Genomic DNA, 111,090 nt, shown 5'->3' with positions numbered 1-111,090 from the left:
GCCGGTGCAGGGCCTCCGGGTCAACACCGTCACGTCGTTCGAGCGCGGCCAACGCCCCTTCGGCGTCCCCCGCGTCGAGGGCCCGCACTGCCGCCAGCTCACCGGTCAGCCGCGCGTCCGGGATGCCCGTGACGCGCAGCCGCGCCGGCGCCTCGGCGGCCAGGAACCGTTCCACCGAGCCGAGATCCCCGAACGCGACGACCTGCTCCTCGACCGGCACCGGCTTCGGCGCCTTGCGCAGGACGACGTCGTAGCGGTGCCGGGTCAGCTCGTTGTGCGCGTCCCCGCGCTTCACCCACAGGTCGACGTCGTCGAAGCCATCGAGCCCGCGAGCCAGGGCCGGGAAGAAGTCCGGGTCCAGGACCAGCTCGCCTTCACGGGCGATCGCCTGGTCGACCGCGGCGACGTCGGCCCGGCCGTGCCGCAGCTCGACCGCCGTGCGGAACGCGCGCAGCGACCGGAGGTTCCGGATGTCGCCGAGGAAGAGCGTGCCGCCCGGCGCCAGCACCCCGGCGGCCGTCTTCACCACTTCGGTGAGGTAGCCGGCGCTCGGGAAGTACTGCGCCACGGAGTTGATGATCACCGTGTCGAACGGTTCGTCCGGCAGTTCGCCCAGGTCGTGGGCCGGGCGGGCGGCGAGGTGCACCCGGTCGGCGAACGGCGTCGCGGCGACCTCGCGCCGGACGTTCGCCACCGCGCTCTCGGAAAGGTCGACACCCCAGTACGTTTCGGCGTCCGGTGCGATCCGCGACAGGATGAGCCCGCTGCCGACGCCGATCTCGAGGACGCGCCGGGGCCGCAGCGCGCGGATCCGGTCGATGGTGGCCGCGTGCCACTCGCGCATTTCGTCGAGGGGGATGTCCGAGCCGTCGTAGCTGGAGTTCCAGCCGGCGAAGTTCTCCTCGATGCCGGTCGACCCGGCGAGCATTTCCTCGTGGACGGCGTGCCATTCCTCGACGTGCCCCTGCTCGGCGGCTTCGTCGCGGTCGGGCACCGGCACGGCGTAGGCGACGAGCTGCCCGTCCTGCGCGACGACGACCGACTGGCCGACGCGCGGGTGCTCGGCGAGCACCGACTCGATCTCGCCCGGTTCGATGCGGTAGCCGCGGATCTTGACCTGGTCGTCGGCGCGGCCGAGGAACACCAGCCGGCCGTCCGGCAGCCATTTCACCAGGTCACCGGTCCGGTAGAGGCGCCCGCCGGAACCGAACGGGTCGGCCACGAACCGCTCCGACGTCAACCCCGGGCGCCCGAGATACCCGCGTGCCAAGCCCGATCCCGCGAGGTACAGCTCGCCGGTGACCCCGATCGGGACCGGCGCGAGTGCGGCGTCGAGGACGTACGCGCGGGTGCCGGGGTCCGGGACGCCGATCGGCACGGCCGAGCCCGGCGCGAGCTCCGGGTCGCACAGCCCGAGCGTCGAGTTGGTGGTGGCTTCGGTCGGGCCGTAGGCGTTGAACATCCGCCGGCCCGGGGCCCAGCGCCGCACCAGCTCCGGTGAAACACGCTCGGTGCCGGCCAGCAGGACGCTGTCGCGCGGCAGGTCGCAGTCTTCGGGGAACTCGGCCAGCAGCGCGGGCGGCAGGATCATGAAGTCGACGCCGTTGGCGTGGGCGTATTCGGCCAGCTCGGGGCCGGGCACGCGCCGCTCGGCGGGGGCGATCACCAGGCGGCCGCCGGAAAGCAGGCCGAGGCAGAGGTCCCAGAACGCGACGTCGAAGCTCGGCGACGCGAACTGCAGCACCCGGCTGTGCGGGCCGACGCCGAAGCGCTCCGACTGCGTCGCGACGAGCTTCGCGACCCCCGCGTGCGACACCACGACGCCCTTGGGCCGTCCGGTGGAGCCGGACGTGTAGATGACGTACGCGGCGTTGGCCGGGACGATCGCCGCTTCCGGGTCCGGTGCCGGGTCCCACGAAACGTCGTCGAGCAGCAGGACGTCGCCGTCGAAGCGGTCGGCGAGTTCGCCGGTCGTCACGACGCAGACGGGCCGGGCGTCGGCCACCATGAACGCGATCCGCTCGGCCGGGTAGTCCTGGTCCAGCGGCAGGTACGCGGCCCCGGCTTTCAGGACGGCCAGCTCGGCGACGATCATTTCGAGGGACCGCGGTACGGCGAGCGCGACGACCTGCTCCGGCCCGGCGCCGCGTCCGAGGAGGACGTGAGCAAGCCGGTTCGCGCGGGCGTCCAGCTCGGCGTAGGTCAGCTCCTGGTCCTCGAACACGAGCGCCACGGCGTCCGGAGCCTCCCGGACGCGGGCGGCGAACAGCTCCGGCAGGGTCGACAACGGCGTGTCGAGGCCGGTGTCGTTCCACTCCTCGAGAATCCGGCGCAGCTCGGACTCCGGCATCAGGCTCAGCCGCGCGACCGGCCACTGTGGATTCGCCAAGGCTTCGGCCAGCAGGTGCTCCAGGTGCCCAAGCATGCGGTCCACAGTGGACTCGTCGAGGACGTCGGCGCGGTAGTGCGCGCCGTCCGCGGTCAGGTTCAGGTCAAGGGGCAGGTCCGTCTCGGCGCCGAAGCCGACGTTGACGAGCACCGCTCCCCCACGCCCGGGCTGCGGCCGCACTTCGGCGACCAGGTCGGCGAACGGGACTTCGTGCGCCAGTGCTTCTTCGCGCGCCTCACGGACGCGCATGACGACCTCGGCAAAACCGGGCGAGCCACCGAGATCCACCCGCAGTGGCACCAGCGAACCGATGCCGAGCACGACGTCGGCGGTTCCCGCATAGCGGGACAAGAGCACGGTGAACGCCGCGAGGAGCGTCAGCTCGTCCACCGCGGGCAACGGCCGCGAGAGCCGGGCCAGGACCGGCGAGGCGGCGTACGGCCGGTCGACCGGCAGCGCGAGCTCCTTCGGTGCCGAGGCGAGGCGGTCACGCCAGAAACCGAGCTCCGCCACCTGCTGCACAGCGTCACCGTTGCTCACCGGTAGACCAGCCTCCCGCTGCTCAAGACACCCCGAACCGGGTGTGGACTTAGGGCAACCTAACAAACCGAGGGTGAGAATGCACTGCTGTACCATCGGTTAGCCTTACCTAAAATGAGTACCAGTCGGAGGTGCGGTGCGAACAGACCCCGGAGGGCTCGCTCTCACGCGACGCCCGCCACACACGGGCCGCGCGCTCGGTCTGCTGGCCGCCTTCGCCGCGCTGGTTTTCCTCTGCCTGCTGAGCATCTGGCTGGGGTCCAAGGAGATCTCGTTCGGCGCCGTCTGGCAGGTGCTGTGGCACAACGACGGCTCGGCGGACGCCGTGATCATCCACAGCGTGCGCATGCCGCGGACCGTGCTCGCCGTGCTGGTGGGCGCCGGGCTCGGCCTGGCCGGCACGGTGATGCAGGCGCTGACCCGCAACCCGCTGGCCGATCCGGGCCTGCTCGGCGTCAGCGCCGGGGCCGCGTTCGCCATCGTGTTCTCGATCACCGTGCTGGGGATCAGTTCCCTCTACGGCTACGTCTGGTTCGCCTTCGGCGGCGCGCTCGCCGCGACGGCCGTCGTCTACTTCCTCGGCACGCGCGGGCGCGCCGGGTCGAGTCCGGTCAAGCTCGCCCTCGCCGGAGCCGCCGTCACCGCGCTGCTCGCGTCGTTCACCAGCGCGATGGTGCTGTCGGACCCGGTGGCGCTCAACCGCTACCGCTTCTGGTCGGCCGGTTCGCTGACCGGTGTGGACGGCACCGCCCTGCTGCAGGTCCTGCCGTTCCTCGTCGTCGGTGTGGTGCTGGCGATCGCGAGCGGCCCGGCGCTGAACAGCCTCGCCCTCGGCGACGACGTCGCGATCGCGCTCGGCCGCAAACTCGGCCCGCTGCGGCTTCGCGGTGCGCTGGCGATCACGCTGCTGACCGGCGCGGCCGTCGCCGTCGCCGGACCGATCGTGTTCCTCGGCCTGATCGTCCCGCACGCGGTGCGGTTCGTCATCGGCCCGGACCACCGCTGGCTGCTGCCCTACACGGCCGTCCTCGCGCCGTGCCTGCTGCTCGCCGCCGACATCCTCGGCCGGGTCCTGGCGCGGCCGGGCGAGATCCGCGCGGGCGTGATCGTCGCGTTCCTCGGCGCGCCGTTCTTCATCTGGCTGGTCCGCCGCCGCAAGCTCGTGGAGTCCTGACGTGAGTCTCCTGCGGATCCGGAGCGACCGGGTCACGTTCCGCACGGGCATGGTGTCCGGCCGGGTCCGGCCGCGGCTGCTGCTCGTTTCCGCGGTTCTCGCGGTGCTCGTGTTCGTGCTGTTCTGCGTGGGCATGACGATCGGCGACGTCCCGATGAGCGTGTCCGACGTCCTGTCCGGGCTCTTCGGCGGCAGTGACAACGGAACCGGCTACATCGTCCAGGAACTACGGCTGCCCCGGGCCCTGACCGGGCTGCTGGCCGGGCTCGCGTTCGGCGCGTCCGGCGCGGTGTTCCAGACCATCACGCGCAACCCCCTGGCCAGCCCGGACATGATCGGCATCAACGCGGGCGCGGCCACCTTCGTCGTCGCCGGCATCGCGTTCGGCTTCGGCGGCGGGCTCGGCACCACGACGCTCGGCCTCGTCGGCGGGCTGCTGACGGCTTTGCTCGTGTACGCGCTGGCGTGGCGGCGCGGGACCACCGGGTACCGGATCCTGCTGGTGGGCATCGGGATCTTCGCGATGTGCACCAGCCTCACCGACTACCTGCTGAGCAAGGCGCAGATCACCGAGGCGCAGGCGTCGATCGGCTGGCTCGTCGGCAACCTCGCCAACCGCGGCTGGGAGCACGTCGTGCCGCTGTCCGGCGCGCTCGTCGTGCTGTTCCCGCTGGTGCTGGCGCTGTCGCGGTGGATGCAGACCCTGCTGCTCGGCGACGACGTCGCGGCCGGGCTCGGCACCCCGGTGCAGCCGGTCCGGCTCGGCCTGCTGCTCGCCGGCGCCGGGATGGTCGCGTTCGCCACGGCGTCGGCGGGCCCGATCTCGTTCGTGGCCCTGACCTCACCGCAGATCGCGCAACGGCTCGCCAAGCTCTCCTCGCCGCCGATCACGGCGTCCGCGCTCATGGGCGCGGCCGTGGTGCTGGGCAGCGACATCATCGCGCGCTCGCTGACGGCGTCGGCACTCCCGGTCGGCATCGTGACCGGCGTGCTCGGCGCGCCCCTGCTGCTCTGGCTGCTGGCCAGGGCCAACCGATCCGGCTCCGGAGGCTGACCCCATGACCCCTTCCCTTCGGGTGCAGGACCTGCGCGTCGCCTACGACGACCGGGTCGTCATCGACGGCCTCGACCTCGACATCCCGGACGGCCGGATCACCGCCATCGTCGGGCCGAACGCGTGCGGGAAGTCGACGCTGCTGCGCACGCTCGCCCGCCTGCTCACGCCGAAGTCGGGCGGGGTGTACCTCGACGGCCGGTCGATCCACGACCTGCCGACGCGCCAGGTGGCCCAGCGCCTCGGCATCCTGCCGCAGTCGCCGGTGGCGCCGGAAGGGATGACGGTGGCGGACCTCGTCGGCCGCGGCCGCGCCCCGCACCAGAGCTGGTGGCGCCAATGGTCCACATCGGACGAAGGCGCGGTGCGGTCCGCGTTGGAGGCCACGGAGATGACGAACCTGGCCGACCGGCCGGTGGACGAGCTGTCCGGCGGCCAGCGGCAGCGCGCGTGGATCGCGATGGCCGTCGCGCAGGGCACGCCGGTGCTGCTGCTCGACGAGCCCACGACGTACCTCGACCTCGCGCACCAGATCGACGTCCTCGACCTCGTCGTCGACCTCAACCGCGGTGAAGGCCGGACGGTGGTCATGGTGCTGCACGACCTCCCGCAGGCGTGCCGCTACGCCGACCACGTGATCGCGATGAAGTCCGGGCGGATCGTGGCGTCGGGCGAGCCGGTCGAGGTCATCACCGAAGAGCTGGTCGACGAGGTCTTCGACGTCCGCTGCCAGGTGACGCCGGACCCCGTGAGCGGGACGCCGATGGTGATCCCGATCAGCCGGCACCACCCGGCGCCGGTGAACTAGCGCTATCCTGGGGCCCTCACGCCGATTCCGGCACACTCCCCGTCAGGAAGCTGGTTCCCCCGTGTACGCCCTGCCCGAAAAGACCGCCGGCCCCGAGCGCGAGCTGCTCGAGGCGATGCTCGACCGCAACCGCCGCGCGCTCGTCGACAACGCGCGTGACCTGTCGGAAACCGACGCCCGGACGCGGCTCGTCGCGTCGCTGACCACGCCCATCGGCCTGGTCAAGCACGCCGCCGTCGCCGAGCGCCGCTGGTTCCAGTGGCTGGTGGGCGGGCTCGACGAAGCCGAGTGCGACGGCCCGTCGACCCCGGGCGACCCGAGTTTCGTGGTCGCCGAGGACGAGACGGTGGCCGACGTGATCGCCGAGTACGAACGCGCCTGCGCGCGCTCGCGCGAGATCGCGGCGGGCTTCTCGCTCGACGACCGGTGGACGCACCCGGTCGTCGGCGAGGTGACCCTCCGGTTCATCTACCTGTTCCTGATCGAGGAGTTCGCCCGCCACACCGGCCACGGCGACATCCTCCGGGAGCAGCTCACCGCGCGCTGACGGCGTACTCCTCCGCCGGCTCGGCGACGACCCGGCGGTCCACAATGGACCGCAGGATCTCCCCCACCCGCACGGCCGTGTTCGACAGCAGCGAAGACGTGATGCCGTGCGTGTGCTCGGTGCCGCCCTGCAGGTAGATCCCGCCGCGCAGGGGCGGTTCCGTCGTCAGGCGGTAGTCGCGCTCGACGCGGAGGCGGCCGTCGTCGTCGCGCAGGCAGCGCGGCCCCAGCTCGCCGAGCAACGGCGTCGGGTCCGCGGGCCGGTAGCCGGTGGCGTAGACGACGGCGTCGGCGTCCAGGACCGTGCGCCCGCCGGTGGTCAGCGACTCGATCGTCACCGTCCCCGCGTCGGTGACCTCGACCGGGCGCGAGACGTTGAACAGCCGCAGCCGTTCCACGCCGAGGACCTTCTCGCGGTACACGCGGCGGTACAGCTCGTCGATCAGGTCGATGTCGACGGCCGAGTAGTTCGTCGCGCCGTGGTAGCGCATCAGGCGGTCCTTGACCGGCTCGCCCGCCTCGTAGAAGCGGTCGACGGCTTCGGGGTCGAAGATCCGGTTGGCGAACGAGCTGTCGTCGGCCGGGCTGTAGCCGTAGCGCGCGAAGACCGCGCACACCTCGGCGCCCGGGAACTCGTCGTGCAGCAACGCGGCGACTTCCGCGGCGCTCTGACCGGCGCCGACCACGACGAACCGCTTCGGGTCGGTGCCGCGCAGGGCGTCCACGCGGAACAGCAGCTCGCTGTTGTGCCAGATCCGGTCGCCGGAGGTGACGCCGTCGGGCAGCCGGGGCCGCAGACCGGTGCCCACCACGAGGTTCCGGGCCCGCAGCGACGAGCCGTCGGAGGCCTCGACGTCGAAGTAGGCCACCTCGTCGCCGTCGTGGACCGGCTTCACCGCCACGACTTCGGTGCCGTACGAGACGACGTCGTCGACCTTCGCGGCCGCCCATGCGAAGTAGTCGTGGAACTCGACGCGCAGCGGGAACAGGTTCTTGTGGTTGATGAAGTCGACCAGCCTGCCCGCCGCGTGGAGGTAGTTGAGGAAGCTGAACTCGCTGGTCGGGTTCCGCAGGGTGACCAGGTCCTTGAGGAACGAAACCTGCATGGTCGCGGTGTCGATCAGCATGCCGCGGTGCCAGCCGAAGCGCGGCTGCCGCTCGAGGAAGTGCGCGGTCACCGGCTCCTCCGCGCTTGCGTTGTGCTCGGCGAGGGCGATCGCGAGGGCCAGGTTCGACGGTCCGAAGCCCACGCCGACGACGTCGTAGATCGGGACCTCTGCAGTCATGGTGCTCCCTCGCGTGCTCCGATACGGTTCAGGGAACCCTAACCTAACTTAGGCGAGCCTCGCCTAGTACGTTCGTGGTGATGTTGGTCCCCCGATCACGAAAGGGCACTCTCGAATGCGCGTGGCGATGTTCGGCTACCAGACCTGGGGGCACCGGACCCTCCGGGCGCTCATCGACGCCGGTCACGAGGTCGCCCTCGTGGTCACGCACCCGAAGAGCGACCACGCCTACGAGCGGATCTGGGCGGACTCGGTCGCGGACCTCGCCTCGGAAAACGGCATCCCGGTCCTGCTGCGCGATCGCCCGGACGACGCGGAGCTGCCGGCCGAGCTGAAGGCGGCGGACCTCGACCTGATCGTGGCGAACAACTGGCGCACCTGGCTGCCGCCGGAGATCTTCGAGCTGCCCCGCCACGGGACCCTGAACATCCACGACTCGCTGCTGCCGTCCTACGCGGGCTTCTCCCCGCTGATCTGGGCGATGATCAACGGCGAGCCGGAGGTCGGCGTGACCGCCCACATGATGGACGGCGAGCTCGACGCGGGCGACATCGTCCTGCAGCGCGCGATCCCGGTCGGCCCGGCGGACACGACCACGGACCTGTTCCACCGCACGGTGGACCTGATCGCCCCGATCACCGCCGAGGCCATCTCACTGATCGAGACGGGCTACACGCCGGTGCCGCAGGACCGCACGAAGGCGAGCTTCTTCCACAAGCGCGCGGCACGCGACAGCCTCATCGACTGGACGTCGGCGCCGTCCGACATCGAGCGGTTCGTGCGGGCCCTGCCGGACCCGTACCCGAACGCGTTCACCTACCACCGCGGCGAGCCGCTGCGGATCCTGCGCGCGTCCGTGTCCCGCGGCCACTACGGCGGGACGCCGGGCCGCATCTTCATCAAGGAGGGCGACGGCGTGGTGATCGTCGCCGGTCCGGACGCGCGGCGCGGCCGGTCGCCGGGCCTGGTCGTGCAGCAGGTGCGCACCGCGGACGGCACGGACCTGCCGGCCCACGAGTACTTCAAGACGATGGGCGGGTACCTGACCGACCGCCCTTGAGCGCTTCGCCGTCCTGATCCTGCCCGGTCCCCGGCGGACGCGGCTTCGTCACGTCCACCAGCGGCGACTTCTTCTTCTCGGCCTCCGGCGGCCGCGGGTCGCCGGCGTCCGACGCGCCGGGCAGGGTCCGGATGATGGTGTCCTGGGCCCACCGCTCGCTGAAGCCGGCCAGGAACGACAGCCCGGCGAAGAACAACGAGACCTTGTCCGCCGCTCCGGGCATCGCGATCGGCAGCAGGCCCCCGGCGACGAGGACGAACAGGACCGCCCCGAAAACCGCGCCGATGATCGAGCGGAAGGCACCCGAAAGAACGGTGACGAACCGGCCTTGGTCGATGCCGACCTGCACCTTCCGCCGGTTGGTGATCCGCACCATCACGCTGACCATCGCGCCGAGCCCGCCGCAGGCCAGGCAGACCACCACGGGAGTGCCGTTTTCGAGCTTCAGCCGCAGGATGACGGCCAGGTAGACGCCGAGCGCCACGACGAGCGCGCCCAGGAAAATGCCCGACAGGTACCGGATCAACGCCGACTTCATGGCGGCGAGATAGGCGTACCGCTCGATCTGCTTGGTTTCCTTCTTCCCGGCCTCGGCCGCGCCGAGAATGCGGTCCTTCTCGTCCGGGCTCCGGTCGCGGGCCGGGGACATCGCGTCGAGCACCGCCAGCAGATGGGCGCCCGTGGTGTAGATGCCCTGCGTCAGGATCTCCTGCACCCGCCCGCGCAGGAGCACCGCGTATTTTCGCTCGACCCGCCGGGCGGAGCGGAACACCGCGTCGAACTCGGGCGTGCTCTGACTCGGGTCGTAGAAGAGCCTGGTCTTGTAGAGCACCCCGCGCGACCACCCGGACCGCGGCTGGGCGACCAGCAGCAACGCCGCGGGGAAGTTGAGCGCGTAGTACTCCTCCAGGATGCGCCCTTGGTTCTTTTCGAACTCCGCCCGCAGCCGCGCGAAATCCGGCCGTCCCGGTTTCTGGTGCTCGATGATCAAATCGTGCACGGACGGTGAATCGACGATCTTGGCGGCCCGGCTTCGATCAGGGTCTTCCATTGCGTTCGCCTCCCCGGCGGATATCCCGCACAATCCCCCGTTACCGGGTTCCTGTTACGGATCGCGAACCTCGAACGGAAATACCGCCCGAAGGAACACCCTTTCGGACGCGGAAGGTCACGGCCCGGTCAGCGGGACGTCTCTTGGCGGCCACCCGGCCCGCGGCCAGGATGGCGCGCATGGCCGAGATCAGCTTCGACTCCGACCGCCGGCTCTGGGTGCTCACCGGCGGCTCGAGCACCTACGCCCTCCGGCTCGACGAGGACGACGCGCCGACCCACGTCTACTGGGGCCCGAGGCTCTCGCCCGCCGAAGCCGCCGGGCTCGCGACCGAAACGCTCCCCTGGTGGGACGGCTTCAACGACCCCAACGAGGGCCGGGACGAACTCGCCGCCGACGGCGGGACCCGGTACTGGACGCCCGCCCTCCAAGTCCGCTTCGCCGACGGCACGCGCGCCCTCGAATGGCAGTACGCAGACCACGAGATCGTCGAAAGCCACCTGAAGGTCCACCTGCGAGACCGGCACTACCCCCTCCGCATCACCTTGCACTACCGCCTGCGCGAGAACGTCCTCGAGCGGTGGACCGAACTGGCCGCCGACACCGACGTCGAGGTCGTCCGGGCCGACTCGGCGACCTGGGCGCTGCCCGTCCTCGAGGACTACCGGCTCAGCCACGTCGCCGGCCGCTGGGCCGCGGAAACCCAGCTGCACCGGACGTCCGCCGCCCACGGCGAGACGACGTTTGCCAGCCGGCGCGGGATCACCGGGCACCACGCCAACCCGTGGGTCATGGTCGACGACGGCACCGCGACCGAGCGCCACGGCGAGGTCTACGGCGTCGCCCTCGCCTGGAGCGGGTCGTGGCGCCTCACCACCACCCGCTCGTCCACCGGACGGCTGACCGTGAGCGGCGGGTTCGGGCAGGACGGCGTCGTCCACCGCGTCGGACCGGGAAAGCCGCTGACCACGCCCGTCGCGGCCGGGCTCTACTCGAACGGTGGCTTCGGCGCCGCGAGCCGCGCCTGGCACGCCTACGTCCGGGAGCACGTCCTGCCGCACCCGGGCGAACTGCGTCCCGTGCTGTACAACTCCTGGGAGGCAACGGGGTTCGACGTCTCCGAGCAGGGACAGCGGGCGCTGGCCGAGCGGGCCGCGTCGCTCGGGGCCGAGCTGTTCGTCATGGACGACGGCTGGTTCGGGGCGCGGACCGGCGACCACGCCGGGCTCGGCGACTGGCACGTCAACCGCGAGCGTTTCCCCGACGGCCTGAAGCCGCTGGTCGAGGCCGTGCACGAACGGGGCATGCGGTTCGGCATCTGGGTCGAGCCCGAGATGGTCAACCCCGACAGTGACCTCTACCGCGCCCACCCGGACTGGGTGCTGCACCACCCGCACCGGCGCCGGTCGGAACTGCGGCACCAGCTCGTCCTCAACTTCGCCCGGCCGGACGTCCGGGAATGGGCCCGAGACTGGCTCGACCGGCTCGTCGGCGACCACGGGATCGACTTCCTCAAGTGGGACATGAACCGCCCGTTCAGCGAAGCCGGCTGGCCGGCCGACGCCGACCCGGACCGCTTGTGGGTCGAGCACACCAGAGCCGTCTACGCGGTTCTGGACCGGCTCCGGCAGGACCACCCGGGACTGCGGATCGAGGCGTGCAGTGGCGGGGGCGGGCGGATCGACCTCGGCGTGCTCGCCCGCGCCGACCAGGTGTGGACGTCGGACAACACCGACGCCCTCGACCGGCTGCGCATCCAGCACGGCTACAGCCAGCTCTACCCCGCCGGCGCGATGTCGGCCTGGGTCACCGACAACCCCAACTTCGTCACCGCACGGTCTCTGCCGCTGCGCTTCCGGTTCCACGTTGCGATGGCCGGCGTGCTCGGCGTCGGCGGCGACATCGTGCACTGGCCGGAAGAAGACCTCGCCCTCGCTCGCGAGCTGATCGCGCTGTACAAGGACATCCGGCCGGTCGTCCAGCACGGCGCCCTGTACCGCCTCCGGCCGCCCGTCGACGACGGGGTGACCGCGCTCCAGTACGTCCACGGCGACCGGGTGGTCGTCTTCGCCTACCGGCAGGCCGCACACTTCACCGCGCCCGGCCGCCCGCTGCGGCTCGACGGCCTCGATCCCGCTCACCGGTACGTCGATCCGGATTCCGGGACCACGCACAGCGGTGCGGTGCTCCTCGCCCACGGGCTCCCGCTCGGCCTGCCGACCGGCGACTTCGCGAGCACGGTCGTCCGATTGCAGCGAAAGATCTGATCTCTCGGCACATCGCCCCCAGATTCGACGGGTTTCGACGCTTGACACCGCAGTAGACGTCCGATCAAATGCGTCATACATCACATATGGTGGGTGGCATGTGGGAGGCACGATGAGAAGGTTCCTGACGCTCGGAGCAACGCTGCTCCTGGCGGTGAGCGCGTGTTCGGTCGGCTCGAACACCGGGGGCGGCGGGGACGAAGAGATCACCTTCCTGACCTTCGAAACCCCGAACCTCACCCCGGCCTACTGGGACGCGGCGATCAAGCGCGTCACCGACAAGAACCCGGGGATCAAGGTCAAGAAGCTCGTCGCCCCGACCGCCGACGGCCGGACGTCGTACGCGAAGCAGCTCCTGCAGTCCGGCCAGTTCCCGGACGTGATGATCGCCGTCGACTCGGCGGGGTTCGCCGAAGCGGGCAACCTCTACGCCTGGACGCCCGACGAGCTCAAGGACTTCCAGTTCCCCGAGGCCAACCCGGTCAACGGCAAGTACTACCAGCTGCCGGCCAACACCCAGACCATCCCGCCGATCTACTACAACAAGAAGATGTTCGCCGACGCCGGCATCACGTCGACGCCGAAGACCTGGGCCGAGCTGGAAGCCGACGCGGGCAAGCTCAAGGACAAGGGCATCGCGCCGTTCACCATCGGCGGCGGCAAGGACGGCTTCCCGTCGTCGATGATCCTTTCCGGACTCGTCAGCACCGAGGTCTACGCCACGACACCGGACTGGCTGACCCAGCGCCGCCAGGGCAAGGTCAAGTTCACCGATCCCGAGTTCCAGAAAGCGTTCTCGAAGCTCGCCGACCTCGCCGCGCAGGGGTACGTGGACAAGACCAGCGTGTCCCGCGACTACGCGGCGACCGAACAGGCCTTCCTCGACGGCAAGAGCGCGATGTACCCGATGGGCAACTGGTTCGCCGCCAACGCCGACAGCAAGAAGCACGACTTCGAGGTGGGCGTCTTCAACTTCCCGACCGAAGACGGCAAGCTCGTCGTCCCCGCCTACACCGGCGGCGGCATGATCGTGAACGCCAAGGCGTCCCACCTCGACGCCGCCAAGAAGTTCGCCCTCGGGTTCCAGCTCGACAAGGACCAGCTCGACGCCTCGGTCAAGGCCGACGGCCTGTTCCCGGCGATCAAGGGCTACACGCCGCCGGCCGGCGTCGGCCCGACGTTCAAGGCCGGCTACGACCTCTACACCCAGGCCGTGCAGCAGAACGCCGTGGTGCACGCCTTCCGCTGGGAGACCGCCGACGACGGGCTGCTGCCCGGCATGAAGGACAAGGTCGACCAGGCCGCGCAGGACGTCATCACCGGCCGCAAGTCCGTGGCCGACGCGTGCGCGTTCCTGGACACCGAATGGGCGAAGGCGGGCTGACGCACTTGGCCGCCGTCGTCAGTCCCCCAGCACCCCCGAAGACCCGCCGGGCCCCCGCTCGCGGCAGGCGGCGCAAGCCGGTCCTGCCGCGGGTCTGGCACTTCGCCTCGTTCGGCGCGCCGGGCGTGCTCGTCTACCTGTGCTTCGTGATGGCCCCGATCCTGATCAGCTTCGGCTACAGCCTCACGAACTACAACCCGTTCAACCCGCCGGTGAAGTTCGTCGGGTTCGACAACTACAAGCTGCTGTTCACCGACGAGCAGTTCCTCACCGCGCTGAAGGTCACCACGATCCTGACGCTCATCGTGGTGATCGTGCCCAACGTGCTGGGCTTGGGCGTGGCGCTGCTCCTGGACCGGAAAGGCTGGCTGTACAACGCTTTGCGGAGCGTGTTCTTCACGCCGGTGATCCTCAGCTCGGTCGTCGTCTCGATCGTGTGGTCGCGGCTGCTGGACGACCAGGGCCCGCTGAACACCCTGCTGCGGTCCCTGGGCGTCGAGCACCCGCCGGGCTGGCTGTCCGATCCGGACGTCGCGCTGTACTCGGTCGCGTCGATCGTGTGCTGGCAGATGCTCGGGTTCTGCGTGGTCGTCTACCTCGCCGGGTTGCAGGGGGTGCCGCCGGAACTGCTGGAGGCGGCCGAAATCGACGGCGCCGGGCCGCTGCGCCGGTTCCGCGCCGTCACCTGGCCGCTGCTCGCGCCTTCGCTGACCATCACCACGGTCGTGCTGCTGATCTCCGCGTTCAAGACCTACGACTACGTCAAGGTGATCACCAACGGCGGCCCGGGATCCGGGGCCACCGCGACGATCGCGTTCGACGTGCTGCAGACCGGGTTCGATTCGAACCACGTCGGCTACGCGTCCGCGATGGCCGTGCTGATGCTGGTGATCGTCGCGGTCGTGACGACGATCGTGCTGAACTTCCTCCGCCGCCGGGAGGTGGACCTGTGACGCGCTCCTGGTTGCGGCCGTCGGTCGCGCTCGTCGTCAGCGCGGTGTTCTTCGTGCCGCTGTACCTGGTGCTGGCCAACGTCGTGAAACAGGGCGACCTGATCGCGAAGGAGCCGGCGTCCCTCCCGCTGCCGCCGACGCTGGCCAACATCCACGTGGTGCTGACCCGGCCGGACGGCCTGTTCTGGGTCAGCCTCACCAACAGCGTGGTCGTCACGGTGCTGTCGATTCTCGTGCTGACCGTGCTTTCCGCGATGCTCGGCCACTACCTGGCGCGCTCGGGCAGGCGGTGGACGAAGGTCCTGACCCTGGTGCTGCTGGCCGGGCTGATGATCCCGCCGCAGGTCATCCTCATCCCGATCACCGACGTCCTGCGCGTCACGCACCTGATGGCGACGCTGCAGGGGCTGATCCTGTTCAACGTCGGGTACTACGTGCCGTTCGGCGTCTTCGTGTTCACCGGCTTCATCCGCGGGGTGCCGGTGGAGCTGGAGGAGGCGGCCCTGCTCGACGGCGCGAGCCGCATGCAGGTGTTCTGGCGCGTGGTGTTCCCGCTGCTGCGCCCGGCGACGGCGTCGGTGCTGATCTTCCTGGGCGTGTGGATCTGGAACGACTTCATCGACCCGCTGATCATCCTCGGCCCGAGCCAGGGCACCACGATCACGACCGGCATCTACCGCTCGATCGGCCAGTACCAGGCCGACCTCGGCAGCGTGTTCGCGCTGATGTTCCTGGCCACGCTGCCGGTGCTGATCTTCTACCTGGCGCTGCAGAAGCAGTTCGTGAAGGGCCTGACGGGCGGAGCGACGAAGGGCTGATGCGGCACTTTCCCGGGAAAGTGCCGCATCAGAGGGTCTTGACCATGGTGTCGGAGTCCGCCCCGGCGCTCACGATTTCGTAACCCGACGCGAAGTACAGCCGCTGCGCGAAGTTCTCGCGTTCGACGCTGAGGCTGATCCGCGCGATGCCCGCGGCCCGGGCGCGGTCGTCGACGGCTCGGAGCAGCACGCGCCCGACGCCCCGGCCGCGCCACGCCCCGGCTACGCCGATCGTCAGCTCGGGCACGTCGGGCGCGACGAACCCGTACCCCGGGTCGTCCGGCGGGAAGAAGCGCAGCCAGGCCGCGCCGACCCGCTCGCCGCCGGCCTCGGCGACGACGCCGAGGTCGTCCTCGCGCGGCCAGCCGGCGATGTAGTGCCCGGTGTTCGGCGCCGCGAGCACGCGGCGGCGCGACTTCTTCTTCCACTCCGGCGACCAGTTCACCGCCGCGACGAGCATGTCCGCGAGGAACCCGGCGTCCTCGCCGACCGCGTCGCGGATCATCACTGCTCGCGGACCTTGCCGCCGTCGACCTCGAGGCGGCGGGTGACGTGCACGGCGTCGAGCATCCGGCGGTCGTGCGTCACCAGCAGGAGTGTTCCCGGGTACTTGTCCAGCGCCGCCTCGAGCTGCTCGATCGCGGGCAGGTCCAGGTGGTTCGTGGGCTCGTCGAGCACCAGCAGGTTCACGCCGCGAGCCTGCAGCAGGGCCAGCGCGGCGCGGGTCCGTTCGCCGGGCGAGAGCGTCGCCGCCGGGCGCAGCACGTGCGCGGCCTTGAGCCCGAACTTCGCCAGGAGGGTCCGGACGTCGGCGTCGGCCAGTTCCGGTACCTCGCGGGCGAACGCCTCGGCCAGCGGGACGTCGCCGAGGAACAGCCGCCGGGCCTGGTCGACCTCGCCGACCACCACGCCGGGGCCGAGCGCCGTGCTGCCGTCCGCGAGGTCCACGCGGCCGAGCAGGGCGGCCAGCAGCGTCGACTTGCCCGCGCCGTTCGCGCCGGTGATGGCGACCTTGTCCGACCAGTCGATCTGCAGGTCCACCGGCCCGAGGGTGAACCCGCCGCGCCGGACGACGGCGCCGCGCAGGGTCGCGACCACCGCGCCCGCGCGCGGGGCCGCGGCGATCTCCATCCGCAGTTCCCACTCCTTGCGCGGCTCCTCGACGACGTCCAGGCGCTCGATCATCCGGTCCGTCTGCCGCGCCTTCGAGGCCTGCTTCTCGGTGGCCTCGGCGCGGAACTTGCGGGCGTTCTTGTCGTTGTCGGGCTGCTTGCGGCGCGCGTTCTTGACGCCCTTCTCCATCCACGCGCGCTGCATCCGCCCGCGGGCTTCGAGCGCGGCCTTGGTGTCGGCGTACTCCTCGTACTCTTCGCGCGCGTGCCGCCGCGCGACCGCGCGCTCCTCGAGGTAGGCCTCGTACCCGCCGCCGTAGGTGTTGACCTGCTGCTGGGCCAGGTCCAGCTCGACGACCCGGTCGACCGTCCGCGCCAGGAACTCGCGGTCGTGGCTGACCAGCACGGTCGCCGCCCGCAGCCCGGACACGAACCGCTCCAGCCGGGCCAGGCCGTCCAGGTCGAGGTCGTTGGTCGGCTCGTCGAGCAGGAAGACGTCGTAGCGGCTCAGCAGCAGCGACGCGAGCCCGGCGCGGGCGGCCTGCCCACCCGACAGCGACGTCATGGGCTGGTCCAGGTCGACGGCCAGCCCGAGGTCGGCCGCCACTTCGGCGGACCGCTCGTCGAGGTCGGCGCCGCCGAGGTCGAGCCAGCGGTCGAGGGCGACGGCGTAGCGGTCGTCGGCGCCGTCTTCGCCCGCGGTGAGGGCTTCGGTCGCCGCGTCGAGGTCCGCCTGCGCCGCCGACACGCCGGTGCGGCGCGCCAGGAACGCCCGCACCGACTCGCCTTCGCGCCGTTCGGGCTCCTGCGGCAGGTGCCCGACGGTCGCGGTCGGCGGGTTCAGCCGGATCTCGCCGTCGTCCGGTTTCACGAGCCCGGCGAGGGTCCGCAGGAGCGTCGACTTGCCGGCGCCGTTGACGCCGACCAGGCCGACGACGTCGCCGGGTGCGACCACGAGATCGAGGCCGGAGAAGAGGATGCGATCGCCGTGGCCGGCGGCCAGGTCCTTCGCGACGAGAGTTGCGCTCATGAGGTGGCCGAGTCTACGGGGCCGTGGTGAACGGTCAGATCATGGTCAAAGCCACCGACAGTGTGTGTCCCGTGGCGCTTTGATCACTCAGTGTGGGTACCCTGTTCGGTTGTCGGTCCAGCCAAGCAGTGAGGTCGGTGAACACAGATGGGCGAACCCGCTCCCCCGGTCACCCTCGGCCGTCGGCCGAAACCGAGGGAAGGCCGCCCCTCCGCGCCCCGTCCCACGGTGAGCCGGCGCCGCGAGGTCAGCCACGCCAGCGCCCGGTCGCTCCTGATGACCGTGCTCGGCGAGTACGCGCTGCCGCGCGACAAGCCGGTCTGGACGTCGATGCTGGTCGAGGTGCTCGGCATCCTCGACATCGAGGAGAAGTCCGCGCGGCAGGCCCTCGCGCGCTCCGCCGCCGAGGGCTGGGTGGTCTCCGAACGCGTCGGGCGCCGGGTGCGCTGGTCGCTGACGCCGCCGGGCCGGCGCCTGCTGACCGAGGGCGCCGAGCGGATCTACGCGTTCGGCCGCGAAGAGCGCCCCTGGAACGGGCAGTGGCTGATGCTCATCGTCTCGGTGCCCGAGGCGAAGCGCGACCTGCGCCACCGCCTGCGCACGCGCCTGACCTGGGCGGGCTTCGGCTCGCCGGTGGCCGGCGTGTGGGTCAGCCCGGACCTGAGCCGCCAGCGGGAGGCCCAGCAGATCGTCAACGAGCTGGGCCTGGACGCCCAGGCGATGTCGTTCACCGCCACCTACGGCGAGGTCGGCGAGCAGGAGACCATGGTCTCGCGGTCCTGGGACCTCACCGAACTGAAGGACCGCTACGAGGACTTCATCGACCGGTTCACCGGCCTGCACCCGACCGGCGGCCGCGCGGTGCTGCGGGCGCAGACCGAGCTCGTCCACGAGTGGCGGCGGTTCCCGTTCCTCGACCCGCAGCTGCCGGCCGAGCTCCTGCCGGCGAAGTGGAGCGGGACGAAAGCCGCGGAACTGTTCCATCACAAACACGTCGACTGGCGCCCCGAGGCCCAGCAGTATTGGGACGACATCGTCGCCGCCGAAGAAACCGGGTGAACATGACTTCGCAGGTCCGCCTCGATCGTGATGGCGGGCTCGCCGTCCTTACCGTCGACGCCCCGCCGCTGAACCTCTACACCGCCTCGCTGCAGTCGTCGTTCTCCGCGGCGCTCGACTCCCTGGAGCAGTCCCCGGCCCGGGCGCTGCTGATCCGTGCCGAGGGCAAGGTGGTCAGCGGCGGCGTGGACGTCTCGCTGTTCGACGCCCAGGGCTCGCCCGCCGAGGCGAAGGTGCTCTTCGACGAGATGCTCGCGGTGCCGGACCGGGTCGCGGCGCTGCCGTTCCCGACGGTGTTCGCCGCCCACGGCCTGTGCCTGACCTGGGCGTTCGAGGTGGCCGTGGCGTGCGACCTGATCCTCGCCGCTTCGCGCGCGAAGTTCGGGCTGGTCGAGAAGGTCGTCGGGCTGACGCCGACCATGGGCGGCACCCAGCGGCTGGCCGCGCGGGCGGGGGTCGGCCGAGCGAAGGAGTTCGTGCTGACCGGCGACACCTACGACGCGGCGACGCTCGAGCGCTGGAACGTCGTCAACCGCGTCCTGCCGGACGAAGGCTTCGACGCGGCCGCTCGGTCCTTCGCGTCGCAGCTCGCTGCCGGACCCACCCGGGCGCATGCGGCGACCAAGCGCGTCCTCGACCACTTCTCCGCCGGTGGTGTCCCGGAGGCGAACGCGCACATCACGACGATCGCCGCGGAGCTGTTCGCGACCGAGGACCTCCGCAACGCCGTGAAGTCGTTCCTCGCCGACGGACCCGGCAAGGCGACGTTCTCGGGGCGTTAACAGTCCGTTCGGCCTGCGGTTTCGGCCGTTCGGGCGTGCGCGGTTTCCCCGGCACCGGGTTACATTCGATGTGGTCTAGACCACCTCGTCCCCTTCGTGCCGCTTGGAGAACCGCCATGAGACGCACTCCCGCACGACTACGCTCCGCGCTCGCCGCCGTACTGATCGCAGTCGGCGGCGTCGCGGCGCTCGCGCCCCCGGCCGCCGCAGCCGGTTCACTGACCGCCACCTTGGCGATGAGCGGCACGACCGGCACCTACACGGTCGCGAACAGCGGCACCGCCTCGGTGAGCAACTGGGCCATCACCTTCACGCTGCCCGCCGGCGTCACCGCGTCGACCGGCGAAAACGGCACGGTGACGCAGAACGGCACCCAGGTCACGCTGACCCCGGCGTACTACATCGCGACGCTGGCGCCGGGCCGGAACACCTACCCGTACAGCCCGACGTTCCGGCTCAGCGCGGCCGCGACGCCGGCGCAATGCCGCGTCGACAACGCGAACTGCGACGGTTCACCCGACACTCCCCCGGGCGCGCCGGGCAACCTGCGCCTGGTCGCGAAGACGACCAAGACGGTCGCGCTGGCCTGGAACGCCTCGGCCGCCGGTTCACTGCCGGTGACCGGTTACGACGTCTACCAGGGGTCTTCGCTGGCTGCCTCGGTGACCGGGACGAGCGCCACGATCAGCGGGCTCACGCCGAGCACGGCGTACTCGTTCACGGTGAAGGCCAAGGATTCCAAGGGGACGACTTCGCCGGCGAGCGCGGCCTTGGCCGTGACCACCAACAACCCGGCCGACGACACGTCCCCGCCGTCCGCGCCGGGCTCGCTCCGCTCGACCGCGGCCGATTCGGGCAGCGTGTCGCTCGCGTGGAACGCCTCGACGGACAACACCGGCGTCGTCAGCTACGACGTCTACCGCGGTACGACGCTGGCCACCACGGTGACCACCACGGCGGCCGTCGTGACCGGGCTGGCACCGTCCACTTCGTACAGCTTCACGGTGCGCGCCCGCGACGGCTACGACAACGTTTCCGCCGCCAGCACCGCGATCACCGTGAAGACCGGCGACATCGTTTCGGGCTACGCGAAGGTCGGCTACTTCGTGCAGTGGGGCATCTACGGGCGCCAGTACTTCGTGAAGAACCTCGAGACGTCCGGCGCGGCAGCCAAGCTGACGCACCTGCTGTACGCGTTCGAGAACATCGACCCGGTGAACCTCACGTGCCTCTCCGGCGTCACGAAGGGCACCACGGCGAACCCTCAGGACCCGAACCAGGGCGACGGCGCGGGTGACGCCGAAGCGGACTACTCGCGGCCGTTCGCCGCGGCGCAGTCCGTCGACGGCGTGGCCGACACCGGCTGGGAGTCGTTGCGCGGCAACTTCAACCAGCTGAAGAAGCTCAAGGCGAAGCACCCGAACCTCAAGGTGCTGGTCTCCCTGGGCGGCTGGACGTACTCGAAGTACTTCTCCGACGTCGCGGCCACGGACGCGTCGCGCAAGAAGTTCGTCTCGTCGTGCCTCGACACGTGGATCAAGGGCAACATCGCGTCCTACGGCGGCGCGGGCGGCCCGGGCACCGCGGCCGGTCTCTTCGACGGCATCGACCTCGACTGGGAGTGGCCCGGCAGCGCCGACGGCCACCCGGGCAACCACTGGAGCACGAACGACAAGGACAACCTGACCGCGTTGCTGGCCGAGTTCCGCACGCAGCTCGACGCGTACGGCGCGACGACCGGCAAGCGCTACCAGCTGCACGCGTTCACGCCGGCGGACCCGAACAAGGTCGCGTCCGGCTGGGACCTGTCGAAGGTCTTCGACTACCTGGACGTCGCGAACGTGCAGGGGTACGACTTCCACGGCTCGGGCAGCGACAACTCGTGGGAGCCGAACCGCACGGGCCACCAGGGCAACCTGTACGCCGACGCGGACGACCCGTACAACTTCCACTTCAGTGCGGAAAGCGCGATCAACGCGTACACGAACGCGGGCGTCGATCCCCGGCGGCTGACCCTCGGCCTGGCGTTCTACGGCCGCGGCTGGCAGGGCGTCGCGGACGGCGGCAAACACGGCGAATGGCAGTCGGCCACCGGCGCGGCGCCGGGCCAGTTCGCCGAGGAAGCGGGCACGCGCGGCTACTCGAACCTGGTGGCGAGCGTTCCCGCGTGCACGGTCTACCACGACACGGCGGCCGTCGCGACGTCGTGCTACACCGGCAACGGCGGCCAGTGGTGGACGTTCGACGACGCGTGGTCGATCGGGTTGAAGACGACGTGGCTCAAGTCGCGCGGCCTCCTCGGCGTGATGGCGTGGGAGATGTCGGGTGACACCGGGACGTTGATGAACGCGGTCACCGCCGGACTCGGCTGATTTCGTTCAGCCCGCTGAACGGAAATGCGTCTCCGTTCAGCGGGCTGAATCTTTTGTTCGGAACAAAAAGAAAGGCCTGCCTTTTGTCTTGACTCCTGGTGGTCTGGACCATGAAACTGGGCGGAGCGCGCTACCCCGGACACCGTCGTCTCGAGGAGAGCCCATGTCCCGTTTGAGAAGAGTTGTCACGCTCGCCGCCCTGGTCCCGCTGGCGCTCGGCCTGGTCGCCACCCCGTCCCCCGCGGCGCCGGCGACTTTCACGCACCCGGGCGTGCTGGTCAGCCGTCCCCAGCTCGACTTCGTCAAAGCGCAGGTGAATGCCGGCGCCCAGCCGTGGAAAGCCGCGTACGACCAAGCCAAATCGAGTGCGTATGCGTCGCTTTCGCGGACGCCGAAACCGCGTTCGGTCGTCGAGTGCGGCCCGTATTCGAACCCGAACAACGGTTGTACCGACGAACGGGAAGACGCGATCGCGGCGTACACGGACGCGCTGATCTGGTACATCTCCGGCGACGCCCGCTACGCGCAGAAGGCGATCGCGCTGATGGACGCGTGGTCGGCGACGATCACCAGCCACACGAACAGCAACGCGCCCCTGCAGACGGGCTGGGCGGGTTCGTCCTGGCCCCGGGCGGCGGAGATCATCAAGTACACGTACACGAGCTGGCCGAACTCCGGCCGCTTCGGCACGATGCTGCGGAATGTGTACCTGAACAAAATCATCAACGGCAGCAACAGCAACGGCAACTGGGAACTGTCCATGATGGAGGCCGCGGTCGGGATTTCGGTCTTCCTGGAGGACAAGGCGAACTTCGACAAGGCGGTGACCCGCTACCGCAACCGCGTCGCGGCCTACGTCTACCTGTCCTCGGACGGCTCCCTCCCGAAGACGGTCCCCGGCAGCGGCCTCTCGGCGCGCGACCAGATCGTCGGCTACTGGCAGGGCCAATCGACGTTCGTGGACGGCCTGACCCAGGAGACCTGCCGCGACTTCACCCACACGGGCTACGGCATAGCGGCGATAGCGGACGTGGCGGAGACGCTGCGCATCCAGGGCCAGGACGTCTACGGAACGGACGTGGGCGAGCGCCTGCGCCAGGCCCTGGGCTTCCAGTCGAAGTACCAGCTGGGCACGGCCCCGCCGTCCTGGCTGTGCTCGGGCCACCTGAACCTGGGCTTGGGCCCGGTGACGGAGGTGGGCTTCAACGCCCTGCACACGCGCCTGGGCATCGCGATGGCGAACACGCAGACGCTGACGGAACGCCAGCGCCCGGCGGGCTCGAACAACCTGTTCGTGGCCTGGCAGACCCTGACCCACGCAGCAAACCCGGCTTGATCTTGCCGCCCGATCCGCCTGAAGCGTTTCCGCAGGTCAGGCGGATCGGGCCCCCGAGTGCAGGCAGCTTGCACGGGCACGCTAGAGTACTTCTCACGCACTCAGCGAGTGCGGGTCCGGGCTGTGGCGCAGTTTGGTAGCGCACTTGACTGGGGGTCAAGGGGTCGCAGGTTCAAATCCTGTCAGCCCGACGGACAAGCCACGTTTACCCAGGTAGACGTGGCTTTCGTCGTATCTGAGGTCCCGCCGGAAGTACCTTCCGTACCCTCTCCCGCGCCGCCCCGGCGTTAACGTGCAGCAAAGCCCCGCGGGGAGGGTCATGCTGGACATCATCGGTCTCCGGGAAGCCGACCTCGACGTCTACCAGGCCTTTGCCGGCTCCGGGTCGATGACCCACGCCGAACTCCGGGAGGCCACCGGGCTCTCCGATGAGCAGCTCAGGCCCATCGTGCGCGTCCTCACCAGGAAAGGGCTGCTCGCGCGGCTTCCCGGCACTCCCAAGGCCTACGCGCCCGTACGGCCGGAGATTGCGCTCGGGGCCATGCTCGGGCGCAAGCAGCAGGAGCTGGCCGCCGCGCGGTTGGTCTGTGAACGGCTTGAACAGCGGTTTCGGGACGCTCCCGCGCAGCATTCCGTCGACCTCGTCGAGGTCGTGCACGGCCACGAGCGCATTGCCGAACGCGCCGACCAGCTTCTGCGGCGGGCCAAGCAGGAAGTCACCTTCGTGGACAAGCCGCCCTATGCGCAGCCGCCCACGGTTCTGCATCCCGCCGAACGGGAGCTGCTCGGACGCGGGGTTCGGTTTCGGGGGGTTTACGACCGGAGTGCGCTCGAAGTGCACGATCTTCCCACCGATCTCGAGGCCGGGCTCGTGCTCGGCGAGGAAGCCCGCGTCGTGCCGGAGGCGCCCGTCAAGATGATTCTCGTCGACCGGGACTTCGGGCTGGTTCCGCTGCGGTCCGATCTTCCCGAAATCCGGTCCGCGCTCGTCATCCGGCGGTGTGCTCTCCTCGACGCGCTCGGTGCGCTCTTCGCGCTTCTGTGGCGCGAAGGGCTGCCACTGCGGTTCCCCGGCACCGAGCAGCCGGGCGTCCTCTCCTTCGATGACGCCCGGCTGCTGGCCCTGCTCACCACCGGCCTGCCCGACCGCAGCATCGCCAAGCAGCTCGGCATGAGCTACCGGACCTTCCAGCGCCGGCTGCAGAACCTGATGAACCAGCTCGGCGCCGGCACCCGGTTCCAAGCCGGGCTGCAAGCCGCCGCGCGCGGGTGGGTCGCGCTCCCCCGGCCCGACGTCAGGGAGTGAGCGCGTACGCCCGCTGAACCGTCTGCGTGACCGTGTCGCCCGACGCGTCCCGGGCGTCCGTGCGCAGCCAGACGAAGCCGCCCGACGGCTGGTTCACCGTCACCGTCCACACCGCGTCGCCGTGCGGTTTGGCCACCGCGGCCGTCCAGGTGCGGCCTTCGTCCACTGAGGACGACACCTTCAGCTGCGTCACCGGGCCGCCGCGGGCACCGGAATGGGACGCCGCCGCGATGTCGAACGTGAACGCCGGACTCGCCGGGGCCCGGTTCGCCGGGTCCAGCGGGATCCGGTAGTCCAGCTGGATGAGCGGCTGGAACGAGCACGCGGTCCCGGCCGGGTAGCAGGTGTACCCAGCGGGTGGCGCCGTCGCGGAGCGCGCCGAGGTGAACGTCCACGACGTGTCGGTGCGGGGCGCGCGCTGGAACAGGACGGTGCTGGGGGTGCCCACCCAGGCCTGGGCCGGCATCACGTCGGTGACGTCCAGGCGGTAGGTCGCCTGCTCCGGCGCGAGCCGGAACACCGGGAACAGCGCCAGCGGATCGTCCGCATTGGACCGTGGGACTTCGGCGCCGTCGCGGAACAGGCGCGCTGTCGTCCCGGTGAAGTAGCGGGCGTTTTCGTAGGGGCTCGTGTAGTTCGCGCCGTCCGTCCACTGCAGAGCCGGGACGAACAGGTCCGGGTCGGTCCCGCCGCGGCACAGCGAGCACAGCACCGTCCAGCCGTTCGCCGTCGCCGGGTAGCGGGCCGGGTGGTCGAGCGGCAGCTCCACCGCCGTGCTGTGCAGCGGCGCGCGGAACCAGTGCTCGTCCGGCCGCGTTCGTTCGCCCGGGCGGTAGGTGCCCTGGCGGTTCATCGCGAGTGACGCCCGTCTGCCCGTCGCGTCGGTGCCCGACAACGTCACCACGCGCTTCCAGACGAGCCGGTCGTCGCCCGGCCCGGTGTACTCCGTCCACGTGCCCGGCACCGGGATCTTCTCGCCCTGCACCAGCTGCGTCTTCCACGAGCCGGTCGGGAACGCGTACCAGGTCTTCTGCCCGCTCAGGTCCGGGCGGTCGGCGTGGTAGGTCGTCTTCGTCGCGACCAGCGACGCCCGGTCGACCCGGCGGGTGAGGTCTTTCGGCACGCCGTTGCGGTCGAAGTAGCTGAGGTTGTACATCGCGTCGGGTGCCGCGCGCACCACGAGGTGCACCGACGTCGCCGCGCGCAGCGCCTCACCTTGTTCGGAGTCCAGGGAAAGCGTCGGGACCACCGTGCTCGTCAGCCCCGGGATCGGCGCCGCACCGGCGTACGGCAGCAACACTGTCCCGCCCGCCGCGGCCACCTGGCGGGCCGCGGCCGACGCGCTCGCGGCGACCTCCTCGGGGGTGCCCGCCGGGAGCCGCACCAGGACGGCCTTCCCGCGGACGTCGGCCGCCGCCAGGTTCGCCGCCTCGGCGAACACGAGCGGCAGGGTCCGCTCGCCGGGCAGCTTCGCGGTCAGCGACGGGACGTCGTACGCCGGGTTGAGCACGGCTGTTCCCGCGTTGAGGGAAACGGCTGCCGACGACAGGACCGCGCTGTCCTGCACCGAGATCGTGCCCGTCGTGGTGGCCGGCGCCGGCGCGACCCGCACGTCCCACGCGGCGCTGCCGGTCGACAGCCCGGCTTCGCCGATGTAGCCGCTCGTGCCCGCCGACGCCGGGATCACCCGCCGCAGCATGACGGTCCGGTCCCGCAGATCGGCGGGCTCGGGCATGACGAACGTGGCCGGGACGGCGGTCGCCGCGTCCAGGGTGATCTCCGCCGGTCCGGTGACCGCGACCCCGGCGGCGCTGACGGCCGACCAGCGGCGCGCCGCGGCGCCGTTTTCGACGATCCAGCCCAGCGCCGAGTACCGGCCGGCGGGCACGCCGACGCGGCCGACGCCGTCCACCAGGTCGACCTGCTGGCTGACCTGGTCGAGGAAGGGGTCGTTGCGGTTGGCGGTGCCGGCGCTGTCGTCGATCAGCTGCACCGAGGCCAGCGATGCGGGCGCCCCCGTCGAGTCCAGTACCCGCACGGTGACGGGCGCGAGCGCCGCCGCGTTGTACGCGCTCACCGCGGTGCGCACGGCGTCGGACCCGTCCGCGGTCGTGGCCAGCACCGAGCCGCCGTAGACGCCGGCGGTGCCTTGGTTCGGATCTTCGCTCAGCTCCACGGACTTCGTGGAGTTCGGTGGCACGGACAGGGTCGTCCCGGACAGCTGCATCCCCGGGAGGGGCGCGGCCTGGTCGTCCCACGGGTGCACCTGGAGCTTGAGCGTGAGGTCGAGCGGCTTGTCACCGGTGTTGGCGTAGGTCAGCGTCCGGGTGATCCGCGCCGCCGTGGTGCGTTCGGTGCGGCCGAAGCTGGCCACGGCCGTCCCGCTCGATTCCTGGGTGACGGCGCGGGCGATGTCGAGCAGCCCGGAACCCTGCTCGTACCACTGCAGGCCGACGTCCTTCGCCGTGCTGACCAGCTCGTTCTTCAGCGCTTCCCCGGACAGCCCGGGGTGCTGCTGGAGCAGGATCGCCGCCGCGCCCGCGACGTGCGGCGTGGCCATCGACGTGCCCGACAGCCGGGTGTAGAAGTCGTCGACCGGGTCGCCCAGCGCCGTGCCGGCCGCGCGGGCCGCCGCGATGCCGACACCCGGCGCGGCGATCTCCGGCTTCACCGCCGCGTCGCGCAGGCGCGGGCCGCGGCTGCTGAACCACGCCAAGGAGTTGTCGCGGTCGAGGGCGCCGACGGTGAGGGCCGACGCCGCCGCGCCCGGGGTCGTCACGGTCCGGTCGCCGGGGCCCGCGTTGCCCGCGGCGACCACGAACAACGTGCCCTTCTCCGCCGAAAGCGTGTCCAGCTGCTGGCTCAGCGGGTCGTAGCCGTCGCTCACCCCGGCGCCCAGGCTGAGGTTGACGATCTTCGCGCCCTGCGCGACGGCCCAGTCGACGCCGGCCATCACCTGCGCGGTGTCGCCCTCGCCCGAGGCGTCGAAGACCTTGGCCACCATCAGTTTCGCGTCCGGCGCGACACCCTTGTAGCGCCCGCCGGAAGCAGCGCCGGTGCCCGCGACGATCGACGCGACGTGCGTGCCGTGGCCGTTGCGGTCGACGACGTCGCCTTCCCCGCTGAAGTCCGCGGCGGCGACCGTCTTGCCGGCCAGGTCCGGGTGGCCGGCGTCGATGCCGGTGTCGACGACGGCGACCGTTGTCCCGGCCCCGGTCAGGCCGCGCTGCCACGCGGTCGGCGCGCCCACCTGGATCGTGCTCCGGTCCAGCGCCACCCGGACCTTGCGGTCGAGCTGGACCGCCGAAACCCCGTTGGCCAGCGCGGGTTTGCCCGTCGCGTCCCGGGTCACCAGGGCGTGCCAGAAGTCGGCCGCGCCGGCCTTCTCGACCCGGAGGCCGACGCCGTTGGCGGTGGTCAGCGGAATCCGGCGGTCGGTGCGCGGGAGGGCTTTCGCCTTCGCGTCCAGGGCCGTGGCGGAGAGGGCGGTGCGGCCGCCGTAGCGGGCGATGACGGGGATCGTCGCGGTGGCCGCGTCGTCCCGGCCGTCACCGACCAGCTCGGTGAGGTTGAACAGGTCGCGGTTCAGCACGCCGGTGCTGACCAGCGGGAGGGCGTCCGAGGGGTAGACGAGCAGGCCTTCGGCCGTGGTCGTGATGGTGAAGGCGGGCTGCGGCCGGTCCGGCCTCGACGCCGGTTCGACCTGGGCGGTGCGGTGCCCCGCGCTGTCCTGTTCGTAGGTCACGACGTCGCCGGTGAGCAGCGTGACGCGGTGGACGGCAGGCGGCGGCGCCGCTGCTGTCGCCGCGGCAGCTTCCGGCGCGGGCAGCGGGGACAGGACGATCGCGGCGACGACGACCAGGTGACGGCGCTTCGGCCGGTGAGGGGGGCGCGGGGACATCGGGACCTCACTCTCCTCGGATGCCAGGCGGCGGCCGTGGAGCACGGCCGCCGCGAGGGTTTTTCCGAGGATGAGCGAGGTTTTGCCAGAAAGACACGGGTTCGGCTGGCGGGGTGTCGCCATCGGCGACATCCCGCCAAGGGAAGGCCCGGGCCGAGTGACGGCCCGGGCCTTCCGGGGTGCGACCCGGCCGGAGCGTCTCCCCGCTCTGACGGCCCGGTCGCGGCGGGCGCTCCGCCGCGCCTGGCGGATGCCGCACGCGAGGGTCGTGGGCGCCCGCGAGGCAGGGGCGGCCGCCGGATGCAGGGCGGCCACCGGAAGCAGGGCGCCGCCGGGTGGAGTGCGGCCGGGGCGTGAGGGTCACCTGCCCGTCACGGCCCGGCCGCGGCAGGGGTTCCGCCGCCGGGTCGGGGTTCTTCCGGGGCGGTGGCCGGCACCCGATCGGAGTCACCGGCGATGCCGCTGGGCGAAGGTCAGTTCTCCATGCCCGGCGTGCGCTGGTGCAGGGAGAAGTCCAGGCGGTTGTTGTCGGTGTCCGTGCTCAGGATGTCGCGGGCGCTCGCACCGGCCAGCTGCTCGGTCGCCGCGGTCTCCGGGACCGCTGCCTGGCCTTCGCGCGGGGTGAACGCCGACGTGCTGAACGCGACGCCGTCGACCTTCGCGCCCGTCTGGCTGAAGACCGCCACGCCGCCGCTCGTCGGGATGCCTTCCACCGTCGAGAGGAAGAACGGCACCACGTTGGTCTGGTCGGCGATCGTGCCGGAGAAGTTCTGGCCGGTCAGAACCACGAACTGGCCGGGGTTGCCCTTCGGCTGCAGCACCGTGCCGGCCGGCAGCGCGATCGTGTCCAGCACCGCGTTGCCCGGGCCGTAGACGCGGATCGTGTAACCGGTCAGGTCCTGCGCGCGGTTGGACACGTTGCGGATCTCGATGAACTCGTCGGTCGGGCCGTTCGGGCCGCGGGTCGAGACCTCGTTGATCACCACCGACGACGAAACGGCCGGCTGCTCTTCGGTCGCGGCGGCCACACCACCGGCCGCGAGGCCCGCTACCGAGGCCAGGATCGCCGAGCAAGCCAGAAGACGACGCATGATCGAATCCTTTCGGGGAGGAATTGAGAATACCGCTGTCCACCATTCGGGAACTGTTTTCCGTCGGTGGCCGGACCAGTATCCAAGGAAGATCGACGCGATCGGAAGGGGCCAGTTATCCGGTACTTTCAGCCAGCCGGCGCTGCCGCCGGGTCACGGCGGCGGCCAGCTCCAGCTCCGTGCACGGGGTTTCCAGCACCCGGCTGAGCCAGCTGCGCCAGTACGGTCCGGGGATACGTTTTCCCCGCTCCCACCGGGAAATCTCTTCCCGGGTGACGCTGTCGTTGCCGGACATCGCGTGCAGCCTCGCCGCCAGGTCGTCCTGGGACCAGCCCAGCGCCGTCCGCCGTTCGGCCAGCAGTTCGCACATCGAATCGAACGACGTTCTTTCCCCGCGCCTGCTTTTTGCGGGCACCACGAACACCCCTTTCTCCGGATTTCGACGGAAATTCAGTTCCGCGCTCGCACGCAGCTGAAGTCGACGAGGTTGTCGTCGGTGTCGCGGCTCGCGGCGTCGCGCGATTCCGCGAGCCCGGGGCACGGCGCCGCGGCCTGCCGCTCCCGGCACGGCGACGACGCCGTCCAGCCGACGGCGTCGGCCCGCACCCGGCGCTGGTCCAGCAGCATTTCGCCGTCGCCGGGCACCTCCGGCACGACGAGCTGCGCCGCTTCCGTGCCGCCGAAGCCCGCGGAGGCGATCAGGAAGTGCCCGCCGGCCGGCAGCACCCCGGCCGCCGCCAGCGACGCCAGCTCGACCGGCGCCGGGCTGCTGCCCGTGCACGAGCGCACGGACCAGCCGCCGAGGTCCACGTCCGCGGCGCCGACGTTGTGCAGGACCAGGTACCCGGCCGGGCCGGCCAGCACCTCGTGGATCTTGACCACCGAGGCCGCGGCGACCGGTACCGGGACCCCGCCGAGCGCGAGCGACACGGCCAGCGCGCCTCGCGCGATCACGGAACCGGCCTCCCGGGGGAACGGCTGCCTCGCCGACGCCGAAGTGCTCACTCCGGCCACACTAGGAAAAAGATCTCCGGGTCACAGGGACCGGCCGGTACCGAACCTGGCCCGCGAGCAGTACTCCCGGTACCGCCGGTACCGCGCCCGGGTCAACCGCCGGCACCCGGCGGGCGCAACGGCGTCGCGCAGGGCACCGGGGCGACGCCGGACGCGAGCGCGTGCACCAGCTCCCGCCGGCTCGAGAACCCGAGCTTCTGCAGGATCCGGCTGGCGTAGTTCTTCACCGTCTGCCGGGCCAGGTGCAGCTCGCCGGCGATCTCGTCGTTCGACCACCGGCAGAGCATCAGGGCGAGGACGTCCTCCTCCCGCTTGGTCATCGCGCCGGTGTAGGGCAGGGACCCGGCGAGCAGCGGCGCCGTCTCCCCCGCCGGCACCCAGACCCGGCTGCCCGCGAGCGTGGCCCGCACCGCGGCCATCAGCCGCGCGCCGCTGGCCGACTTGTGCACGAAGCTGTCGGCGCCGGCGTTCAGCGCCATCGCGACGGCCGCGGGCGAGGCATCGCCGGCGAACACCAGCACGGCCGCGCGGTCGAGACGTTCCTTGGCGAACTGGCAGATGCCCGCTCCCGCCGGCTCCCCGGCCAGCGACAGCTCGGTGATGACCAGGCCGGGCCGGGAGGTTTCGCACTGCCGCAGGGCTTCCCGTTCGGAGCCGGCTTCGGTGACCGCGCGCACCCCGGCGTAGTCCCGCAGCAGCTGCCGGATCGCGTACCGCAGCACGGGCTGGTCGTCCACCACGAGCGTCGTGACGCAGTGCATGGTTCCCCTTCGGTGTCTCGTCCGGCTCCGGCCGGATGCGATCCTGCCGCTTTCTTCGCCACGCGCAGACCGTCATCCGGGTGATACGTGGCGTTCACACGACGAAACCGTCCTCGATTGCCCGGCGAAACAATCCGCTGCGGCAACTCTCGCAAACGGCGGAGAGATCACCGGCGAATGCCGTCGTTCCTAATGATGAATCACGGACGTCACGCGGTGACACGCGCGATTTCCGGTATCGTCGCCCCGCCGGCCACCGACCGTGAATCCCCCAGGAGAACGCGTGAACCCTGCTGCCCAGGCCCGCTGCCACCGCCCGGACCCGGCCGCCATCGTCCTCGCGCAACAGGTGCTCCTGCGGTTCGGCACGGGCGACTTCGCCGGCGTCGCGCAATTGCTCGCGCCGCGCGTCGAATGGCACGGTCCTACCCCGGAAAACCCGGGCGGAGCCTGCGAAATCCGCACCCGGCGGCAGGTCGAGTCATTCCTTTCCGCGTTCGACTCCGCGATGACCGTCGCCGGGCTCACCGTGGGCCGCTGGGTGTGTGAGGAGGACACCGTCGTGGTGCTGGGCCGGATCCGTTGCCAGGCCAGGGCGAGCGGCGCCGAGACGGCCTACGAGTTCGCCGTGTCCTTGACGGCCGGGGCGGACCTCGTCGACTCGTGCTGGCTCCTCGCGCACCCGGTGGGCTCCGCGGCGTGACCGGCACCGCCCGGGGCCGCCGGACGCGCGAGGAGCTCGTCGACGCCGCCGCCGCGATCTTCGACCGGGTCGGCTTCGCCGGGAGCGCGCTCGAGCTGGTCTGCGCGGAGGCCGAGGTGACCAAAGGGGCGCTGTACTGCCACTTCCCGTCCAAGGCGGCGCTGGCCGCCGCGGTCGTGGAGCGGTACTGCCCGGTGTGGTGGGACCTGGCGGCACGGCTCTCCACCCGGCAGTCCAGCCCCGTGCAGGTGCTCGTCGGCCTGACGTTCGAGGTCGCCCGGCGGCTGCAGGACGATCCGGGGTACCGGGCGAGCGTCCGGCTGCCGCTGCACGCCGAGCTCGCGGACGTGCTGGCACCCGCGCACTTCCTGGGCTGGCTGGCCGTGGTGCGCGAACTGCTGCGCGGTGCCCGGCACGCGGGCGAACTGCGCGGCGACGTGGACGTCCCGGCGGCCGCCGAAAGCACCGTCGCGGAGTTCGCCGGCACCCACCTCCTCGTCCGGGCGACGGCCGGCGAGCAGGACCTCGCCGGCCGCGTCCGCGCGATGTGGCGGCAGCGCCTGCCCGGGCTCGTCGAACCCGGCACCTCGGCGCGGGTGCGCCTGGAGGCCCCGGAGCCGGGGTGACCGCCGAGGGGCGCCGGTCACCCCGGTCCGTTCAGGAGCCGACCCCGCGCACGCTCCTGCGCCGCGGCCCTCCTCGCCCCTGGCGGCGGAATCCTCCGCCGCCGGCGGAAAAGTACGGCCGCGGCGGGCACGTGGCCCACCCCCGGCCGGGTGATACCCGGGGTATCACCCGGCCGGGAGGTATCACACGATGCCGAGGTCGCGGGCGAACGCGGCCAGCTGGGTGCGGCTGCGCAGGTCGAGCCGGGCCAGCATGCGGGAGACGTGGGTCTTGATCGTCGACTGGCTCAGCCCCAGCTCGGCCGCCACCTCCAGGTTGGAGCAGCCCCGCGCGACGAGCCTGAGCACGCTCAGTTCCCGTTCCGTCAACGGAACCCGCGGCTGCGCCGGCCGCAGCGGGGCACGGGCACGGAGCTCGTCGAGCAGGTCGCCGGCCGCGGGCGGGGCCAGCCAGGCCCCGCCCGCCGCGACCGCGCTGACCACGGCCGCCCACGGGCCGGTGCCGGCCCCGTCGACGACGTAGCCGCGCACGCCCGCCTGCGCGGCGGGCACCGTGTCCGCCGGGTGGTACGCGTCGGCCACGAGCACGACGGCCGGCGGGCGGCCGGTGCGCGCGAGGTTTCCGACGGCCGTGACGCCCTCCTCGCCGAGCGCGGCCCGGTCGAGCACCACCACCGACGGCGCGAAGTCCGCGAGCTCGGTGACGACGTCGCTCCAGGGCCCGGCGGCCCGGTGCCGCACCTCGATGTCCGCCTCGCCGGCGAGCAGCCGCCCGATCCGCCGGGACCGGCGCGCGCAGGACAGGATCAGCAGAACGCGGATCACGGCCTGGGTGCCCCGCTTTCCCCGGCTCCGCCGGGAGAACACGTTGGGGGGCAATGGTTCGGACCTGTGGTCCCGATCAAGCCGCGTCACCTCCGGAGCCGTTCGCCGTCGCCGGCGGAAAGTAGCGCAGCCGCCCGTGGATCTTCGCTCCCGGTGCCGGAGATCACCGGTTCGCCGGACCACGGATCCGCCGTCCGGTCGCCCGGACCCCGGCAGAAGGACGCACCGCCCGCTCCCGCCCCGCCTTCGCTAGGGTGGGCCGAGCCGATTCGAGGGGGCAGCGATGACCGATCAGGAAGGCGCCGACTGGATTCCGCCCGGGGCCGATCTTTCCCGGCCCAGCGCCGCGCGGATCTACGACTACCTGCTCGGCGGGGCGCACAACCTCGCCGCCGATCGGGCGGTCGCCCAGCAGCTCGAGGCCATCCAGCCGCAGGTCGCGTCCGTGGCGAGGCGGAACCGGGCCTTCCTGCGACGGGTCGTGCGGTTCATGCTCGACCAGGGCGTCCGGCAGTTCCTCGACCTCGGCTCCGGGATCCCGACCGTCGGCAACGTGCACGAAGTCGCCCAGGACGTCGACGAGAACGCCAAAGTCGTCTACGTCGACTACGAACCCGTCGCCGTCGCGCACAGCCGGATGTTGCTCAAGGGGAATCCGAACGCCGAGGCGCTCGAGGCCGACGCCACCGACACCAAGGCCGTGCTCGCCTCCGAGGCCGTGACGAGGCTGATCGACCTCGACCGGCCCGTCGGGCTGCTCGCCATCACGCTCGGGCACTACCTGCCGGAGGTGCGGGGTGTCTTCGGGGCTTACCGGGACGCGCTCGCGCCCGGCAGCCACCTCGCGCTCACCCACCTCACCAACGACTTCGCCGTCCTCAGCGACCCGAAGATCGCCGAGACCATGCGGTCGACGCAGGACAACATCTACCCGCGCTCGCGCGACGAGGTGCTCGCGCTCTTCGACGGCTTCGAGCTCGTCGAGCCCGGGCTGACCACCTCCGCGAACTGGCGGCCGGACCGGCTCGCCGCCGTCGTGGATCCCGAGGAGGACGGGCTTTACGCCGGCGTCGGCGTCAAGCGGTAGCCGACGGACTCGCCGATTTGCAGGTGTCAGGGCGGGCCTTACAAGCGCACGGCCGAGCCTGACAAGAGGAAGGCCGATGTCCACTCGTCGAGCTCCGTCAGCCGCGCAGTCAGCTCTTCGATTTCGGCCCAGCGGCGGTGCTCGCGTTCCAGGTCCGGGACCAGGAAGTCCTCCACCAGCAACAACAGCGTGGCGATCTCGTACGCGACGTCGGCGAGGCGCAGGAACGGCCGGTACTCCGCTTCGGTGCCCGGCCCGTGGGCCACGGCCCAGGCGCGGGCGCCGTGGCCGGCGGTGCGGCACACCGAGACGACCGCCCGCCGGATCCGTTCGCGCCGCGAATCCGGGCGCCCTTCGGTCAGCGGGGCCACGTTCCACGCCACCGACAGCAGGCAGCACCCGGCGTCGTCCATTGAGTTGTGCTTCACGGGACGTACTCTGCGGACCTCCGGGCACAGTCCCGGTGGTGCGACGCGCCGGGTCACCCCATCGTGTGGCGAACCGGCCCGGATCGGGCGAGCATCGGCAGTGAGACGAAGTCCGCCAAGGCCTGCTGGCCGGCCGCGTTCGCGTGGATGCCGTCGCCGTTGTCGTACGCCGGGAGGATGCTGTTCGGCTTCAAGGGATCCTTGAGCACCTGGTCGAAGTCGACGACGCCGGAACACGCGCCACCGCAGCTGTTCCACTTCGAGACGAACAACCCGATGTCGTGCCGCGCCAGGTTGGCCCGGTCGTCGTAGCCGGGCCGGGGCGTGCTCGGCGTGACGTAGACGGCGATCCCGGCGTCCCGCAGCCGCTGGAAGACTTCGCGGTAGCTCGCCAGGATCGTCGGCGCGTCACAACCGTAGGCCAGGTCGTTGGTGCCGTAGTAGTAGATGACCGCCGTGACTCCGTGCAGTGCCAGGACGTCCCGGTCCAGACGGCTCGCCGCGTCCAGGCCGGCGACCGACGGCGGCATCCCCGGGCAGGTCCGCGCGCTCGTCGTGCCCGAGACGCCCGCGTTGGCGACGGCCAGCGGTGCCGAGGCGGCGACGAGCCGCCGCGCGAGGTCGTCGGTCCACCGGCGGTCCGCGCCGAGCTGCGTGCAGCCGGGACCGCAGTTGGTGCTGCCGATGCCGTCGACGACCGAGCTGCCGAACGGGACGACCGTGCCCTTCAACGCCGGGTTGTGGACGTCGACGGCGCTCACGACGTACGTCGCGCCGACGGTGGAGGTGAACGCCCCGGCCGAGACGTCGGCGGTGTGGTCGCCGGAACCGGGTGCGGTGAGGTAGTTGTCGCGCAACGCCGCGCCGTGGCGGCCGGGGACGGCGGTGCCCTCGACCGCCATGCTCACGGCCAGGTTCGTGTCCGGCCGCGTGACCAGCTTCGCCTCGTCGCTCCAGACCTCGCCGCCCGCGGGGATCGTCACCGCGCGCCGGCCGGCGAACGTCAGGTCGCGCACTCCCGACACGGACGCGCCGGTCCCGCTCAGGCCGGCGGTGGCGTGCCCGATCGTCAGCGGGCCCGTGCCGAGGGTGTTCTGCAGCCGCACGCGCACCGCGTCGCCGCCCTGGCTCAGGTGGGTGATCATGCGCAGCGTCTGCCCGGACACGGGCGCGTCGGCGTGCCCGTCCTGCGACTGCGCCCACGACGTGAACCAGGCCGGCCCGGCGCCGTCGGCACCGGGCGCCGAAGCGACGACGAATGCGGAAACCGCGGCCAGGACAGCGATCCGATGAGCTGCTCGCACGGTTCTCGATCGTAGGGAGCGGGTCACGAGACCGGCAAGCAGCTTGTCCGTTCTTGTCAGGGCCCCGGATTCCGGCGACGCTCGGCACCCTCGCCGTCCTGCACCGGCCGCTGTGGCCGGACCTGTCGGACCTGTCGGGCCGCCGGCAGCGTCAAGCCGCGCCGCCGGCCAGGGCGACGACCCGGCCGAACGGGCCGTTGTAGTAGTTCTGATCGCCCGGCAGGCCGCCGCTGCGCGCGAACTGCCAGATGCTCTGCTTGTCCCAGCCCGCCGGGAGCTCCCCGATCTCCGGCGCGTACCGGGCGAGCCACAGCGGGTTCGTGTCACCGAACCCGTTCGCGTTGCCGGTGCACTGCTTCCACCACGCGGTGCTCGTGTAGATCAGCGCGCTGCGCTTGACCTTCGCCAGGTACGTGCGGGTGAAGTCCTTGATCCACGCCGTCATGTCGGCCGGGTTCTTGCCGTAGCAGACGTCGCCGTACGGGTTGTACTCGATGTCCAGCGCACCGGGGAGCGTCTTGCCGTCGGAGCGCCAGCCCCCGCCGTGGGCGATGAAGTACTCGGCCTGTTCGGCGCCACCCGAGACGTCCGGGCGGGCGAAGTGGTAGGCGCCGCGGATCAGGCCCGCCGCGTGCGCGCCGTCGTACTGCTGGGCGTACTGCGGGTTGACGAACCCGGTGCCTTCGGTGGCCTTGACGTAGGTGAACCTCGCGCCGCCCCCGGCCGCCGCGGCCCAGTCGACGGCGCCCTGGTGCCCGCTGACGTCGTGGCCGAGCGTCTGCCCGGCCGGCTCGGCGCGCGCGGTCCCGTGCACACCTTCGTGCAGCGCGATCTGCGTGCCCGCGAAGTTCGTGTTCGCGCGCGAGTAGTCCGCGGCTTCCGCGGGCACGGCGACGACCACCGAAGCGAAGGCGGCCAAGGCGCCCGCTGCGGCGAGACGCCGTCGCCACCGCTGTTCGTCGTGTCCGGCAACGGTTCGGCTCATCGGGGCTCCGATCTCGGTACGGGCACGTCCAAGATCATGGTGCCTGCCCGTGTCGCTCCCCGCGAGCGCTGCGTCACTCGATGTGGTGATCTATAGCTCTGTGGTGATGATCGCTTCGACCAGTACTTCCCCCGCACGGGTGAGTTCGACGACGCCGTCGTGCGGTCGCAGCTCGACGAGCCCCCGTGCTTCCAATGCGCGGAACCTGCCCAGCCACGGCTCGGCGAACAACGACCGGCCCGGGAACCGCGAGCCGTGCAGGGAGTCCCGCAGCGGCTGCAACGTCGTCAGCGCCATCTTGACGGCCCGCGCCTCCTGCGCTTCGGGGGTGAACCGCGTCGCCGAGCCCAGCGGGATGCGGCCGCCCGAGACGGTTTCGCTGTACCGCTTCGAGTTGACGTCGGTGATCGCCTCCGACGCGCGGCAGCTCGACGAGCCGCCCAGGCCGATCGCGACCTCGGCCTCCTGCTTGTCCTGGTCGACCATGATGGCCTTCCACTTCTCGGGGCCGAGGCCGTCCCGCGCGAAGTACATCGTCGGGTGCTCGGTGTACCCCGCCGCGCGCAGGCCTTCGGTGAGCAGTTCCCGCATCTGGTACTGCTCGCCGAGCGTCGGCCAGCAGTGGCCGTCGCGGACCAGCTTGTCCCGGTAGGACGGCAGCTGCCACGCGGCCGGCTTCTCGCCGGTGACGCCGGTGCGGGTGTCGCTGTAGGACGCGAGGTGCAGCTTGGTGCACACCACGGCCGTGACCTCGTTCTCCAGCACGACGTCGAGGTCGCGGCGGACGCTGTCGAGGGTCTGGTCGAGCAGGCCGTACATCAGGTCGATGCTGACCCACTCGAAGCCCGCGGCCGTCGCGTTGCGGACGAAGTCGACGCACATCCGCGCGGTGTGCTCACGGCCGCACAGCTCCAGGACGTGGTCGTCGAAGGACTGGACGCCGCTGGACAGCTTGGTGCAGCCCAGTTCCCGCAGCAGCGCCAGCTTGGCCGGGGTGAACGTGCTCGGGTCGCCCTCGAACCGGATCGTGGTGCCGGCGGTGAACCCGAACTCCGAGCGGTAGAACTCCAGGAGGCGGCGGATCTCCGGTTCCGGCAGCAGCGACGGCGTCCCGCCGAAGACGTTGAACTCCCCCACCTCGGCGCCGGCCAGGTGCGGCACGGCGTCGAGCCACAGGCGGGCTTCGGCGATGTTCAGGTCGACCCAGTGCTTCGCCTTTTCGTACGCCACTTCGGGGTTGCCCTTGACCAGCACCACCGGGTACTGGCAGAACCGGCAGCGGTACGCGCACGTCGGGATGTAGGACCAGAGGTGGATCGGGCCCGATGACGCCAGCTGCGCGTCCAGGTCGCGCAGGAAGTCGTCCGGCGAACCGGGGACGTTGCCCGGGAAGACGTGCGCCCCGAACGGGTCCTCCTGCACGAAGTCGAGCAGGTGCCGGTTCTCCGGTGCCGCCAGGACGTCGAGCACGGCGGGCCGCGGCCACGCCGGGTCGAGCGCGTGCAGCGAGCCGATCGCCTCTTCGTAGGCGAGGGTCATCAGAACACCCCTCCGTTGCCGAAGTAGTTGTGGGCCTCTCCCGATTCGCGGTCTTCGCAGTAGTAGTGCACGAACTCCGCGAAGCGCTCCTCCGGCACGTCCGCCAGGCACGGCGGCAGCGGCGGCGGGACGCCGATGTCTTCGCCGACGTGCCTGCGCAGGCAGGCGAACAGGTCGTCGGCGAACTCGAAGTACAGCCGGTAGGACGGCGTCTTGTACGCGTGGATCGGCGTGAAGTCGACGACGCGCATCTCGTGCCGGATCTCCTCGATCCGCCGGGCCAGCCGCGCCGCCAGGTCGGCGCCGAAGAACGCGATGACGGCGTCGTCCTCCAGCAGCGCGGGCGTGAGGAGGACGGGCAGGATGGTGTTCTTCGGCGTGAAGTCCTTGATCGAGAACTCCCACGCCTGACGCGCTTCCGCCTCGGTGAGGTCAACGGGCACAGCGGGCGCTGAAGGCCGGATGTCGCGCATGACGATGATGCCGTCCGAGCCGTAGGCCCGGCCCGCGATCACCTCGTCGATGGCGTGGTCGACGCGCCGGGGGTTGATCTCGACCCGCGAGCGCGGCGCGTACGTGATCGCGTCTCCCCCGCTGGCGACCTTGATGCCGAAGTCCCAGTCGTCGGAGAGGTGGTTGACGAACTTGCCGTCCTGCAGCTGGTAGAAGATCTCGATGCCGCCCGCGCGCTCGTAGGCGTCCCGTTCGACCGCGAAGCCCTTGCCGTCGGGGAAGCCGCCGAACAGCGAGAAGGTGACGGCGCGGCACCGCAGCGTCCGCTGGATCGCGTCCCACAGCCGCGGCCGTCCGGTGAAGTGCCCGGGGTTGTAGTAGTAGTCGCAGACGCCGATGGCGGCCTTGCTCTCCTCCATCGCGGTGAACAGTTCGCTCAGCCAGTGCGCGTCGACCCGGCAGTCCGCGTCGGCCGAAACGAGGTAGAACCGCTGCGCCGGGTCGCTGTCGGGCCGGTTGCGGCTGCGCGCCGCGGCGAAGTCCATGCCCGCCCGCCGCGCGCACGAAACGCCCTGCTCGGGCTCGTGGATCACGTGCAGCGCCAGGTCCGGGTGCGCCGCCGCGAAAGCACGGGCGATGGCCACGGTGTCGTCGGTCGAGTTGTTGTCGACGAGCACGACCTCGTACCGGCTCTTGCCGAGCGGGCCGCGCTGGTCGTGCAGCGTCCGCAGCACCTCCGGCAGGTTCGCGGCCTCGTTGTAGACCGGCAGCACGACCGAAACCCGCGTGCCCGCGCCCATCGGCGGCGGGTACAGCCGGCCGACCAGTTCGTCCGCGACGCGCGTGCCGAACCGCGCCTGCCCGAGTTCGGAGTTCGCCCGCACCACTTCGGCCCGTTTCCCTTCGTCGGTGATCAGTTCGGCCACTTCGCGGGCGAACGCCGCGTCCGGCAGGTCGCGGGCCCGGATGTCCAGCACCGGCGCCCGGAAGCCGCCGTAAACGGCGTTATACAGCTCGTACCCGCTCGTGATGTACGGCGTCCCGGAGGCGATGGCTTCGCTGACCGGGTTGCCGTAGCTCTCGTAGTCGTAGGAGGTCAGGAAGGACACGACGGTCGCGTGCGCGAGGAGGTCGCGCACCGAGTAGCGGCCGGGCACGGTCGTGTCGTACGGCGTCAGCCAGCCCCCGAAGACGACGCGGTCGCCGACGCCGAGCCGGGTCGCGAGTTCGGCGAGCCGGGCGTGCTCGGCCGGGGCCTCGGCGACGTCGCCGGCCACGAACAGCCACGCGTCCGGGAGCAGCGTCAGCAGGTGGAGGTCCCGGTCGACGCGCTTCTGCGGGATGATCCGCGTGATCCGCGCCAGCAGCGGGACGTCGGCGGGGATCCCGTGGTCGCGCCGGAAACCCGCGTTGCGCTCGTCGATCCGCGCGGGCGCGATGGTGAACGCGTTGGGCAGGACGTCGATGTTCCGCAGACCGGGAACCCACTCCAGGGTCTTCGCCTTCGCCTGCTCGTGCAGGGCGAAGTAGTGGATGTGCGGCGAGTTCCGCGGCGCGGGCACGCCCGGGTACGGGAACCGCCCGTACTTGGCGATGCCCGGCTCGCTCTGCCACATCAGGTCGTGGTCGCGCCAGAACACGAACCGGCCCAGGCGGTGCCGGGCGCCGTAGCGGTCGATCGCGCGGTACAGCGCTTCGGTGTAGGTGATGTTCTCGGGCAGGGTGCCGTTCTCGACCACCACCATCGTCACGCCGAGGCGTTCCCAGGTCGCCACGACCCGGTCGGCCAGCTCACCCGCGATGCGGTCGATTTCCGGGCGCAGGGCGGCAATCCCGTTCTGGACGACCTCGGTCAGCGTCCGCTCGACGAACGCGCGGTCGTAGCCGCGGATCTCCTCGACGCCCTCGACGCGGTCGAGCGTCACCCACTCCGGCAGCAGCCCGGCTTCCTCGCGGTACGGCCGGAAGAACGCGCCCTTGTCCGCCTTGATGTCGTAGCCCAGGTCCAGGTGGACCCGGCGCCCGCGAAGGCGGCCCGCCGTCTTGAGGAACTCGACCACGACCCCGGACAGCGGAGTTGCGTCGAAGGACACGCCCCAGAGCACTGACATCGATGTCGGACTCCCCGTCTCGGCTTCGCCGTCTTTTCCAGACTAAGCGGCGAAGCGCCGGACGGCCGCGTGAGCGAAATGGTTGACCACGGGCGGGCCCGGCTTCGCCTGCGACACCGCGGTGAGCGCGCTCTCGACCGCGAAGGTCCTCGAGCTGCCCGCCGACGGGGTCGGCTTCGAAAGCCGGGCCGGGCCGTGGCTGTCCGTCGTGCGCCGGGTCAGGGCGCCCAAGGCTGGGCGACGACCCAGCTGACGTCGTCGTTGTACGAGCCGGCGGCGTCCCAGGCGTGGGCGCCGCTGGTGTCGGCGATGTACACGGTGTCGTTGTAGTGCCGCAGGTACTTGCCGGAGTAGTTGTAGCTGCGGAACGACGAGCCCTGGCCGTTCTTCCCGGCGACCGGGCAGAACGTCGCGTCGGCGCGGAAGACGTCGCTGCCGTCCATCGGCCGGCGCAGCACCTGGAAGTCGAAGTGGCGCAGGAAGTCGCCCGGGTAGTTCCGGGATTCGAACGACACGCAGGACGCGTCGGCGAGTCCCTTCCGGACGACCCAGGTGGCGTCGTTCTTGTCCAAAGTGGAGCTGACGGGCGAGATCACCGCGGTGTCGTTCCGGTGGCGCAGGTAGTCGTTCGTGCAGCACGCGGTGGTCGCGCGCAGGGAGATCTCCGAACCGGGGCTGAGTGTGCCGGTGCTGCCGGTCGGGCCGCCGTAGCCGACCGAGACGACGTTGGCCTGCACCGCGTTGTCGGCCGCGTCGGTCGGCAGTCCGGCGGTCATCACGCCCTCGAAGAACGACCCGATCGAGCCGTTGCTGTTGTCGCCGCCGGTGCCGAGGACGATCGCGCCCTCCTGGTGCATCGGCGAGTAGCCCGCCCGCGTGGGCTCCGGGCCGGAGTAGGTCGTCCGCAGCCCGCCGGACTGGGCATTGCCGTCCTTGAGCGCGAAGAAGTTCTGGCCGTTGTTCTTCAGCAGGGCGGTCACGAACGGTGCCGTGCTGCCCGTGTTGGCCGTGTTCTGGCTGCCGCCCGCGCTCGATTGGAAGAGCCCGTTCTCCAGGTCCGCCTGCACCCACGGGCCCGCGCCGTGACAGGGCTGGAACCAGCATTCGGTGCCGAAGTTGAGCGCGTCCATGTGGCCGTTGCCGGTGTCCTGGTTGTTCGTCTCGGCGTTGCCGTAGTCGAAGCAGCAGGCGCCGTTGACGTGCGTGCCCGAAGTGATCATGTACATGCCCTCGGCCTGGCCGTTCTTGGCGACGCCGGATGTCGAGTCGTCCCGGTAGCCCATCCGGCCGGAAAACGAGGCGCCGTAGACCTGGTGGCCGCCGGCCGTCACCGGGAGCGCGTCCGCCGGCACGCCGGTGTCCTGCCCGCCCGCTCCGCCGGGACCTTCGATCGTGAGGTCGTTGTGCCGGGACGTCTGGTCGTAGAGCTCGGTGATGAGGCAGGTCGTGCCCGTGCAGAAGGAGTCCTGGGCCGCCGCGTCGGCGTAGCCGCCGGCCGCGAGCAGGCCGATGTTCGTCTTCCCGCCGTCGGACGCCCGCTGGACCTGGTAGAGCGGCCCGTCGTAGGCGGCGAAGAGGGCGCGCGTGGTGCTGTGCGCGGCGACGCACGGCGTCCCCGCGGCGCCGTAGATGTCGCAGGGCAGCGACGTCGCGGCCGAGGCCGTCGACGCCGTCGTGAGAGTGGCCGAAACCAGGGCGGCGGCAGCGGCCAGAACCAGCCAGGTTCGCCGCCGTTTGTTAGCGCTAACATTTTTGATGTCTCGACGTTGAGACATAAAAGCCTCCAGAGCGGGACCGATGATGTGAGCGTTACCAGCAGGTCACTATGCAGTGCCGCCCGGGTTTCGTCAACGCTCCGAACTTCCGCGTGCGCTCCTAAAACGATTTACGAACGGCCGTCGTCGTCGAAGCGATTCACCAGCCTTACGTCCCGGTGGAGTATTGCCAACGTGTGAGTTCGTGATTACAGTCACGTATCACGCTGTATTGAAACGTTTAAATATTCGCCGCCCCATCCCCGCCGTAAGGGAGCCCGAATGCTGCCCTCGAAGCTCTGGCGCGCGACCACCACCACGCTCGCCGCGATCCTGGTCCTCTCCGCCGCCTCGGTGCCCCCGGCCGGTGCGGCGCCACCGGTCGAGCTGACCGGCGCGCACTGGATCTGGTACCCGGAAGGCACTCCCCAGACCACCGCGCCGGCCGCGACCCGGTACTTCCGCGCCACGTTCACCGTCCCCGCCGCCGCGGTCACCGACGCGCGGTTCGTCGTCACCGGCGACGACACCGCCGACGTCTGGCTCAACGGCAAGCCGCTCGCCTCCTCGGCCCGGACCCAAGACTCGTGGCGCTCGGCCCTGTCGGTCGACCTGCGGCCCGCGCTCACCCCGGGCGTCAACACCCTCGCCGTCGCCGTCCGCAACGCCGGCGGCGCGGCCGGGCTGCTCGGGCGGCTGCGCGTGACGACCGCGTCCGGCACCACGGACCTGACCACCGGCACCGGCTGGAAGAGCGCGACCACCGCACCGGACGGCTGGGAACAGCCCGGCTTCGCCGACGAGAGCTGGGCCGCGGCCCGCGACCTCGGGGCGTACGGCACCGGACCGTGGGGCTCCGGCGTCCGCACCCCGAGCGCCTCGGACTCGACGCCGCTTTCGATCGCGAGCGCGACGGTCGGGCAGCAGGTGAACCCGATCGGCGTCGACCAGCCCCGGTTCGGCTGGAAGCTCGCGTCGTCGGCTTCACAGCAACGGCAGTCGGCCTACGAAATCCAGGTGTCCACCGGCGACCGGCAGGTCTGGGACAGCGGGCGCGTCGCCTCCCCGCAGCAGGCGGACGTCGCCTACGGCGGCCCGGCGCTGACCTCGCTGACCGCCTACACCTGGAAGGTCCGCGTCTGGGACGGCCAGGGCCGGATGAGCGGCTGGAGCCCGGTGCAGCGCTTCGAAACGGCCCTGCGCGACCCCGCGTCCGAGTGGACCGGCGCGTTCCTCGGCCGGGCCACCGCGGGCCCGGACCTGGCCGGGGCCAGCTGGATCTGGTACCCGGAGGGTGATCCCGCCGGCGGCGTGCCGCCGGCGACCCGGTTCTTCCGCAAGACCCTGGACCTCACGGCGGCGCCGTCGAAGGCGACCTTGGTCGTCACCGGGGACGACACCGCCACCGTGTGGGTCAACGGCACGAAGGTGAGTGACTCGCCGCGGGTCACCGACTCCTGGAAGACGGCGGCCGTCGTCGAGATCGGCAGCCTGCTCAAGGCGGGAACCAACACCGTCGCCGTCAGCGCGGAGAACACCACCCAGAGCCCGGCCGGGATGATCGCGAAACTGACCGTCCCGGGTGGACCGGCCGTGGTGACCGACGGGTCGTGGAAGGCGAGCCAGACCGGCCCGGACGGCTGGCAGCAGAGCGGGTACGACGACAGCGCGTGGCCCGCGGCGAAGGCGGTGGCCGGCTACGGCACCGGGCCGTGGGGCGCGAACGTCGCCGTCAGCGCGCCTTCTCCCCTGCTGCGCAAGAGCTTCACGGTGTCGAAGCCGGTCGCGAGCGCGCGGCTGCTCAGCACCGCGCTCGGCCTGCAGGAGACCCACCTCAACGGCGCCAAGGTCGGCGGCGAGGTCCTCGAGCCCGGCTGGACCGACTACACGAAACGGCTGCAGTACCGCGTTTCCGACGTCACCAAGCAGATCCGGACCGGCGAGAACGTCCTCGGCGCGATGGTCGGCAACGGCTGGTACTCCGGGAGCATCGGCATCGCCGGGAGCCAGAAGTACGGCACCGAGCCGTGGTACTCGGCGCAGCTGCAGCTGACCTTCACCGACGGCACCGCCGCCACGGTCGCGACCGACGGCACCTGGAAGGCCGGCGACGGCCCGATCCGCGCCGACGACCTCTACCAGGGCGAGACCTACGACGCGCGGCTCGCGACCGGCTGGGACCGGCCCGGCTTCGACGATCGCACCTGGGCGGCACCCCGCGTGCGCACCGACGCGAAGCCGAACCTGGTGTCGCAAGTGGACAACGGCGTCACCGTGCAGCAGGAGTTCAAGCCCGTCTCGTGGACGCAGCCGAAGCCGGGCGTCTGGGTGGCCGACCTCGGCCAGAACTTCAGCGGCGTGAACCGGCTGTCCGTGAGCGGCCCGGCCGGCACCACGGTGACCATGCGGCACGCCGAGGTGCTCAACCCGGACGGGACGATCTACACGACGAACCTGCGCGCGGCCCAGGCGACCGACCGGTTCACCCTGGCCGGCACGGGCGGCGCGGAGACGTACGAGCCGCGGTTCACCGTGCACGGCTACCGGTACGTCGAGCTGACCGGCCTGCCGTCGGCGCCGGACGCGTCGACGCTGACCGGGCGGGCGATGTGGACCTCCGGCGCGCAGACCGGCACCTTCACGTCGTCGAACGCGCTGGTGAACCAGCTGCAGCACAACATCCTGTGGGGTGAGCGCTCGAACATGCTGTCCGTGCCGAGCGACTGCCCGCAGCGCGACGAACGCCTCGGCTGGACCGGCGACATCGGGATCTTCGCCGGCACGTCGACGTTCAACCTCGACGTGGCGAACTTCCTCGGCAAGTTCAGCGACGACCTGGTCGACGCGCAGCACGCCGACGGGTCGTTCACCGACGTCGCACCGGGCGTGCTGAGCGGTTCGGGCACGGCGGGCTGGGGTGACGCGGGCGTCATCGTGCCCTACACCCTCTGGCAGCGCTACGGCGACACCGGCGTGATCACCGAGCACTTCGACGCGATGGTCAAGTGGGTCGAGTACCTGCGCTCGACGTCCGGCGCGGACCTGATCCGCGACCACCAGACCTACGGGGACTGGCTCAACGTCAACGACAACACCGCGCAGGACCTGATCTCGACGGCGTTCTTCGCGTGGTCGTCACGGCTGGTGTCGCGGATGGCGGCGGCCACCGGTCACACCGCCGAGGCGACGAAGTACGGGACGCTCGCCGACCAGGTCGGGGCGGCGTTCACGGCCCGGTTCTCGCAGGCCGACGGCACGGTGGGGGCGGGTTCTCAGACGGGTTACGTCCTCGCCCTGGCGTTCGGGCTGCTGCCCGCTTCGCGGGTGCAGCCTGCGGCGGACAAACTGGCCGCCCGCGTGGCGGCGGCCGGCGGGCACCTGAGCGTCGGGTTCCTCGGCGTGGAGAACCTGCTGCCGGTGCTGGCCGCGCACGGCCACGCCGACACGGCGTACCAGGTGCTGCTGCAGCCGGACTTCCCCGGCTGGGGCTACATGATCGGCCACGGCGCGACGACGATCTGGGAGCGCTGGGACGGCATCAAGCCGGACGGCTCGTTCAACGACCCGGGCATGAACTCGTTCAACCACTACGGCCTCGGCTCGGTGGGCGACTTCCTGTACCGCTCCGTGGGCGGCCTCTCCCCGTCCTCGCCGGGCTACGCGTCGCTGCTGGTCGCCCCGCGGCCGGGCGGCGGGCTGACGTCGGCGAAGTCGTCGTACGAGACACCGTACGGCGGCGCGGTCAGCGACTGGTCGGTCTCGGGCGGGAAGCTGACGCTCCGGGTGACGGTGCCGCCGGGCTCGTCGGCGACGGTCCAGGTGCCGACGTCACAGCCGGGATCGGTGGTGGCACCGGCGGAGGCGGTTCCGTCGTCGAGCGGGTCGTACTTCGTGCCCGCGGGTTCGTACGTGTTCACGGCGCAGGCCTGACGAACTGACGGGGCCTTTCCTCGCACGCGCTGCGAGGAAAGGCCTCTCGGTCAGTGGCGCAGCGCGACGTTGAGCACGTCCCCCGCGTGGTCCAGGCAGTCCGCGCAGATCACCGCGTCGCGCTGGGCGCAGCTCACGCGCAGCAGCGGACGGCGCAGGCCGAGGAACGTGCGCCGCTCTCGGCGGCCGCACGAGCCGCACACCGCGGCCAGCGGCGAGGTCACCGCCGCCAGCACGTCTCCGCTCACGGTCTCCCGGTCGACGCCGTCGCCGACCACCTTCAACCCGGTCCGGACGCAGTCCAGGCAGATCGGGCCGGCCTTGCCGGGCACCCGCGGGCCGCGCACCGTGCCGCAGAACCGGCAGGGCCGCCCGGCCCCGTTCGCCGCCGTCACGCCGCCTCCTCACGGTTTCGCCGTCCGCGCGGCGGGAACCCCGAGCGCGGTGCGACCTGCCGGCCACGCTACGCGCCTTCAGCCGGGCAAGCGCACTGGACGGCACGAGCGCGGGAGGAACCTTGTCGGCGTTGACGGTGCTGTTCGGCGTGGCCGGCCTGCTCGCCCTGGCCGCGGCCATCGTGCCGAAGCTCGTCGCCGACCGGCCGTTCTCGGTGCCGCTGGTGATGCTGGTCGCCGGGATCGTGCTCGGCCTGCTTCCACTGCCCGCGCCGTACGGCAACGGCTGGAGCGACCCGGCCGCCCACCTGCACGGCGTGGAGTCCTTCACCCAGCTCGGGATCCTCGTCGCGCTCGCCGGCGCGGGGCTGTCCGTCGACCGCCCGTTCGGCGTGCAGCGCTGGGGTTCGACGTGGCGGCTGCTCGCGCTGACCATGCCGCTGTCGATCCTCGCGATCGCCGCGCTCGGGGCCTGGTGGCTCGCCCTCGCGCCCGGTGTCGCGCTGCTGCTGGCCGCGGCGCTCTCGCCGACGGACCCGGTGCTGGCGGGCGACATCGGCGTCCCGCACCCCGACGTCGAGCCGGAACTGGCCCGGGACAACGAGATCCGCTTCACGCTGACCACCGAGGCCGGGCTCAACGACGGCCTCGCCATGCCGTTCGTCCTGCTCGGGCTGGCGATGGCGGGGCGCGAGCCGCACCTCGGCGTCTCCTGGGTGCTGGTGGACCTGCTGCTGCCGGTCGTCGTCGGCGTGGTCATCGGGCTGGTCGCCGGGCGCGGCCTCGGCTGGGCGATCTTCCACGTCTCGTCGGACCGGCTGCGGCTGGCCGAGTACGGCGACGGCCTGGTCCTGCTCGCCCTCGCCTTCCTGCCGTACGCGCTGGCGGAGCTGGCCCACGGCAACGGGTTCGCCGCCGTGTTCGTCGCGGCGGTCGTGGTGCGCAAGCAAGAGCGGGAGCACGACTACCACGGTGTCCTGCACGCCTTCGGCCACCAGCTCGAACGGCTTTTCGTGCCGCTGGCGCTGCTGGGCCTCGGGCTCGCCATCGGGGACGGGCTGCTGCGCGGCCTGCGTCCGCTCGAGGTGGTGATCGCCGTCGTCGCGGTGCTGGTGGTGCGTCCCCTGATCGGCTGGGTTTCGCTGCTCGGGTCGTCCGCCGGCCGGCCCGCGAAACTGGCGATCGCGTTCTTCGGCGTCCGCGGCATCGGCACGCTCTACTACCTCGCCTACGCGCTCGACCGGCTGCCGGTGGCGCAGCAGGACGTGCTCTGGCGCGTCGGCGCCCTCGCCGTCGCCGTGTCCGTGCTGGTCCACGGCGTGCTCGCGGAGCCGGCGATCCAGCGGATCGAACGGATGGGCGGCCACCTGCCCGACCACTGATCCCGGTTGGCGCACCCGGCCGCGGGGTACCCGGAACGCGTGTTCTCCGAAGTGCTGCCCTGGTGGCTCGGCCTGACCGCGCTGTGGGTCGTGACGCTGTCGACGCCGTCGCTGCCGGAGATCGTGGCCGCGGCCGTCGCCGCGGTGCCCTGCGCGTTCGCCGCCCGGGCCGCGCGCCGGGCCGTCGGTGGTGCGTGGCGGCCCCGGGTCCGGTGGCTGCGCTGGCAGCCGGCCGTGCCCGCGACCGCCGTCCGCGAGACCGCCCGGGCCCTGGTCAAGGTCCGTGCGGGCACCTTCGGCACCGTGAGCCTGCCGGACGAACCGGACGCCGTGCACGAAGCCCGGGCCGCCTGCGCGGCCGTGGTCGTCGGCAGCACGCCCGGGACGATGGTCGTCGCCACTCCCCCGGGCCGGCGCGAGCTCGTCGTCCACCGGCTGTTCGACGGCGGCTCGCGAACGCTGGACGAGGTCCGCCGGTGACCGGCTGGCTGCTCGCCGCGGTGCTGCTCATGGTGGGTGGCCTCGGGCCCGCGCTGTGGCTCGCCGCGCGCGGCGACGCGATCGGGCGCCTCGCCGGGCTGCAGCTGGCCGGCCCGGTCACCGTGCTCACGCTGCTGCTGCTCGGGCAGGCCTACGGCCCGTCGAGCGCGGTGATCCTGCCCTTGACGCTGACCGTGCTCGCCTTCGCCGGCACGCTCGTGTTCATCCGGTTGCTGGGGACGACCCGATGATCGCGCTGATCCTCGTGTTCGCCGGGGTGGCCGTGGTCGTGGTCTCGGCCGTGGCGATGCTGCGGGCGCGCACGCTGCTCACCCGGCTGCACCTGCTCGCGCCGGTGACGACGCTGGGCGCGCCGCTCGTCGGGGCCGGGCTGGCGCTGGCCAACGGCTGGAACCTCGGGTCGGCCGCCATCCTGCTCACCGTCGCGCTGCTCGCGGTGACCGGCCCGGTGCTGCAGTCCGCCGTGGGCCGCGTCGAAGCCGAGCGGCAGGGCGTGATCGACGAGGACCTGCCGTCGTGACGACGGTCGTGCTGCTCGTCGCCCTCGCGTTCGTCGCCGTCGCGGGGTTCGCGGTGGTGGCGACCCCGGACCCGCGTCGGCAGGCGATCACGCTGTCCCTGTTCAGCCTCTGCCTGGCCCTGTTGTTCGTCGCGCTCCAGGCCCCGGACGTCGCGCTGTCCGAACTGGCCGTCGGCTCGGCCGTCGTGCCGCTGCTCGTGCTGCTCACGATCCGGAAGGTGGGCGGCCGATGAGCCTGCGGACCCGGACGTGGCTGTGCGCGGCCGGCGCGCTCGGCGTCGCCGTGCTGCTCGTGACGGCGTTCCTGCGGATGCCGGAGTTCGGTGGGGCCCTGCACGGCTACCGCGACCTCGCGCTGCCCGCCGCGATCGCCCGCGCCACGCCGAACCTCGTGTCGTCGGTGAACTTCGACCTGCGCGCGCTCGACACCCTGGGCGAAGAGACCATCGTCGCGGCGGCCGTCGTGGGGGCGCTGTCGCTGCTGCAACCGTCCGAAGAGGAGCGACGGCGGATCGGCCCCTCGCGCGGGTACGTCATGCCGGTGGTCAAGGTCGCCGGGTACCTGATGCTGCCCGTGACCCTCCTGCTCGGCATCGACGTCGTGGTGCACGGCCACCTCACCCCGGGCGGCGGCTTCCAGGGCGGGGTCGTGCTGGCCACCGGCTGGCACCTGCTCTACATCTCCGGCAGCTACCCGGCGCTGAAGCGGCTGCGCCCGATCGACTGGTGCGAGTACGCGGAAGCGTCGGCGACCGGGCTGTACGTCGTCACCGGGCTCGTCGGCCTGCTCGCCGGGGGCACGTTCCTGGCCAACGTGCTGCCGAAGGGCGAGTTCGGCTCGCTGCTTTCGGCCGGGACCGTGCCGGTGCTGAGCGTGCTCGTCGGGATCGAGGTCGCCGCCGGGCTCGTCGTGCTGCTGGCGCAGTTCCTCGGCCAGGGCCTGATTTCCGAGGAGGCCGCGTGATGGTGGGGCTGGTCTGTTACTGCGTGGCGGCGTGGCTGCTGCTGGTCGGCGCGGCCGGCATCGTGCGCAGCCGCCACCTCGTGCACACCGTCGTCTCGCTCTCGGTCGCGCAGGCCGGGACGTACGTGCTGCTGCTCGGCATCGGCTACCAGGACCAGGCGGGCGCCCCGATCGTCGTGCCGGACCAGCGGCAGCCCGTGGTCGACCCGATGGTGCAGGCGATGACGCTGACCGACATCGTCGTCTCGGCGACGATCACGGCGGTGCTGCTGGGCCTGACCATCCAGATCTCGAAGCGGCACGGGACGGTCGACCCCGACGAGCTGCGCGCGTTGCGTGGCTGACGCGATGAACGCGCTCCCGTCCCTCGTCATCGCGGTGCCGTTGCTGGCCGCGTGCGTGCTGCTCGGTCTCGGCCCGAAGCTGCCGCGCGTGGCGGCCGACGTCGTCGCGACCACGGCCGCGCTGGCCGTCACCGTCCTGACGACGGTGCTGCTCGCGGCGGTCCAGCACGGCCGGGTGGTGAGCTGGCTGGGCGGGCACCGGCCCGACGGCGCGCGGTCGCTGGGCATCGTCCTGGCCGCCGACGGCCTCAACACGACGCTCGCGCTGCTGGCGTCGTTCCTGACGACGTGCGCGCTGCTCTACAGCTGGCGCTACTTCGAAGCGGTCGAAGCGCGCTACCACGCGATGATGCTGCTGTTCCTCACCGGCATGCTCGGCTTCCTGCTCACCGGGGACCTGTTCACCCTGTTCGTCTTCTTCGAGCTCATGAGCGGCGTCGCCTACGCGCTGACCGGGTACCGCGTCGAGGAGGCCGACTCCGTCCAGGGCGCGCTGAACTTCGGCGTCGTGAACTCCCTCGGCGCGTACTTCACGCTCATGGGCATCGGCCTGCTCTACGCGCGCGGCGGGCAGCTCGGCCTGGCGCAGCTCGGCGTCGTGCTCGACGGGAAGCCGGCCGACGCGCTGGTCCTGGCGGCGTTCGTGCTCGTCTGCACCGGCCTGCTGGTCAAGGCGGCGGCCGTGCCGTTCCACTTCTGGCTCGCCGACGCGCACGCGGTCGCGCCGACCCCGGTGTGCGTGCTCTTTTCCGGTGTCATGGTCGAACTCGGTGTCTACGGCGTGCTGCGGGTGCGGCGCACGGTCTTCGGCGGCGTGCTCGACGACGGCGTCTTCGCGCGCGTGCTGCTGGTGCTCGGGATCGCGAGCGCGCTGCTCGGCGCCGTCCTGTGCTTCACCCAGCGCCATCTGAAACGGCTGCTGGCCTACTCGACCATCGCGCACACCGGGCTGTTCCTGTGCGGCCTGGCCGCGGCGGACGGCGAGGCGAGCGCGGGGTTCGTGCTCGCGGTGGCCGGGCACGCCGGGGCCAAGGCGGCGCTGTTCCTGCTGACCGGCGTCCTGATGGACCGCTACGGCAGCGTCGACGAAGACGAGCTGTTCGGCCGGTGCGGGCATTCCCGGCTGGAAGGCGGGCTGTTCCTGCTGGCGGCGCTGGTCCTGGCCGGGTTGCCGCCTTTCGGCGTCGCGTTCGGCAAGGACGTCGTCGAGCACGCGCTCGGCCGGGCCGGTTACGGCTGGCTGGTGGCGGTGTTCGTCGTCGTCACGGCGGTGACCGCGGCCGCGGTGCTGCGCGCCGGGCTGGGTGTCTACTTCGGACTGGGCCGGCCGCCGCGCCGGGACGACGGCGAGCGGACGCCCGGGACGGACGAAGAACCCGAAACGGGACGGCGGCTCGAACGCACCCCGGCGACGATGCTCGCCGCGATCGTCGCGGTGCTGGCCGCCGCGCTCGCCGTGGGCACGGTGCCGTGGCTGCGCGACGCCGCCGTCACGGCCGGCCGGCAGGACAACGACCGCGGCGGCTACCTCCACGACGTCCTGCCGGCGATCCGGTCCACCGGGCTTGCCCACCCGGTGGCCGCGGAATGGACGTCGTCCGGCCTGGTATTCAGCGGGCTCACGGTGGCGCTGGCGCTCGGCATCGCGGCGGCCGCCCTCTGGCCGCACCGGCTGCCGTCGTGGCCGCGCCCGCTGCGCGCGGCGCTGGAAGTGGTGCACCGCGGGCATTCCGGGCACGTCGGGGACTACGTCGCGTGGCTTCTCGCCGGGGTGACCGTCCTCACGGTGGTCGTCTGGCTCTGAGGTGTAGCCGCGCGAAGAGCGGGTAACCACACCGTATGAGCGACAAATTCGAAAACAAGGGTGAAGAGCTCAAGGGCAAGGCGAAGGAAGCCGTCGGCGACGCGACCGGCAACGAGCAGTGGCAGGCCGAAGGCAAGGCAGACCAGGCCAAGGGCTCGCTCAAGCAGGCGGGCGAGAAGATCAAGGACGCCGTCAAGGGCGTCACCAACAAGGACTGACGCGTTCTGTCCGCAGCCGCACCCCGGTTCGCCGGGGTGCGGCTTTCGCCTGGGGGTGACCGGTGTTCGAAGGTTTCACGCTCGACCGCGTCGACGTCGGCGACGTGACCCTGCGGGTCCGCCACGGCGGCTCCGGCCCGCCGCTCCTGCTGGTGCACGGACATCCGCGCACGCACACGACCTGGCACCGGGTCGCGCCGCGGCTCGCCGAGCGGTTCACCGTCATCTGCCCGGACACCCGGGGCTACGGCGAATCCACCAAGCCGCCGACGGACGCCGGGCACACGCCCTACAGCAAGCGCGTCATGGCGGCCGACTGCGTCGCTCTCATGCGGCGGCTGGGGCACGACCGGTTCTTCCTCGCCGGGCACGACCGCGGCGCCCTGGTCGCCACCCGGCTGTGCCTCGATCACCCGGACGTGGTCCGCGGCGCGGCGATCCTCGACTCCATCCCGGTCGGCGAGCACCTCGCCCGCTGCCACGCCGGGTTCGCCCAGGCCTGGTACCACTGGTTCTTCTTCGCCCAGCCGGACAAGCCCGAACGGGCGATCACCGCGGACCCGGACGCCTGGTACAACGTCGGGACGAAGAACACTCCCGAGCGGCTGGGCGAAGAGAACTTCGCCGACTTCCACCGGGCGATCCACGACCCCGCGACGGTCAAGGCGATGCTCGAGGACTACCGGGCGGGCCTGGGCGTGGACCGGGCGCACGACGACGCCGACCGGGCCGCCGGGCGCCGGATCACCTGCCCGGTGCTGGTCCTGTGGTCGAGCCTGGACGACCTCGAGGAAATGCACGGCGACATCCCCGCCATCTGGCGTGACTGGACCACGGACCTCCGTGCCGCCCACGCCATCGAATCCGGCCACCACATGGCGGAGGACAACCCCGCCGCCCTCGCCGACGCGCTGGGCGGGTTCTTCAGCGGCCTTCCCGCCGGTTGATCCGCTCCCGCTGCGGTACCACGACGTACTTCGGGTCCTTTGTGGACTCCACGCCCGCCGCGTAGACGCCGAAGCGCGTGCACAGCCCCGAAGCGACGTAGGCCGCGCCCGCGAGCACCCCCGCGGCGCGGTTCCGCCGGGCCAGCAGGGAAAGCCCGGCCCCCGCCGCGGTGAGCGCCTTCGCGGCCTTCAGGAGCTTCCCCGCCCGGCCGGTCCGGTACGGCTCGGACACCAGGCCCAGCCCGGTTTCCAGGTGGTGTTCGGCGACCAGCTCGGCCGCCGCCCCGATCAGCCCGGCCCGCACGACCGGACCGGTTTCCCCGGCCGGGGCCGCCAGCAGGGCCACGCCCGCGCCGCTGGTCACCGCGCTGCCGGCGAACAGCACCGGAAGCGTCCCGTGGGCTTCGTGCCACGACGGCGTCGCGGTGTCCGCCAGCAGAACCGCCGTGTACGTGCACATCGCCGGGCCGAGCACGCCCGCGCCCGCCCCGGCGAGCCGGCCGATCCGCGGCAGCAGGCCCGTGACCTCGGACGCGGCGGAGATCGCGGCCAGGCCCGAGAACGGCGAAAGGATCCACGACCCCACCGAAAGCGGGGACGTCGGCTTGAACACCCGCAGCATGTGCAGGAACCGCAACGGTTTCCCCAGGTCGTGGATCAGCGCCACGACACTCGCGAGCGACCCGCCGGACGCGGCCAGCCGGCCTACGCGGGCCAGGCCGGGCCGCCCGGTGACGTCGGCGAGCGCGGCCATGGTCGCCGACGCACCCGCCGCGCCGCCGAGGAACAGGTAGAGCGGCACGTCCGGCTGCTTCCACGCCGGTTCCTTGAGGATCGGGCGGCCGTAGTACGACTTGAACTCGGCGGGCTCGACCATCGCGCGTTCGCGGCGGGGACTCACCGGCGCCGTCCCAGGAACGACGCGGCGAGGGCCGCGGCCACCCCGGCGGCCGTCACCGCGGCCCGCTTCCACATCGCGGGCAGGTCCCGCGTCGTGACGACCGGGTCCGGCGGCAGGCCGTAGACCTCGGGTTCGTCCAGGAGCAGGAAGAACGCGCCGTCGCCGCCCACGCCGTCGTCCGGGTCGCGGCCGTAGAGCCGGGCCTCGGGCACGCCCGAGCCGTGCAGCGTCTTGACGCGTTCGTCGGCGCGCAGGCGCAGCTCGTCCAGTTCGCCGAACTGGATGGAGTCGGTCGGGCACGCCTTGGCGCAGGCCGGTTCCATCCCCGCGCCGAGCCGGTCGTAGCAGAGGGTGCACTTGAACGCGCGGCCGTCGCTCTCGCGCTTTTCGATGACGCCGTAGGGGCACGCGGGCACGCAGTAGCCGCAGCCGTTGCAGATGTCCTGCTGCACCACGACGGTGTCGAACTCGGTGCGGAACAGCGCGCCGGTCGGGCAGACGTCCAGGCAGGCCGCGTGCGTGCAGTGCTTGCAGACGTCGCTCGACATCAGCCAGCGCACGCCGGGGTCCTCCTGCGCGGGCGCGCCGATGTCCGGCATGCCGAGCTCCACGGCGGGTTTCTTCGGCTGCTCGACGAACGCGACGTGCCGCCAGGTGTTCGAACCCAGGTCGCCGGTGTTGTCGTACGACATGCCCAGCAGGTCGAGCCCGCCCGCCTCGGGCACGCCGTTCCACTCCTTGCACGCCACTTCGCACGCTTTGCACCCGATGCACACCGACGTGTCGGTGAAGAACCCCATGCGGGGCTGGGCGCCGTACTCAGCCATCGGCTCGCCTCCGGTACTCGGCCGCGAACTCCGGCAGCGCGGCCCCGCGCGGCCGTCGTCCGGGCCGGATGTCACAGGTCGCCGCCTTCGACTCCTGGATGTGCACGTTCGGGTCCATCACGATGCCCAGCAGGTCGTTGGCCGCGTCGCCGCGGGAAAGCCCGTTGGGACCCCAGTGGTAGGGCAGGCCGACCTGGTGGATCGTCCGGCCGCGGACCTTCAGCGGCTTCACGCGGTCGGTCACCAGCACGCGGGCCTCGATCGCGGTGCGCGCCGAGACGATCGTCGCCCAGCCGCCGTTCTCGAGCCCGCGTTCGGCCGCGAGCGCCGGGGAAACCTCGCAGAAGAACTCGGGCTGCAGCTCCGACAGGTACGGCAGGGTCCGGCTCATCCCGCCCGCCGTGTGGTGCTCGGTGAGGCGGTAGGTGGTGAACACGTACGGGTAGACCGCGCTGCGTGCCGGGTTGTACGGGTTCGACGGGGCTTCCAGCGTCTGGCGCGTCGGCGATTCCTGCTGCCCGTACAGCGCGTTCTCCACCGGGCTCTCGAACGGCTCGTAGTGCGCGGGCAGCGGACCGTCGGCCAGCCCGGCCGGGACGTACAGCCACGCCTTGCCGTCGGTCTGCATGATGAACGGGTCCTGCCCGCCGAGCGCGTCCTGGGCCTTGGCGCCCTCGGGCGGCACGTAGTCCGGTGCCTTGGCGGGCTCGAAGTCCGGGACGTCCGGGCCGACCCACTTGCCTTGCTCGGCGTCCCAGCTGAGCAGCTTCTTCCGCTCGCTCCACGGCTTGCCGTCCGGGTCCGCCGAGGCGCGGTTGTAGAGGATCCGGCGGTTGGCCGGCCACGCCCAGGCCCAGCCCTTCGCGACCCAGTCCTGCTCGTGCCCCGGTTGCCGGTTGGCGGCCTGGTTCTTCCCGTCCGCGCGGACACCGCAGTAGATCCAGCAGCCGCACGCGGTCGAGCCGTCGTCCTTCAGCTGGGTGTACGCCGAAAGCGGACCTTCGGGGCCGTGCCCGTTGATCTCGGCGAGCACGGACTCCGCGCTCGGGTCGTCCGTCGGCCCTTCGACCGGGTAGCTCCAGGTCAGGTCGCGGATCGGCGCGTCGCGCGGGTCGTCCCCGGTCCGCTCCCGGATGATCCGGCCCAGGTGGTAGTAGAACCACAGGTCGCTGCGCGCGTCGCCCGGCGGCTCGACCGCCTTGTGGTGCCACTGCAGCAGCCGTTGCGTGTTGGTGAAGCTGCCGTCCTTCTCGGTGTGCGCGGCGGCGGGCAGGAAGAACACCTCGGTGCCGATCTCCTCCGGCGACAGCTCGCCGGTCTCGATCTCCGGCCCGTCCTTCCAGAACGTCGCGCTCTCGATCAGCTGCAGGTCCCGCACGACGAGCCAGTCGAGGTTGGCCAGGCCGAGCCGCTGGAACTTGCCGTTGGCCGAGCCGACCGCCGGGTTCTCCCCGACCAGGAAGTAGCCCTTGCACTCCCCCGCGATCTGCCTGCGCACGGTGTCGTACGTGCCGTGGTCGCCGGTCAGGCGCGGCAGGTAGTCGAAGCGGAAGTCGTTGTGCGGCTGGGCCGAATCGCCCCAGTAGGACTTCAGGAGGCTGACGGTGTAGGCGCGCATGTTGCCCCAGAAGCCGGTCGCGCCCGCGTCCGCCGCGACGAACTCGTCGAGGCTCTGGTGCTGGTGCGCGTGCGGCATCGGGATGTAGCCGGGCAGCAGGTTGAACAGCGTCGGGATGTCGGTCGAGCCCTGGATGCTGGCGTGGCCCCGCAGCGCGAGGATGCCGCCACCGGGACGGCCGATGTTGCCCAGCAGCGTCTGCAGGATCGACGCCGTCCGGATGTACTGCGCGCCCACGGTGTGGTGCGTCCAGCCGACCGAGTACACCCACGCCGTCGTCCGGTCGCGGCCGGAGTTCGCGGTGATCGCCTCGGCGATCTCTTCGAACTCGCGCACCGACAGACCGCAGACGTCGGCCACCATTTCGGGCGTGTACCGGGCGAAGTGGCGCTTGAGGACCTGGTAGACGCATCGCGGGTGCTGCAGGGTTTCGTCGGTCTCCGGCTTGCCGCCGATCGCCGCGCCGCCACTGCCGTAGGTGTCCGCGCGGGCGGTGCTCTGGTGGGCCTCGCCGCCGTGGTGCTGCTCCGAGCCGGGTTCGCCGGGCTGCTCCGGGTCGGCCGAGCCGGCCGCCGGCACCGTCGGCGCGCCTTCGTACGCCCACGTCGTCATGTCGTACTGACGGCGTTCCGGGTCGTAGCCGGAGAACAGCCCGTCCAGGTCTTCGGTGTCGGCGAAGTCCTCACGCAGGATCGCGGCCGCGTTGGTGTAGGCCAGCACGTACTCGCGGAAGTCCTTCCCCTCGCTCAGGACGTGGTTGATCAGGCCGCCGAGGAACGCGATGTCCGTCCCGGCCCGCAGCGCCGCGTGGACGTGCGAGACCGCGCTGGTGCGGGTGAACCGCGGGTCGACGTGGATGATCTTCGCGCCGCGGGCCTTCGCCTCCATCACCCACTGGAACCCGACCGGGTGGCACTCGGCCATGTTCGAGCCCTGGATGACGATGCAGTCGGCGTTGGCGAGGTCCTGCTGGAACGTCGTGGCGCCCCCACGACCGAAGGAGGTCCCCAGACCGGGAACCGTGGCGGAGTGTCAAATACGGGCCTGATTCTCGATCTGCAACGCGCCGAGCGCGGTGTACAGCTTCTTCATCAGGTAGTTCTCTTCGTTGTCCAGCGTCGCGCCGCCCAGGCTCGCGAAGCCGAGGGTCCGGTTGAGCGGGCGGCCCTGCTCGTCGGTGTCCTGCCACGTCTCGGCGCGGGTCTTGAGGACCCGGTCGGCGATCATGTCCATCGCCTCGTCGAGGGACAGGCGCTCCCAGTCGGTGCCGTACGGGCGGCGGTAGAGGACTTCGGTGACGCGGCTCGGGCTGGTCACGAGCTGCTTGCTGGCCGAGCCCTTCGGGCAGAGGCGGCCACGGGAGATCGGCGAATCGGGGTCACCCTCGATCTGGGTGACGCGCTCGTCCTTGACGTACACCTTCTGGCCGCAGCCGACCGCGCAATAAGGACAGACCGACCGGACGACCCGGTCGGCGTCTTCGGTCCGGGCGTGCCATTTCTCCGAACCGTCCGATTTGGCCGCCGCGGCGCGCCCGAGCCGGTCGGGCCCGGTCAGCTGCCGGTACACCGGCCAGCCTTCGATCCACCGCCGCACACCCATACCTGGCACGGTAATAGCGATACCCGCGAATCGCAGCGCTAACCGCGCACCATCCGGGTTCCGTCGCCGAGCGGTTCGGTGCGGCCGGCCGCGTCGAGCCGCTCCAGCAGCGGGATCATCACCCGCCGGGTGCTGTCGAGGGCCTTGCGCGCCTCCGAAACGGTGAACGGCCGGGTCAGCCCACGCAGCACGGCCACCGCCCGCTCCTCGACGTCCGGGCCGAGCACGACGCCCTCGGCGACCGCGGTCAGCCGGCCGAGCCGGACGGCCGCGGCCAGTTCGCGGCGGCCCAGGCCCAGCGCCCGCAGCTCGTCCGCCTCCGGCGCGCGGAACGGGTGCCCGGCCAGCCGCTTTTCCACCGCTTCCACGGTCTTTTCGACGGCCGGGGCCAGCCCGCCCGGGCGCCGGACGAGCCCGCCCGCCACGGTCAGGCCGGTGCCCGCCAGCAGCGGCTCGACCAGCTCCGCGGCGGGCAGCCCGAGCCGCTGCCGCAGGGCCTCGACCGGCACGCCCGCCGCGACGGCGTCCCACCCGCGCACGATCGCCGCCGCCTCCGCCCGCAGCCCGGCGAACCGGGCCGGGTCGGCGAGCCACTCGCCCAGCCGGTCGCCCGTCTCCGGCAGGCCCATCGCGGCGAGGTCCGCGGCCCGGACGAACCCGGTGCGGCGCAGGTAGGTCCGTGAGAGATCCGGATCGGCCAGCTCGTCGCCGCGCGCGCGAGCGGCGCCGCGGCGGGCCAGCGACGGGGGGTGGACGTCGAGCACGTCGAACCCGGCGGCGATCCGGTGCATCCCGGGGTCGCGCACCAGCCCGCGATCGCCGACGCGCAGGGGCAGCGCGCCGGCCGGGGTGAGCCGCGCGGTGTCCGTCCCCAGTGGACGGATCCGCACCGGCACCGCGGCGGTCCCGAAGTGCAGCACCAGGTTCCGGTGCAGGTCCGCGGCGGCCGCGCCGCGCAGCCGGACGTCGAACTCGGCCGTGGTGCGCCACCGGTCCGGCGTCAGCAGGACGTCGCCGCGGCCGACGTCGCCGCGCGCGGTCCCGCGCAGGTTCACCGCCACCCGGGCCACGGCTCGGACCCGCTCGCACGGCTCGCCGAGCGCCTGCAGACCGCGGACCTTCACCCGGGTGCCGCCGAGGAGCAGCTCGTCGCCGACGGCGATCGTGCCCGCGCCGAGGGTGCCGGTGACGACCGTTCCCGCGCCCGACACAGTGAACGCGCGGTCGATCCAGAGCCGCACGTCGGCGTCCGGATCGGGCGTCGGCAGGCCGCCGGTGAGCTCGGAAATCGCCGCGCGCAGCTCGGCGAACCCCGAGCCCGTCGCGCCGCTGACCGCAACGCTCGGCACCGCGCCCAGCGACGTCCGGCCGATCTCGTGCCGCGCCACCTCGGTAGCGGCCGCCGGATCGGCCCGGTCGGCCTTGGTGACGACCAGCAGCCCGCGTCGCACGCCGAACGCGTCCAGCGCGGCGAGGTGTTCGGCCGACTGCGGCATCCAGCCCTCGTCCGCGGCGACCACGAACAGCACCGCGGGCGCCGGGCCGGCCCCGGCCAGCATGTTCGGCACGAACCGTTCGTGGCCCGGGACGTCGACGAAGGCGACGTCTTCGCCGCCGATCCGCGTCCAGGCGAACCCGAGGTCGATGGTGAGGCCGCGGCGGCGCTCCTCGGCCCAGCGGTCCGGTTCCATCCCGGTCAGCCGGCGCACCAGCGTCGACTTCCCGTGGTCCACGTGCCCGGCGGTGACGATCACCCGCATCGGCGGACGGCTTCCCCGAGCTTCGCGTCCTCTTCCGGGCGCACGGTCCGCAGGTCGAGCAGGCAGCGGTCGCGTTCGACGCGGCCCACGACCGCGGGGTCGCCGGTGCGCAGCGCCGCCGCGTACCGGGCGGGCAGGCCGACCGCGAAGCTCGGCAGCTCGACGCCCGGCGCGCCCCCGCCGCCGACGGCCGCCAGGGACGGGACCGCCTCGGCACCGAGGTCCCGCAGGCTCAGGGCGAGGGCTTCGGCCCGGCGTCGCAGGGATTCGGCGGACGCGTCCAGTGCCGCGCGAACGGGCGTTACCGGTCCGCGAAGCGTTGCTTCGAGCGCGGCGAGCGTGAGCTTGTCGACGCGCAGGGCCCGCGCGGCCGGGTGCCGCCGCAGCCGCTCGACGACCTCGGCGTCGCCGAGCAGCAGGCCTGCCTGGGGACCGCCGAGCAGCTTGTCCCCGCTGGCCGTGACGACCGTGGCCCCCGCGCGCAGGGCACTGGCCGCGTCCGGCTCGTCCGGCAGGAGCGGGTGCGGCGTCAGGAGCCCGGAGCCGATGTCGGCGACCAGCGGTACGCCGAGTCCGGCCAGTTCGGCGACCGTCGCCTCCGAGGTGAAGCCGGTGACGAGGTAGTTCGACGGGTGCACCTTCAGCACGAACCCGGTGTCCGGGCCGATCGCGCCGGCGTAGTCCCGGACGGACGTCCGGTTCGTCGTGCCGACTTCGCGCAGCCGCGCGCCGGTCGAGGCCAGGAGGTCGGGGATGCGGAAGCCGTCGCCGATCTCGACCAGCTCGCCGCGGCTGACGACGACCTCCCGGCCCGGGGCCAGGGCGAGCGCGCAGAGCAGGAGGGCCGCCGCGTTGTTGTTGACGACGTGGACCGCGCCCGCGTCCGGGACCGCGGCGGCGAGCGCCGCGAGGGCGCCCCGGCCGCGGCGGGCCCGCTCGCCGGTCGCGAGGTCGAACTCGACGTCGGTCGCGCCGCCCGCCGCCACCAGGGCGTCGAGTGCGGCCGCGGACAGCGGGGCCCGGCCGAGGTTGGTGTGCACGACGACGCCGGTCGCGTTGATCACCGGCCGCAGTGAGGCCGCGCTCGCCGGAAGACGCTCGAGCACGACGTCGACGACGTCCCCGGCGGCGACCGCGCCCGCGCGCGCGTCCTGCTGGACGTGGTGGACGACCGCTTTGACCAGGTCACGGCCGAGCGTCCCGGCCGCCTTCGCGATGCGGGGCTCGGCCAGGACCGCGTCGGTCCGCGGGATCGCGCGGCGCGGGTCAGGCATGGCGGAGGCGGACGGGAATCGAACCCGCCAGCGGCAGGACCTGCCGCTCAACGGTTTTGAAGACCGCGCCGGTCACCAGGCCGGATACGCCTCCCTGCACCATGGCCGCCATCCTGCCAACTCCGCGGCCGGCGGGCACGATGAACCGGTGGCCATCCGACTGACGCAGTACGCGCACGGCGGCGGCTGCGCGTGCAAGATCCCGCCCGGCGAGCTCGAGGCGGCCGTCCGCGGCCTCACCGGGAGCTCGCCCGCCCACCCGGCCGGCGAGCTCCTCGTCGGCCTCGACACCGGCGACGACGCGGCGGCGGTCCGGATCTCCGGGTCGACCGCGCTCATCGCGACCACCGACTTCTTCACCCCGGTGGTCGACGACGCCTACGACTGGGGCCGGATCGCCGCGGCCAACGCGCTTTCCGACGTCTACGCCATGGGCGGCACGCCGGTGGTCGCGGTCAACCTGCTGGGCTGGCCGCGGGAGACGCTGCCGTTCGAGCTGGCGGGCGAGGTGCTGCGCGGCGGTCTCGACGTGTGCGGCAAGGCCGGCTGCCACCTCGCCGGCGGGCACAGCATCGACGACCCGGAGCCGAAGTACGGGCTGGCCGTCACCGGCGTCGCGGACCCCGCGCGGCTGCTGCGCAACGACGCGGGCCGGGCGGGCGTGCCCCTGACGCTGACCAAGCCGCTGGGCATCGGCGTGCTGAACTCGCGGCACAAGGCCACCGGCGAACGGTTCGCGCAGGCGATCGACGTCATGACGACGTTGAACGACGACGCCGCCCGCGCCGCGCTCGCCGCCGGGGCCGTCTGCGCCACCGACGTCACCGGCTTCGGGTTGCTGGGGCACCTGCACAAGCTGGCGCGGGCCAGCGGCGTCACCGCCCGCATCGACCCGGCGGCGGTGCCGTACGTCGAGGGAGCGCGCGAGGCGGTGCGCGACGGGTACGTCAGCGGCGGCACGCGGCGCAACCTCGACTGGGTGCGCCCGCACGCCGACCTGGCGCGGCTGCCCGAGGACGAGGTGCTGCTGCTGGCCGACGCCCAGACGTCCGGGGGTCTGCTGGTCGCCGGCGAGCTGCCGGGCCACCCGGTGATCGGGGAGCTGCTGCCCCGGTCGGACCACACGATCGTCGCCGGCTGAGTTTCGGGCGCGCGGCCACGGGTACGCGACGCGCATGCCTGCACCGGACCGATCCAGCCTCGAACAGCACCTGGCCGCGACGGAATACCCGTGCGGCCGCGACGAACTCCTGCGCCGGGCCGCCGCGGCCGGCGGCGGCGACTCCGTGCTCGGCTTCCTCGGCGGCCTGCCCGAGGGCGACCGGTACCCGGACTTCGACGCCGTGTGGGAGGCCGTCTCCGCGAAGCGCGTCCGGGGCGCGCCCTAAGCGAGCCGCTCGACGGCGTCGCGGGCCTCCTTCAGGTCCGCGCCCGTGTTCTCGCGGTAGGCCTTGATCGCCTGGATCTTCTTGCCTTCGCGCAGCAGCGCGGTGACCTCGGCGAGCCCCGGCTCCTCGACGGTCACCCCGAGCTGGGCGACGATCGCGTCCAGCTTCCGTTCCATCCGGTCGAGCCGGCGGCCGAGCCTGCGTTCGGTGGCCGAAGACCCCAGGCCGACGACCACGACGAGCAGGACGACGCCGAGCAGCAGCATCCCGTAGTCCATGGCAGGGCATGCTACTTCGCGAAAAGTGTCGGTGCCCGTGGTTAAGGTGCCGGCATGACGACTTTGACCGACCGACCGAACACCGCGTTGCTCGTGGTCGACGTGCAAAACGGTGTGATGGACGGCGCCCACGACCGCTCGGCCGTCATCGCGAACATCGCCGGCCTGGTGGAAAAGGCCCGCGCGGCGGGGACCGAGGTGGTGTGGGTGCAGCACACGAGCGACGAGCTCCCCCGCGGCGGCGAACCGTGGCAGTACGTGCCCGAGCTGGTCCGGCGCGAGGCGGAACCGGTGGTGCACAAGGAGTACGGCGACTCGTTCGAGGCGACGGACCTGGAGGAGGTCCTGGCCGCGCGCGGCATCGGCCGCCTGGTGGTGACGGGAGCCCAGACGGACGCCTGCATCCGCGCCACCCTGCACGGCGCGATCACCCGCGGCTACGACGCGACGCTGGTGTCGGACGCGCACACGACGGAGGACCTTTCGGCGTACGGCGCACCGGCGCCGGGCCAGGTCATCGCGCACACGAACCTGTACTGGCAGTACCACACGGCACCGGGCCGGACGGCCGGGATCGTGGCGGCGGCCGAGGTGGAGTTCGGGGTGAAGGCTTCGGCCTGAGCCGCGGCTCTCGAGAACGGTGCCGGGGCGGGCGGGCCGGAACCGCGCTTGGGCCGGGTGCCCGCGGGGCGGCGCCGAGCCGCCGACACCGCGCGGACACCGCCGAGCCGCGGACACCCTCCGACATGCGGAGACCGCGGCCGTGGACACCCGCAGCGGCCGGGCGTGCCCCGACCGCTCGGTGTGGCTTGTCGTGAGCGGGAAACCGTGTTTCCCACTCACGACGGAAGCCTTATTTCTCGCGCGTGAAGCCGTAAGCGCGCTCCACCTTGGCCACTTCGATGTGGTAATCCGCGTACCACTGCTCGCGCCCGCGTCGCTGGGCCTCGAGGTGTTCCGGGTGCTGCTTCCACGCCGCGATCGACTCGGCGTCGCGGTAGTACAGCACCGTCAGGTCGCGACCGTCCGGGCCCGTTTTCGATTCGCTGCCCAGGTAGCCCGGCTGGGCTCGGCCGAGCGTGGTCATGCGTTCGTCGAACGACGCGTAGCCGTCCAGGTTGTCCGCGTCGAGGGCGCTGCTGACGATCACCGCGTAGTACGGCGGTTCGGGTCTGGTGAAGGACACGCGCGGAGCCTAGGTCCGCGCGTTCCGCGCACCAACCGATTTCTCACGCCCCGCGCAGGTGGTCGCGCAGGGCGCGTGCGACCCGGGACATCAGCACGTCCGCCTCCGGCTGGAGCACCGCCGGCACCCGCGACTCCGTCAGCGCCACGACTCCGAACAGCCGGCCGTCCGCGTGCTCGACGACGCCCGCTTCGTGCCGCAGGTTCAGCAGCGTCCCCGTCTTCGACGACCAGCGGGCCGCGTCCGAGGCGAAGTCCGGGGTCAGGCGGTGGCGGACCACGTTGTGCGCCATCAGTTCCCGCACCTTCGCGGCCACCGACGGGTCGATCTTCGACGGTGTCCACAACGCCTGCAGCAGGTCGAGCAGGGCCCGCGCCGACGCCGAATTCGCGCGCGTGACGTCGAGCTGCGGGAGGCGGTGGCCCTGGCCGGCCGTGCCCGCACCGATGGCCAGGGAGTGCGCCAGGTCGGCCTCGCCCGCGTCGAACCGCTCGGCCGGGGTGTCGACGAGGTCCGCCATCAGGTGCCGGACGGCGATCCCGGGCAGTCCCCAGTCGTCCAGCAGTGCCGTGATCCGCGCCGGCGGGGTGAGGCCGAACAGGACGTCGGCGGCCACGCCGTCGCTCAGGGACGTGCTCAGGTAGAGCAGGTCCTCGATCGCGACGCGCGCCGGGTGGCGGAACCGGGTCAGCCCGATCGGCCCGGGCGTGGTGACGCCGCCGGGCGCGACCTCCAGCTGGGTCGCGCCGTCCAGCTCGCCCCGGCGGACGCGCTCGAACGTCGCCGCCGCCAACGGCACCTTGACCAGCGAAGCGATCGGGTACACGCGGTCCGGGTCGATCCCCAGCTCGTGGCCGGAGCGCAGGTCGCGGACCAGGAAGGACCCGCGCAGCCCGCCGTCGTCCAGCTCGGCCCGCAGCTGCCGGACCAGCGCTTCGCCCGTCATCCCTCGACTCCCAAACAGCGTCCGACGGCCACCCGCAACCCGTCCCGCAGCCGGTCGGCGTCCGCGCCCAGAGCCGCGGCGACGCCGAACCCGCGGGCCAGCGAAACCTCCCCGACCGGCCGCCAGTGCAGTCCCAGTTCCCCGGCCTGCGCGGCCGAGCACAGCAGCAGGTCCGCCGAGCCGAACACGGCCGCGGCGGCCGCGGTGAGCGAGCCCGCCACCTCGACCTGGGCCGGTGGCAGGCCCACCCGGTCCCGGACCCGCAGCAGCCGGTCCCGCACGTGCGGGACGTCGTCCTCCGGCTGGATCCACGCGCGCCGCCGCGGGCCGCCGGACCGCCCGGCCCGCAGGGTCTCCAGGTGCACGACCCGCGTCGGCGGCTCGGCCACGCCCGCCAGTCCCAGCGGCACCGACCACACGCCCTCGTCGGCCGGGACCGCGACGAGCGCGGCCCGCACCTCCTGCGTCCGGACGAGCTCGGCGCGCTCCCCCGGCGGCGCGACGCGGAACTCCAGGTGGACCTCGAGCGCACGGGCCTCGGCGACGAGCTCCGCGAGGTCACGCACCCCGCAGGTGTCCGGGACGGCCACGCGCATCGGCCGCAGCCGGGCGCGCCGGGCGTCGTGCTCCAGCGCGTCGGCGAGCTGCACCAGCCGCCGGGCCGTGGGCAGCACGTCCCGCCCGAACGGCGTGAGCCGCGCCCGCCGGGTCGAGCGGTCGAACAGCTGCTCGCCGAAGTGCCGTTCCAGCGCGGCGATGCGCCGGCTGGCGACCGGCTGCGGGATGTGCGCCACGGCGGCACCGGCCGTGAAGCTCCCCGCCTCGCTCACGCTCACGAATGCCCTGCAGCCGCCGACCAGGTCCACGACCGCACTCTATGCGGTTCCGGCATCGAACCGCGCGTTTCCGTCTTGGACAGCATCGGCGAACCCGGCGAGACTGCGGATGTCGATCATGACCGGAAAGGATGCACCGTGCCGTTCCCCCACGTCCGGCGGGCCGCGCTCGCCGCGCTGGCCTTCGTTTCGCTCACCGCCTGCGCGGCCGAAGCCCCGGCTCCCCCCGCCTCACCGACGCCCACGACGGCGAGCGCACCGCAAGCCGACTTCGCGCCGCTGGAGCGGGAGTTCGACGCCCGTCTCGGCGTGTACGCCGTGGACACCGGCACCGGCCGCGAACTCGCCCACCGCGCCGACGAACGCTTCGGCTACGCCTCGACGCACAAGGCGTTCTCGTCCGCCGCCGTCCTGCAGCGCACGAGCGTCGAAGGACTCGCGAAGGTGCTGAAGTACACCCGCGCCGGCCTGCAACCGAACTCCCCGGTCACCGAAAAGCACGTCGGCACCGGCATTTCGCTGCGCGACGCGATCGACGCGGCCCTGCGCTACAGCGACAACACGGCCGCGAACCTGCTGTTCGAGGAACTCGGCGGACCGCCGGGGCTCGCCGCCGCGCTCCGCGGGATCGGCGACACGACCACGCACGTCGACCGGACCGAGCCCGGTCTCAACGACCTCTCGCCGGGCGACGTCCGCGACACCAGCACGCCGCGCGCGATGGCCGGCAGCCTGCGCGCGTTCACCCTCGGTGACGTGCTGCCGCCGGAGCAGCGGAAGATCCTCACGGACACGATGCGCGCCAACCTGACCGGCGCGACGGTGATCCGGGCCGGCACGCCCGCGGGCTGGACCGTCGCCGACAAGACCGGCACCGGCGACTACGCCACGCGCAACGACATCGCCGTCGTCTGGCCGCCCGGGCGCGCCCCGATCGTGCTGGTCGTCATGTCCGACAAGAAGACGAAGGACGCGAAGCCGGACGACCGGGTGATCGCGGAGGCCGCGAAGCTGGTCTTCCACGCTCTTCGGTGAGAATCCAGGCCTCGAGATCGACGCCGTGGGTGCCGACGAACTCGGCCCGCACGAGCGAACCCGGCTCGGGTGCCGCGCCGCCCGGCCCCGGCCGGTGCCTTCCTCGTCGGAGTAGTCGCGGGAAGTGTCCGGAACCGGTCAGTCACCACCGAACAGGCGCCGGACCTCGGTTTCGACGTCGTCGAGCCACTGCGCGCGGCGATGGTCGTCCGCGTCGGCCACGACGCGCAGCACGAGCCGGCGCACCTCGGGCTCGCCGAGGTACGGCGCCAGGCAACGCCGCCAGATCGCGTCCAGGGGGTCGCCGAAGAGCATCCGCTCCCGGTCCTCGGGAGTGTCGGACGTGTTGACGACCAGCAGCCGCCGCACCGGGAGCAGCGGTTCGGGCGCGCCCCCGGCGTCGTCGAGGCGGTACGCGACGCCGGGGACGAGGATCCGGTCGAGCCAGCCGCCGAGGATGGCGGGCGGCTTGCCCCACCAGTTCGGGTGGACCGCGACGAGCCCGCCGGCCTCCCGCAGGTCGTCCCGGTGCCGGCGTACCAACGGATCCGTTTCGGCGGCGAGGAACTCCTCCGCCCGGGTCCCGCTCGTGTACGCCTCTTCCGCCTTGAGCACCGGGTCGAAGCCTTCGGCGTACAGGTCGTGGAAACGCACTTCCCGGCCCGACCGCGTCAGCGTGTCGCGGACCCGCGCGGCGAGCGCGTGGTTGAAGCTCCCCGGCCGCGGGTGGGCCAGCAGGACCACCACCGTCTCGTCGCTCACGGTGTCAGCCTGCCAGGGCGGTCAGCCCGCGTTCGCCAGCAGCCCCGGCCCCGAGGGCGCGCTCTCCATCAGGCACGAGTGGCACGGCATGCCGCGCAGCCCGTCCAGGACCTCGGCGTCGCCGGGGAAGATCGCTTCCCCGCACAGCGCCGTCAGCCGGTCGGGCACCTTGCCCGGGGCGGGAACGGGGATCAGGTGGCAGACGCGTCTGCTCTCGCCCACGACGCCTCGGCGCAGCCGCACCAGCGCGAGCATTCCACCGTTTTCACCCATACCGGAACGGTAGGCCGAACGGCGGACCCGGGCTTCGTGCTCACGACCCAACGATCTTCGGCGCCGGTGGTCCGGGATACCAAAGTCACGCCGGGGAGAGCACCGCCGCGCCCAGGCGCAGGCTCAGGTTGAGCGCGAGCTCCACGTCCAGGCGGCTGTCGGCGAGCCCGCGCGGCAGCAGCTCCTGCGCCTTGCGGACGCGGTACTGCACCGAGTTCTTGTGCATCGTCAGTTCGGCGGCGGCCGCGGTGTAGCTGCCGCCGGTCGCGAGGAACACGCGAAGGGTTTCGCGCAGCCGCCCGCAGTTCTCGTCGTCGGCGCTCAGCGGGCCGAGCGTGCTCGCGACCCACAGCCGGGCCGCGTTGAGGTCGCTCGACATCAGCGCCACCGTGCCGACCTCGCGGAAGGTCAGGGCACGGTCGCAGTGCTCCCCGGCGGCCAGCGCCAGGGCGTGCACCCGGCGGGCCTGCTGGTGGGTGTCGCGGAAGCCCGCGACGCCCGTGCCGGGGTCGCCGATCGTCACGCGCACGCCCGGGTCGGACCCGGCGAGCACCGCGTCGAGGTGCTCGCGGCCGACCGTCGCCCCCGGCGCGAGCGGGAGCCACACCCACGCGCCGGCCTGGTCGCGCGGCACGAACAGGGGCCGGCCCTCGCCGCCGGCCCGCTCCAGCACCGCCCCCGCGACCGACTCCAGCAACGACAGGGCGTCGTCGACGTAGGCCTCCGACGCGTGCCAGACGATCATCCCGACGTGCCGGCCGCGCAGCCGGTAGCCGATCACCGCCTCGGCCGCGTCGACGTCGGGCGGGCCGCCGTTCTCGCCGAGCAGGTCGAGCACCTTCGCCGCTCGCGCGGCGCTGCGGTTGAGCAGCCACTTGTCGCGTTCGTCCTGGTAGACGCCGACGAGCTGGCGCACCACCCGGGTGATGAACTCGTAGGCGACCTTGAGCAGCCGGCGCATCATCGCCCCGAGCAGGGCCGCGTCGTCGACCACCCGGACGCACTCCTGGAACCCGAAGTCGAGCATCGCGGCCTGCCCGAGGTCGTACGCGCGGATCAGGTCGAACACGGGCGTGCCGCGCTGGGCCAGCCGGCGCGCGTACTCCATCGCCGCGGCCGGTGGTTCCACGTTCGCCGGGTCGATGCCGTGGCGGAAGATCTGCAGGGCGGTCTCGATGTTCTGGTAGACGCTCGCCGTCAGCAGGCTCACCATGCGCTCGTCGTCGTTGACCAGCTGCGGCAGGTCGGCGGCGTAGAGCTGCACCAGCTCGCCGGTGAGCTCGCCCGCCCGCTCCGCCAGGGTGGCGGCGACCTGCCGGATGCGGTCCGAGACGACTTCTTCGTCGACCATGGAGCCACTTTACGGGGTGGTCGATCAAGCCTGTCCGTCGAACGCGCCGATCAAGGCGGACGTTTCGGCCGGGGCTTGAACGTCGCTCGCCCGGGTCACGGCAGGTCCGTTCCGCCGGTCTCCGGGCGCGGGGTGGCGAGCGCGCCGTTGAGCAGGGCGTCGAACGCCCACCGCGCGCGAGCCGGGCCCGGGCCGGACACCAGGTCGCTGCCCAGCGCGGCGATGTGCGGGTGGGTTTCGGGCGACGCGGTGGCGACGGATTCGACCATGACGTCGTGCTCGCGGCCGGCCCCGGGCCGCTCCCGGCGGCTGCCGTGCTCGACGGCGGTCGCGGTGGCGGTCAGCAGCAGCACGTCGACGGCCCAGGCGGCCTGCCCGGCGGGCATCCCGCCCTCGGCGAGCAGCGCGAGCACGGCTTCGACGACGCCCAGGTAGTGCGGCCCGCTCAGCCGGGTCACCAGCGCGACCCGGGCGAGGCTCGGGTGCGCGAACAGCACCGACCGGTAGGAGTCCAGCACCGCCCAGAGGCGCTCGCGCCAGTCCCCCGCGCCGCCGAGGCCGACCTCCGCGAGCAGCTCGTCGAGGACCGCGGTGTGCAGCTCTTCGGTGTCCTTGACGTAGACGTAGAGCGAGGCCGCGCCGGTGTCGAGCTCCTTGGCGAGCCGGCGCATGGTGACCCGCTCGACGCCTTCGGCGCGCATGACCGCGACGGCGGTGGCCACGATCCCGTCGCGGGTCAGTGCCGGTTTCGCCGGACGCTCCCGGCGGTTGTACGTGCGTTCCGGAGCCATGCCGCCATGGTAGCGAACATGTTCGTTCCGAGCATGTTCGCCACCGTGACACGGGGCCGCGTCGCCGTTTTTCCACCGTGAAACGGCGATACGAAAAGAATCGGAAACACCGGCGAAACAGGACCAGAACGCAAACTGGTCTGGACCACATGAGGAAGATCACCCGTATGGCGGTTTCCCGTTACACCGCAACCTAAAGTGTCTGGTATAGACCACTGCGGCAAACAGCCGCAATTGCTCCGCCGAAAAACCGGTTAAGCAACTTTCGGAGGGTGCGTGAATCATTTACGACCGGTATATCTGAGCGCATCGACCCCGCAGAGGCCGGGCACGGCTCCGGCCGGTTCGAGGCCGCCCGCGACACCACCGGAGGCACCATGTCCCGTTTGGACCCGGCCCGCGAGCACGTCATCGGGCTCTACCGCATCGTCATCGGCTTCCTGTTCGCCTGCCACGGCTTGAAAACGCTCTTCGGCCTCTTCGGCGCGAAGGCACCCGCCGCCGTCGGGGCGTGGCCGGGCTGGTGGGCCGCGGTGATCCAGCTCGTCTGCGGCGCGCTGGCCTGCGTGGGTCTCGGCAGCCGCGCCGCGGCCGTCCTCGGGTCCGGCTCGATGGCCTTCGCCTACTTCACCGTGCACCTGCCGGACGGCCTGTTCCCGATCCAGAACGGCGGCGAAGCTGCGGCGCTCTTCTGCTGGGGCCTGCTCGTCGTCGCGTTCGCCGGCCCCGGTCGCTTCGCGCTCGGCAACCTGCCCGCCCTGCAGCGGAGTTCGCGGCCGGCCCGCGAGCGCGTCACCGCCTAGGAGCGCGAAATCCCCACGCCGCCGCGCGTGTCGGCGCCGTACTTCGCCAGCTCGCCCGCGAGGTCGAGCCGGCCGATGACCTTGCTCTTCGCGCGGTCGTCGTCGGTCAGCAGCTCGCGCGGGATGATCCAGACCACTTCGAACTCGAGCCCGCTGGGATCCTTGGCGTACAAGGACTTCGTGGTGCCGTGGTCGGAGGAGCCGACCAGCGCGCCGGCCGCCTCGAGCTTGCCGGCGAGCCGCTCGAGGTCGCCGAGCGTGTCGACCTCCCACGCGAGGTGGTACAGGCCGACCGACGTCTGGCCGGCGCCCGAGTTCCCGGCGTGCGGGCCGAGCTCGAAGAGGCCGAGGTCGTGGTCGTTGGCCGAGCCGGGGGCCCGCAGGAACGCCGCGCCGCGGTGGCTGTCGCCGCCTTCGATGTAGTCGAAGCCCAGCACGTCCCGGTAGAACGCGACGCTTTCGGCCAGATCCCGGACGTACAACACGGCGTGGTTCAGGCGAAAGATCGACATCGGGGCTCCCGCGCGCGGCACAATCGATTGAAGTTTCAACTTCAGGTTACCACGAAGGACGCTCCCCAGAGCCGCCCGAGCCACGCCGCGTAGCGCTCGTCCGGCCACCCGCGTTCCTCGACGAGGTGCTGCCACAGCGTCCCGTCCGTCGTGGACCACAGCACGTCGCGGCACTCCTCCTCCGCGACCGCCAGCTGTCCGGTCTCCGCGGCCGCGCGGGCGTGCTCGGCCATCGAGTCCAGCCGCTGGCGGTCGATCTCGGCGAGCATCGCCGCCGCCGAAGGGTCGCTCGACGCCGCTCCGCGCACCGCGCCGTGCAGGCGCGCGGTCCGGCGCATCGCCGCGGTGTTGAAGACCGCGAACGCCGCGAACCGCTGCCGCAGGTCGGACTCGGCGAACACGGCCCGCAGCTCCGGGCGCTCCAGCAGCGGGACGTCTTCGGCGTCACCGCCGACCGTCACGTCCCAGGTCCGGTGCAGCAGTCCCGGTTTGTTCTTGAAGGCCGAATAGACCGTCTCGGGCGCGACGCCGGCTTCACGCGCGACGTCCGCGATGGTCGTCCGGCCGTAACCCTTCGTGACGAAAAGGTCGTGCGCCGCGCTCAGGATGCGGCGCCGGTTCTCCCCGGCCTGTTCCCGCCGACGGCTGGCGTCGTAGCGGCGCTTGACGGGCCCATTCATCCGATACATCCTCACTGTATTGAAAACAGCACGACTGTATTGGAGTCATCATGCCCTCCGCCACCGAAGCGTTCCTGGCCGAGATGCTGCCCCGGCAGACCGCCGCCGAACGCGCCATCCACCACGGCGACCCGGCACCGCGCACCGCGCTCTGGTCGAAGGCCGATCCGGTGAGCCTTTTCGGTGCCTGGCTGCCGATCCGCACGGGCTGGGCCGACGTGAGCGACGCGTTCGGCCGGGTCGCCGCCCAGTTCTCCGACTCGCGCGAGTACCGCTTCGAGGTGGTCGCGGCCGGCGCGAGCGGTGACCTCGCCTACACGATCGGCTTCGAGCACAACACCGTGTCGGTCAACGGCAGACCGACGACGTACACACTGCGCGTCACGCACGTGTACCGCCGCGAAGAGGGCGAGTGGAAGATCGTCCACCGCCACGGCGACCGGCCGCCGGACGAGCCCGGCCCCGGGTCGGCGCTCCACTCTCGGTAGGTGCGGTGACCGACCGGGCGACAAACCTTCGACACCGCATCGAGGCCCTGGTCAGATGCCCCGGCGGTACGTAGGTTTGGTCCACCGCAGGACACCGTGTCAGCTGTCCCGCGGGCGGTGATGCCCCCGGATCCGACCTTTCCCCGAAGCCAAGTCCGGGGCATCACCGCACTTTCAGCTGACGGTGCCGCTCTCCCACCACCAGCTCTGCGAGCCGTAGGCGTACTCGACCCGGCTGTCCACGTGCTGGTGCGCGTCCGAGAGGGTGTACCGCTCGAGGCCGGAGAAGCCGCAGGCCTCGGCGAGCACGTAGACCTGGCGCGTGCTCAGCCCGCTCACGTAGGCGTCCGCCGCGACACCGTAGAGGTGCATGCTGTTCGACGCGCCGCCGACGGCCTGGTTGTGCGCGATGCTGCGGAAGCCGGACGAGATCGTGATCGCGCGGCCGCCCGCCTTGAGCCGCAACGCTTCCAGCTTGTACATCAGCCGCCGGACGTTCTCCTTGACCGTCGCCGCGCCGACCTTCCCGCCGCTGAAGCCGGTGCCGTCGTTCGACGTGAATTCGCCGAACTCGAAGTGCGCGGTCGACCCGTCGGCCGACTCGAGCGCGTTGAGCGCGGCGAAGTCGTCGGCGTCGGCGATCCCGTTGGCGGTCAGGTGGTTCGCGGCCTGGAAGCGCTTGAGCGCGGCGGCCGTGGCCGGCCCGAAGTCGCCGTCGGTGGCGACGTACGTCTGCTTCGGACCGTCGGCGGCCCAGCCGGCGATCCGGATCTGGAGTTCCTCGACGGCGGCGCCGGTCGAGCCGGACTGCAGGGAAGCCGGCCACGAGTAGGCCTCCGCGACCGCGGGGAACGCCGCCGGCGCGGCGACACCACCGGCCACGACGAGCCCGGACTTGAGCAGCGTGCGGCGGTCGAAACGGGACGGGCTCATCGAGACCTCCGTGGTCTTTCGGCGACGGGGGTGAAGTGGACACCCGCCGGCCAAACATCCGCCAACCCCGGACCCCGGCGCACCCCCGGCCGCGGCGGCGCTCGTGAATTCCCCACGGCCGCATTTACATACATACACCATGTATGTATTCTCGCCGGCATGACGACACGCAGCGAATCCTTGGGTCAGCAGCACCGGGTCCGGCTGCCCGCCGGCGAGGTGCGGTACTTCGAACGGGGCGAAGGCGCTCCCGTGGTGTTCGTCCACGGGGTGCTGACGAACGCCGAGCTGTGGCGGAAGGTGGTGCCGGACGTCGCCGCCGCGGGGTTCCGGTGCCTGGCCCCCGACCTGCCGCTCGGCTCGCACGACCTCCCGATGCGCGCGGACGCCGACCTCTCCCCCACCGGCAACGCCGATGTCATCGCCGACTTCCTCGAGGCGCTCGACCTGCGTGAGGTCACGCTCGTCGCGAACGACACCGGCGGCGCGCTGACGCAGATCCTGCTCAGCCGGCGGCCGGACCGCGTCGGGCGGGTCGTGCTCACGCCGTCGGACTGCTTCGAGTACTTCTTCCCGCCGATCTTCAAGACCCTGCCACTGGTCGCGAAGATTCCCGGCTCGATCGCGGTGCTCGCCCAGCTGCTGCGCTTCCGCGTGCTCTACCCGCTGCCGGTGCTCTTCGGCTGGGTGGTCAAACGACCTTTGCCGGACGACGTGGCGCAGGCCTACCTCTCGCCGCTGCGGAAGTCCGCCGGGGTGCGCCGCGACCTGCGCAAGCTGCTGCGGGACGTGCACCCGCGGCACACGCTCGCCGCCGCCGGAAAGCTGCGGACCTTCGACCGGCCCGTGCTGCTCGCCTGGGCCGCCGAGGACAAGCTGTTCCCGATCGAGCTGGCCCATCGCCTCGCCGCGCTGCTGCCGGACGCGAAGCTCGTCGAGATCCCGGACTCCTACACCTTCGTGTCCGAAGACCAGCCGGCGGCGCTGGCCGGGCACATCGTCGAGTTCGCGGGCGTCATGGCAGATTAGGCGGGTGCGACGTACCCAGCAGGACCGTTCCGCCGGCACGAAGGCCGCCCTGGTCGCCGCCGCGCGCGAGCTGTTCGCCGCCCGCGGCTACCAGGCCGTGCCGGCGGACGAGATCACCCGCGCCGCCGGGGTCACGCGCGGCGCGCTGTACCACCACTATTCCGACAAGCAGGGCCTGTTCCGGGCCGTCGTCGAGGAGCTCGAACGCGAGCTGACCGAGGAGATCGAGGCGGCCTTCTCCGGGGCCGCGGACCCGCTCACCGGCATGCTGCGGGGGCTCGGCGTGTTCCTCGACGCCTGCCTGCGCGAGGAGGTCCGCCGCATCTCGCTCACCGAAGCGCCCGCCGTGCTGGGCTGGGACGTCTGGCGCGAGATCGAGGAGGAACACGGGCTCGGCCTGCTCGTCACCGTGCTCGAGCGGGCCAGGACGGACGGGCTGATCGTGGAGATGCCCGTCCGCGCCCTGGCCCAGCTCGTGCTCAGCGCGGTGATGGAAGCGGCCCGGATGATCGCCGCGGCGGACGACCCGGCCGTGACGCGCGCCGAGGTCCAGCAGGTCCTGGCCGGCTGGCTCGGCGGCCTCCTGCGGACCTAGCGCGTCCGGTAGGTGCTGAGCACCGCGGGCCCGACCGTCGTGCTGGACACCAGCTTCAGGTCGGCGGGTGCCGAGCCGTCGAAGAGCCGCCGGCCCTCGCCCACCAGGCTCGGGAAGACGAGCAGGCGGTACTCGTCGACCAAGCCGTGCGTCGCGAGCTCCCGGGCGACCCCGACCGAACCGATCACGATCACGTCGCGCTCCTCGCGCGCCACCGCGTCGGCGAGATCTCCCTGCAGCAGCGTGGAGTTCCGCCACGCGGACACGTCGTCGAGCGTCCGCGAGGCGACCAGCTTCGACGCCGCGTTGAGCCGGTCCGGGAACTCGCCCGACCGACCCGGCCACAGCTTCGAGAACAGCTCCCAGGTCGTCCGGCCGAGCAGCAGGACGCCGGTGTCGAGCAGGGTGCCGAGCCGGAACTTGTCCCCGGCGACGGCCTCGGGGCCGTGCCGGAACGCCCAGCCGCCGAACGCCGTGCCGCCGGCGCCGTCCGGGTCCTCGACGACGCCGTCCAGGGTGAGGAATTCGACGACGATCACGCTCATGGCCACTCCCGGTGGGTTCTCGCCGCACCCTCGTGGCGCGGTCTCACCGGTATCTACCGGCGGCGGTCGCCGGATTCATCGGTCAGGTCGGAAGGAGTTGTGCCCTCGGGGACGTCGACCGCGTCGAACCAGCCGCACGCGGGCTCGCCGGGCGGCCGGTCGAACCGCGTCACGTACGGCTTGACGTCGAGCACGGGCGTGCCGTCGAGCAGGTCGACCCCGGCGAACCGGATCGTGGCGCCGCGGACGTCGAGGATCCGGACCAGGCTCAGCCCGATCGGGTTCGGCCGCCGCGGGCCGCGGGTGGCGAAGATGCCCATCCGGCGGCCTTCGCGGCGGAGCAGGAACGGGACCTGCGTCAGCCCGCCCGGCCGGCCGGGCCGGTCCAGCAGGCTCACCAGCCACGCGTAGTCGAAGCCGGCCAGGCCCGCGAGGCCTTCGGCGAACCGCTCGTCGAGCTCGATCGTGCCTTCCTCGGCCCGGTTCGCGGCCGCCTGGACGGGCGTGTGCTCGAGCTCCGTGCGCGCGGTCCGCACGACACCGATCGGGGTCATCGGGCCAGCCTAGGACGCCCGACCGGTGCCGCGCGCGAACGCTAGGCCGTGACGAGCGACAGGCCGTAGGTCTGCAGGATCTCGTTCACCGGCTGGAACCACGTCTCGCCGCCGGAGCTGCAGTTGCCCCAGCCGCCGGAGGTGACGCCCTGGGCCTGGTCACCGGTGATGAAGGAGCCGCCGGAGTCGCCGGGCTCGGCGCAGACGTTGGTCCGGGTCACCTGGTAGACGGCGCCCTGGGCGTAGTTGACCGTCTCGTTCAGGCCTTCGACGACCCCGCAGTGCCAGTGCGTCGTCGAGCCCGAGCGGCAGACCGACGTGCCGACCGGCGCGACCCAGGAACCGCGGACCAGCGCGTCGCTGACCGTGCCCCAGCCGAGCACGACCGGCGCGGTCCACCAGCCGTTGCCGATGCGAATGAACGAGTAGTCGTTGCCGGGGAAGGAAGAGCCGGCGAACGTGCCCATCGCCGAGCCGTCCCAGCCGACGACCGAGCTGCCGACGCCGCCGCAGTGGCCGGCGCTCACGAAGCCGCCCTGCACGGAGAAGCCGATCGAGCAGCGTGTGTTGCCGTTGATGTAGTACGGGTCGCCGCCGACGGTGCCCGCCGAGAACGGCCGGGCGGCCGGCGCGGTCGCCACGGTGACCGGACCCGCTTCGCGGGCCTTCGCCAGGAACGCGTCGACGTCGGCGCCGTGCGCGCCCGGCCGCAGGGTGACCACGACGCTGCCCGCGCGCGGGTCGGTGCGCCAGCCGCTGACGGCCGCGGGGGCCGGCTTCGCCTTGGCCGAGGCGTCGATCGCGGCCTTCGCCGCGTCCAGCTTCGCGGCGCTGACCCGGGCGGGAGCGGTTTCCGCGCCGGTCTTGCGAACGGCCGAGGCGGCGGCCGGGTCGGTCACGCCGACGACGAGCTTGCCGAGCGCGGGGTCGAACCAGGCACCGCCGAACGCGGCCCCGGCGGCCTGCTGCGCGGCCGGCAGCACGCGCGAGGCCGTCGTCTCCTGGCCGAGGCGGGCTTCGGCCTGAGCGGCGGTCAGGCCGAAATCCCGTTGCATGGCGGCGATCAACCCGGGTGACGCGACGGCCGGGCTGAGCGAGGCGGAGGCGAGGCTAGCGGTGAGGACCGCGGCGCCGCCGAGGGCGAGGGCGATTCTTCGACGCATGAGGTCTCCTTCGTGGCAGGGGGAAAGAAACTCACTGTGGGCCGAGTGTGCGGTGAGGCCGGGCGAGTGGTCCAGATTTGTCCGGTCTTCTGTCCGGAATTCGCGGAGGCGAACGACTGTCCATTGCGGACTTTATCACCATATCTGTTGCGCCACAGCACTTTCGGAGCACGCAAAAGAGCCGCGAGCCGGGCTCTCCCGTCCGCGTCGACGAAGGTCTGGACCAAGTACAGCACGCGGACGCGAGCGGTGGCCGGAACCAGAGTCTGCGGGGCAGCAGACGTGCATGACCGTCCCTCGACGGCCGGCCGTTGACATCCGACAGCGCGGCAAGCCAGAATCGTATTTCCTATAGGATTCAGCGTCAGGGGGATCGTTGACTGTCGTCACGCGGGCCGAGGCCTTTCTCGTCGACGTCGAGGTCGAGCAGGCCCGGACCGACGCGGTGCAGGCGTTCACGTCCCAGGAAACCGTGTTCGTGGAGCTGACCACGGCCGACGGCGGCAGCGGGCTCGGCTACTCGTACACGATCGGCACCGGCGGCAGCTCCGTCGTCGCCCTGCTGCGCGACCACCTGCTCCCCCGGCTCGTCGGCCGGGACTCGAGGCTGGTCGAGGCGCTCTGGCGGGACCTGTTCGCGGCCACGCGCGCGACGACCGTCGGTGCGATCACCTCGCTCGCGCTCGCCGCCGTCGACACCGCGTTGTGGGACCTGAAGTGCCGCCGGGCCGGCGAACCGCTGTGGCGCGCCGCCGGCGGGTTCCGCCCCCGCGTTCCGTTGTACGACACCGAGGGCGGCTGGCTGCACCTGAGCACCGAGGAGCTCGTCGCGGGCGCGAAGTCCGCCGTGGCGGCCGGCTGGGGCGGGGTCAAGGTCAAGATCGGCAAGCCGGACGCGAGCGAGGACCTCGAACGGCTCACCGCGGTCCGCGAGGCCGTCGGGCCGCGGTTCGACCTGATGGTGGACGCGAACCAGTCGATGACCGCCGCCGAAGCCGTCCGCCGGGCGGCCGCGTTCGGCGGCCTCGACCTGTCCTGGCTGGAAGAACCGCTGCCGGCCGACGACGTCAGCGGGCACGCGCGGCTCGCCGCGTCGACGTCGATCCCGGTCGCCGTGGGCGAGTCGCTGTACTCGATCGCGCAGTTCCGCGACTACCTGCACCGCGACGCGGCGGCGATCCTGCAGCCCGACGCCGCCCGGCTCGGCGGCATCACGCCGTGGCTGAAGGTCGCCCACCTCGCCGAGGCGCACAACGTCGAGGTGTGCCCGCACTTCCTGATGGAACTGCACGTCAGCCTGACCGCGGCGGTGCCGAACGGCCGGTACGTCGAGCACATCCCCCAGCTGCGCGCGATCACGCGCACCGAACTGACCGTCGAAAACGGCCACGCGGTGCCCCCGGAAACGCCCGGGCTCGGAATCGACTGGGACCGCGACGCGATGGACGACCGCCGTACGGTGTGACGAAGAATCGCTCGCGGGAAAGCGTGGACACAGCACCGCCCGGCCACCCGGAAAACGGGCAGCCGGACGGTTCCGTGCTGAATCAGATTTCGTCGACGTGGTAGGTGTACACCCGCGCCGGAACCAGCAGTGCACCGGAGCATTCCGCCGTCGCCGGACCGAACCCGTAGGGCACGAAATCCCCGGCGGCGAACCAGAAGACGTTGCCGTCCGAGCAGTGCGCGATCACCCGGTACCCGTAGCCCTCCCCAGGCAGGCAGCTCACCGAAACGCCCTGTCCGAAGAGGATTCCGTACCGCTCGGCGAAACAGCCGGGCGGCGCGAAGTCGCGTTCGGCGGCGGCCGCGGGACCGACCGCCAGACCCAGCAGGGAAAACACGGTGACCGCGAGTACCGCCAGCTTTTTGTGCAAACCGCTTCGCATGACCACTCCTCAGCGCGGAGAACCCCGACGTTATGAAGCGTAGGAGCGCGAAAGAATTACCGGCAATTCATCGGGCCAGTGAAAACCCGCGCAGCGGATAGTCACCACGCTGCTCCATCCGAGCTAGCCCGCGCCGGGAAACGCAAGCGGACGGGTGAGCATTTCCCCGGCGGCTCACGCAAACCCCGCGCCCGGCGTTCTTCGCGGCGTGGATCCGCACCTCGCTGGACGGTTTGAGCGACCGCGGGACAAGCCCCGCGCCCCCACCGAGCGCGGCATGTTCTCGCGCCGGCCGGCACCGAGGTGTGCCGGGCGAGCGCGCACCCGTCCCCGCGGCCGGTCGGCAGCAGGTCTCCGCCGCCGATGCGTCGGCGGGCCGGGCAAGTGCCCGGCCCGGCCCGCCGCCGGGGGTCAGTGGGCGAAGGCGGTCAGGAAGCGGTCGCGGAAGGAGTCCATCTTCCAGACCGGGGCCTGCGCCGCCGGGTGGAGGCCGTCCGTCCAGCCCCAGCCGGAAATGCGGTCCAGCACCTTCGGGTCCTTCGCCACGATCGTGATCGGGACGTCGTGCACCGCGCCCTGCGGGGTCACCACCGGGGGCTGGTGGTCGCCCAGGAAGACCAGCACGGTGTTCTCGTCGCCGTAGTGCTGCATGAACGAGATCAGCGTCTTCAGCGCGTAGTCCGTGGCGTCGCGGTAGGCGTCGCGGATCTTGGCGGGGTCCTTCCAGACCGACTCCGGCGCCTCCCCCGCCGCCGGCTGCGGCGCGAACACCGAGCCGTCGCCGACCTGGTTCCAGTCCACCAGCCACGGGCGCGGGGACCACGGCGCGTGGCTGGAAACCAGGTCCACCTCGGCCATCACCGGCTTCTGGCTCGACTTCGCGAGTTCGGTGCGCTGCAGCATCGACAGCGTGAACTGGTCGGGCATCGTGGCGTAGGCGTAGCCCGGCCCCCGGTAGCCGACGTGGTGGGCGTCGTAGTAGGCGTCCGGGTGGTAGAACCGCTGGCCCTCCGGCCAGTCCTTCGTGTGCGCCGGGACGTCCCACACCGTCTTCCAGCCCGCCCGCTGGAACGCGCCGCCGAGCGTCAGCCGGTCGCTGCCGAGGAGGTCGTTGTAGCGCTGCTGGTTGTCGATCCACATCCCGGACTGGACGGTCGAGTGCGCGAGCCAGCTCCCGCCCCCGAACGTCGAGGACGAGAGGAACGCGCTCTTGGCGCCGATGCCCGCTGCGCGCAGCTCGGCCGTGCCCGCGTCGAGCGTCGCCCCGATCTTCGTCCCGATCGCCGGGTCGTCGAGCGCGATCCGGCCGTAGCTCTCGACGAAGGTGAGCACGACGTTCTTGCCGCGCAGCCCGTTCAGCAGCTGGTCACCGGGGGTGGCGCGGAACGCGTCTTCGGCCGCGACCTCGCCGAACGGCCGCTGCTCGCGCAGGTCCGCGCCGACCTGGCGCAGGTCGCCGTAGGCCAGCGCGGCCGCGCTCTGCGCGGCGAGCGGCTGCCCCGGCGCGATCTCCACGCCGAACACCGAGCAGACGATCCAGACGACCCCCAGCACGGCCACGACACGCGTCGATTCGGTGCGGCGCCCGGCGGCGACCCGGGTCAGCCGCAGCATCGCCAGGACCATCAGCACGACCACGGCGACCGCGAGCAGGCCGGCGCCGGCGAGCACGGCGAGCGCGCCCGCGTCCCCGATCTGCCCGGCGAGGAACTCGACCCCGGCGCTGAAGAAACTCCAGTCGTAGACCGGGTCGAACGGCTTCTCCAGGGTCGCGTAGAAGCCCGTGTCGAGCGCCTTCAGCACGACGAGCAGGCCGAGCACCACCCCGACGGCGACCGCGACCACCCGGCGGGCGTGCGGCGGCAGGACCAGCACGAACGCCGCGACGATGAGCCCCTCGACCGGCACCCGCACCAGTGCCTCGCCGGAGAACGCCGTGAGGTCGTCCGGGGCGAGCAGCGCGAACAGCACGAGCAGCGCGGCCAGCACCGTCAGGATCCGGCCGGCGACGACGTGCCGGCGGCCGAGCCGGGGCAGGCCGAAGTCGGGGAGCGGGGTGGTCGGTCCGGTTCGTCCGGGCATGCTGGCCTCACGTCGTTCGCGGCGGTGACCGCGCGGCCCGTGCGGCCGGGCCGGCGATCCTCACCCGGTATACGGGTCGCGGCGCCGGGAGGTTCACGCGGGCGGCCGGAGTACAGCCGTTCCGGGACGATCCGGACGCCCGCCGCCCGGCGTCCGGTTCCGGCGGCGGTGTCCGTCCGCCCAGGTACCGGTCGTACATTTCGCGCAGCGGCGCCTTTTCCGGGTCGGCGGCCGCCACGGCGATCCCGGGCAGCCGTGGAACTCCGCGTCGGCGGCGGCTTTGACGTCGACCACACGAGGTGGGCGACGCAGGCCGCCGGGGCGAAAGGAATCGGGCGTTACCCGAACTCCGCGTGTTCAAACCCGGACCACCGGCTTTCACCCGGGAAAGGGGCCGTATTACCCACGACAGGGGAGTGCATACGGCCATTCGGTTGCGGGCCCGCTGCGCCGGTGATGTCCTCGGGGGGTCCGAAGATCGGATTCCGAACGGAGGCCGACCCGATGAATCTGTTCGACAAGGCGAAAGAGGCTCTGGGCAAGCACCCGGACCAGGCCGACCAAGGCGTCGACAAGGCGGCCGATGCCGCCAAGCAGCGCTTCGGCGACCACGCCGACAAGATCGACCAGGGCTCGGAAAAGGTGAAGGACTTCCTGCACAAGCAGGACGGCGGCGGGCAGGACGCGCCCCCGCAGTGATCCGGCGCCGGTAGCCGCCCAGCCGTCCGGGGGAAGCGCGCTTCGCTTTCCCCGCGGCTGGGTACCACCGGCTCCGTGGTCGCCACCTACCTCGTCCCCGTCCGGACGGCCCTCATCCTCTTCCCGTTCCTCGTGCTGGCCGTCATGCTCCCGGCCGCGTTCGTCAGCTACCGCCGCCGGGGCCGTGCCGGCGGGTGGCCGACCTTCGTCTTCTACACGTTCCTCTTCTACCTGCTGGCGATCGCGACGCAGACGGTGCTGCCGCTGCCCGCCGATCCGGCGTACTGCGCGGGTCACACGTACGCGAGTTCTCCGCAGTTGCGGCCTTTCTACTTCGTCGAAGTCGTCGCGCAGCGCGCTCGCGGTCACTGGAGTCCCGGCGCGCTGCTGCACAACCCGGCGGTCTGGACCACCGCGCTCAACGTCGTGATGCTGGTACCGCTCGGCTTCTACGTGCGCTACGCGCAGAAGATGCGGCTGATCCCCGCGACGCTGGTCGGTTTCGGCGTTTCCCTGTTCTTCGAACTGACGCAGCTGACCGGCCTGTGGTTCGTCTACCCGTGCCCGTACCGGCTCTTCAGCGTGGACGACCTGATCCTCAACACCGCCGGCGTCGTCGTCGGCTGGGTCCTCGCCGGCCCGCTCGGCCGGCTGCTCCCCTCCCCGGAGCCGGAACACGAGCGGCGCCGCTACGCCGCCAAGGTCACGTTCACCCGGCGGCTGTTCGCGCTGGCCACCGACCTGCTCGGGTTCGCCGCCCTGCTCGGCTTCCTGTTCGGCCTGCTGACGCTGTTCGGCGAGGACCTGACCCACCGCGACACGCCGGTCGTGATCCTCGCCGTGGTGTGGTTCGTGGTGCTGCCCGCGGTGACCGGCTCGACGCCCGGCAAACGGGCGATGCTGCTGCGCGTGACGCGCCGCGGCGGCCGCCGGGCCGGACCGGTCGCGCTGCTGGTCCGCAACGGCGTCCTGCTTTCGCCGCTCTGGCTGACGTGGCTGGTGCTGGACCTGGACCACTGGGATCTCGGCGCGCACCCCGAGCGGTTGCTGCTGCCCGCCGGGCTCGCCGCGGCCGTGTTCGTGGTCGGCGTCTGGACGCCGCTGGCGGTGCTGCTGGACAGCGAGCACCGGGCGCCTTACGAGCGCCTGACCAGGACCGTCAACGTCGCCATCGTGCCACCGGGGGTGCCCGAGCCCGAACCGGCACCCGCGCCCGCGGCGCGCACGGAGGTCCTCAAAGGACGGTGACACGGTGCTGCCCGGGATCCGCGGCGCTGGTAGATTGCCACGGGAGCAGGGTTGAGCCGCCAGCCCGCGTCCCCGATCCCCCATTCTGGAGCCCTGCATGACCACCGACGCTACGCGGCCCCGGCAGCGGTTCTCCGGTGGCGGCTGGTCCCTCGAAGTCCGCGACGACGGTGACCCGCACGTCTACACCCTGAGCGGCGAGTTCGACTTCGCCGTTTCGGCGAAGCTCGCCGACCTGCTCCCCGGCGATCCCGGCGCCGTCCGGGTCGTGCTGGACATGACCGAGGTCGAGTACTGCGACTCCAGCTGCCTGCAGGTCCTGCTGCGGCTGGGCGGCAGCCTGCGCGAAGCGGGCGGCCGGCTGGCCCTGGTGACGACCGTGCACGCCGTCGTCCGCCCGATCGAGCTGCTGGGCCTCGGCGACGTCATGCCGGTGCACCCCAGCTTCGCCGCGGCCCTCGCCTCCTGGGGCGAGGAAGCATGACGGCCTCCGGCACCCGTGTCAGCGGGCCCGGTTCCGGGCATGAAGACGGGGAGGGCTTCACCGCGGGGTCCGGCACGGCGAAGGAGGCGGACGTGAACCTGCGATCGGTCCGGCACGAGCTGGGCATCACCGCCGAGCTCAGCGAGCTGGCCAAGGTCCGCCACTGGGTGCGCGCGGTGCTGCGGGGCCTGCCCTCGCACGTCGTCAGCACCGCGGTCATGGTGGTCGACGAACTGGCGTCCAACGCGCTGCGCCACGGCCGTGCCCCCTACCACGTCCGGCTGCTGCCCGGTGGCGCCAAGCTGCGGATCGAGGTCGACGACGGCGGCGGCGAACCGGCCCGCCGGCGGACGCCGAACGACCACGGCGGCCGCGGGCTCCTGCTGGTGGAGCGCTGCGCCGCCGCGTGGGGCCAGCTGCGCCGCCCCAGCGGCAAGACCCTGTGGGCCGAGCTGACCACCGATCAGGACCCGGCCGGAGCCCATGGCTGACCCGGTGACGGCGCCGCCCGCCCCCGTCAGCGGCGACCTGGGCTGGGCCGCCGCTCCCACCGCGGCGATCGTGGCCGACGACACGGGGGCCGTCCGGCTGCTCAACGACGCCGCCCGTGCGCTGTTCCCCGCCGCCGGGCCCGGCCGTCCGCTGGCCGGCACGGTCGCGGACTGGCTGGCCGAAGCCCACGAGCGCGGCTCCGAGGCGGTCGTGCGCGGCGAGGCCGCCGAGCGCGCCTTCGCGGCCCACCCGATCCCCCACGGCACCGCCGTGACGTGGTGGCTGGTCGACGAGACCGACGCCCGCGTGGCCCGCGAGGCGCTGGCCCGGGAGCAGGAGCGGACGGCGTTCCTCAGCGACGCCTCGGCCGCGCTGCTCGGGTCGCTCAACCTCGAACGCTGCATGGAGGTCGCCGCCCGGCTCGCCGCGCAGCACCTCGCCGACGCGGCCATGGTCCTGGCGCCCGCGACGGGCGGCGGCTTCCCCGTCGTCACCTGCCTGCGCGGCGGCGAGCCGGTCCGGTCCCGGTTCGAAATCGACCCGGACGAGCTGCCCGGGCTCGGCGAGGCCCTGCAGGGCTTCCCGCCGGTGCCTTCGCGCTGGCTCGATCCGGACGCCGCCCCCGGCTGGGTGCTGCCCTCGGGCTTCGGCGCGGCCGGCTCGATCGTCGTCACGCCCCTGCCGGGCCACGGCGTGCCCGCGGGCGCCCTGGTGCTGCTGCGCCGCGACGACCGGGCGTCGTTCACCGAGCAGGAAGAGCTCTTCGCGCGGCTGTTCGCGGCGCGGGCCGGCGCCGCGATGTCGGCGGCGCGCGTGTTCGCACTCCAGGCGTCGATCACGGACACGCTGATGCGTGAACTGCTCCCGCCCACCCTCGAACAGCTCGGCGGCGTCGAGTTCGCCGGCCGCTACCGCCCGGCCCGCGACGGCGAGCGGATCGGCGGCGACTTCTACGACGTGCACTCCGCGATCACCGCCGAGGGCGACGAGTCGCTGGCCGTGCTCGGCGACGTCTGCGGCAAGGGCCTCGACGCGGCCGTGCTGACCGGCAAGATCCGCACCACGCTGCGGGCGCTGCTGCCGATGGCCGACGACCATGCGCGGCTGCTGAACCTGCTCAACAGCACGCTCGCCGACAGCCGCAACGCCCGGTTCGTCACCCTCGTGCTGGCCTCCGCGCGCCGCGACGGCGCCACGGTCCGGCTGCGCGTCACCTGCGCGGGTCATCCCCCGCCCCTGATCGTCCGGGCCGACGGCCGGGTCGAGGAGGCCGACAGCCACGGCAGCCTGATCGGCGTGCTGCCGCAGATCGAGTCCACGGGCGCGGACATCACGCTCGAGCCGGGCGAGACCTGCCTGCTCTACACCGACGGGATCGTCGAAGCCCGCGGCGGGCCGCTCGGGGAAGCCATGTTCGGCGAGGAGCGGCTCCGGCAGTCGCTGGCCGAGTGCGCCAACATGCCGGCCGACGCCGTCGTCGAGCGGATCCAGATGCTCGCGTCGCAGTGGATCGGGCGCGGCACCCACGACGACATGGCGGTACTGGCGATCACGGCCCCGCGCGGGCAGCACCTGGCCGCGGTCGGCGGCCACGGTCGCGGGAGGTACACCGCATGACCACCGCTACCCGCGGCACCGGGGTGGCCGAGTACTCCGAACGGCTCTGGGCCGCCGTCACGACCGGCGACGAGTACGCCGCCGGCGACATCGTCGTCCAGGCGCTCGGCGACGGGGCCGACCCGGAGAGCGTGCTGCTCGACGTGATCGGCGCCGTGCAGCGCAAGGTCGGCCTGGAGTGGGCGGCGAACCGGCTGACCGTCGCGCAGGAGCACGCGGCGACCGCGATCAACGACCGCGTGATCGCGACGTTCGGCTACGTGCTGAAGCGGCCCGAACCACACCTCGGCCGCGTCACGGTCGCCTGCGTCGACGGCGAGTGGCACGCGATGCCCGCCCGGCTGCTCTCGGAAGTGCTGCGGCTGCGCGGGTTCCAGGTCGACTACCTCGGCGCGCAGGTGCCCGCCCCGCACCTGGTCGCCCACCTGCACCGCACCGGGCCGGACGCGGTCGCGCTGTCGGGCTCCATCGCGACCCGGCTGCCGACCGCGCACGCCACGATCACGGCCTGCCAGGCCGCGGCGACCCCGGTCATCGCGGGTGGCGCCGCGTTCGGGCCCGACGGCCGGTACGCGCGGCTGCTCGGCGCCGAAGCGTGGGCGCCCGACGCGCGCTCGGCCGCCGACCGGCTGACCGAACCGCTCCCCCGCCCGCACACCGGGCACCAGCCGCTCGACGACCTGCCGCACCTGGCCGACCAGGAGTACACCCTGGTCACGCGCAGCTCCGGCCGGCTCGTCAAGTCGGTGCTGGCCGGGCTCGAGGAGCGCGTCCCGGCGATGCGGGCGTACACCGAACTGCAGCGCCAGCACACGGCCGAGGACCTCGCGCACATCGTCGAGTTCCTGGCGACGGCCCTCTACGTCGGCGACAGCGAGTTGTTCACCGGCTTCCTGACCTGGACGGCCGGGATCCTCACCGCGCGCGGCGTCCCGGCCGCCTCCCTGGTGCCCGCCCTCGACCTGCTCGAAGCGGAGCTGCGCGACTTCCCGCGGGCGACGGAGCTGCTCCGGACCGCACGCACGCACTTGGCGGGTCCGGCCGCCGGATCGGAGCTCTCGGCATGACGTTGACCTGCGCCTGGACCACGTCGGACGGCGTCACGGCCCGCGTCTCGATCGTCGGCGACCTCGAGTTCGCCACGGCCGGGCAGCTGCTGCGGCTGGTCACCGACCGGCTGACCGAGTACCCGGGCGTCCGGGACGTGCGGCTCGACTGCGGTGAGATCGCCTTCTGCGACTCCTCCGGCCTGTCCACGCTGCTGCTCGTCCAGCGCGCCGTCACGGGCGCGGACGCCCGGCTGCACCTGGACAACCGGACGCACGCCCTCGAGCGGCTGCTGGCCCTCACCGGGACCGCGGGGTACCTGATCGGCGAAACCGCGGCGTCCCGGGCGCGGCTCGACTCCTAGGCCCGCAGCCGGGCCAGCTCCCACGGGTCGTGGGCGCTGAAGACCGTCACCTCGCCGCCGTGGCGCCGGACCAGCTCGCGCAGCCGCGCCTGCGTCCCCAGCCGCAGGTCGTGGTGGATTTCGGAGCGGGTCTGGACGACGTCCATGACCGGGTGCGGCGCGGGCTCGGCGTCGAGTTCCCGGTGGTAGTAGTACGCGTCCCCGCAGTGCAACAGCCACCGGGTGCCGTCGTGCAGCGCGACCCCGGCGTGACCGGTGGTGTGCCCGCCGAGCGGCACGAGCCGGATGTCGGCTTTCAGGCCGGCCAGTGGCACGGACGCGAAGCCGAACCAGTCGTCGCCGGACGGCGGCCCGTAGGCCGCCCACCGCGGCCCGTGCGCCCAGTGGGCGGGCCGGTACCGGAAGCTCGGCGCCTCGGCGAGGGCCGCGTCCCGTTCCGCGGCGAGGACGTGCACCCGCGCGTCCGGGAAGTCGGGCAGGCCGCCGCAGTGGTCGACGTCGAGGTGCGTGACGACGACGTGGCGTACGTCCCCGGGTGAGAAGCCGAGGCGCGCGACCTGCCGGACGGCGGTTTCGTCCTCGGCGAGCAGGGGCCGGGCCATCGCGACCCAGTCGCCGCCCAGCGTGGTTTCGGGGTCCCGGACGTCGCCGAGGCCGAGACCGGTCTCGACGAGCACGAGACCGTCGTGGTCGGTCTCGGCGAGCAGGCAGTGGTTGACCGCGGGCGCGGCCGGGAGCCCGGGGGCTTCGATCTGCCGCACGGACCCGCAGTTGAGGTGGTGGATCTTCATGCCGTCATCGTCTGACTTGAACTACGCTTCAAGTCAAGGAGGCCACGATGACCCTGCTCGACATCGCCGAAGTCGCCGAGAAGTCCGGTCTGGCGCCGTCGGCGCTGCGGTTCTACGAGAAGCGCGGGCTCGTCGAACCGGCCGGGCGCAACGGCCTGCGGCGCACCTACCACCCGGACGTCCTGCGCCGGCTCGACCTCGTCGCCTGCGCGCGCGGCGCGGGCTTCACGATCGCGGAGATCGCGCGGTTCCTCGTGGCGACCCCGGGCGACGACGCGCTGCGCGAGCGGATGGCCGCCAAGGCGACCGAGCTGGACGACGCCATCGACCGGCTGTCGCGCATGCGCGACAGCCTGCGGCACGCGGCGACCTGCGACCACGTGCCGCTCGTCGAGTGCCCGGACTTCAAGCGGGCGATTTCGTAGCCTTCGCCAGCGCCGACGGCCACCAGATCCGGCGCCCGACGTCGACGGTCAGCGCGGGCACCAGCAGCGACCGCACCAGGAACGTGTCGAGCAGGACGCCGAACGCGACGATGAACGCGATCTGGGCCAGGAACAGGATCGGGATCACCGCGAGCGCGGAGAACGTCGCGGCGAGCACGACGCCGGCCGAGGTGATCACGCCGCCGGTCAGCGACAGCCCGCGCAACGTGCCGTCCCGCGTCCCGCGGGTCAGCGCCTCTTCGCGGACCCGCGTCATCAGGAAGATGTTGTAGTCGATCCCGAGCGCCACCAGGAAGACGAACCCGAACAGCGGCACCACGGGGTCCGCGCCCGGGAAGTCCAGGAGGTGGTTGAAGACCAGCGCCGACACGCCCATGGTCGCCGCGAACGACAGCACCACCGTCGCGATCAGCAGCAGGGGCGCCAGCAGCGACCGCAGCAGCAGGGCCAGCACGAGGAAGATCACCAGCAGCACGATCGGGATGATCAGCGCGCGGTCGCGTTCCGAGGTCCGCTGCGTGTCGAGCTGGATCGCCGTGGGGCCACCGACTTTCGCGTTCGCGCCCGGGATCGCGTGCACGGCGTCGCGCAGGCGGCCGACGGTCGCGACCGCCGCCTCGGAGTCCGCCGGGTCGTTCAGCACGGACAGGATCTGCACCCGGCCGTGCACTTCCTTCGGCAGCGGCACCGACTGCGCGATTCCGTCCATTTTGGACGCTGCCAGCACGGCGGGCACCGCGCCGGCGTCGGCGATGGTGATCGCCGGTGCGCCGAGGCCACCGGGGAAGTGGCGGCCCAGGACGTCCTGGCCGGTACCGGACTCGACCTGGGTGAGGAAGACGTCGGACTGCGCGGTGCCGGACGCCTTGAGCTGCGGCAGGAACGCGACGCCGATGCCGAGCACCAGCGCCGTCACGACCCAGACCGCGCGCGGCCGGCGGCCGACCAGCCGCGCGACGCGGCCCCAGATCCCGGCCGTCTCCGGGTGGGCCGAGCCGAGCACGGGCCTGAACGGCCAGAACGCGCCGCGGCCGCAGAGCGCCAGTGCGGCGGGCAGGAACGTCGTGGACGCGAGCAGGGCGGCGCCGATGCCGATCGCCGCGACCGGGCCCAGGCCCTTGTTGGAGTTCAGGTCGCTGAACAGCAGGCACAGCACGCCGAGGATCACGGTGCCCGCCGACGCGGCGATCGGCTCGAGCGTCGCGCGCCAGGCGAGCCTCAGCGCGTCGAACCGGCTCGGCGTGTCGCGCAGCTGCTCGCGGAACCGCGCGACGAGCAGGAGCGCGTAGTCGGTCGCCGCGCCGAAGACGAGGATCGAGAGGATGCCCTGGCTCTGGCCGTTGAGCGCGAGGACGTCGTTCTTCGCCAGCAGGTAGACGACGAGGCTGGCGAGCCCGAGCGCGAACACGGCGGACAGCAGCACCAGGAACGGCAGCAGCGGGCTGCGGTAGACCGCGATGAGGATCAGCGCGACCACGCCCCCGGCGACGAGCAGCAGGATCCCGTCGATGCCGCCGAAGGCCTTGACCAGGTCCGCGATCTGCCCGGCCGGGCCGGTGACCAGCACGGTGAGCCCGGCCGGGGCGCCGGTGAGCTGCGCGCGGACCTCCTTGACGACGTCGGCGGGGTTGCCGTCGGCGAGGATCGGCACGGCGAGCTGGACGGCCTGGTCGTCCCGCGGTGCCTGTTCGGGCGTGCCCAGCGGGCCGACGACGCCGGGGATTCCGCCGAGCTCCCGGGCCTTGGCGTCGAGGAAGCGGCGGTCTTCGGCGGTGAGGCCGGTCGTGCGCTCGGCGACGATGGTCGCGGGCAGCACTTGGCGCGGGGTGAACGCCTTCTGCTCGTCGGCGACCTCGGTGGCCTCGGCCGACCGGGGCAGGAAGGCGGCGTTGTCGTTCTTTGCGACTTGGCTGAGCTTCCCGGCGTACGGCCCGCCGATACCGCCCAGCGCGAGCCAGGCGATCACCAGGAGGGCGGGGATCAGCCAGCGGAGGCGGCGCGGCGTCTGGTTCATGGTCGCTAAGGTCCCTTCGAGCGTGAACACGCCCAATTGTTCAGCAGGCTGAACATTCTGCACGACGACCCGGAGTGACGGTGAGCACAACCCCCGAACCCGATCTGAGCACCTGGCCGACAGGCCGGCTGCTCGCCGTGGCCGCCCGGCTGGTGGAGCACCGCTGGGAGGCCGTGCTCGGCGGGATGGGACTCACCCACGCGGGGCTGATCGCGCTCCACACGCTGCGGGACGGGCCGCTGTCCCAGCGGGCGCTGGCCCAGCGCTGCCAGGTGACCGACCAGACGATGAGCCGCACCCTCGACCGGCTCGCCAAGGCGGGGTTCGTCACGCGGACGCCGGACCCGGCCGACGCCCGCCGTCACCTCACCCGGTTGACGGCGCCCGGCCGGGCCGTCCACGAACGGGCGGTGCGCGCGGAACCCGCGCTGCTCGGAGTCCTGGGCGACGACGACGCTTTCCGCGCCGGCCTCTTGGACCTGATCACCCGGCTCTCCACGACCGAGTGACCCCATGACCTCGGCGATCACCCGGTGGCGGTTGAGACTTTGCCGTGCTGGGTACGTCTTCTGGCATGTGGATCGCGGTGAGCACCCCAGTGGCCCTCCTGATCGCTACCGTCCTCATGGAGCGGTTCGAGCGACGATGTTCCCTGGTGCCCACCGTGAAAGCCGAGCACGCCGATCCGCGCGGCTGAAGTCCGCTCCCCCGCCGGAAATCCCCCCGGTGCCCTGAAGCGCGTGCCCGCGTGATCCACGTCTCACTCCCGCCCGTCGAGAACCTCGGCGACCCCTCGCCGCGACTGACCGGGCAGATCCGGTGATCGGGTCCACGGGAGGAGAACACCATGCACAGCAAGTCGAAGGTGCTCGGCCTGGCCGTCGCGGCCGGGCTGGTCACGGCGGCGAGCATCGGGATCGCCGGCGCGGCGTCGGCGGAATCGGGGACCGCGGAGGGGACCATGGCCGGTCAGCAGCAACCGCCGAAGGGGGCGCGCGCCACCGTGCAGGTGAGCCCGAACCCCACCACGCGGCGCGGCGAAGAAGTGACCATCACGGGCGGCTGCGGCGGCGGCACGGGGCTGAAGTCCGTGCTCGGCGGCTTCCCGGAGCACCCGTCACTGGAGAACATCCGCATCGTCGACGCGGGCCCGGCGCACTTCGTGGCCAAGGCGACGCTGGCGCAGCACATCGGCAACGGCGTCGGCCCGGTGTTCGTCGACTGCGGCGGCGAAGCCGGGGTGACCCTGCTCGTCACCCACGTTTTGCGGGCAAGCCCGCTCACCGGGACGTTTCCCGGTGAGCGGGCCGCGGGGCGAAATGGTCCTGAATTCAGCAGGTCTTCCACGCGAAGTGGTAAATGGTGTCCACACTCGCGTGTTCGGAATCCATTTCGATGAAACTGGTCGCGGATGACGTGCCCGCGTCGGCGCGCAGTTCCGCATTGACGTTCAGGTTGCGATCTTCGCCGCACGGGGCGAAGACGAGCTCGGCGACGTCGGTGGTGTCCGTGGCCCGCCACACGCCGTGGAACGGGCCGGGGAAGGTGTGGCGCACCCGGGCCGTGGGCGATGTGCCGGCGAAGTAGTAGTTGGCCTGCTCGAGCGCGCTCGCGCCGCTCTCGATGTGCGCGAAGCCGCGGTAGTCCGCCTCGGCGATCGCGTACGTGAACCCTTGCGGTACATGGACGAGCACGTTGATCTGGCAGTTCTTCCGGGCGTCGAGCGCGGACGCGCCGCCGCCGGCCTTGGCGGTGAAGTTCGTGTAGTGCACCGTGAACGAGGTGTTGTCGGACGCGACGTCGGCCGACGCGGTGGCCGTGCCCGCGGGGCAGCCGGACCCGTTGATGGTCTTGATGTCGAGCGTGATCTTTTCGGTCGGAACCGAGGCCGCCGGGGAATCGGCGGGTCCGGCGAGGGCGGACAGAACCATTCCGGCTACGACCAACATACCGAGCATGACGCTCCTCCAAATGGGCCACGGTGCCTGGGGGTCACGGTGATCGCGCGCGGAACGGATCGTAGCGCGATCGCAACCTTTTCGACGGCCACTGAACGGAGTAACACGACGGCCCGGAGTGCGGGAAATCCATTTCCCGCACATTCATCTTCACGGAGTTCGGAATAGCGGATAATCGACGGTCACCGGTGGTCCGGACCACTGGAGTGCCGGAGCGAATAGGGCGGGATCGCGCCGCCGAGGAGCGTTTCGGCGTCGAGTGTCACGGCCCGGCTCCCCCGCTCGGCGAACCGCCGCGCCACCAGCGCGCCCGGCTCCTCGACGCGGTCGGTCCGTCCGGAGAGGAACGCCCACTCGTGCTCGTCGGAACCGAAGTACAGGACCGTCCCGAACACTTCGCGGAACCTGTGCCACGACGCGAGCAGCGTCTCGTTGCGCCAGAGCGTCGGGCACCCCGCCTGGCACGTCACGACCCCGCCGGGCGCCAGGAGGCGAGCGCACCGGCCGAGGAAGTCCTTGCCGTACAAGCGGTTGTGCTGCGCATCGGGATCGGTGGTCTCGTCGGGCAGGTCGATGACGACCACGTCGTAGGTGTCACCCCGCTCCTCGGCTTCGGCCAGGAACGCCCAGCCGTCCGCAAAGGACACCCGGACCGGCCCGCCGTCGCGAGCCAGGTCCTCGGTCGTGTAGCCGTAGGGCAGGTGCTCGGCGCAGGCCCGCACGACCTGCTCGTCGATGTCGACGTGGTCGACCAGCGACGCGCCCGCGGCCACCGCGAGCTGCGAAGCCACCCCCTCACTCGACCCGACGACCAGGACCCGCCGGACCTGCTCGGCCAGCAGGAGCGCGGGCACCATCAGCGCCTCGTGGTACACCAGCTGGCTCGCTTCGGTGCTCTGGCGTTCCCCGTCGCAGAACAGTGAAATCCCCTGCGCGGTCTTCGCGATCAGCACGTCCTGGTACTGCGTGCGCGCCTCGTACCGCACCTCGCCGACCTCCCAGACGCGGGTGAGGCCGGGGCCGACCGGTTCGTGGATCAGGGGCATCAGGGTTCTCCGCGGTGCAGGACGGACAGGTGGACCGAGGTGGCGTCGAGCGACTTCGCGAGCAGCCGCAGCGCGTGTTCGGGGTCGGCGCGCTCGCCGCACGTGAAGACGTCGGCGAAGAGCGACCCGTGCTCGGGGTAGGTGTGGACGGACGCGTGCGACTCGGCGAGCAGCGCGATCACCGTGGCGCCCTGGGGCGCGAACCGCTTCGCCACGACGTCGACGACCGTCGCGCCCGCCTCCGTCACCGCCGCCCGCAGCAGCTCCCCCAGCCGCGCCGCGTCGTCGAGCAGGGCGGGGTCGACGCCGTGCAGCTCGGCCAGCACGTGCCGCCCGGCGAACCGGCCGATCTCAGGCATCTCCCCACCGCCCGACGCAGTGGGTGCGCAGCGGCTCGATCCCGTTGAACCCCACCGACGCGTAACTCGCGGTGTAGGCGCCGGTGCCGGGCACGTCGAGCCGGTCACCGGTCCGCAGGGAAAGCGGCAGTTCGTACGGCGTCCGCTGGTAGAGGACGTCGTCGCCGTCGCAGGTCGGCCCGGCGAGCACCACCGGCCCGGCCGGGCCGTCGTGCGGGGAAACCGGCTCGAACCGGTAGGCGATGGCCTCGTTCTCGGCCTCGGCGAGCCCGTTGTAGCGGCCGATGTCGAGGTACACCCACCGCCGCTCCCCGCGTCGCGCGACCAGCACGACCTCGGTGCGCAGCAGCCCGGCGTCGGCGACGAGCACCCGGCCCGGCTCCAGCAGCAGCTCCGGCCGCGCCGCCGGGAAGTGCGCGTCGAGCGCCGAGGCGATCTTCTCCGCGTAGGTGGCCAGCGAAGGGACCTCGGTGCGGTGGGTCGTCGCAAAACCGCCGCCGAGGTTGAGCCGGGTCATCCCGACGCCCTGAGCGGCGGCTTCGGCGAAGAGCTTCGCCGCGGTCGCGACCCCGATCTCCCACGCGCCGGCGTCCGGTTGCTGCGACCCGACGTGGAACGCAATTCCCGGGCGCAGGCCCCGCGCGGCCGCGCGCAGCACCAAGTCGAGGGCTTCGGCCGGCTCGCAGCCGAACTTGCGGCCGAACGGCGTCACCGAGTCCGGCGCGTCGAGCACCACGCGGACCGACACGGCCGAGCCCGGCGCGTGCCGGGCCAGGTGGTCGACGTCGTCCGGCGCGTCCGACGTGAACTCCCTGACGCCGCGCTCGAACGCGAAGGCGATGTCGCGGGGCTTCTTGATCGGGTTGCCGTAGGCGAGGTCCGCCGGGGCCGCGCCGCGCCCGAGACACAGCGCGAGCTCGGCGGGCCCGGCGACGTCGAAGCCGATCCCGGCCGCCACCAGCGCGTCGAGCACCGGCGGCGCCGGGTTGGCCTTGACCGCGTACCGGATCAGTGCCCCGGGGAACGCGGCGCGGAACTCCACCGCCCGCGCCGCGACGGCGTCGGTGTCGACGACGAGGCACGGCGTCGGCGGGTCCCGGTCGTCGAGGAAGCGGCGGAGGGGGTCGGCACACACTCCGCCAGTCTCGCAAACGGCGTCAGACGAACCGCCACAGGTGGTCCGGTGTCCCGTTGTCCTCCCACTGCGTCACCTGCGCGCCGTCGGCGGTGGACTGCTGGTCGACGGCCATCACCTTGCCGCTGCGGACGTTGACGATCTTCGACCAGCCACCGCCCGCGTCGACGATGCGCCAGTTGTGGTCCGGGGTGCCGTTGTCCTGGAACTGCTGCACGTGGGCGCCGTTGTCGAGGCTGTGGTCGTGCACGGCCAGGATCTTGCCGCTGTTGCGGTTGACGATCCGGACCGTGCCGTCGCCGTTGTCGACGACCGCCCAGAGGTGGTCGGCCGTGCCGTTGTCCGTCCACTGCGTGACCTCCGCGGTGTCGGCGAGCGACATGTTCGACACGGCGAGCACCTTGCCCGAACGCTGGTTCTGCAGCTTCCGCCACACCGTCGCCGACGCCGCGGGCCGCGTCAGCAGCGCCAGGTAGCCGCCGGCGACCGGCCGGGCCTGGAACCCGCGCTGGGTGGCGTCGGCGACGACGTACCAGTCGGAGAACGGCACCCGCTGCGGCGTGGTGTCGGCGTAGCTGTAGACGCCTTCGACCAGCGTGGTCCGGATGGTCGGCTGGTCGGTCAGCCAGGCCGCGGTCCACAGCTCCCAGTCGGCCTTCGTGTAGTCGTTGCGCGGGTCGAGCAGCACGCCGTGGGCGCCCGCGCGGCCCTGGTACCAGGCCGCTTCCTGCGCCGCGACGCCCAGCGGGACCAGGTCGAGGCCGAGGACGCGGTCGGCGAAGCCGTTGTACTTCAGGCTCCACGTCCCGGCCTGGTCGTAGGCGAGCTTGAGGTGCTGGTTCGACGAGTCCTGCGCGAGCGTCACCCACTGGCTGACGTAACTGCGGGACACCGAGCGGTAGCGCTGGGCGTCGGCGGTGTTGCCGACGGCGGCGGCGATCACCCCCATCGCACCGACGCCGACGATGCCCTTCAGCGCGAGGTTGGCGCTGTGCGCGATGAACCCGGTGAAGTCGTCGGTCTGGTTCTGGAAGCCGGGGTCCAGGGTGTTGCCGATCAGGTACTCCGCCCACTGGCGCAGGATCCGGTAGTGGGTGTTCGCGAAGGCCACGGCGTCGGCCGAGGGCAGCCGCTGCACGAGCGCGGCGGCCATGATCAGCATGTTGGCCGACTCCTCGACCGGCATGCTCTCCTCGTTGCCGTCGTTGTGGCCGGTCGCGTCCGGGTAGTGGGTGCCGAGGTCGTGCTCGGCGTACTGCATCGGCCAGCCGCCGCGCTCGGCGTAGTCCAGCAGCGGCTCCAGGATCAGCCGCAGGTAGGCCGGGGAAAGGTAGAGGTAGGCCGGGAACGCCGGGTAGGTGACGTCCACAGTGGACATGTTGCCGTTGGAGGAGATTTCCTTGAGGAAGCCCCACGGCGAGCCGCCGCGGTCGACGAGCTCGGTGCCGCCGAAGGCCTGGCGCAGCGCCAGCGCGCAGATCCCGGCGTAGTGCTCGCCCGTGCTGCCGCCGCCGGCCGCCGCGACGGCGTCGTCGTGCAGCCGCTGGTCGATCGCGGTCGCGGCCGACAGCGCGCTCGCGTAGTCGTTCGCGAACCAGACGGCCATGTCCTGCCAGCTGCCCCAGTAGTGCGTCCACCACGGGTTCAGCGGGGTGCCGAGGTAGCGGACCGCGGGTGTGCGGACGTGCCCGATCGCGAGCGTGAACGGGCTCGACGAACCGCCCGCCGGGATCGTGCCGAGGTTCTTGTTGAAGGCCAGCACCGGCCAGCGGTCGCTGATCGCGCGCGGCTGGGCGGCGTCGCTGGTGTTGGCGAGGCCGCCTTGGCCGGCCGACGCGGCGCGCACGACGGTGTCCTGCCCGATCTGCCAGCTCACGCCGGACGTCGGCGCGGCGAGCACCAGCTGCCCCCAGCTTGCCTGGTCGCCGTTCTCCTGCAGCACGCCCGGGCTCGCCGGGGTGCAGCTCAGGAGCGTGTAGCCACCCGACTGCTGCTGCGTCCAGGTGACCTGGGCCGAGGTGTCGCCGTGCACCCACTCGGCCGAGGTGTCGAAGTGCAGGTCGACGGCGTGCGCGCGGCCGTCGGCGCTGGCGGCCTGAAGGGTCACGTAGCCGAACGGGACGCACTGGCGCTGCAGGTTCGCCGGGTCGACCGGAGAGAAGAACGTGACGGTCAGGTTCACCCCGCCGCCGGTGAGGACGTAGGTCGAGCGGGTACCGGTGACCTGCAGGCTCACCTGGGTCATCGGGGTGAGGGCCGGCCCGGACGGCAAGGCGGGCGAGCCGGCGAAGACGTACGCGGCGCCGTCGATGCGGGCGAGCCCGCACAGGGCGGTGATGTGGCCGGTCCAGAAGCTCGACCAGGTGCCGGGCAGGGTGTCGCTCGCCTGCCAGGTGGACAGGTAGGGAGAACGCACGATCAGCGGAGTGGCGGGCGGCCGGATCGGGCTGAAGGTACCCGCGGCGGCCGCCGTCCCGGGCAGCCACAGCGCCACGGCCACGGCGGCGGCCGAGCCCCCGGCGAGCCGGAGCAGATCACGGCGAGTCAGTTCCAGGGAGGACATCAGTGGCCCCTTCCAACGGCGTACGAGCCGGTGCGGAGATAGATTTACATCGTTGGTACAACGTTGTAAATCCGCCGTTGGTCGGGGTCGCGAGGAGGGTGCGGACCAGTGGGATCGCCGGTCCGGTGCGGGTCACCGGTGGTCCCGCGCACCCGGGCCGGGGTTCGTGGCCGTCACCGGGGATCGGATCACCGCGGCCGGCGACGGTGCCCGGCCGAACGGGCGTCGTGGCAGTACTCGTTCGGTGCCCTGCCGCGAGCCGGGCCGGCCGCGTCGGTGAGCGGTCCGACCCGCCGCAGGGCATCCACGACACGGGGGCACTACGCCCCGGCCACCGTGCCGGCCTCGTGGTCTTCGATCGCCGGCCCCGAAGACGCGATCGGGGCCGCGAAGGTCGCGGTGACGGTCACCGCCGGCCGCTGCGCCCACGGGCGGTGACGGCCGGCTCGGGTTCGACGTTCACCCGGGGACGCGAGGGCAGCTTCTCCAGCCCTTCCGCGTCGACGACCAGGAACCAGTGGGCGTTGGCGGGGATGTGGATCTTGAACATCGGTGCGGTGGCCACGCCGCCGTGCATCCGGTAGTACTGCCGGCGCCGGTAAGCCTGGAAGTTGACCTCCGTCAGGAGCCTGACGTTGGCCATCGCGTCCAGGCGGACGGTGACCACCGCGTCTCTTCGCACCTTCCCGAGGTCGAACACACTCGCTTCCATCTTCGTCCCTCTTCCACGTGTGGGTTGCGTTCTGGTTGTCGCGGGCAGCGCGGAGCACGCCGCGGAGCGCACGACGGATCGGGAGTCCGGGACGGGTCTAGCCGGGGCCGGTGCCCGGCTTGCACGGCCGCCAGAGCGGCAGGAAGTCCCCGTGCGACGGCGCGAACGCCCGGGTGGCGCGGGGTCCGGAGCCGGGGGTGAGGAAGGCGGGAGGAACGGTGGGGCTGCTCCCCCAGGCGGCATCGGCGGGGGCCGGGCCCCGCGGGCCCGGGGGGTCCCCCGGCTGGTGCGCGGTCGTCGCCGAGGTGCGGTGCTCCGGTGTCTTCGTGGTTACGGCCGGCCGGGTGCGGGAGGCCGGGACCTGTCCGGCCGGCTTGGCTTTCGGTGGGGCGGCTTGGGTTGCTCGCCCGAGGTCGGCCTCGCGGGTCAGCGGGTTCGCGAGCGGGGTTTCGGCATCGACCGGCTCGGTGAGCGGGGTGACGATGCCGGGCCGGGCGGTCGGGGCAGTGGTCCCGGGCGAGACGCCAGTGGCGACCGGTTCGATGACGGGCGCGGTGGCATCCAGCACCGGCTTGATCACCGGGACGACGGACCCGACGACTCGCGAGACCGGCGCGACTGCGTTCACCACGGGTTCGATCACCGGCGCGGTGGAAGCCACCCCTCGCGCGACGGGTTCCGCAAGCTTGACCACATCGGCCACCGGACGGGAAACCCGCGCCACCACAGGATTCGCCAACGCCACGACCGGATCCACCCCAGACCGGGCCGATTCCGCGACCGGGCGCACCACGGGTGTAGCCGCACCGGCCACCGGCACCGCCGGAAGCACAACCGCATCCACCACTGGCTTCGCCAACGCCACGACCGGCGCCGCCACAGACCGGGCCGACGTCGCGACCGGCCGTACCGCGGGTGTGGCCAACCCGGCCACCGGCACCGCAGGCCTCACCAACGCCACGATCGGCTCAGTGGCCGACGGCCGAGAAACCGGCGCCGCCGAACGGACCCGCGCCGCGGACCGCGGCTGCGAAACCGGCTCTGCCACCGGCGCCGACCCCGCCCGCACGGCAGGCCGCGCCTGCGAAGCCCCCGCAACCGCGGACCCCGCCGCCGGTGCCACCACACCGGAACCCGCCGGTGGAACCACCGCACCCAGCGGGTCCGCCTGGGCGTGCCCCGACACGAGCCACGACAGCAGCCAGAACCCGGCGATGGCTCCGGCGACCGCCAGGAGCCGTCGGGCGGCGGCCACTGTGCCAGCCACGTCGCGAGCCCCGGTCACGGTCGGCGAACCTCCAGAATGCGAGATGCAGATCTGGGACGTACCCTCCAACGCCCGCCACCACACGCGAGCTACGCGCCGCCTGCCGCTTCCACTCGACCGGCCTAGCGCAGAGGTCTCAGCAAGCCTGATTTGACCGTCCAGGTGGAGTAGCCGGATGACCCAGTCGCACGCGGAAACGTAGCTCCGCGGTAAATCAGGCTTCCTGAGAGCGTCGGAGCTCCGACAACGCACCCAGCGTCAACACGCCGTGCTGGAGGCCCTCGCGGAACGTCGCGCGCTGGCCCGGGCTCAGGTCGGCCAGCAGCGCGTCCTCCACCTCCGCGACCGCCGGTGCGCACGCGACGAGCAGCGCGCGGCCCGCGTCGGTCAGGCCGGCCAGCAGGACGCGCTTGTTCTCCGGCTTCGGGGTCCGGGCGATCAGCCCGCGCTTTTCCAGGGCCAGCACCATTTCGTGCATGGTCTGCGGGCGCAGGAACGAGCGCCGGGCGAGCTGCGCCGACGACAGCGCGCCACTCGCCTCCAGCACGGTCAGCGCGGTGTACTGCAATGTCGTGAGCCCGACCGGCCGGAGGGCGTCGTCGAGCAGCGCGCGGATCGCCAGCTCGAGCCGTTTGACCAGGTAGAGGGTCAACGGCGGGCCGGCGGGCTGCTGCTCGGCGGAGGTGCTCACGCCGCCCATCATGACACGCTCCGGCCGCTATGCTCCGATCATGGACCTCGGCCGGCAGACCCGCGTGCGGCAGGCGTTCGACTCGTTCTTCGGCCCGCCCGCGCCGCCGCCCGCGGACCACGTCCTCGCGCTGTTCCACCGGACCGCGGAGACCGTGCCCGCGTACCGGAAGTTCCTGCGGGAGCACGGGATCACGCCCGAGGACGTCCGGACGATGGCCGACTTCGCCAAGCTGCCGCTCGTCGACAAGGCCGGCTACCACCGCAGGTACCCGCTGCCCGAGCTGTGCCGCGACGGCACCTTCGCCGGGCTCGACATGATCGCCGTCTCCTCCGGGTCCAGCGGTCACCCGACCGTCTGGCCGCGCGCCCTCGAAGACGAGCTGCACGTGGCGCGCCGGTTCGAAACCGTGCTGGTGGACGCGTTCGAGGCCGCCGAGCGCAGCACGCTGGCCGTCGTCTGCTTCCCGCTCGGTACCTGGGTGGGCGGCCTGTTCACCACGGCCTGCGTGCGTCACCTCGCGGCCAAGGGCTGCCCGATCACCGTCGTGGCGCCGGGCAACAACAAGGCCGAGATCCTGCGCGTGCTGCCCGAGCTCGCGCCGCACTTCGAGCAGGTGGTGCTGCTGGGCTACCCGCCGTTCGTCAAGGACGTCGTCGACACCGGCCTGGCCGAGGGCGTCGACTGGCCGGCGTACGCGATCAAGCTCGTGCTGGCCGGCGAGGTGTTCAGCGAGCAGTGGCGCGAACTGGTGGCCCGGCGGGCCGGGATCGCCGATCCGGTGCGCCACATCGCGTCCCTGTACGGGACGGCCGACGCGGGCGTGCTCGGCACCGAAACCCCGGTGTCGGCGGGCATCCGCCGGTTCTTCGCCGACCACCCGGACCTCGCGCGCGAGGTGTTCGGCGACGGCCGCCTCCCGACGCTGGTGCAGTACGACCCGGCGAGCCGCTTCTTCGAAGTGCACGAGGGCACGCTGGTCTTCACCGGTGACGGCGGGATCCCGTTGGTCCGCTACCACATCGCCGACGACGGCGGGCTGATCGCCCACGACGAACTGCTCGCCTACTGCGCCCGCCACGGCTTCACGCCGCCGCCCGGCCCGGAGCTGCCGTTCGTGTACGTGTTCGGCCGTTCGCTGTTCACTGTTTCGTTCTTCGGTGCGAACGTCTACCCGGAGAACGTCACCGTCGGGCTGGAACAGCCGGGCATCAGCGACTCGGTGACGGGCAAGTTCGTCATCGAGTCGGTGGAGGACGCCGACCGCGACCGCCGGCTGCGGATCACGGTGGAGACGGCACCGGGCGCCACCGCCGACGCGGACCGCATCGCCGAGTCGGTGCGCGAGCAGCTGCTGCGGCTCAACAGCGAATTCGCGCACTACGTCCCGGCCGAACGGCAGCGGCCCGACGTCGTCCTGCGCCCGGCAGGCGATCCCGAGTACTTCCCGGCCGGGGTGAAACACCGCTACACGCGGCAGTCCTAGGCTTCGGACGCCCGGAGGACCCGCTCGGTCGGGTCCGCCGCGCCCGGGTCGCGCAGGCGATCGGTGATCAGGAAGTCCGGAAGCTCCAGCCCGTGCGCCTCGGTGAGCCGGAACGTCCCGCCGAGCGCGCCGGGATCCCAGCCGGCGGCCAGCGCGTGCTCGACGAGGCGCCGCACATCGGCCGGCGCCGGGTACGCGCCGTCGGTGTCGGCCGGGGTCCAGCCGCTGCTCGTGGCCTTAGAAAGCAGGTCGGCCTCCAGCGTGCGGCTGTTCTTGCCGGCACCCCAGACGCGCACCCTGATGCACCGGTGGACGTCCTGATGCACCGGTGGACGTCGATGCCGTCGCCGCGGACGGAGCCGATGGTCGCCCGCCACGTGTAGTCGCGCTCGTCCGCGCGCAGCGTCCGCACCCTCTCTCGCACGCCGGTGAGTCTAGGACCGGATCAGTTTCCGGAACCGCTCACGCCGTTCGTCGGCGGACGAGCGGTCCGCGATGTCGTCGTCGAACCACGAGCCGAGGGCCGTCCACAGGTCCGCGCAGCCGGCGAAGTCGTCGACCGTCGACTGCTCGACGAGCTCGGCGATGTCGGTCGTCAGCTGGTCGAGCCGCTGGTCGCACAGGCGCACGTACTCGCGGACCACGGCGTTCGCGTCCAGGCCCGCCTTGACCCGCGGGCCGGCCGCGCCGCGCAGCTGCGAGTGCAGCTTTTCCTCGCTGTACAACGGGAATCCCGCGATCGACCCCGGATAGCCCGAGTCGGCCGACCACGCGCGGAACGCGCAGATCGCCTGGTAGCGCGTGTACCAGTCCTGCTTGCCGCGAGCCAGCTCGGCGAGCCTGCGCCAGGCGTCGCGGTCGGCCGAACGCCAGCGGTCGAGCGTGCGGCCGTCCGGCGCGGGTTCGAGCGCCCGGGCCCGCCAGAAGTGCGCGCGGCAGCCGGCGATCTCCGCGACGAGCTGGCGGACGTAGCCGACCTGCTCCCAGACGTGGGCGCGCTGCGGCCGCAGCGGCGCGGCGCGGTCCGGGGAGAACGTCACCATCTCGAACACCCGGAACAGCTCGTGGCCCCGCAGCGCGACGAGGTCGGGGTCCTCCCCCATCACCCACGACCGGCGCTCCGGCAGCCGGCCGCTGTGGCTGATCGTCGCGGCGTGGTACAGCTCGCGGACCGCGCGGCGGGCCACCTCGTCGCGTGCTTCGCCGACCAGACGCGGGTTGCGGGCACGGTCGCGCAGATCGCGTTCGCCGCGCGGGCCGACTTCGAGCATCGCCACCGCGTACACGCTCGCCGCGTTGTAGCACTCCTCCCACGACTTCCGCGGACCGGCCGCTTCGACGGTGTCGTCGAGCGCCTTCGGGTCCGGCGGCCAGCGCCGGTCCGGGCAGACGTCGGCCAGGCGCACGCGGCTGCCCGGGTAGGCGACCGCGGGCTCGGGGACCGCGCCGGTCACCGGCTCGACGTCCGCCATCGCGCGCCGCACCACCGCCCAGACCAGCGACAGGTCGAGCGCGCGGTTCGTCAGCTGCTGCCAGCTGGGGCGCCAGCGCCGCCCGAACCGGCGGTAGTCCGCGACGAGCCGCTCGATCTCGTACTGCGACAGCGCGCAGAAGTACGACCGCATTTCGGCGGCGCGCTGGTTGTACTCGGCCAGCTTCTCCGGCGTCGCCTCGTGGACGACGATCTCCTCGGCCGGGACCCGGAGCACGCGGCGGTGCAGTTCGACCCGCTTCTCCCGCGGGATCGCGTACGGCCGCACCCGGACGTCGAGGTCGACGTACCGGCGGAAGCGCAGCTCCAGGGCCGCCCGGAGTTCGGCGCGCCGCAGCGCGCGGGCGTCGTCGGGCGCGCCGGCCGTCGTGCGCCGCACCCACCACGAACCGGCGACGGAGTCGCCGTGGCCGAGGACGAGCGCGTGCCGGTAGCGGGCGATGAGCAGGGCGACGTCACGGCCGCGGCCCGCGTGGCGCGGCTGGCGCGCGAAGTCCGGGCCGATCCACCAGCGGGCCAGCTTCGGGTGGCCCCGGCTGCAGACGGTGATCACGTCGTCGTACGTCGCGAGCGCGTCGAGGTGCAGGTCCAGCTGTTCCTGCAGGGCGGCGATCTCGAGTCTGATGTAGACGTTCGACGGGTCGAGGCTCACCGCGCGGTAGTACTCGGCGAGGGCCTCGTCGTACCGGCGGTAGGTGATGAAGTGGTTGGCGCGCTGGTAGGCGTCGAACAGCTCGTACGGGATCTTCGCGCCGCGCCACGCCGCCCAGTGGATGTTCGTACGGACGTAGGCGCTGCGCGGGATGACCAGCGCCGCCACGGCGTTCGCCGCGCGGTGCAGCACGCGCGGCCAGTTCTCGTCCTCGATCACCAGCGGGCTCGCGGCGAAGCGCGGGACGCGCACCAGTTCCAGGATGAGCTGGTAGCGACCGGTCGTGTTGCCCGGCCGGATGGTGCCGGTGACGGTGAACGCGGCCGGCGGCTGGGCGAGCCGGACCAGCTTGCTGACCGCTTTCCACCAGCCGTCCGCGGAGTCGCCCGCGTGCTCGACGATCTGGATGAAGTCGTAGGACACGCCGGCGCCGGGCACCGGGGTCGGCGTGTAGAGGCGGGAGTCGTTGAGGATCCGCTTGAAGGTCGCGGTCAGCTCGACGGCGGAATCGATCTCGCGGTCGTGGCTGCCGGCCGGCCGCTCGTCGGCGAAGAGCCGGATGTCGATCTGGTTGGCCCGGTAAGCCGCCGATTCGAGCCGGGCCCTGCCGACGAAGTACAGCGTCAGCACGGCGGAGACCACCACGACCGACGTCTGCAGCACGGTCCAGGTGATGACGCTCGCGACCTTCGGGTCCCGGACGAACGTCCAGTTCTGGAAGAAGGGCAGGTAGGGCACGACGGCGAAGCCGGCCGCGACGATCCCCGCCGCCACCGCCGCGAACCACCACCGGATCCGGTGAGCCGCCGGAAGTTCCGCCTGATCGAAGCCGCCGGGCACCACCGATCACCCCCTCGTGTCGCCAGGTTACTCGCGGAGGGGGTGCAGATTGTTACGGGCCGTGATCCGCGACGTCGGCGATCACCTGGGCGTGGCACAGCTCCGGCACGCACCAGCACCCGAGGCGCTTTCCGCGCAGCTCGGGCAGGAGCGCGAGCAGGTCCGGCCGGGCGAGGAGGTACTCGCGGTACCTCGCGACGACCTCCTCGCGGGTGCCGTCCGGGCCGGGGCGGAACGGGCTGGCGAGCTTCGACCCCGCCAGGTGCCAGCCGCCCCGGTGCATGGGCCGCCCGACGTAGACGACGTCGGCGTAGTCCGGGTCGTCGCGGTGGCCCTTCAGGTTGACGACGGTGGTGGGCATGGCTCCTCCTCTCCCCGCGACCAGCCTGGCCGCTCCGGCGCCGACCCGCCAGACGGGTGTCACGGCAGAACCGGCGCGGCGCGCGCCGAGCTACGTACCGCCGCCCGCCGAACGCGCCCGGGCGAGCCGCCCGCACGGATTCGGTGGCAGGATCGCGCGCCAGGTCGGTTGCGAACACCCGGGCACGCGGCGCGACCAGCCTGGCCGCTCCGGCACCGACCCGCCAGGCGAGTGTCACGGCAGAACCGGCGCGGCGCTCCGGCGCCGGGCACGCTGTCACCCCAGAACCCGCACGGCCGATCCCGAGGTCACCGGCGGTGGTTGGACTAGTGCAGATGCACTATGCTGTGGGTTCGGTTGAGCCGTCAGCCGCTGCCGGACGTTCCGCGCCCGGGCCGGCGGGCTGCCTTGACCGGGCACCGTCCGACCTGCGTCCGGCACCCCCAGCTGCCCGACGAAAGGGTGTGCCCGCGATGGTTCCTGAACCTCGCTCGGCCGACCACGAGCTCCTCTCCACCGGCTGGCTCGACGCCGGTGGTCATCTCTCCCTGCGAGTCCTGCACCCCGCTCCGGGCACCGTGCTCGTGCGGGTGGCCGGCGAAGTCGACCTGTGCACCGCCCGGAGACTCGACGAAGTCCTCCAGTCCCGCATCCGCGGCGACCTCGTGGAGGTCGTCATCGACCTCTGCGGCGTCACGTTCTTCTCCGTCGCCGGGCTGAACTCGCTGCTGCGGGCGCAACTGCTCGCCGACACCGCCGGGGCGCGCCTGGCGGTCGACCCCGGGCGGTCACGCGCCGTCCGGCGGCTGTTCGCGCTGCTGCCGACGGACTTCGACGACGTCGTGAACCCGGTCGGCTGAGCGCTCACGAAGGGGGCGTCCCCAGTCTTCGGACGGCCTCGACGATCTTCGCGTTCGGCACGCCCTTCACGAGGTACTCGGTGACGCCCGCCGCGGCGAGCCCGGCCATCGAAGTCCGGTCGGCGTAGGCCGAGAAGGCCAGGATCGCGGTTTCCGGGCTGCACCGGGTGATCTCGCGCGCCGCGCGGGCGCCTCCGCCGCCCGGCATCCGGACGTCGAGGACCGCGACCGCGGGCCGGTGGCGCTCGGCGAGCCGGATCGCCTCGTCGGCGTCGCCGGCCACCGCAACCACGGCGATGTCGGATTCGGAGTCCAGGACCTCCTTGAGGACGTCTCGGATCATCGCGTCGTCGTCGGAGATCAGCACCCGCACCTCGGTCACTGCTCGAGTCCCGTCAGGTCGGGCAGCTTCGGCAGCCAGAACTCGACGACCGTGCCCTGGCCGGGGGTGCCCGTCACCGACAGCCAGCCGTGTGCCGCCTCGGCCCGTTCGCGCATCTCCACCAGCCCGAAGTGACCCGCACCCGCGCCGTCGGCGATCGTGCCGACGCCGTCGTCGGCGATCCGCACGAGCGTCCCGTTGTCCACTGTGGACAGTCGCAGGTCGACGCGGGTGGCCCGGGCGTGCTTGTGGACGTTGCTGAGCGCCTCCTGGCAGATCCGGTAGATCGTGATCGCCGCTTCCGGCGACGGCTCCGCGGTGAGCTCGTCGAGCACCGAGTGCGCCAGGCCCCAGTGCCCCGTGGCGTCGTCGGCGTACGCGGACACGGCCTCGACGAGGCCGTGGCGGTCGAGTTCCGGCGGGCGCAGCCGGGACACCAGGTCGCGCAGCCTGCCGATGGCGGCGCGCACCGATTCGTCGAGCCCTTCGACCGCGCTCGCGTGCGGCTCCGGCAGCCGCGAGGCGAGCAGTTGCAGGCGCATCCCGACGGCGACCATCGACTGGATGGACTCGTCGTGGACGTCCCAGGCGATCCGGCGTCGTTCGACCTCCTGCGCGTCGACCAGGTGCCCGACGAGCCGGCGGCGTTCGCGCAGCGCCTGCTCGGCGGTGCGGCGCTCGGTCATGTCACGGGTGACCTTCCCGAAGCCCTGCAACCGCCCCTGCTCGTCGAACAACGCCGTGATCACCACGTTCGCCCAGAACCGGGTGCCGTCCTTGCGCACCCGCCAGCCCTCGTCCTCCAGCCGCCCGTGTTCGATCGCGACTTCCAGCTCCCGAGCGGGCTTCCCGGCCGCGACGTCCTCGGGTGGGTAGAACACCGAGAAGTGCCGGCCGATGATCTCCTCCGCCGACCACCCCTTGATCCGCTCGGCACCCGCGTTCCAGCTGGAGATGTGCCCACCGGGGTCCAGCATGAAGATCCCGTAGTCGAGCACGTTCTGCACCAGGAGCCGGAAGCGCTCCTCGCTCTCGCGCAGCGCCTGCTCGGCGTCCCGGCGTTCCGTCCGGTCGCGGGTGACCTTCCCGAAGCCCTGCAACCGCCCCTGCTCGTCGAACAACGCCGTGATCACCACGTTCGCCCAGAACCGCGTGCCGTCCTTGCGCACCCGCCAGCCCTCGTCCTCCAGCCGCCCCTGCTCGACCGCGACCTCCAGTTCCCGCTCCGGCTTGCCCGCCGCGACGTCCTCCGGCGGGTAGAACACCGAGAAGTGCCGGCCGATGATCTCCTCCGCCGACCACCCCTTGATCCGCTCGGCACCCGCGTTCCAGCTCGCGATGTACCCACCGGGATCGAGCACGAAGATCGCGTAGTCCTGGACGCTCTGGACGAGCAGCCGCAACCGGTCCCCGGCCGGGTCGTGGTGTTCGGTCAGGACCGCCTCGAACCCCCGCAGCCGGTGCTGCTCGTCGAAGGACGGCGTGATCACCACGTTCGCCCGGAAGGGCCCGCCGTCCTTGCGGACCCGCCGGTCGTCACCGCCGGCCGGCGGGACGAACGCCCCGAACGGCCGGCCGGCGACCTCGTCCGCCGGCCAGCCCGTGATGCGTTCGGCCGCCGCGTTCCAGCTCGTCACGCGGCCTTCCGGATCCAGCAGTGCGATCCCGTGGTCGTCCATGCGGCCACTGTGCCGGACTGCGGCCCGCCCGGCACGACGCGGGCGCGCCGGCCTCAGCCGGCGAGTTCGGCCGACGGTGCCGGCAGCGCGCACCAGACCACCTTCCCCGCTCCGTGCCGGGCGGTCCCCCAGGCCAGGGAGAGCCGCTCGACGAGGGCGAGGCCCCAGCCCCCGTCGGCCCCCGGAGACCGGCGCACGGGCGGGGCCGGGTCGTCGTCGAACACCTCGACGCGCACGTGCCCGGCCCCGACGCTCAGCCGGAGCACGGGCCGGCCGGTGCCGTGGCGGAGCGCGTTGGTCGAGAGCTCGGTGACGACCAGGAGGGCGTCGTCGACGTCCGCGCCGCTGGCCCAGGCCTGGAGCGCGAGCCGGGCGAACCGGCGCACGACGGCCATGCCGCCCGCCAGGTCGGTCAGGGCGCACTCGGCCGTCAAGGGCGCAGGGAGGTCCACGTCGTCCAGCGTGCGTCCGCCGGCCCGGCCGCACGAGATGCAAACACGACCGCGCGGCTGGTGCAGCTGCATCAGCCGATGAGGCCCTCCCGGCGCGCGACCGCGACCGCTTCGAGCTTCGACCGCGCGCCGAGCTTTTCCAGCACCCGTTGCACGTGGTTGCGCGTGGTGTTGCGCGAGACGCCGAGGCGCGCGCCGATCTCGTCGGTGGTGGCGCCTTCCGCGAGCAGGTCGAGGGTTTCGCGCTCGCGCGCGGTCAGCTCGGTGCCGCGGGCGGGCCGCCGTCCGGTGAGCCGGTCGAAGATCTCGGGCAGCAGTTCCTGGTCGAACACGACGCCGCCCGCGGCGACGTCGCGGACGGCCGCCTCCAGCACACCCAGCTGAGACGACTTGAGCAGGAGCCCGGCCCCGCCCGCCTTGGCGACCTGGACGGCGACCGCCGGGGTCGCGTCCCCGGTCAGCACGAGCACCCGGGCACCGCCGGAGCCGAGCTCCGCGAGCACGCCGAGGGCGTCACCGTCGGCGAGGCGCCGGTCGAGCAGCACGACGTCCGGTTCGTGCTCGCGCGCGTCGGCGACGGCTTCCGCGCGGGAGCGGGCGCGGCCGATCACGGTGATCCCGTCCGCGCGGTCGAGGGCCAGCTGCAGGGCCTCGGCCACCATGTCGTGGTCCTCGACGAGGAGGACGCGCACGGGGCGGGGGTCATCGGCGCTGCTCACGGGCATCCCTCGGTGGACGGGTCGGTCGGTCCATCGTAGGCGCTCGCGGGCCGCCGTGATCACTCCTCGATCGCACCGCCCACGGCGCGCAGGTGCGCGCGGAACGTCAGCGCCGGATCTTGTTCGCGTGCGGCGAGGAACTCGGCGAAGCGGACCTGCTCGCGCAGGGGCTCGCCGCCCCGGATCCGGTCGGCCTGACGGCGTTCGGTGTCCCGGATGCCCTCGGCGAGGGTGAACAGCTCGTCCGCCCGGGCCAGCGGGACGAACAGGACGCCGTCGTCGTCCCCGAGCACGAGGTCGCCCGGGCCGATCCGCCAGGTGCCGACGATCGCTTCGGCCAGCCCGCCGTCGACCCGCGGGCCGAGGCTGAGCGGGCCGGTGGGCAGCGAGCCCAGGCTGAACACCGGCAGCCCGATCGCCCGGATGTCGGCGGTGTCGCGGTGCAGGCCCCAGATCACGACGCCGGCGAGCCCGGCGGCGCGCGCCTCGAGCACCACGAGGTCGCCGACGCAGCTTTCGTCGAGGCGGCCGCCGTTGTCGACCACCAGCACGCCGCCGGGCGTGGCCTGCTCGAACGCCTCCAGGAAGACGTCGACGCTGCCGACGTGCCGGGCCGGGACCGCCGGGCCGATCACCCGGGTGCCGGGCTCCACCGCGCGCGTGCCCGCCGGCGCGCAGCGGACCGGGAGCCCGGCGCGGATGCAGGCGTCGGCGAGGTGAGCGGTGGTCAGGGTGGTGAAGCGCGGCACGAGGTCTTCCATGCCTGCGAATCTAGCCACCGGTTTCGGTGCTCAGCCAGGCCAGGTACGCGGCGCTGCCGCCGACGATCGGGGTGGCGATCACCTCCGGCAGGTCGTAGCCGTGCAGCCGGCCGAGGTGCTCGGTCAGGGCGGGCACCCGCTCGGCGGTCGTCTTGATCTCGACGCGCCATTCCCGGTCGGTCCGCACCTCGCCGTCCCAGCGGTAGACGCTGGTCACCGGGCCGACGACCTGCGCGCAGGCCCCCAGCCGCGCTTCGATCGCCTTCGCGGCCAGCTCCCGGGCCGCGCTTTCGGAGTCGGTCGTGGTCGTCACGACCACGTGCTCTGCCGCCATGCGTTGCTCCTATGTCAAGCCGCTGCGGGGAGCGTGGTTGGTTGCTGGGTGGTGTCGTGGTGGAGGGTGTTGTAGACGGTGCGGGCGAGGCGTCGTTTGAGGGCGCGGAGTGCTTCCATGGTGG

Annotated in this window: 107 protein-coding genes and 2 tRNA genes (1 of these 109 only partly in view); 50 read left to right on the top strand and 59 right to left on the bottom strand. The window is 72.2% G+C overall.

Translation table 11 applies throughout. The features are described from left to right. Positions 1-2,929 carry the 5' end (the start) of an amino acid adenylation domain-containing protein gene (locus ACYVLJ_RS43490; protein WP_460443083.1) on the bottom strand. 15,074 nt of this gene lie to the left of the window's left edge, so the window shows 2,929 of its 18,003 coding nt (coding positions 1-2,929); it begins with the start codon at positions 2,927-2,929; its stop codon lies beyond the left edge, outside the window. A gap of 136 nt (positions 2,930-3,065) precedes the next feature. Between ACYVLJ_RS43490 and ACYVLJ_RS43485 the strand changes: the two genes are divergently transcribed. From ACYVLJ_RS43485 to ACYVLJ_RS43470, 4 genes are all read left to right on the top strand, one after another. Beyond that, positions 3,066-4,103 (top strand): FecCD family ABC transporter permease, encoded by a 1,038-nt coding sequence (locus ACYVLJ_RS43485; protein WP_460443082.1) that lies wholly within the window; start codon positions 3,066-3,068, stop codon positions 4,101-4,103. Position 4,104: 1 nt separating this feature from the next. Then, complete coding sequence (locus tag ACYVLJ_RS43480) at positions 4,105-5,157, top strand: FecCD family ABC transporter permease (protein WP_460443081.1); 1,053 nt, start codon at positions 4,105-4,107, stop codon at positions 5,155-5,157. A gap of 4 nt (positions 5,158-5,161) precedes the next feature. After that, a complete protein-coding gene (locus tag ACYVLJ_RS43475) occupies positions 5,162-5,965 on the top strand; it encodes an ABC transporter ATP-binding protein (RefSeq protein ID WP_460443080.1) in 804 nt (267 codons plus the stop codon). Positions 5,966-6,026: 61 nt separating this feature from the next. Then, on the top strand, positions 6,027-6,512 hold the full coding sequence (locus tag ACYVLJ_RS43470; RefSeq protein WP_460443079.1) for a DinB family protein: 486 nt from the start codon (positions 6,027-6,029) through the stop codon (positions 6,510-6,512). Here ACYVLJ_RS43470 and ACYVLJ_RS43465 read toward each other — a convergent pair. Beyond that, positions 6,499-7,797 carry a lysine N(6)-hydroxylase/L-ornithine N(5)-oxygenase family protein gene (locus tag ACYVLJ_RS43465; RefSeq protein WP_460443078.1) on the bottom strand — a complete coding sequence of 433 codons (1,299 nt, stop codon included), beginning with the start codon at positions 7,795-7,797 and terminating at the stop codon, positions 6,499-6,501. The two genes, ACYVLJ_RS43470 and ACYVLJ_RS43465, sit on opposite strands and share 14 nt — an antisense overlap. A 115-nt stretch (positions 7,798-7,912) precedes the next feature. On the opposite strand from ACYVLJ_RS43465, the gene ACYVLJ_RS43460 reads away from it, so the two are divergent. Continuing rightward, positions 7,913-8,857, top strand: coding sequence for a methionyl-tRNA formyltransferase (locus ACYVLJ_RS43460; protein ID WP_460443077.1), 945 nt, complete (start codon positions 7,913-7,915; stop codon positions 8,855-8,857). Here ACYVLJ_RS43460 and ACYVLJ_RS43455 read toward each other — a convergent pair. Continuing rightward, complete coding sequence (locus tag ACYVLJ_RS43455) at positions 8,820-9,857, bottom strand: hypothetical protein (protein WP_451972326.1); 1,038 nt, start codon at positions 9,855-9,857, stop codon at positions 8,820-8,822. The genes ACYVLJ_RS43460 and ACYVLJ_RS43455 overlap by 38 nt on opposite strands. A gap of 230 nt (positions 9,858-10,087) precedes the next feature. On the opposite strand from ACYVLJ_RS43455, the gene ACYVLJ_RS43450 reads away from it, so the two are divergent. The 4 genes from ACYVLJ_RS43450 to ACYVLJ_RS43435 all read left to right on the top strand — a co-directional run bounded on the left by ACYVLJ_RS43450 (position 10,088) and on the right by ACYVLJ_RS43435 (position 15,330). Continuing rightward, entirely contained in the window at positions 10,088-12,175 is a 2,088-nt protein-coding gene (locus ACYVLJ_RS43450; protein ID WP_460443076.1) for an alpha-galactosidase, read from the top strand. 112 nt (positions 12,176-12,287) lie between these two features. Next, a complete protein-coding gene (locus ACYVLJ_RS43445) occupies positions 12,288-13,559 on the top strand; it encodes an extracellular solute-binding protein (RefSeq protein ID WP_451972322.1) in 1,272 nt (423 codons plus the stop codon). Beyond that, positions 13,541-14,512 (top strand): carbohydrate ABC transporter permease, encoded by a 972-nt coding sequence (locus ACYVLJ_RS43440; RefSeq protein WP_451972320.1) that lies wholly within the window; start codon positions 13,541-13,543, stop codon positions 14,510-14,512. Before ACYVLJ_RS43445 ends, ACYVLJ_RS43440 begins: the two co-directional genes overlap by 19 nt. Then, positions 14,509-15,330 carry a carbohydrate ABC transporter permease gene (locus ACYVLJ_RS43435; RefSeq protein ID WP_460443075.1) on the top strand — a complete coding sequence of 274 codons (822 nt, stop codon included), beginning with the start codon at positions 14,509-14,511 and terminating at the stop codon, positions 15,328-15,330. The genes ACYVLJ_RS43440 and ACYVLJ_RS43435 overlap by 4 nt, the downstream gene beginning before the upstream one ends. Positions 15,331-15,358: 28 nt before the next feature. Here ACYVLJ_RS43435 and ACYVLJ_RS43430 read toward each other — a convergent pair whose 3' ends face one another. Continuing rightward, positions 15,359-15,835 carry a GNAT family N-acetyltransferase gene (locus tag ACYVLJ_RS43430; protein ID WP_460443074.1) on the bottom strand — a complete coding sequence of 159 codons (477 nt, stop codon included), beginning with the start codon at positions 15,833-15,835 and terminating at the stop codon, positions 15,359-15,361. After that, positions 15,835-17,472: an ABC-F family ATP-binding cassette domain-containing protein gene (locus ACYVLJ_RS43425; RefSeq protein ID WP_460443073.1), complete on the bottom strand. Its 1,638-nt coding sequence runs from the start codon at positions 17,470-17,472 to the stop codon at positions 15,835-15,837. The genes ACYVLJ_RS43430 and ACYVLJ_RS43425 overlap by 1 nt, the downstream gene beginning before the upstream one ends. A gap of 147 nt (positions 17,473-17,619) precedes the next feature. On the opposite strand from ACYVLJ_RS43425, the gene ACYVLJ_RS43420 reads away from it, so the two are divergent. The 6 genes from ACYVLJ_RS43420 to ACYVLJ_RS43395 all read left to right on the top strand — a co-directional run bounded on the left by ACYVLJ_RS43420 (position 17,620) and on the right by ACYVLJ_RS43395 (position 24,327). Beyond that, positions 17,620-18,531, top strand: a complete 912-nt coding sequence (locus tag ACYVLJ_RS43420; protein WP_451972312.1) for a PaaX family transcriptional regulator — start codon at positions 17,620-17,622, stop codon at positions 18,529-18,531. Positions 18,532-18,533: 2 nt separating this feature from the next. After that, on the top strand, positions 18,534-19,313 hold the full coding sequence (locus ACYVLJ_RS43415) for an enoyl-CoA hydratase/isomerase family protein (RefSeq protein WP_451972310.1): 780 nt from the start codon (positions 18,534-18,536) through the stop codon (positions 19,311-19,313). 116 nt (positions 19,314-19,429) lie between these two features. Continuing rightward, positions 19,430-21,685, top strand: a complete 2,256-nt coding sequence (locus tag ACYVLJ_RS43410; RefSeq protein ID WP_460443072.1) for a glycosyl hydrolase family 18 protein — start codon at positions 19,430-19,432, stop codon at positions 21,683-21,685. 163 nt (positions 21,686-21,848) lie between these two features. Further along, positions 21,849-23,021, top strand: coding sequence for an alginate lyase family protein (locus ACYVLJ_RS43405; protein WP_460443071.1), 1,173 nt, complete (start codon positions 21,849-21,851; stop codon positions 23,019-23,021). A gap of 117 nt (positions 23,022-23,138) precedes the next feature. Then, positions 23,139-23,212 (top strand) — tRNA-Pro (locus ACYVLJ_RS43400). A gap of 128 nt (positions 23,213-23,340) precedes the next feature. Beyond that, positions 23,341-24,327: a helix-turn-helix domain-containing protein gene (locus ACYVLJ_RS43395; protein ID WP_460443070.1), complete on the top strand. Its 987-nt coding sequence runs from the start codon at positions 23,341-23,343 to the stop codon at positions 24,325-24,327. Here the strand turns inward: ACYVLJ_RS43395 and ACYVLJ_RS43390 are convergent. The 5 genes from ACYVLJ_RS43390 to ACYVLJ_RS43370 form a co-directional block, all read right to left on the bottom strand. Next, positions 24,317-28,228 carry a S8 family peptidase gene (locus ACYVLJ_RS43390; protein ID WP_460443069.1) on the bottom strand — a complete coding sequence of 1,304 codons (3,912 nt, stop codon included), beginning with the start codon at positions 28,226-28,228 and terminating at the stop codon, positions 24,317-24,319. The two genes, ACYVLJ_RS43395 and ACYVLJ_RS43390, sit on opposite strands and share 11 nt — an antisense overlap. Positions 28,229-28,701: 473 nt before the next feature. Continuing rightward, positions 28,702-29,319, bottom strand: a complete 618-nt coding sequence (locus ACYVLJ_RS43385; protein ID WP_451972279.1) for a lamin tail domain-containing protein — start codon at positions 29,317-29,319, stop codon at positions 28,702-28,704. Between the two features lie 115 nt (positions 29,320-29,434). After that, entirely contained in the window at positions 29,435-29,689 is a 255-nt protein-coding gene (locus tag ACYVLJ_RS43380) for a helix-turn-helix transcriptional regulator (protein ID WP_451972277.1), read from the bottom strand. 80 nt (positions 29,690-29,769) lie between these two features. After that, positions 29,770-30,324, bottom strand: coding sequence for a lamin tail domain-containing protein (locus ACYVLJ_RS43375; RefSeq protein ID WP_460443068.1), 555 nt, complete (start codon positions 30,322-30,324; stop codon positions 29,770-29,772). Positions 30,325-30,425: 101 nt separating this feature from the next. Further along, positions 30,426-31,094 (bottom strand): response regulator transcription factor, encoded by a 669-nt coding sequence (locus ACYVLJ_RS43370; RefSeq protein WP_460443067.1) that lies wholly within the window; start codon positions 31,092-31,094, stop codon positions 30,426-30,428. A 283-nt stretch (positions 31,095-31,377) separates the two neighbouring features. Here ACYVLJ_RS43370 and ACYVLJ_RS43365 point away from each other — a divergent pair, with 283 nt between their 5' ends. Both ACYVLJ_RS43365 and ACYVLJ_RS43360 read left to right on the top strand, forming a co-directional pair. Further along, a complete protein-coding gene (locus ACYVLJ_RS43365) occupies positions 31,378-31,797 on the top strand; it encodes a nuclear transport factor 2 family protein (protein WP_460443066.1) in 420 nt (139 codons plus the stop codon). After that, a complete protein-coding gene (locus tag ACYVLJ_RS43360) occupies positions 31,794-32,423 on the top strand; it encodes a ScbR family autoregulator-binding transcription factor (RefSeq protein ID WP_460443065.1) in 630 nt (209 codons plus the stop codon). Before ACYVLJ_RS43365 ends, ACYVLJ_RS43360 begins: the two co-directional genes overlap by 4 nt. Before the next feature lie 183 nt (positions 32,424-32,606). Here ACYVLJ_RS43360 and ACYVLJ_RS43355 read toward each other — a convergent pair whose 3' ends face one another. Beyond that, complete coding sequence (locus ACYVLJ_RS43355; RefSeq protein ID WP_460443064.1) at positions 32,607-33,248, bottom strand: response regulator transcription factor; 642 nt, start codon at positions 33,246-33,248, stop codon at positions 32,607-32,609. Between the two features lie 283 nt (positions 33,249-33,531). Here ACYVLJ_RS43355 and ACYVLJ_RS43350 point away from each other — a divergent pair, with 283 nt between their 5' ends. After that, positions 33,532-34,335: an SAM-dependent methyltransferase gene (locus tag ACYVLJ_RS43350; RefSeq protein WP_451972265.1), complete on the top strand. Its 804-nt coding sequence runs from the start codon at positions 33,532-33,534 to the stop codon at positions 34,333-34,335. A 38-nt stretch (positions 34,336-34,373) separates the two neighbouring features. Here the strand turns inward: ACYVLJ_RS43350 and ACYVLJ_RS43345 are convergent, their stop codons facing one another. The 6 genes from ACYVLJ_RS43345 to ACYVLJ_RS43320 form a co-directional block, all read right to left on the bottom strand. Continuing rightward, positions 34,374-34,763: a hypothetical protein gene (locus tag ACYVLJ_RS43345; RefSeq protein ID WP_460443063.1), complete on the bottom strand. Its 390-nt coding sequence runs from the start codon at positions 34,761-34,763 to the stop codon at positions 34,374-34,376. Between the two features lie 53 nt (positions 34,764-34,816). Then, positions 34,817-36,067, bottom strand: coding sequence for an SGNH/GDSL hydrolase family protein (locus ACYVLJ_RS43340; protein WP_460443062.1), 1,251 nt, complete (start codon positions 36,065-36,067; stop codon positions 34,817-34,819). Positions 36,068-36,218: 151 nt separating this feature from the next. Next, positions 36,219-37,052, bottom strand: a complete 834-nt coding sequence (locus ACYVLJ_RS43335) for a lysozyme (protein WP_460443061.1) — start codon at positions 37,050-37,052, stop codon at positions 36,219-36,221. A 90-nt stretch (positions 37,053-37,142) separates the two neighbouring features. Continuing rightward, on the bottom strand, positions 37,143-38,591 hold the full coding sequence (locus tag ACYVLJ_RS43330) for a radical SAM protein (protein ID WP_460443060.1): 1,449 nt from the start codon (positions 38,589-38,591) through the stop codon (positions 37,143-37,145). After that, positions 38,591-41,155 (bottom strand): glycosyltransferase, encoded by a 2,565-nt coding sequence (locus ACYVLJ_RS43325; protein ID WP_460443059.1) that lies wholly within the window; start codon positions 41,153-41,155, stop codon positions 38,591-38,593. The genes ACYVLJ_RS43330 and ACYVLJ_RS43325 overlap by 1 nt, the downstream gene beginning before the upstream one ends. 218 nt (positions 41,156-41,373) lie before the next feature. Continuing rightward, positions 41,374-42,930, bottom strand: a complete 1,557-nt coding sequence (locus ACYVLJ_RS43320; protein ID WP_460443058.1) for an alpha-L-arabinofuranosidase B — start codon at positions 42,928-42,930, stop codon at positions 41,374-41,376. Positions 42,931-43,191: 261 nt separating this feature from the next. Here ACYVLJ_RS43320 and ACYVLJ_RS43315 point away from each other — a divergent pair, with 261 nt between their 5' ends. Further along, complete coding sequence (locus ACYVLJ_RS43315; RefSeq protein ID WP_460443057.1) at positions 43,192-46,839, top strand: family 78 glycoside hydrolase catalytic domain; 3,648 nt, start codon at positions 43,192-43,194, stop codon at positions 46,837-46,839. 50 nt (positions 46,840-46,889) lie between these two features. Here ACYVLJ_RS43315 and ACYVLJ_RS43310 read toward each other — a convergent pair whose 3' ends face one another. Beyond that, a complete protein-coding gene (locus tag ACYVLJ_RS43310) occupies positions 46,890-47,234 on the bottom strand; it encodes a hypothetical protein (RefSeq protein ID WP_451972249.1) in 345 nt (114 codons plus the stop codon). A 122-nt stretch (positions 47,235-47,356) separates the two neighbouring features. Between ACYVLJ_RS43310 and ACYVLJ_RS43305 the strand changes: the two genes are divergently transcribed. From ACYVLJ_RS43305 to ACYVLJ_RS43260, 10 genes are all read left to right on the top strand, one after another. Next, entirely contained in the window at positions 47,357-48,616 is a 1,260-nt protein-coding gene (locus tag ACYVLJ_RS43305) for a cation:proton antiporter (RefSeq protein ID WP_460443056.1), read from the top strand. Between the two features lie 39 nt (positions 48,617-48,655). Beyond that, entirely contained in the window at positions 48,656-49,096 is a 441-nt protein-coding gene (locus tag ACYVLJ_RS43300; RefSeq protein ID WP_460443055.1) for a hypothetical protein, read from the top strand. Next, complete coding sequence (locus ACYVLJ_RS43295; protein ID WP_451972243.1) at positions 49,093-49,347, top strand: hypothetical protein; 255 nt, start codon at positions 49,093-49,095, stop codon at positions 49,345-49,347. Before ACYVLJ_RS43300 ends, ACYVLJ_RS43295 begins: the two co-directional genes overlap by 4 nt. Then, entirely contained in the window at positions 49,344-49,637 is a 294-nt protein-coding gene (locus ACYVLJ_RS43290; protein WP_460443054.1) for a monovalent cation/H(+) antiporter subunit G, read from the top strand. The genes ACYVLJ_RS43295 and ACYVLJ_RS43290 overlap by 4 nt, the downstream gene beginning before the upstream one ends. Next, entirely contained in the window at positions 49,634-49,870 is a 237-nt protein-coding gene (locus ACYVLJ_RS43285) for a Na(+)/H(+) antiporter subunit B (protein WP_451972239.1), read from the top strand. The genes ACYVLJ_RS43290 and ACYVLJ_RS43285 overlap by 4 nt, the downstream gene beginning before the upstream one ends. Continuing rightward, entirely contained in the window at positions 49,867-50,601 is a 735-nt protein-coding gene (locus tag ACYVLJ_RS43280; RefSeq protein ID WP_451972237.1) for an MnhB domain-containing protein, read from the top strand. The genes ACYVLJ_RS43285 and ACYVLJ_RS43280 overlap by 4 nt, the downstream gene beginning before the upstream one ends. Next, on the top strand, positions 50,601-50,945 hold the full coding sequence (locus ACYVLJ_RS43275; protein WP_451973294.1) for a cation:proton antiporter subunit C: 345 nt from the start codon (positions 50,601-50,603) through the stop codon (positions 50,943-50,945). Before ACYVLJ_RS43280 ends, ACYVLJ_RS43275 begins: the two co-directional genes overlap by 1 nt. Beyond that, positions 50,938-52,749: a complex I subunit 5 family protein gene (locus tag ACYVLJ_RS43270; protein ID WP_460443053.1), complete on the top strand. Its 1,812-nt coding sequence runs from the start codon at positions 50,938-50,940 to the stop codon at positions 52,747-52,749. The genes ACYVLJ_RS43275 and ACYVLJ_RS43270 overlap by 8 nt, the downstream gene beginning before the upstream one ends. Positions 52,750-52,784: 35 nt before the next feature. After that, positions 52,785-52,967 carry a CsbD family protein gene (locus ACYVLJ_RS43265; RefSeq protein WP_451972233.1) on the top strand — a complete coding sequence of 61 codons (183 nt, stop codon included), beginning with the start codon at positions 52,785-52,787 and terminating at the stop codon, positions 52,965-52,967. Between the two features lie 62 nt (positions 52,968-53,029). After that, the gene (locus ACYVLJ_RS43260; RefSeq protein ID WP_460443052.1) at positions 53,030-53,914 is read left to right on the top strand and encodes an alpha/beta fold hydrolase; all 885 of its coding nucleotides are present in this window, start codon (positions 53,030-53,032) and stop codon (positions 53,912-53,914) included. Here the strand turns inward: ACYVLJ_RS43260 and nrfD are convergent. The 6 genes from nrfD to ACYVLJ_RS43230 all read right to left on the bottom strand — a co-directional run bounded on the left by nrfD (position 53,892) and on the right by ACYVLJ_RS43230 (position 61,990). Next, positions 53,892-54,815, bottom strand: a complete 924-nt coding sequence (gene nrfD / locus ACYVLJ_RS43255) for an NrfD/PsrC family molybdoenzyme membrane anchor subunit (protein ID WP_451972229.1) — start codon at positions 54,813-54,815, stop codon at positions 53,892-53,894. The two genes, ACYVLJ_RS43260 and nrfD, sit on opposite strands and share 23 nt — an antisense overlap. Beyond that, positions 54,812-55,642: a 4Fe-4S dicluster domain-containing protein gene (locus ACYVLJ_RS43250; protein ID WP_451972227.1), complete on the bottom strand. Its 831-nt coding sequence runs from the start codon at positions 55,640-55,642 to the stop codon at positions 54,812-54,814. The genes nrfD and ACYVLJ_RS43250 overlap by 4 nt, the downstream gene beginning before the upstream one ends. Beyond that, positions 55,635-58,862, bottom strand: a complete 3,228-nt coding sequence (fdh, locus tag ACYVLJ_RS43245) for a formate dehydrogenase (RefSeq protein WP_460443051.1) — start codon at positions 58,860-58,862, stop codon at positions 55,635-55,637. Before fdh ends, ACYVLJ_RS43250 begins: the two co-directional genes overlap by 8 nt. Positions 58,863-58,900: 38 nt before the next feature. After that, a complete protein-coding gene (gene selB, locus ACYVLJ_RS43240) occupies positions 58,901-60,622 on the bottom strand; it encodes a selenocysteine-specific translation elongation factor (RefSeq protein WP_460443050.1) in 1,722 nt (573 codons plus the stop codon). Then, positions 60,613-61,896: an L-seryl-tRNA(Sec) selenium transferase gene (gene selA / locus ACYVLJ_RS43235; RefSeq protein WP_460443049.1), complete on the bottom strand. Its 1,284-nt coding sequence runs from the start codon at positions 61,894-61,896 to the stop codon at positions 60,613-60,615. The genes selB and selA overlap by 10 nt, the downstream gene beginning before the upstream one ends. Beyond that, a tRNA-Sec gene (locus tag ACYVLJ_RS43230) sits at positions 61,896-61,990 on the bottom strand. Before ACYVLJ_RS43230 ends, selA begins: the two co-directional genes overlap by 1 nt. Before the next feature lie 54 nt (positions 61,991-62,044). Between ACYVLJ_RS43230 and selD the strand changes: the two genes are divergently transcribed. Further along, complete coding sequence (gene selD / locus ACYVLJ_RS43225) at positions 62,045-63,037, top strand: selenide, water dikinase SelD (protein ID WP_451972219.1); 993 nt, start codon at positions 62,045-62,047, stop codon at positions 63,035-63,037. A gap of 34 nt (positions 63,038-63,071) precedes the next feature. Beyond that, positions 63,072-63,284 (top strand): DUF2795 domain-containing protein, encoded by a 213-nt coding sequence (locus tag ACYVLJ_RS43220; RefSeq protein WP_451972217.1) that lies wholly within the window; start codon positions 63,072-63,074, stop codon positions 63,282-63,284. Here ACYVLJ_RS43220 and ACYVLJ_RS43215 read toward each other — a convergent pair. Further along, a complete protein-coding gene (locus tag ACYVLJ_RS43215; protein WP_460443048.1) occupies positions 63,281-63,562 on the bottom strand; it encodes a hypothetical protein in 282 nt (93 codons plus the stop codon). The genes ACYVLJ_RS43220 and ACYVLJ_RS43215 overlap by 4 nt on opposite strands. A gap of 54 nt (positions 63,563-63,616) precedes the next feature. On the opposite strand from ACYVLJ_RS43215, the gene ACYVLJ_RS43210 reads away from it, so the two are divergent. Next, positions 63,617-64,183 (top strand): cysteine hydrolase family protein, encoded by a 567-nt coding sequence (locus ACYVLJ_RS43210; RefSeq protein WP_451972213.1) that lies wholly within the window; start codon positions 63,617-63,619, stop codon positions 64,181-64,183. A 232-nt stretch (positions 64,184-64,415) separates the two neighbouring features. Here ACYVLJ_RS43210 and ACYVLJ_RS43205 read toward each other — a convergent pair whose 3' ends face one another. The 3 genes from ACYVLJ_RS43205 to ACYVLJ_RS43195 are packed head-to-tail and all read right to left on the bottom strand — an operon-like array spanning position 64,416 to position 66,560. Then, the gene (locus ACYVLJ_RS43205; protein ID WP_460443047.1) at positions 64,416-64,748 is read right to left on the bottom strand and encodes an antibiotic biosynthesis monooxygenase family protein; all 333 of its coding nucleotides are present in this window, start codon (positions 64,746-64,748) and stop codon (positions 64,416-64,418) included. A 43-nt stretch (positions 64,749-64,791) separates the two neighbouring features. Continuing rightward, positions 64,792-65,694, bottom strand: coding sequence for a serine hydrolase (locus ACYVLJ_RS43200; RefSeq protein WP_460443046.1), 903 nt, complete (start codon positions 65,692-65,694; stop codon positions 64,792-64,794). Further along, positions 65,691-66,560 (bottom strand): LysR family transcriptional regulator, encoded by an 870-nt coding sequence (locus tag ACYVLJ_RS43195; protein WP_460443045.1) that lies wholly within the window; start codon positions 66,558-66,560, stop codon positions 65,691-65,693. The genes ACYVLJ_RS43200 and ACYVLJ_RS43195 overlap by 4 nt, the downstream gene beginning before the upstream one ends. A gap of 108 nt (positions 66,561-66,668) precedes the next feature. Here ACYVLJ_RS43195 and bla point away from each other — a divergent pair, with 108 nt between their 5' ends. Next, entirely contained in the window at positions 66,669-67,565 is an 897-nt protein-coding gene (gene bla, locus ACYVLJ_RS43190) for a serine hydrolase (protein ID WP_460443044.1), read from the top strand. A gap of 138 nt (positions 67,566-67,703) precedes the next feature. On the opposite strand, the gene ACYVLJ_RS43185 is transcribed toward bla, so the two are convergent. The 4 genes from ACYVLJ_RS43185 to ACYVLJ_RS43170 form a co-directional block, all read right to left on the bottom strand. Beyond that, positions 67,704-68,327, bottom strand: a complete 624-nt coding sequence (locus tag ACYVLJ_RS43185) for an NAD(P)H-dependent oxidoreductase (RefSeq protein ID WP_460443043.1) — start codon at positions 68,325-68,327, stop codon at positions 67,704-67,706. A gap of 21 nt (positions 68,328-68,348) precedes the next feature. Then, positions 68,349-68,582: a hypothetical protein gene (locus ACYVLJ_RS43180; protein ID WP_451973292.1), complete on the bottom strand. Its 234-nt coding sequence runs from the start codon at positions 68,580-68,582 to the stop codon at positions 68,349-68,351. Between the two features lie 103 nt (positions 68,583-68,685). Next, positions 68,686-69,951 (bottom strand): PucR family transcriptional regulator, encoded by a 1,266-nt coding sequence (locus tag ACYVLJ_RS43175; RefSeq protein ID WP_451972200.1) that lies wholly within the window; start codon positions 69,949-69,951, stop codon positions 68,686-68,688. Positions 69,952-70,046: 95 nt separating this feature from the next. Next, the gene (locus ACYVLJ_RS43170; RefSeq protein ID WP_460443042.1) at positions 70,047-70,742 is read right to left on the bottom strand and encodes a TetR/AcrR family transcriptional regulator; all 696 of its coding nucleotides are present in this window, start codon (positions 70,740-70,742) and stop codon (positions 70,047-70,049) included. Between the two features lie 377 nt (positions 70,743-71,119). Here ACYVLJ_RS43170 and ACYVLJ_RS43165 point away from each other — a divergent pair, with 377 nt between their 5' ends. Beyond that, complete coding sequence (locus tag ACYVLJ_RS43165) at positions 71,120-71,545, top strand: DoxX family protein (protein WP_460443097.1); 426 nt, start codon at positions 71,120-71,122, stop codon at positions 71,543-71,545. Here the strand turns inward: ACYVLJ_RS43165 and ACYVLJ_RS43160 are convergent. After that, positions 71,542-72,057, bottom strand: coding sequence for a VOC family protein (locus ACYVLJ_RS43160; RefSeq protein ID WP_451972196.1), 516 nt, complete (start codon positions 72,055-72,057; stop codon positions 71,542-71,544). The genes ACYVLJ_RS43165 and ACYVLJ_RS43160 overlap by 4 nt on opposite strands. A gap of 41 nt (positions 72,058-72,098) precedes the next feature. Further along, positions 72,099-72,737 carry a TetR/AcrR family transcriptional regulator gene (locus tag ACYVLJ_RS43155; protein ID WP_460443041.1) on the bottom strand — a complete coding sequence of 213 codons (639 nt, stop codon included), beginning with the start codon at positions 72,735-72,737 and terminating at the stop codon, positions 72,099-72,101. A gap of 50 nt (positions 72,738-72,787) precedes the next feature. Here ACYVLJ_RS43155 and ACYVLJ_RS43150 point away from each other — a divergent pair, with 50 nt between their 5' ends. Continuing rightward, a complete protein-coding gene (locus ACYVLJ_RS43150) occupies positions 72,788-73,225 on the top strand; it encodes a YybH family protein (protein WP_451972192.1) in 438 nt (145 codons plus the stop codon). Positions 73,226-73,399: 174 nt separating this feature from the next. On the opposite strand, the gene ACYVLJ_RS43145 is transcribed toward ACYVLJ_RS43150, so the two are convergent. Further along, entirely contained in the window at positions 73,400-74,158 is a 759-nt protein-coding gene (locus ACYVLJ_RS43145) for a D-Ala-D-Ala carboxypeptidase family metallohydrolase (RefSeq protein ID WP_460443040.1), read from the bottom strand. A 159-nt stretch (positions 74,159-74,317) separates the two neighbouring features. Between ACYVLJ_RS43145 and ACYVLJ_RS43140 the strand changes: the two genes are divergently transcribed. Together ACYVLJ_RS43140 and ACYVLJ_RS43135 are read left to right on the top strand one after the other, a co-directional pair. After that, on the top strand, positions 74,318-75,187 hold the full coding sequence (locus ACYVLJ_RS43140) for an alpha/beta fold hydrolase (protein ID WP_460443039.1): 870 nt from the start codon (positions 74,318-74,320) through the stop codon (positions 75,185-75,187). Positions 75,188-75,191: 4 nt separating this feature from the next. After that, positions 75,192-75,782: a TetR/AcrR family transcriptional regulator gene (locus ACYVLJ_RS43135; protein WP_460443038.1), complete on the top strand. Its 591-nt coding sequence runs from the start codon at positions 75,192-75,194 to the stop codon at positions 75,780-75,782. Here ACYVLJ_RS43135 and ACYVLJ_RS43130 read toward each other — a convergent pair. Genes ACYVLJ_RS43130 through ACYVLJ_RS43120 form a run of 3 tightly spaced genes read right to left on the bottom strand, consistent with a single transcriptional unit; the run spans position 75,779 to position 78,044 of the window. Then, positions 75,779-76,327 (bottom strand): dihydrofolate reductase family protein, encoded by a 549-nt coding sequence (locus ACYVLJ_RS43130; RefSeq protein WP_451972184.1) that lies wholly within the window; start codon positions 76,325-76,327, stop codon positions 75,779-75,781. The genes ACYVLJ_RS43135 and ACYVLJ_RS43130 overlap by 4 nt on opposite strands. A gap of 53 nt (positions 76,328-76,380) precedes the next feature. Then, a complete protein-coding gene (tsaA, locus tag ACYVLJ_RS43125) occupies positions 76,381-76,881 on the bottom strand; it encodes a tRNA (N6-threonylcarbamoyladenosine(37)-N6)-methyltransferase TrmO (RefSeq protein WP_451972182.1) in 501 nt (166 codons plus the stop codon). Positions 76,882-76,922: 41 nt separating this feature from the next. Continuing rightward, on the bottom strand, positions 76,923-78,044 hold the full coding sequence (locus tag ACYVLJ_RS43120) for a S1 family peptidase (protein ID WP_460443037.1): 1,122 nt from the start codon (positions 78,042-78,044) through the stop codon (positions 76,923-76,925). Between the two features lie 376 nt (positions 78,045-78,420). Between ACYVLJ_RS43120 and ACYVLJ_RS43115 the strand changes: the two genes are divergently transcribed. Then, entirely contained in the window at positions 78,421-79,509 is a 1,089-nt protein-coding gene (locus ACYVLJ_RS43115; protein ID WP_460443036.1) for a mandelate racemase/muconate lactonizing enzyme family protein, read from the top strand. An 82-nt stretch (positions 79,510-79,591) separates the two neighbouring features. On the opposite strand, the gene ACYVLJ_RS43110 is transcribed toward ACYVLJ_RS43115, so the two are convergent. Then, the gene (locus ACYVLJ_RS43110; RefSeq protein WP_460443035.1) at positions 79,592-79,933 is read right to left on the bottom strand and encodes a hypothetical protein; all 342 of its coding nucleotides are present in this window, start codon (positions 79,931-79,933) and stop codon (positions 79,592-79,594) included. Between the two features lie 411 nt (positions 79,934-80,344). Beyond that, positions 80,345-82,015 (bottom strand): alkaline phosphatase family protein, encoded by a 1,671-nt coding sequence (locus ACYVLJ_RS43105; RefSeq protein WP_460443034.1) that lies wholly within the window; start codon positions 82,013-82,015, stop codon positions 80,345-80,347. 504 nt (positions 82,016-82,519) lie between these two features. Between ACYVLJ_RS43105 and ACYVLJ_RS43100 the strand changes: the two genes are divergently transcribed. From ACYVLJ_RS43100 to ACYVLJ_RS43070, 7 genes are all read left to right on the top strand, one after another. Then, complete coding sequence (locus tag ACYVLJ_RS43100) at positions 82,520-82,714, top strand: antitoxin (RefSeq protein WP_451972172.1); 195 nt, start codon at positions 82,520-82,522, stop codon at positions 82,712-82,714. Between the two features lie 75 nt (positions 82,715-82,789). Then, positions 82,790-83,962: a VanZ family protein gene (locus ACYVLJ_RS43095; protein ID WP_460443033.1), complete on the top strand. Its 1,173-nt coding sequence runs from the start codon at positions 82,790-82,792 to the stop codon at positions 83,960-83,962. A 97-nt stretch (positions 83,963-84,059) separates the two neighbouring features. Then, positions 84,060-84,446 (top strand): STAS domain-containing protein, encoded by a 387-nt coding sequence (locus ACYVLJ_RS43090; protein WP_460443032.1) that lies wholly within the window; start codon positions 84,060-84,062, stop codon positions 84,444-84,446. 92 nt (positions 84,447-84,538) lie between these two features. Next, complete coding sequence (locus ACYVLJ_RS43085) at positions 84,539-84,937, top strand: ATP-binding protein (protein ID WP_460443031.1); 399 nt, start codon at positions 84,539-84,541, stop codon at positions 84,935-84,937. Beyond that, positions 84,930-86,555 carry a PP2C family protein-serine/threonine phosphatase gene (locus ACYVLJ_RS43080; RefSeq protein WP_460443030.1) on the top strand — a complete coding sequence of 542 codons (1,626 nt, stop codon included), beginning with the start codon at positions 84,930-84,932 and terminating at the stop codon, positions 86,553-86,555. The genes ACYVLJ_RS43085 and ACYVLJ_RS43080 overlap by 8 nt, the downstream gene beginning before the upstream one ends. Then, complete coding sequence (locus tag ACYVLJ_RS43075; RefSeq protein WP_451972163.1) at positions 86,552-87,622, top strand: cobalamin B12-binding domain-containing protein; 1,071 nt, start codon at positions 86,552-86,554, stop codon at positions 87,620-87,622. The genes ACYVLJ_RS43080 and ACYVLJ_RS43075 overlap by 4 nt, the downstream gene beginning before the upstream one ends. Then, positions 87,619-87,966 (top strand): STAS domain-containing protein, encoded by a 348-nt coding sequence (locus ACYVLJ_RS43070; RefSeq protein ID WP_451972161.1) that lies wholly within the window; start codon positions 87,619-87,621, stop codon positions 87,964-87,966. Before ACYVLJ_RS43075 ends, ACYVLJ_RS43070 begins: the two co-directional genes overlap by 4 nt. Here ACYVLJ_RS43070 and ACYVLJ_RS43065 read toward each other — a convergent pair. Then, positions 87,963-88,757, bottom strand: a complete 795-nt coding sequence (locus ACYVLJ_RS43065; protein ID WP_460443029.1) for an MBL fold metallo-hydrolase — start codon at positions 88,755-88,757, stop codon at positions 87,963-87,965. The genes ACYVLJ_RS43070 and ACYVLJ_RS43065 overlap by 4 nt on opposite strands. A 47-nt stretch (positions 88,758-88,804) precedes the next feature. On the opposite strand from ACYVLJ_RS43065, the gene ACYVLJ_RS43060 reads away from it, so the two are divergent. Further along, entirely contained in the window at positions 88,805-89,182 is a 378-nt protein-coding gene (locus ACYVLJ_RS43060) for a MerR family transcriptional regulator (protein WP_451972157.1), read from the top strand. On the opposite strand, the gene ACYVLJ_RS43055 is transcribed toward ACYVLJ_RS43060, so the two are convergent. Next, entirely contained in the window at positions 89,163-91,217 is a 2,055-nt protein-coding gene (locus ACYVLJ_RS43055; RefSeq protein WP_460443028.1) for an MMPL family transporter, read from the bottom strand. The genes ACYVLJ_RS43060 and ACYVLJ_RS43055 overlap by 20 nt on opposite strands. A gap of 74 nt (positions 91,218-91,291) precedes the next feature. Here ACYVLJ_RS43055 and ACYVLJ_RS43050 point away from each other — a divergent pair, with 74 nt between their 5' ends. Both ACYVLJ_RS43050 and ACYVLJ_RS43045 read left to right on the top strand, forming a co-directional pair. After that, positions 91,292-91,726, top strand: a complete 435-nt coding sequence (locus ACYVLJ_RS43050; RefSeq protein ID WP_451972153.1) for a MarR family winged helix-turn-helix transcriptional regulator — start codon at positions 91,292-91,294, stop codon at positions 91,724-91,726. A gap of 338 nt (positions 91,727-92,064) precedes the next feature. Next, positions 92,065-92,616, top strand: a complete 552-nt coding sequence (locus ACYVLJ_RS43045; RefSeq protein ID WP_460443027.1) for a hypothetical protein — start codon at positions 92,065-92,067, stop codon at positions 92,614-92,616. Here the strand turns inward: ACYVLJ_RS43045 and ACYVLJ_RS43040 are convergent. The 8 genes from ACYVLJ_RS43040 to ACYVLJ_RS43005 all read right to left on the bottom strand — a co-directional run bounded on the left by ACYVLJ_RS43040 (position 92,549) and on the right by ACYVLJ_RS43005 (position 100,960). Continuing rightward, positions 92,549-93,175 (bottom strand): DUF4360 domain-containing protein, encoded by a 627-nt coding sequence (locus tag ACYVLJ_RS43040; RefSeq protein ID WP_451972149.1) that lies wholly within the window; start codon positions 93,173-93,175, stop codon positions 92,549-92,551. The genes ACYVLJ_RS43045 and ACYVLJ_RS43040 overlap by 68 nt on opposite strands. A 182-nt stretch (positions 93,176-93,357) precedes the next feature. Further along, positions 93,358-94,221 carry a spermidine synthase gene (locus ACYVLJ_RS43035; protein ID WP_460443026.1) on the bottom strand — a complete coding sequence of 288 codons (864 nt, stop codon included), beginning with the start codon at positions 94,219-94,221 and terminating at the stop codon, positions 93,358-93,360. Next, positions 94,221-94,580 (bottom strand): S-adenosylmethionine decarboxylase family protein, encoded by a 360-nt coding sequence (gene speD / locus ACYVLJ_RS43030; RefSeq protein ID WP_460443025.1) that lies wholly within the window; start codon positions 94,578-94,580, stop codon positions 94,221-94,223. Before speD ends, ACYVLJ_RS43035 begins: the two co-directional genes overlap by 1 nt. Then, positions 94,573-95,715, bottom strand: a complete 1,143-nt coding sequence (locus ACYVLJ_RS43025; RefSeq protein ID WP_460443024.1) for a type III PLP-dependent enzyme — start codon at positions 95,713-95,715, stop codon at positions 94,573-94,575. Before ACYVLJ_RS43025 ends, speD begins: the two co-directional genes overlap by 8 nt. A 22-nt stretch (positions 95,716-95,737) precedes the next feature. Beyond that, the gene (locus ACYVLJ_RS43020) at positions 95,738-98,278 is read right to left on the bottom strand and encodes a glutaminase domain-containing protein (protein WP_460443023.1); all 2,541 of its coding nucleotides are present in this window, start codon (positions 98,276-98,278) and stop codon (positions 95,738-95,740) included. 406 nt (positions 98,279-98,684) lie between these two features. Beyond that, positions 98,685-98,990, bottom strand: coding sequence for a DUF1883 domain-containing protein (locus ACYVLJ_RS43015; protein WP_451972139.1), 306 nt, complete (start codon positions 98,988-98,990; stop codon positions 98,685-98,687). A 97-nt stretch (positions 98,991-99,087) separates the two neighbouring features. Further along, complete coding sequence (locus tag ACYVLJ_RS43010) at positions 99,088-100,275, bottom strand: hypothetical protein (RefSeq protein WP_460443022.1); 1,188 nt, start codon at positions 100,273-100,275, stop codon at positions 99,088-99,090. 196 nt (positions 100,276-100,471) lie between these two features. Continuing rightward, positions 100,472-100,960, bottom strand: a complete 489-nt coding sequence (locus ACYVLJ_RS43005) for a MarR family winged helix-turn-helix transcriptional regulator (RefSeq protein WP_451972136.1) — start codon at positions 100,958-100,960, stop codon at positions 100,472-100,474. Between the two features lie 28 nt (positions 100,961-100,988). Between ACYVLJ_RS43005 and ACYVLJ_RS43000 the strand changes: the two genes are divergently transcribed. Then, positions 100,989-102,434: a phenylacetate--CoA ligase family protein gene (locus tag ACYVLJ_RS43000; RefSeq protein ID WP_460443021.1), complete on the top strand. Its 1,446-nt coding sequence runs from the start codon at positions 100,989-100,991 to the stop codon at positions 102,432-102,434. Here the strand turns inward: ACYVLJ_RS43000 and ACYVLJ_RS42995 are convergent. The 3 genes from ACYVLJ_RS42995 to ACYVLJ_RS42985 form a co-directional block, all read right to left on the bottom strand. Next, complete coding sequence (locus tag ACYVLJ_RS42995; RefSeq protein WP_460443020.1) at positions 102,431-102,730, bottom strand: hypothetical protein; 300 nt, start codon at positions 102,728-102,730, stop codon at positions 102,431-102,433. The two genes, ACYVLJ_RS43000 and ACYVLJ_RS42995, sit on opposite strands and share 4 nt — an antisense overlap. A gap of 138 nt (positions 102,731-102,868) precedes the next feature. After that, the gene (locus ACYVLJ_RS42990) at positions 102,869-105,418 is read right to left on the bottom strand and encodes a tetratricopeptide repeat protein (protein ID WP_460443019.1); all 2,550 of its coding nucleotides are present in this window, start codon (positions 105,416-105,418) and stop codon (positions 102,869-102,871) included. 52 nt (positions 105,419-105,470) lie between these two features. Next, complete coding sequence (locus ACYVLJ_RS42985) at positions 105,471-105,779, bottom strand: DUF4326 domain-containing protein (protein WP_451972128.1); 309 nt, start codon at positions 105,777-105,779, stop codon at positions 105,471-105,473. Positions 105,780-106,252: 473 nt separating this feature from the next. Between ACYVLJ_RS42985 and ACYVLJ_RS42980 the strand changes: the two genes are divergently transcribed. Continuing rightward, on the top strand, positions 106,253-106,639 hold the full coding sequence (locus ACYVLJ_RS42980) for an STAS domain-containing protein (RefSeq protein ID WP_460443018.1): 387 nt from the start codon (positions 106,253-106,255) through the stop codon (positions 106,637-106,639). A 4-nt stretch (positions 106,640-106,643) separates the two neighbouring features. Here the strand turns inward: ACYVLJ_RS42980 and ACYVLJ_RS42975 are convergent, their stop codons facing one another. From ACYVLJ_RS42975 to cutA, 6 genes are all read right to left on the bottom strand, one after another. Beyond that, on the bottom strand, positions 106,644-107,021 hold the full coding sequence (locus ACYVLJ_RS42975; protein WP_460443017.1) for a response regulator: 378 nt from the start codon (positions 107,019-107,021) through the stop codon (positions 106,644-106,646). Further along, a complete protein-coding gene (locus ACYVLJ_RS42970; RefSeq protein WP_460443016.1) occupies positions 107,018-108,700 on the bottom strand; it encodes a PAS domain-containing sensor histidine kinase in 1,683 nt (560 codons plus the stop codon). The genes ACYVLJ_RS42975 and ACYVLJ_RS42970 overlap by 4 nt, the downstream gene beginning before the upstream one ends. A 53-nt stretch (positions 108,701-108,753) precedes the next feature. Continuing rightward, positions 108,754-109,152 carry an ATP-binding protein gene (locus ACYVLJ_RS42965; RefSeq protein ID WP_451972121.1) on the bottom strand — a complete coding sequence of 133 codons (399 nt, stop codon included), beginning with the start codon at positions 109,150-109,152 and terminating at the stop codon, positions 108,754-108,756. Between the two features lie 71 nt (positions 109,153-109,223). After that, on the bottom strand, positions 109,224-109,871 hold the full coding sequence (locus ACYVLJ_RS42960; RefSeq protein WP_451972119.1) for a response regulator transcription factor: 648 nt from the start codon (positions 109,869-109,871) through the stop codon (positions 109,224-109,226). A 59-nt stretch (positions 109,872-109,930) separates the two neighbouring features. Continuing rightward, positions 109,931-110,632 (bottom strand): RraA family protein, encoded by a 702-nt coding sequence (locus ACYVLJ_RS42955; RefSeq protein ID WP_451972117.1) that lies wholly within the window; start codon positions 110,630-110,632, stop codon positions 109,931-109,933. A 10-nt stretch (positions 110,633-110,642) separates the two neighbouring features. After that, positions 110,643-110,966 carry a divalent-cation tolerance protein CutA gene (gene cutA, locus ACYVLJ_RS42950; RefSeq protein ID WP_451972115.1) on the bottom strand — a complete coding sequence of 108 codons (324 nt, stop codon included), beginning with the start codon at positions 110,964-110,966 and terminating at the stop codon, positions 110,643-110,645. Positions 110,967-111,090 lie beyond the last annotated feature (124 nt).

The sequence above is a fragment of the Amycolatopsis stemonae genome, from assembly GCF_054781455.1.
This window is presented reverse-complemented; position numbering and strand designations above follow the sequence as displayed.

What these genes read in the sequence shown, in the direction of transcription:
- ACYVLJ_RS43440 (WP_451972320.1), top strand. Translation starts at nt 13,541, where the DNA reads ATGGGCGAAGGCGGGCTGACGCACTTGGCCGCCGTCGTCAGTCCCCCA.
- ACYVLJ_RS43475 (WP_460443080.1), top strand. Translation starts at nt 5,162, where the DNA reads ATGACCCCTTCCCTTCGGGTGCAGGACCTGCGCGTCGCCTACGACGAC.
- ACYVLJ_RS43140 (WP_460443039.1), top strand. Translation starts at nt 74,318, where the DNA reads ATGACGACACGCAGCGAATCCTTGGGTCAGCAGCACCGGGTCCGGCTG.
- ACYVLJ_RS43290 (WP_460443054.1), top strand. Translation starts at nt 49,344, where the DNA reads ATGATCGCGCTGATCCTCGTGTTCGCCGGGGTGGCCGTGGTCGTGGTC.
- ACYVLJ_RS43015 (WP_451972139.1), bottom strand. Translation starts at nt 98,990, where the DNA reads ATGGAAGCGAGTGTGTTCGACCTCGGGAAGGTGCGAAGAGACGCGGTG.
- ACYVLJ_RS42985 (WP_451972128.1), bottom strand. Translation starts at nt 105,779, where the DNA reads ATGCCCACCACCGTCGTCAACCTGAAGGGCCACCGCGACGACCCGGAC.
- ACYVLJ_RS43070 (WP_451972161.1), top strand. Translation starts at nt 87,619, where the DNA reads ATGACGTTGACCTGCGCCTGGACCACGTCGGACGGCGTCACGGCCCGC.
- ACYVLJ_RS43165 (WP_460443097.1), top strand. Translation starts at nt 71,120, where the DNA reads ATGTCCCGTTTGGACCCGGCCCGCGAGCACGTCATCGGGCTCTACCGC.
- ACYVLJ_RS43250 (WP_451972227.1), bottom strand. Translation starts at nt 55,642, where the DNA reads ATGGCTGAGTACGGCGCCCAGCCCCGCATGGGGTTCTTCACCGACACG.
- ACYVLJ_RS43425 (WP_460443073.1), bottom strand. Translation starts at nt 17,472, where the DNA reads ATGAGCGCAACTCTCGTCGCGAAGGACCTGGCCGCCGGCCACGGCGAT.
- selA (WP_460443049.1), bottom strand. Translation starts at nt 61,896, where the DNA reads ATGCCTGACCCGCGCCGCGCGATCCCGCGGACCGACGCGGTCCTGGCC.
- ACYVLJ_RS43410 (WP_460443072.1), top strand. Translation starts at nt 19,430, where the DNA reads ATGAGACGCACTCCCGCACGACTACGCTCCGCGCTCGCCGCCGTACTG.
- ACYVLJ_RS43385 (WP_451972279.1), bottom strand. Translation starts at nt 29,319, where the DNA reads ATGCGTCGTCTTCTGGCTTGCTCGGCGATCCTGGCCTCGGTAGCGGGC.
- ACYVLJ_RS43060 (WP_451972157.1), top strand. Translation starts at nt 88,805, where the DNA reads ATGACCCTGCTCGACATCGCCGAAGTCGCCGAGAAGTCCGGTCTGGCG.
- ACYVLJ_RS43065 (WP_460443029.1), bottom strand. Translation starts at nt 88,757, where the DNA reads ATGAAGATCCACCACCTCAACTGCGGGTCCGTGCGGCAGATCGAAGCC.
- ACYVLJ_RS43110 (WP_460443035.1), bottom strand. Translation starts at nt 79,933, where the DNA reads ATGCGAAGCGGTTTGCACAAAAAGCTGGCGGTACTCGCGGTCACCGTG.
- ACYVLJ_RS43380 (WP_451972277.1), bottom strand. Translation starts at nt 29,689, where the DNA reads ATGTGCGAACTGCTGGCCGAACGGCGGACGGCGCTGGGCTGGTCCCAG.
- ACYVLJ_RS43330 (WP_460443060.1), bottom strand. Translation starts at nt 38,591, where the DNA reads ATGACCCTCGCCTACGAAGAGGCGATCGGCTCGCTGCACGCGCTCGAC.
- ACYVLJ_RS43320 (WP_460443058.1), bottom strand. Translation starts at nt 42,930, where the DNA reads ATGTCTCAACGTCGAGACATCAAAAATGTTAGCGCTAACAAACGGCGG.
- cutA (WP_451972115.1), bottom strand. Translation starts at nt 110,966, where the DNA reads ATGGCGGCAGAGCACGTGGTCGTGACGACCACGACCGACTCCGAAAGC.
- ACYVLJ_RS43315 (WP_460443057.1), top strand. Translation starts at nt 43,192, where the DNA reads ATGCTGCCCTCGAAGCTCTGGCGCGCGACCACCACCACGCTCGCCGCG.
- ACYVLJ_RS43035 (WP_460443026.1), bottom strand. Translation starts at nt 94,221, where the DNA reads ATGCCCCTGATCCACGAACCGGTCGGCCCCGGCCTCACCCGCGTCTGG.
- ACYVLJ_RS43155 (WP_460443041.1), bottom strand. Translation starts at nt 72,737, where the DNA reads ATGAATGGGCCCGTCAAGCGCCGCTACGACGCCAGCCGTCGGCGGGAA.
- ACYVLJ_RS43170 (WP_460443042.1), bottom strand. Translation starts at nt 70,742, where the DNA reads ATGGCTCCGGAACGCACGTACAACCGCCGGGAGCGTCCGGCGAAACCG.
- ACYVLJ_RS43055 (WP_460443028.1), bottom strand. Translation starts at nt 91,217, where the DNA reads ATGAACCAGACGCCGCGCCGCCTCCGCTGGCTGATCCCCGCCCTCCTG.
- ACYVLJ_RS43390 (WP_460443069.1), bottom strand. Translation starts at nt 28,228, where the DNA reads ATGTCCCCGCGCCCCCCTCACCGGCCGAAGCGCCGTCACCTGGTCGTC.
- ACYVLJ_RS43275 (WP_451973294.1), top strand. Translation starts at nt 50,601, where the DNA reads ATGGTGGGGCTGGTCTGTTACTGCGTGGCGGCGTGGCTGCTGCTGGTC.
- ACYVLJ_RS43000 (WP_460443021.1), top strand. Translation starts at nt 100,989, where the DNA reads ATGGACCTCGGCCGGCAGACCCGCGTGCGGCAGGCGTTCGACTCGTTC.
- ACYVLJ_RS43445 (WP_451972322.1), top strand. Translation starts at nt 12,288, where the DNA reads ATGAGAAGGTTCCTGACGCTCGGAGCAACGCTGCTCCTGGCGGTGAGC.
- ACYVLJ_RS43040 (WP_451972149.1), bottom strand. Translation starts at nt 93,175, where the DNA reads ATGCTCGGTATGTTGGTCGTAGCCGGAATGGTTCTGTCCGCCCTCGCC.
- ACYVLJ_RS43460 (WP_460443077.1), top strand. Translation starts at nt 7,913, where the DNA reads ATGCGCGTGGCGATGTTCGGCTACCAGACCTGGGGGCACCGGACCCTC.
- ACYVLJ_RS43175 (WP_451972200.1), bottom strand. Translation starts at nt 69,951, where the DNA reads ATGGTCGACGAAGAAGTCGTCTCGGACCGCATCCGGCAGGTCGCCGCC.
- ACYVLJ_RS43180 (WP_451973292.1), bottom strand. Translation starts at nt 68,582, where the DNA reads ATGCTCGCGCTGGTGCGGCTGCGCCGAGGCGTCGTGGGCGAGAGCAGA.
- ACYVLJ_RS43005 (WP_451972136.1), bottom strand. Translation starts at nt 100,960, where the DNA reads ATGATGGGCGGCGTGAGCACCTCCGCCGAGCAGCAGCCCGCCGGCCCG.
- ACYVLJ_RS43415 (WP_451972310.1), top strand. Translation starts at nt 18,534, where the DNA reads ATGACTTCGCAGGTCCGCCTCGATCGTGATGGCGGGCTCGCCGTCCTT.
- ACYVLJ_RS43020 (WP_460443023.1), bottom strand. Translation starts at nt 98,278, where the DNA reads ATGTCCTCCCTGGAACTGACTCGCCGTGATCTGCTCCGGCTCGCCGGG.
- ACYVLJ_RS43200 (WP_460443046.1), bottom strand. Translation starts at nt 65,694, where the DNA reads ATGACGGGCGAAGCGCTGGTCCGGCAGCTGCGGGCCGAGCTGGACGAC.
- ACYVLJ_RS43105 (WP_460443034.1), bottom strand. Translation starts at nt 82,015, where the DNA reads ATGCCCGGACGAACCGGACCGACCACCCCGCTCCCCGACTTCGGCCTG.
- ACYVLJ_RS43350 (WP_451972265.1), top strand. Translation starts at nt 33,532, where the DNA reads ATGACCGATCAGGAAGGCGCCGACTGGATTCCGCCCGGGGCCGATCTT.
- ACYVLJ_RS42980 (WP_460443018.1), top strand. Translation starts at nt 106,253, where the DNA reads ATGGTTCCTGAACCTCGCTCGGCCGACCACGAGCTCCTCTCCACCGGC.
- ACYVLJ_RS43430 (WP_460443074.1), bottom strand. Translation starts at nt 15,835, where the DNA reads ATGATCCGCGACGCGGTCGGCGAGGACGCCGGGTTCCTCGCGGACATG.
- ACYVLJ_RS43215 (WP_460443048.1), bottom strand. Translation starts at nt 63,562, where the DNA reads ATGGACTACGGGATGCTGCTGCTCGGCGTCGTCCTGCTCGTCGTGGTC.
- ACYVLJ_RS43080 (WP_460443030.1), top strand. Translation starts at nt 84,930, where the DNA reads ATGGCTGACCCGGTGACGGCGCCGCCCGCCCCCGTCAGCGGCGACCTG.
- ACYVLJ_RS43150 (WP_451972192.1), top strand. Translation starts at nt 72,788, where the DNA reads ATGCCCTCCGCCACCGAAGCGTTCCTGGCCGAGATGCTGCCCCGGCAG.
- ACYVLJ_RS43395 (WP_460443070.1), top strand. Translation starts at nt 23,341, where the DNA reads ATGCTGGACATCATCGGTCTCCGGGAAGCCGACCTCGACGTCTACCAG.
- ACYVLJ_RS43220 (WP_451972217.1), top strand. Translation starts at nt 63,072, where the DNA reads ATGCCTGCACCGGACCGATCCAGCCTCGAACAGCACCTGGCCGCGACG.
- ACYVLJ_RS43160 (WP_451972196.1), bottom strand. Translation starts at nt 72,057, where the DNA reads ATGTCGATCTTTCGCCTGAACCACGCCGTGTTGTACGTCCGGGATCTG.
- ACYVLJ_RS43280 (WP_451972237.1), top strand. Translation starts at nt 49,867, where the DNA reads ATGAGCCTGCGGACCCGGACGTGGCTGTGCGCGGCCGGCGCGCTCGGC.
- ACYVLJ_RS43465 (WP_460443078.1), bottom strand. Translation starts at nt 7,797, where the DNA reads ATGACTGCAGAGGTCCCGATCTACGACGTCGTCGGCGTGGGCTTCGGA.
- selB (WP_460443050.1), bottom strand. Translation starts at nt 60,622, where the DNA reads ATGCGGGTGATCGTCACCGCCGGGCACGTGGACCACGGGAAGTCGACG.
- ACYVLJ_RS43130 (WP_451972184.1), bottom strand. Translation starts at nt 76,327, where the DNA reads ATGAGCGTGATCGTCGTCGAATTCCTCACCCTGGACGGCGTCGTCGAG.
- ACYVLJ_RS43420 (WP_451972312.1), top strand. Translation starts at nt 17,620, where the DNA reads ATGGGCGAACCCGCTCCCCCGGTCACCCTCGGCCGTCGGCCGAAACCG.
- ACYVLJ_RS42970 (WP_460443016.1), bottom strand. Translation starts at nt 108,700, where the DNA reads ATGGACGACCACGGGATCGCACTGCTGGATCCGGAAGGCCGCGTGACG.
- ACYVLJ_RS42955 (WP_451972117.1), bottom strand. Translation starts at nt 110,632, where the DNA reads ATGGAAGACCTCGTGCCGCGCTTCACCACCCTGACCACCGCTCACCTC.
- ACYVLJ_RS43090 (WP_460443032.1), top strand. Translation starts at nt 84,060, where the DNA reads ATGACCACCGACGCTACGCGGCCCCGGCAGCGGTTCTCCGGTGGCGGC.
- ACYVLJ_RS43100 (WP_451972172.1), top strand. Translation starts at nt 82,520, where the DNA reads ATGAATCTGTTCGACAAGGCGAAAGAGGCTCTGGGCAAGCACCCGGAC.
- tsaA (WP_451972182.1), bottom strand. Translation starts at nt 76,881, where the DNA reads ATGACCCCGATCGGTGTCGTGCGGACCGCGCGCACGGAGCTCGAGCAC.
- ACYVLJ_RS43335 (WP_460443061.1), bottom strand. Translation starts at nt 37,052, where the DNA reads ATGAGCCGAACCGTTGCCGGACACGACGAACAGCGGTGGCGACGGCGT.
- ACYVLJ_RS43405 (WP_460443071.1), top strand. Translation starts at nt 21,849, where the DNA reads ATGTCCCGTTTGAGAAGAGTTGTCACGCTCGCCGCCCTGGTCCCGCTG.
- speD (WP_460443025.1), bottom strand. Translation starts at nt 94,580, where the DNA reads ATGCCTGAGATCGGCCGGTTCGCCGGGCGGCACGTGCTGGCCGAGCTG.
- ACYVLJ_RS43210 (WP_451972213.1), top strand. Translation starts at nt 63,617, where the DNA reads ATGACGACTTTGACCGACCGACCGAACACCGCGTTGCTCGTGGTCGAC.
- ACYVLJ_RS43265 (WP_451972233.1), top strand. Translation starts at nt 52,785, where the DNA reads ATGAGCGACAAATTCGAAAACAAGGGTGAAGAGCTCAAGGGCAAGGCG.
- ACYVLJ_RS43370 (WP_460443067.1), bottom strand. Translation starts at nt 31,094, where the DNA reads ATGCACTGCGTCACGACGCTCGTGGTGGACGACCAGCCCGTGCTGCGG.
- ACYVLJ_RS43045 (WP_460443027.1), top strand. Translation starts at nt 92,065, where the DNA reads ATGCACAGCAAGTCGAAGGTGCTCGGCCTGGCCGTCGCGGCCGGGCTG.
- ACYVLJ_RS43075 (WP_451972163.1), top strand. Translation starts at nt 86,552, where the DNA reads ATGACCACCGCTACCCGCGGCACCGGGGTGGCCGAGTACTCCGAACGG.
- ACYVLJ_RS43450 (WP_460443076.1), top strand. Translation starts at nt 10,088, where the DNA reads ATGGCCGAGATCAGCTTCGACTCCGACCGCCGGCTCTGGGTGCTCACC.
- ACYVLJ_RS43325 (WP_460443059.1), bottom strand. Translation starts at nt 41,155, where the DNA reads ATGTCAGTGCTCTGGGGCGTGTCCTTCGACGCAACTCCGCTGTCCGGG.
- ACYVLJ_RS43120 (WP_460443037.1), bottom strand. Translation starts at nt 78,044, where the DNA reads ATGCGTCGAAGAATCGCCCTCGCCCTCGGCGGCGCCGCGGTCCTCACC.
- ACYVLJ_RS43145 (WP_460443040.1), bottom strand. Translation starts at nt 74,158, where the DNA reads ATGAGCCCGTCCCGTTTCGACCGCCGCACGCTGCTCAAGTCCGGGCTC.